A 115,343-nucleotide genomic window follows, 5' to 3' on the forward strand; every position below is an offset into this window, starting at 1 on the left:
GGATCTGCTTTAAGGTCTTCGACTTCTGCGATCAACAGAATATTTTCTAATAATTCATCGATATTTTGATTGAATTTCGCAGAAATGTTGACGAAAATCGTATCTCCGCCCCATTCTTCCGGAATCAAGCCATGTTCACTTAGTTCTTGTTTTACATGATCAGGATTAGCTCCTGGTTTATCTACCTTATTGACTGCTACGATGATCGGTACTTCTGCGGCTTTTGCATGGTTGATCGCTTCGATCGTTTGCGGCATCACACCGTCATCTGCTGCGACAACTAAAATCGTGATATCTGTGATACCAGCACCACGTGCACGCATGCTAGTGAAGGCCGCATGTCCTGGTGTATCCAAGAATGTGATCGGTTTACCGTCGATATCGATCTGGTACGCTCCGATATGCTGAGTGATCCCGCCTGCTTCCCCTGAAGTCACACGTGAGTTACGTAATGTATCAAGCAATGTTGTTTTCCCGTGGTCAACGTGTCCCATGATCGTCACAACTGGCGGACGAGTCACAAGATTTTCTTCCACTAAAGCTTCTGGTTCAAAGAATTTATCGATATCAGCCACATCAACTTGGACTTTTTCTTGCGGTTCCATTCCATAATCGACCGCTAAAAGTTCAATTGTTTCTTTATCCAATGATTGGTTTTGATTGACCATAACCCCCATCATAAAGAGCTTTTTGATGATTTCTGCTGGTTCGCGGTGAATTTTCTTCGCGATATCTGCTACGTTCATTCCTTCTGTGTATTCTAAAACATCAGGTAATTCACGGAATTTACGTGCTGGCACTGCAGGTTTTGTTGATTCTTGGTATTTCCCTTTTTTGCCTTTTTTGTTGAAACGATTGCGGTTTTGATTGTTGTAACCGCCGTTACGATTGCGGTTTTGGCCACCGCCGCCAAAGCTGTTGTTGCGGTTTTGATTATTGTTGCGATTTTGATTGCCTTGGTTGTTACTTTGTCCTTGGTTTGGACGATTTTGGTTTGTATTTTGTGTATTACGTTGTTGTGTATTGTTACGGTTTTGATTATTTTGTTGCCCAGACTGTGCAGGACGATTTTGATTATTGTTTTGTTGTCCTGATTGTGCAGGACGATTTTGGTTATTGTTTTGTTGCGGACGTTGTTGCTGTCCTTGGTTTGGACGATTTTGTGTCATATTTTGGCTGCTTCCTTGCGTATTTCGATTTTGGTTATTACGATTTTGTTGTTGCCCTTTATTGTGATTTTGTGTTGGTTTATTGCTATTTTGGTTAGCTGGTTTCGGATTTGCTGGTTTTGTTTGACCGCTTTGTGTTGGTTGCGGTTTTGCTGCTGGTTTTTGTTGTGGTTGTGCAGGTTTCTTTCCTCCAAAAGCTTGACGAAGTTTTGATTCATCATCTGAAGAAATTGCGCCCATGTGATTTTTCACATCCATACCTAATGCATGTGCTTTTTCCACGACATCTTTACTCGATTGATTGATTTCTTTCGCTAGTTCATAAATTCTCTTTTTCCCCATGCAATCACCTTCCTAACCTTTGATTAATTCCTTGAACTTTGTCGCAAAGCCCTGATCATTAATCCCAACGATCATGCGTGTTCTGCCAATTGCATGACTGATTTCTGATTGGGTAAACGACTCGTCTGTCGGAACCTTATAATAAGAACATTTGTCCTTGATTTTCTTTCTTGTATTTTCACTAGCATCTGCCGCGACAAAAACAAATTTCGCCTTATTGCTGCGAATATCTGCTAAAGTCAACTCTTCACCAGTCACTAGTTTTCCAGCTCTCATAGCCAAACCTAATAAATTTAAAATCTTTTCTTTATCCATTTCCGAACAACTCTTTACGGGCTTTTTGATGTTCCACATAATCTAACAATTCTTGATAGAATTCGTCAGTCAACGTTGTTTCCAGAACACGATCTAAAATGTGCTTATCCCATGCATCTTGAACTTCTTTTGGTTCAAGAGCGACGTACGCACCTCGGCCCGGCATTTTTCCAGAAGGATCGATCGATACGACACCTTCTTTAGAACGAGTGATTCGGACTAATTCTTTTTTGGGTTTCATCTCGCCTGAGACAACAGATTTACGCATCGGGACTTTTCTTTTTTTCATTTTGTTCCCTCCAAATCGTTAGACTTGTTCTTCGTCTTCTATTGTTTTTTCTTCAAACGCAATTTCTTCATACTCATCAGCTGTTAAATCAGACTCTACGATCACTTCATCAAAAACTTCTTCTGCGGCATCTTCTTGTGTTTCTTGTTGAGCGTAGAATTCTTCCATTTCTGATTCTGGTTTGATATCGATTTTGAAGCCTGTCAATTTAGCTGCTAAACGTGCATTTTGACCTCTTTTACCGATAGCAAGTGACAATTGATAATCTGGTACAACAACTGTACAAGCTTTGTTATTGGTAGGATCAAAAATAACATCGACAACTTGTGCTGGATTCAACGCATTGCTGATGAAGATCGCTGGATCTTCATTCCATTCTACGATATCCATATTTTCACCTTTTAATTCATTCACGATCGCTTGAACACGTTGGCCTTTAGGACCTACACACGTACCAACAGGATCGATATTTGGATCTGTTGAACGAACAGAGACTTTTGAGCGGTCTCCTGCTTCACGAGCAATGCTGACGATTTCTACAATTCCATCATACACTTCCGGAATTTCTTGTTCAAACAATCGCTTCAATAAATCTGGATGACTGCGGCTAACAAAAACCTGAGGCCCTTTAGATGTATTTTCAACACGTGATACATACACTTTGATTCGATCATGCGGTTGATAAAATTCATTTGGCATTTGGTCTTGTTTTGATAAGACAGCTTCGATTTTTCCTAAGTTCACATAGATATAACGACGGTCTTGTCTTTCAACGATTCCTTGCATGATATCATTTTCGTATGCACTGAATTCATTGTAAATAATGTTTCTTTCAGCTTCTCTCACACGTTGTAAAATAACTTGCTTCGCTGTTTGTGCCGCAATCCGGCCAAAGTCTTTTGGTGTCACTTCAAAACGAATTTTATCGCCCAGCTCATACGCCTTATTGACTTCCATCGCTTCTTTTAATGAGACTTCCAATTGGGAATCCATCACTTCTTCAGTGACTTCTTTTACTGCATATACATGGATATTGCCTTTTTTGCCATCGAATTCTACTTCAACGTTTTGGGCCTGTCCATAATGTCTTTTATATGCGGAAACTAATGCTGCTTCCAGCGCATCAATCACGATATCCTTAGAAATACCTTTTTCAGCTTCTAATGCATCCAATGCATTCAACATTTCTTTGCTCATTTTGTTGTCATTTCCTCCTACTTGTTTAAATGAAAGATAAACGGAATGGCTTTTCTTTCGGAAAACACCTTTCCGTAATAAGCAAAAACTAGATTGTTTTGCTCTACGAATGTCTGGGTTAAAACTGGATTGCTAAACGAGCTTTGGCAATGTTTTTCCGTTCAAATGTATACTCTTTGACTCTTGTTTTGATTTTGACCGTCAAGACCAATTGTTCTTTGTCTAAAGATTTTAACGTTCCTTCAAATTGCTTTTCTCCCTCAACTGCTTGATAAAGAGAGATATGGATATATTGGCCAACGGCTTGTTCATAATCGCTTTCTTTTTTCAACGGACGTTCAGCTCCCGGAGAAGAGACTTCCAAAAAGTACGCTTGTGGTATCGGGTCAGGATCCATAGCATCAAGTTTTTCGCTGAGTTGTTCACTGACAAAGGCACATTCCTCAATATCAATGCCGCCGGTTTTATCAATAAAGACACGGAGAAACCAGTTCTTTCCTTCCTTGACAAACTCTACTTCTACAAGTTCAAAATTTTGTTTTTCTAAGATTGGTGTGACTAACTCGGTAACAGTTTCCACAACACTACTCAAAATTTTCGCCTCCTTCAGGAATTATAGAATGAGGACTAGCGTAGAAGTAAAACAGCCGTACTTTTCCTGCCTTACTCCATTAAAAAGAGTGAGCAGAAATCCGCTCACTCCGACTAGTATCATTACTTGTAAAGTATTATATCATAGAGTTTCTGAAAACTCAAATGAAGGTGATTATGAAGCCGTTTCTCATCATCTATTTGCTTCATTTGAACAGGAAATACGCTTCACTTTTCCAGCTTTTTGTTTTACTATAGAAAAGAACTCGCGAAAGGAGCCGTCTAATGTCTCAAACTCAAGTTATCAAAGTATCCAAAGATACCATCAAAAAAATGAAGTCTTTTTATGAGCGCTCACTCTTAAATAAACAGGTTCCGTATACAGAATTCGTGGCAAAATCAGGGACGACAACGATCACTGCCTACACCTCAGGAAAAGTTGTTTTTCAAGGGCTAGAAGCGGAAAAGATCGCTGCAAAGTGGGGCGCACCTAGTTCGAACAAGACTGCTTCCACCTCTAAAGCTAAAACGACAACTTCTACAGCACTGCCAGATAATTTCAGTCAGCTTTCTGTTTTAGGCAGCGACGAAGTCGGTAACGGCAGTTACTTTGGTCCAGTAACAGTTTGTGCTGCTTATGTAGAAAAAACAATGGTGGCAAAATTAAAAGCACTCGGAGTCAGAGATTCCAAGGAGTTGACTGATCCGCAAATCAGGCAGCTTGCAGCAGTGATCAAAGAATTGATCCCATTCAGATTGCTGATCGTTGAACCGGAAAAATACAATCAGATCCAGCCAAAATATAACGCAGTCCATATGAAAGTTGCACTGCATAACCAAGCTATCCACTTATTATTGGGTGACATCGCACCTGTTAAACCAGAGGCCATTTTGATCGATCAGTTTACTCCTGAAAGTAATTATAAAAAATATGTACGCTCAGAAAAAAATCAGGTACGTGAAAAGCTTTATTTTATAACCAAAGGTGAGCAATATCATGTGGCAGTCGCTGCTGCTTCGATCATTAGCCGAGCAGCTTTTTTAGATGAGCTGGAGAAAGAATCACAAGAATTAGGCTTGAAGGTTCCATCCGGCGCAGGCAGCACTGCCGATCAGATTGCTGCAAAAGTCTTAAAAAAAGGCGGTATCGACTTACTGAGCAAATACGCAAAACTTCATTTTGCGAATACCGAAAAAGCGAAAAAAATCGCGGCAAAATAAACAAAAAGAGAGTCCTACGCAATGTGTAAATCATGTTTGCGTAAGACTCTTTTTTGATCAACATTATAGAACGAATCAATAAACTGATTTTCAGCCCTCAACTCTTGATACATCGCCTTAACTATTCATAAAGTTTTCTTCTCTCATCAACGATCGGTTCGTCGAAATCCATGCCAAACCCAAAATCGTACGTATGACCAAACTCATCTGAGTAACACTTCATATCAAGAGGGACATCTTCTTGTTGTTTTTCAACTGTTTCCATATCTGCCGGCATTTGGAACGGCAGCAACCCAGAAGGAGTGAAAGCGCCGCTTAGAACACTAAGTATCGCTTGTGTTTGTACACCAAAATCGACAATAATCGCATCGACATACGGCTCGAATTCTGCAACGATCGTTGGGTTTTTCAATGTCAAGCTCACAATGATCGGTACATTAGGATGTTGTTCCTTTAATCGTTGCAGTGTTTCGATATCCTGCCCATTACTTGCCGTATTTTTCTTTCCATGGTAAGAACGATCATCGCCAGCAAGACTTTTTTTTCGGGCAAAGTGTGCAGTGTATGGCTTGTATTGCAAACTGATCGGTAGATAGCCATTGCCACGATCTTCATTCGAATAGCCATATGTTTTAGGCGACTCTAAAAATAGCCAAATCACATCTGCTTGTTCAGGCGAATCCACAACTTGAAAATATTTCTCGACGAGGCTTCGATTGACAGGATCTTTTTCAAATGCAGGTTGCGGATGACCAAACCAATCCTTTGAAGCACCAATATGCTGCTTAGGAATATACAATTTAGCCGTCTTTTCTAAAGGCAATAGCCTATGCTTATTTTTTAGCAGTACTAAAGATTTTTGCTGTGCTTTAAATCCTGCTTCCATAAATTGTGGCTGCCCAACGATTTCTTCAGATTTTTCTGATATTAGATATGGATTTTCAAATAAACCTGTTTGAAACAGATTCTTCAACAATCTGCGAGCCGAAACTCGGAACCTTTCTTTCATTGCTTGTGTCCCATATTCTTTAGCGCCCAATTCAAAAGCAGCCAAAACGGGGGCAATTTCATTATTTCCTCCAAACTGATCAATGCCTGCCAAAAGTGCTTTGTAATGACGCTGCTCCACAGTCAGCTCCTCTACTCCCCAGCTTTTTCCGCCAAGAAATTGATCGATTTGTACTGGATCAGCTGTGATCGACCAGTCTGTACAGACAACGCCGTCATAATGATATTTCTTTCGTAATAGATCATTGAGGATAAATTGGCTAAAACCGTTTCCAACATTTTCTCCATATTTCTGATCTTGATCATAAGATATCGTATAGTACGGCATGACTGCTGCCGCTTTCTTTGTCCCCTCCTGTAAATCAAATGCTCCTTCTAGAAATGGTTTTAGATGCTCATTAAAATTATTTCCAGGATAAACTGCATATTTTCCATAACCATAGTGGCCATCTCGTCCAGCCTCACCACTGCCGCCCCCCGGCCAATGTTTGACCATCGCATTCACACTTTCCTTGCCCCAACCGTTTGCTTCTTTAGTTGTTTGAAAACCATCACAATAAGCTTGAGCTAAAGCTGTGACTAATTTTACCCCTTCACCAAAGGTACCAGAAAAACGCATCCAGCGCGGTTCAGTGGCCAAATCGATCTGCGGTGACAAAGCGGTCGTAATTCCTAATGCCCGATATTCTTGACTAGCGATTTCTCCAAATTGTTTCACCAGCTCAGGATCAAAAGCTGCTGCTAACCCTAACTGCTCCGGCCACATAGAAATCTCTCCGCCTGCCCCGGCATTGAATTCGGTGTCTGCACTTGTGCTGTGACGCGGATCTGAGCTGATATTTACTGGGATGCCCGAGTCCAAGCTTTCGGCCATCGCCTGAATTTTATTCGTCCATTGTGCGGCTGCTTTTGGTGATTCTACCCTCGTCAAAAGTACATGGCGGATGTGATCCTTCGTTAAAAATTCCTTTTGCTGATCTGTCAATTCAGAAATCGGTCCGTCATAGTCTGCTAGCGCCTTTCCCCCATATGTACCGGAAAACATCTGCACAAAATGATTGTCACTTCTTGATACTGTTTGATGGCGACTATACAACATCAATCCAGCCATTTCTTCCACACTTAATCGTGTAACTAAATCTTCGATTCTCTCTTCAATTGGCAAGCGCCAGTCTTCATATGGATCCAAGCAGCCATTTTTATTCAAATCTTTAAAAGCGAATCCATCCTGCTCAATCAATGTTACTCCCGAATCTGCTGCATAACCTAAGGCTGCTCCTTGATCATTTTCAACGAGTATCCAATTTTCTTGCTGTATTATTCTATAGCTCATTTACCTTCCCCCATTTCTAAAAAATGCAAGCGCATTCTTCTACAATTCTATCTTACTCTGTTTTCAAGTTGGATGCGACATAAAATTTAAAACTTCTCTTAAGCAAATGATTCTAGCTGTTATTTTTATTAAAAAAATCTAAAGAAAAGAGGTTCTTGATTTTCTATTAGTAAAGATACTTAAATCAATTTTTTCTTAGTTCTTTTATGGAATAGCTTGATCTAAATGTATTCTCGACCGATCTCGGAAACGATATTCTTTCAATCTTTCTTTTTACTTACGAAAAAATTAACTTTTGAACGATTGACTTCTGTTATTGAATTGATTATAGTTGTGGCGATCTAAATAACTTGTTAGGTGAGGCTCCTATGAAAACACAGGCTACTGCTCAAAAATGTCGAAAGACAGGCATGGGTAGGACAGGAATTGTCGAATTAAGGCTTTTCACAAAGTAGCTAAAAGCAATGCTTTTTACGTTTCATAGTGCTAAAACTCAACGATGAGAATGATGACCCTTTTTTATGCTGGAATCAATCCCCTTCGCTGAGTCTTTTTCAGCGAAGTTTTTTGTTTTGGATCAGCGAACTATTTGGAGGTGAAAAATCAGCTCGGTCTAAACAACCTAGTCAGCAAGAAAACGGTCATCCCGACGTATATGTCGATTCCTAGCGCCGCAATTTATTTGATGATCAATAAAATGATTAGCGAGGAATAACAATGAATCTAGTAAAAAAGAGTTTGATTTGTATTAGTCTTATCACTGTTTTGATTTTTACCGCTCTTGGCTGTTATGCAGTCATTGGCTTTCATCATGGTAAAAAAACAGCCCAAACACAGGTCACTAAACGAAAGAATTTGACTTTTTCTGCAGATGCACAAACAAATTTAAAAGAAATCACGATTCTATTGATCGGTGATGACGGACGCGAAGATGACGAAGACGGTGGACGGGCAGATACGTTGATGGTGGCGCATTATAATAGTGAAACCAAACAACCAAAGCTGTTGTCGATCATGCGGGATTCTTACGTTCAAATACCTGGACATGGAGCAGAAAAAATCAATGCTGCCTACGCTTACGGTGGAGCTGAGCTGACTAAACAAGTCTTGAATAGCTCCTTTGATCTGCCCATCAATTATTATATAGCCGTTGATTTTAACCATTTTATTCGTTTGATCGATGATCTTTACCCCAAAGGTGTCCAAATCGATGCAGAAAAAGAGTTGAACTTAGATAACGTCGATATAAAAAAAGGCAATCAAACAATGGATGGGAATACTTTATTGCAGTACGCCAGATTCCGCATGGATGGCGAAGGAGACTTCGGTCGTATCAGAAGACAGCAGCAAGTCATGGACGCTTTAGCAAAACAAGCTACAAACGCGGTCCCGCTTTTACAGCTGCCTCAAATTGCTGGAGAAGCCGTTGGTTATCTAGACACGAATATTCCAGCCGAACTTCTGATCGATTTAGCCAAGGACTTTTTAGGTGGGAAAGTAAAACCTCTTCAAACCTTATCTGTTCCAGTTGAAGGGAGCTGGGCATTTAACGATTATACGGAGGCAGGCAGTGTTTTAGAAATCGATGAGAAGCAAAATGCACAGGCAATAAATGACTTTTTAACTGACGGGGCAGATGAATGAAGACGCTGCGGAAGCCCTCCAAAATAGTTTATCTAGATTTTTACCTCCTTCTCCCTTATCTTATTTTGTGTGTGATCGGCATTTTAATGGTATATAGCGCTAGTTCTTATCAATTGCTTGATAGCCAATTAAGTCCGGCACATAAAGCATTCAAGCAGACCTCTTATTTTATTTTCAGTCTGGTTTGTTTAGCTATCGTCTATCGGATCAATTTAGCTGTTTTGAGAAAGCCTACGATTATTCAAATGTTGCTTGGCCTGACATTTCTTTCCTTAATTCTATTACCAGTCATCGGAACAAGCGTTGGCGGTGCCAAACGTTGGCTCAATTTAGGAATTCTTTTGTTTCAGCCTTCAGAGTTGGTCCCATTTATTTTAGTGCTTTATCTGGCTCTTGCATTATCAAAAACAGAAACCGTCACGCCTTTCTCTTTCAAACAGTACAGACAGCCGATAATCGTTTCGATCAGCTTGATGTTTTTCGTTGCTCTACAGCCAAACATCGCTGGTGCTTCCATGATTTTTATTCTAGTATTGATTTTATTTTTGACCAGCGGACTATCACCGTGGTTCATGTCATTTGCTTTGATCGGGTTCGTCATCGCAAAAAAATTGGGAACAATGCTCTTATTATCTTTGCCAACAGAATGGCTGCCGCAAAAATTCAGTTACTTAGTGACACGTTTTGAAGTCATGCAAAATCCTTTTATCGATCCTATGGGCAAAGGCTTTCAAACATCCAATGCCTATTATGCGATCCATAATGGCGGATTTTGGGGCTTAGGTTTAGGAAACAGTATTCAGAAAAAAGGCTTTTTACCTGAGCCTGATACAGATTTTATTTTTGCGATATGTATAGAGGAACTTGGCTTGATTTTTTCTTTGGGCATTCTATTTTTGGTCTTCTTTATGGTCGCTCGCTTGCTTTTATTAGGGATAAAAACGAATCGTCTTTATTATTCTTACCTGTACATTGGCTGCGGTGTCTTATTGCTCTTGCAGGTTTCTGTCAATGTCGGCAGTCTTTTGGGCTATATTCCGATGACTGGACTGACCTTTCCTTTTATCAGCTATGGCGGATCTAGTCTATTGATCTTGAGCCTTGTTCTCGGTGTTGCGTTGAATGTTCGCGCAAGCGAGCTGAGAGAAAAACAACGATCACGAGGTGAAAGCCAATGAAACGAATTCGGAACAGATCGAATGAGCTGATCAATTACGGTCTTTTACTCCCAGTTTTGCTACTGATCTTAGTTGGCTTTGTCGCACAATACGGTGCTTTCAAAGCTGATCCTACGATCACTGCTGTCACTCCATTGCTAATAAAACAGCTGTTGTGGACACTCTTAGGAATCATCACTATGTTTTTGACGATGCTGATTCCAATCAAAATTTTATGGAAAGCTGCTCCTTATCTTTATCTTTGTTCCCTGATTTTGATGGGCTTGTTAGTAAAATTCCATGATCCTGTGATGGCTGTTGCTACCGGAACCAAACGCTGGATTCGCCTTGGTCCGCTTGCTTTTCAGCCTTCTGAGTTTGCAAAATTGGGCTATATTCTGATGCTGGCTTATCTTGTGACAAAATATGGTAAGACCTTCTCTTCGCTAAAAGAGGAGCTGTCACTTTTAGGAAAACTATTATTTGTGAGCATCCCTATTTTTGGACTGATGTTTTATCAAAAAGATTTTGGGACTAGTTTAGTTTTTCTATCGATTTTATTTGGTATTCTACTTGTTTCAAGCTGCTCTTGGAAACTTTTGGTTCCTCTTTTTGGCGGTTTGAGTTTGATCGGCATCAGTGCGATCTTGTTGGTTTTAACGGAGCAAGGACAAAAAATACTTGCCTATTTACACTTTAAGCCTTATCAATTCGATCGTATTCACGCTTGGCTGGATCCATTTGCTTATGCGGATTCGATCGCTTTTCAGCAAGCTAGAGGGTTGAGCGCGATTGGGTCAGGAGAATTAGCGGGAAAAGGACTGACCAATTTACAAGTCTACGTCCCAGTTCGGGAATCCGATATGATCTTTACTGTTATCGCTGAAGCCTATGGATTTATCGGAAGTTGTTTCCTGCTTTTACTTTTCTTCTATCTCATATATCAAATGCTGATCTGTACTTTAGCAGCTAAACGAGAATTTTATGCTTATATCACGACTGGAATCATCATGTATTTTTTGTTTCATATCCTAGAAAATATCGGTTCAAATATTGGATTATTGCCTTTGACTGGTATTCCGTTGCCTTTTATCAGTCAGGGAGGAACTGCTTATCTAGCGAATTTTATTGCTATCGGATTGATACTTTCCATGTTCTATCAAAATGAAAAACAGGCTCTTTGATTCGCAAATGTTTATACGAATAAAGTGACTTATCAAATTTAGCCTAAACCCGCTAAATTGATAGGTCACTTTTTTATCGTATGGTATCGAGATTATTTTTAACATTTCTCAGTCTTATATTTATACCGACAGCAAATCTTTCTATTCTTTATCAAAATCAGAAAGCTGCTCATACTTTTCATCCAGCCGTTTGCTAAACCAGCGGCCATTCATTACGTTGCTCAACAACTCTTGCTTTTGTTTCTCTGACACTGTTGTATCCTGACCGATTGCTTCCAAAACTTTTTCATAATCGTAGGTTTTATGCCCCATTTTTGCTGATGCTTGTTTTTTGTCCGCATTTACAAATAAGAGATTGTCTTTCGATCCAGCTTGCCATTCTTCCCACTTCGGCAGATCCGAACCATTTGGATCACCGTTTTTAATAAACTCAAATAAATAATTTTGGAATACTTTGCTTAAATCCTTCGCTCCTTCACTATCATAACCTGCTCCAACTAAGCCTGCATAATTTTTACTTTCCGTATCAAGCAACGGGACAAAAACACCATGGAATGCACCAAGTTTAGCCATTTCTTCTCCTACTACAGCTTTATCTGCACCGAATTCGATTTCCATGCCATAGATAGCCGCTTGATAATGCTGATTCATTTTTTCTGCAGACTCTTGAACATTGAACAAGCTGTATAGTTGTCCGCCATAGTTATTAATAAACGCATATTGATTCGCAATTTCAGGATCAGTATCAATTTTCCCGCCTTCTAAATATTGAGAAAAATACGGATCAAAGCGTCCAAATAAGGAGAATTCCTGCTCTCCAGTCAGCATCATCAGAGGAACAGAATGATAGTTTTCTGTGTCAAATCCTTCTTTTGGAAGCACATATCCATCATTAAATAAATGTGGGAACACACTCATCCGAATCCCTGCATTGCTCATCAGTCCAACTAATCGATCTCCATCAAGTGCATACAGATAATCCTTTACCTCTTGATCTGTGCTCAATAGCCAGTCTTTTGCTTGAATTTCATTTTCTTTGAGACCATCTTCTACAACCAATGGAGCAATTGCCTGCGCATAGACTTCTTGACTTCTTTTTTCATCGGCAATAGTCATTCCTCCGCTAAATGAGATCGCTTTATCGAATTTCCCTTCAAATATTGGTGAAATCAGCATAGCCATCACATCACGCCCGCCAGCAGAAAAGCCACTGACTGTGATATTATTTTGATTTCCACCAAAATTTTCAATATTTTGCTTTACCCAATCTAAAGACTTACTTAAATCCAGCAATGTGTAATTTCCGGAATTCTCTTCTTTTGTTCCGTTTTTTAAAGCTGGCAGTGGATTGAATCCAAGTGGACCTAAACGATAATTGACGGAAACGACAATCGCATCATGCCCAGTCACAAAAGAAACGCCGGAGATTTCTTCCGCTGTCCCCGTTTGATTATTCCCGCCATGGATATAAACAAGAACCGGTAAGTCTTTCTTATCATTATTAGGACGGTAGATATCCAGATTTAAGCCATCTTCTGAACCTACGATACCATCTGCACTCGTTTGTAAAGCAACACTTCCGGCCTTTGTTGCATCACGTTCGCCTTCCCAAGGCTGTGGATCTGTTGGTGCTTTCCAGCGCGCTTCTTTTGCAGTCTCACCGCCGTATGGGACACCTAACCATACGAGCGCTTCTTTCTCTTCATACCCTTTCACCTTCCCAAAGGTTGTTTCCCGAACAACAGATGTCTCCTCATTTTTATCAGCATTTGTCTTTTCTGTTTTAGCTGACTGAGTACACCCTCCCAATGTGATTACTGCAAGCAACAAGCCAATCCAACTAATCGTTCTTCTAAATTTCTTCAAATCCCTTCCTCCTTCATGTTTTGTTCAACATTCTAGTAAATCGTAAAAACTCCTTTCTTGCTTTTTAAACAAAAAAACCTAAACTAGCCCATAGATATGAGTAGTTTAGGTTATGCCCAAAAGGTTACATTCCTGTTTTCATTTTAGCATAAAAAAGCAAACGTTTTCAACATATTGTTTTAAATTATCTTTTATTTATAACTATATTTATCTTCATTTTTTATAATAAGATAAAATTATAATGATCATAGTGGAGTTTTTATTTTATTCAGCTTTCATTCTCTTTTTCTTCCCAATAGTTTCGGATATTTCTCCATTCGCTGCGTTACCCATCCAGTCAAAATTTTGAACATGAGAATCGTAGTTAACTCCTGTTATACAAACGTTTGCAATATTCCCTGTTCCTTTTATCCAACTCTGGAGCAACTATACATTATTATAATTTAATCTTACTCACTAATTAATGTTTTATATTTTAAGTGCACTAGCCTGTATCCCAACACTTTGTTACTTACTATCGTTTCATGCTTCTGTTATCTAATCAATACATTATACGCTTCTTTGCGTTTCTGTTTATCATCCACACTAACACTTCTTAAAACTGCAATATAAAAAGCCACCGCAATGCGATGACTAGTCCATTTATTTCCATTCGATTGGAATTCTTGCATACCCATAAAACTCACAGTTCTCTTTTTCAATTTTCCAATTTAATTCGAGAGATTCCGTTCCAACTGGAATATTTTCCCATTTCAACAATCCATCTGCATTAGAAAAATTTTCGTCAGAAGAGGTATATTCAACCGTTGATCCTTCAAATTGATTCGACACTATAATAGGATCAAGAACTTCATATTTTTGATAATCATTTCTTAAGGTAATAGTCGGCATATCTCCATCTGTATGAATCCGAATAAATTTAAGATTTGATAGATGGTTTAAAGCCGATATATCAGTCAAAGCCATGCTTTTTGTACCAAAATCTTTTTTTATATTTAATCTGTTGTATAAAGATAGTCTCTCTAACTTTGCTAATTTTTTTAGTGATTCGATATTTTGTACATTTTCTGTATCTATTTCTAGAGTTTTTAACTTTGTTAGTTTTTCGAGTGGTCTAAGATCAGTAAATGCCCCTCCCTCATAACTTACATTAATAAGGTTAGTCAAGTTTTCTAACCCTTCCAAACTTCTCTCATCACTCTGCAATTCGGATTCAACAGTTGTTGCTAATGGCCCATATTGCTTTTCAATGATTGAGTAAGACTCAAATAAATTTCCGAACCTTTCTATCTCTTCCTCAACAACTCCATTTTCCTCTAATTCATTTATCACAGACCTGAAAATGCTATTACGAATTAATTTGGTAGGGGCTAGGATATACTGTTCATTTTCAACAGCTTCAGATTTAGTTGTTAAATTTAGTGTGAGATAGACTCCTACAATAACTATACCAGCCAAACTAACATTCAATAATTTTTTTAACTTCACTAAAAACACTCCCTTAATATTTTTTATAAAATAAATATACCATATAGGATGAAATTCCACTACACAACTTTATAGAATTCTAGCTAACCATTTCTTCTGCCACCAAATTGTAAACGATTACAAAAAAACTACTTACAGCATCTATCAAAGACGGCAGACGATCACACTTAATTGCAACATACCATTTCTGGGTGTTCATGTCACCAGACATACATGCTACTTTATCATTAGCGGCTGTGGTAAACATGAAAGAAGTACAAGACAGATTACGTCACACTTCAATGAAAATGACTATGAACACTTATAGCCACTTATCAAAAGAATCTAAAGAAAAGACCATTGAAAAACTAGTACAACACTTAAATTTTTAGTAGATGACATTCACATTGTCATTCATTGAAACAAAAAAAGCTAACCCCTTATACATCAATGGCTTAGCTCGTTTTCAAATTCTATTCTTCTTCTTCAGCCATGAATGACGATAGCATTTCATAAGATTGTATTTCTAGTCATTCGGTAAATTGTAAGAAGTATATAGTCATGATTACTCAATGAATATCATTAAACATTTTTCTAATGGCATTCATTTTGGCATTCAAAAAAACTCAATTACGTGGGGCGCTATACATCATTTGTGATTGTTGGTGGAAAAGTGGAAAGTATATCAATAAGATCATTTTCCGTAATAATTACATAATGGTCAACATCTTCACAAAAACCAGCACTTTCTTTTTTTATCCACTCAACATATTCTGATTGTTCTACTTTATATAAAGGATTACCAATGAAATTTTCCCTATATTTTTGAATGCTCTCAATTTCATTATATGTTCGTATCCTTCTTCCTTCATCAGTAATTCGTAAAGAATCGACAAAACCAAAAGTGATATTCATATTGTTTTTTTCTCCGATTAGCTTTATAACCGTTCCTTCAGAATTTTGTACTACTTCTGAAACTTCATAATTATCTATTGGTACATCACTTTGATTATATTCATGCCATTTTTCTAACATATTCATTTCCCCATCCTTATTTTCCATATCTGACTTTTATTAAAGGCTTTCCAGGAGCCTTAATTTCCAATGTAGAACCACCAGTCTCACTTCCCGGTCTAACTGAAATTCTAGTTCCATCCTCTAGCACTCCATAGAGACCATCACCATATTGGGTTTTTATTTCTTTTACATCTTTCGGGTTTAAAGAATTGAAATCATCAACAGCATCATCCATATTACCATCTTTTTCAAAATTTTTAGCCTTCCCAATAGGTCTAGTGGTATCTTTGGCACCTTCAAGGATATCATCAACAGTTTTTTCATTACCTTTCGAGTTACTAATTTGTGGCGCATTATTGACTAAACCTGAAATCGATTGACCAACCTTTAAAGCTTCCGTTCCTTTTCGAATCACATTGAAGACTCTACCCGCCTTACCTAAATTTCCTAACATTCCAACTCCAGGCACAAGCGGCATTTCATTTTTCATCACAATAACGTCTTCAATATTATACTGTCCAGGCTGCAAATAGTCCTTACATTTATCTAGTTTCTCGTATAATCGTGGATGGTCTTTTATTGGTAGCGGCTTTCCATTCTTCATCAAATACCATTTTTTACTAGTCCCTAAATCACTACAAATGATTGTATAACCATCTAAATTACCGATCGCTTGATTGACTTCTTTCATTTTTGCTTCTTGTTTCATTTTCTCTCGAGCTTGCCAACGAGCATTGATCGGTTTAGCCCAAGTCATGTTTAAACGACTAATATCAAAGGTACCCGTTGCTGGATTCCATGCCTTGCAGTCTTTCACTTGTGCTAGTCCATTATCAAATTCTTGCTGACATGCTTCGCACTCTAAAAAAATACTAGCAGAAAGAGCATTATACGCATGAAACTTTTCTAATTTCTCTCGCCGTTTTTCGATCACATCACACGCATTCATATAACGTCGTTCTAAATCTGGTCGAGGAGTTTTCGCTGTACTCATTTGTTGATCTAAGCTTTGTTTTAATCGTTCAAGTTGATTGATCTCTTCTAGTATCAGGTCTTCGTCCGTATCAATCCCACTGACTGATCCTTGATACTCACTAAGAAAACGTTTATGAGCAGCTTCCATTGCTTCTCCTGTCATTATAGCAGATTGACATAATGGCGTGTATACCGTCAGAAAATAGCTTTTGGCACTCTCATAGGCTTTACTAGATAACGGCGCAGATAAAAAAGAATGAATGCTTTGTTGTAAGGAAGCGATCGCTTGCCCTGCTTGACTATTTAGTTGAGAAGCTTGTGAAGAGCGTGCTTGTGCTTCATGTACATAAAATTTAAGTCCCATGTTCGTCCTCCTTACTTTCTTTTAAGAAGGACTGTTGCTCTTGTAGAATGGCTTCTTCTCGATCCAATAATAGGCGTTCTTCTTTCTTTAACTGAAGGAGCTCTTCGTCAAATTCTAGTTGCGCATTTTTGGCAAGCCTTAAGCTATCTTCTCCACGTTCTTCAATAAATGCTCGTTCCTCTGGTTCACAATTGGACAAAACAAAATGGTATACCGTTTGTTCTTGTTGCTGGAGCTCAAAAAAGGCTTCTTGCTGTTCCTCTACGCGCCGTTGCTCCTTTTTACTTGCGAGTTGATCGTCTTGTAACTGTTCTAGTCGCATTCGGAATTGACTATTCTTCTCTTCAAAGGTTGGCAATTTTTCTTGCTTCATTAAGAAAGCCCTCCCGGAAGATTGAATTTTGTTAGTTGAACAATGTGTTGGTCAATTCGATCAAACTCTTTTGCAACAGAATGAATACTATCTCCAGCAAATACAATACTTGAAGAAAGTTCTTTCAATCCTCGTTGAAACTCATTCAGTGTTTTCATCGCTAGTGTATTTCCTGAAACATTCGTACTTGAAGCGGAGACAGAAACACTAATACTATTTAAGATACTTGCAGATTGACTAAAAGATGCTGAAACACTCCCAGCTATGCTGGAATTACTGTTGATTGACATTGATTCCCTCCTATCGATAAATAATAGTTATATAAAACAGAATAATGATCCAATTCCAAATTCTCCTATTTTAATATATCATACTTATAGACAAAAAAATAAATTCACTACAAATTGACATTATAAATCAATTCATTTTTCATAACAGTCTTCAACTATCTTGTCATGCAAAAGTCTACATCAAAAAAATAGCTGAACCCTCTACATATGAGGATTCAGCTATTTCTTAAATTCTATTCTTCTTCTTCAGCCATGAATGTATTGAAGACCTCTTCGATCATATCCCACTCAGCATCTGTTTCGATTTGTTGTAATTCGCCTTCTGTTCCTTCGCTATTTTCGATGTAGGCATAAGCTTGTAATTCTACATCTTCCTCTTCAGGAACTCCTGCTGGATAAAGAAGTACGTAATTTTTACCGAATTCTTCTTGCCCATCAACTGTTAGCAAGATTTCATATAAGGTTTCATTCCCTTGTTCATCAACTAAAGTGATATGTTCATGTCCCTCGTGATCATGATCGTGATTATGGTTATGCTCTTCTGCCATTTGCTTTGCTCTCCTTTTTGCTTATATTCGTGAAACTATAAGCCATTTAAATTTTATTGCCAGCGCTGTCTAAATAATTTTGTAAAATCATGACTGCAGCTACTTTATCGATAACTTTCTTTCTCTTAGCTCTTGATGTATTCGCCTGTTCGATCAACATCCGTTCTGCCTGAACAGTAGTCAGGCGTTCATCCTGATAGCTAACTGGGAGTTCAAACAGCTCTTCGATTTTTTTGCCATAAGCCATTGATGCTTCTGCTCTTGGCCCAATCGAATTATTCATGTTTTTTGGCAGGCCAACGACAAAACGGGTCACTTCGTATTCCTTCACTAGCTCTGCTAATCGGTCAAAGCCGAATTCTCCCTGTTCTTCGTTGATTCGAATGATTTCTACACCTTGGGCTGTCCAGCCTAATAAATCACTGACAGCAACACCGACGGTTCTAGAACCGACATCCAGTCCCATTACTCTCATCGAAGTGTGATACCATGATTAGATAAGTAAAATTTAACCAGCTCTTCCATGATTTCATCCCGTTCGTGACGACGAATCAAATTTCGAGCGTCCTGATAACGAGGAATGTAGGCCGGGTCTCCTGAAAGCAAATAGCCCACAATCTGATTGATTGGATTATATCCTTTCTCTTCTAAAGCCTTGTACACAGTTGCCAGAGTCTCACTTACTTCTTTCTTGCGACTGTCATCAAAATCAAAACGTACAGTTTCATCTGTAAAACCCATTTATCTACACCTCACTTTTCTTCTATTCATACAGCTTCATTCTACTAAAAAGTAAGCAAAACTACAAACAAAACTTGATATTTTCACTGATAAATTAAAGATTTCCTTTAATTTGATGGAAAAACTCTGATGATTATCCAGTAAGCCAGTCAAAAAATGTCATTCATTTCGATCTGCTACCTTAGATTATCAATATTAGCAGTACCAAAAACCAACGAATCCTCCCTTTATTTTTGAAGAATCTCATAGATAAATTGATATGTACCAACAGAAAATCAACTACTTCGACAATTTTGCAAAAAAAAGAGTGCCATACAAAACTAAAAAACAGTTTTGCTTCACACTCTAAAACTTTATAAATGATGAAATCAGAAACAACTTTTGTCTGATCCTTATTTATTCCTTCATCACTTTCAACATCAATGCTTTTTGCGCATGTAGACGATTTTCAGCTTCCTGATAAATCGCAGAATGAGCTCCGTCTATAATATCAGTGGTCACTTCTTCTCCCCTATGTGCAGGTAGACAATGCAAGAAATTATAATCCTTTTTAGCCAAGACTGCTAGACGATTATTGATTTGGAATGATTTAAAAGCTTCTGCTCTTTCCGCTTGCTCCCCTTCATCACCCATGCTTGCCCATACATCCGTAATCAAAATATCAGCATCTTTCACTGCTGATGCAGGATCATTCGTGATATCGATTTTACTACCGCTTTCTTTTGCGTTTTCTAAAGCAATATCGATAAACTCTGATTTAGGTTCATAGCCTTTTGGTGCAGCTATAGAAACATCCATTCCGACAAGGCTTCCACCAATCAAAAATGAATGGGCCATATTGTTCCCGTCACCAACATAGGCTAATTTAATTCCTTCAAGTTTTCCTTTCAGCTCATAGATCGTCTGAAAGTCTGCTAAAATCTGACACGGATGATGGTTGTCCGTTAGACCATTGATAATAGGAATCGTTGCTTCTTCCGCTAACTCTGCGACCATTTGATCCGAATAAGTCCGAATCATGATCGCATCAACATAACCAGACATGACTTTTGCTGTGTCCTTGACTGGCTCTCCTCGTCCCATTTGAGTATTTTTTGAATCTAGAACGATTGCTTGTCCTCCTAGCTGGATGATTCCAGCCTCGAATGAGACTCTTGTCCGTGTACTGTTTTTCTCAAAGATCATCGCCAAAATTTTTCCTGATAACGCACCTTTGTAATCTTCTGGTTTCTTTTTAACGGCAATTGCTAGTTCAATGATCGATAAAAATTCTGATTTTGTCAGCTCGGTTAAATCTAAAATACTCTTTCCATATATTGAATTAATCATTTTTCTGCTCCTTACATAACACTTTTTCTAATAGTTCTACTCCTCTATTTAACTCTTCGTCAGAAATCGTTAGCGGGGGCAACAATCTAAGAACTGCTTGCCCTGCTTTTAAAGTGATCAAACCTTCTTCTTTTAACTGCTCCATTATACTGGCAAGTACATCTGCATCAGTTAGCTCTATCCCTGCCATCAGCCCTTTTCCGCGAACATCTTTGATCAGTGTTGTTTTAAGCGCCAGCTGATTCAACCCCTTTATCAAAAGATTCCCTTTTCTTTGAACCTCTAATAAAAAATCCGGCTGGTTGATTCGCTCAATCACTTCACTTGCGACACGCATGGCTAAATTATTGCCGCCAAACGTAGATCCATGACTTCCTGAACCAAAAGCTTGTGCTAATGATTTTTTCCCAAGCATTGCCCCTACAGGAATACCATTTCCTAATCCTTTTGCCAACGTGAAAATATCTGGTTCGATCTCATATTGCTCATAGGCATACAGACTTCCTGTTCGACCGATCCCCGTTTGGATCTCATCTATGATCAATAGAGTCCCAGTCGTTCGACAAAGCTGTTCTATCTGTTTGACCCACTCCTGTTTAGCTGGAATCACGCCGCCTTCTCCTTGGATCAACTCAAGAATGACCGCCGCCGTTTGTTTATCGATCTTTTGTTTTAAAGAATCCAAATCATTGAACGGCAAGTAATCGAAATCAGGTACTAAAGGCTGGAACCCCTGATGAATGCTTTCTTGTCCTGTTGCACTCATTGCGCCATAGGTTCTTCCATGAAATGAATTGACAAAGCTGATGATTTTACTGCGTCCCGTCGCTTTCCTTGCAAGTTTTATCGCCGCTTCATTCGCTTCAGCACCACTATTGCAAAAATAAGCGACATAGTCCCTTCCATTAGCAAGCTTTTCAGCTGTTTCTTCTTGGAATTTACTTTCGTACAAGTTAGGTGCGTGCCATAAATTTGCTGCCTGATCACTCAATACTTCATTTAAGCTCGAATCACCATATCCTAAATTCATTACACCGATTCCACTAGTAAAATCCAGATAACTTTTTCCATCTTGATCGATCAGGGTATTATTTATTCCTTTGACCCATTGAATCTTTTTTCTTTGATAGTTTGGAAATAAATAGCTCATGCATAGACCTCCGTCTCTTGAATCTTCGTACCTGAAACGTGCAGCTGATTCGTAATGTGAACTTCTTTTACGCCACCGCGGATCGCAGTTACTGCACTTTCGATCTTAGGTAACATACCACCTTTAATGACGTTTGTTTTCTTTAAATCATTGATTTCTTTGATAGTAAGTTCCTCTAGCCATTGATTTTCTTTTTTGACACCTGGAACATCCGTCAGTAAATAAAGTTTTTCAGCCTGTAGCTCTTCTGCAACCTTACAAGCTACTTGGTCCGCATTGATATTGAGCCAATCCCCTGTTTTAGTTAGTCCAAGTGGTGCAATGATCGGAATATGGTTTCGTTCAAGTAAATGCTCCAGCAACTCTGTATCGACCTGTTCAACCTCACCAACTGCTCCTAAAATCTTTTGATTCAAATAGCTCCCCGTAATAATTTGCCCGCAGGAAGCATTCAATCCTACGACAGAAAATCCTTCTTGTTGAAAATGCGTCGTGATCATTGGCTGAACTTGCCCGATCAAAACCATTTGAGTGATTTTTAGTGTTTCCTCTGTCGTGACCCTTAAGCCGTTTTGAATGTTGACTGGAACGCCTAACCGCTGCATCATCTCTGAAATATAATGGCCGCCGCCATGAACAATCACAATTTTATTCCCATCTTTTTGCCATTGTTCTACTTGACTAAAAAAAGATTTCGTCAAGTTGTCACTTGCTACTCCGCCCATCTTAATAACAATAACCTTCTTCATTGTGGTCGCTCCTTTTTTATGTACTTCGTATTTCTTTTATGGATAGATAGGTAAAAGATCCAAGCCGCATTGTTCATCGAACCCAGCGAAAATATTCAAATTTTGAACTGCCTGCCCAGCAGCTCCTTTACCCAGATTATCGATGACCGTAACGATCGTGATCATCTTCGTTTTAGGATTATAAGCCAAACCGATATCACAGTAATTAGATCCGATCACTTGCTTGAGCGCTGGATAGCTTCCAACCTCTTGAATTCGGATAAACGGTGCTTGTTTATACTCCTCTTGGTACAACTCAACTAGTTTCTCGTCAGAAATTGGTTGAACTACTTTAGCATATGCGGTCAAAAAGATACCTCTTGTAACTGGTATCAGTGAGGTCGAAAATTGAATTGCCTCTAATTCAGGTGACCACGCGTTTAATTGCTGCATAATTTCCGGAATATGCTGGTGACTGTTCATTTTGTACAATGACATATTATCGTGGCTTTCAGGAAAATGAGTCGCCTGAGACAAGCCTTTGCCTGCACCTGAAATGCCTGATTTTGCGTCAACTACAATTGAATCTAGCACGATCAAGTGATTCTTTAACAAGGGAGCAAGAGATAATTCAGCCGCGGTTGCATAACAACCTGGATTTGCGATCCATTTTGACTTAGGTTCCTGTCTATATTCAGCAAGTCCATAATCAAATTTGTGAATAACCTCTAACGGAGCTGCTTTTTTTCCATACCAAGTTTCATATGTGCCCTCTGTTTTTAATCGAAAATCACCGGACAAATCAATCACTGGAAAATCAGCTTCAATAAAAGGAAGAGCTAACTCCTTTGAAATACCTGAAGGAGTCGCTAATAAGACTAATTCACTTACAGCCATTATTTTGCTGGGATCAACTGCTTCTAAAGGTAGTGCTGTAAGTTGTTTTACATGCGGATAATGTTGTTCTAATGATTTTTTATTCATAGAATGACTATGAATAGAAACAACTTCCACAAAGGGATGGTGCTTCAGATAACGAAGGAGTTCCAACCCACTGTATCCAGTAACTCCTATAATAGAAACCTTCAAACTGATCACTTCTTTTCTTTTCATTTTTACTTCTTACATTTTCTTTTCATAAGTATACGTTCTATACTCACGCAAGTCAATGGTTTTTTATTAAATTAATTCATTAAAATAAATATTTATGCATAAAAAAAGACGGGATTATACAAAAAAAAGACTGAGACATCGCTATACTCGCACATCTCAATCCTTTTTAAATCAATGAAAAAGAAGAATCAAACAGAAAGATAAATCATTATTGTTCCATCTTTCTGGTAATGTTCAACATCTGTTTGATAGGTTCGTCTTTTTTCTAGTCCTTCATCTTGCCAAATCTGCTGCCAAGCCTGACCGACCGCTTCAGGTGACTGTCCGTTGACCTTAATTGCAACATACTCACCAGAATTGATCACGACCTTTTGACTACATTCTGCCTGCTCACTACCTACTAACAAATCATAATCTCCTTTAAAATTTGATTCATAATTTGTATAAACTGCATATAGTTCCCCAGATAAATTCATTGCAGGAACTATATTCCATAAGGCAATGATATCTTCTATCTGCTGATTGTTGGTTCGAATCATTTTTCCTGCGATCATTTTTTCATTCAAGTGAATGCTCATATTTGTCCACTCCTTCTTAGATATGAGTTGACTATAACATGTAAATGATGACATCATTTAGTCATCATTTACACCTTTTTTATCTTTACATAAAAAATTGAACTGTCACGATGCCGATCAAAATAATGATCCCAGGCAAATAATTCGATACTCTAATTTTTGTTAATCCCATAATATTCAAGCTGATCGCTAAAATCATCAATCCGCCAATCGCACTGATCTCATCCATCAATAAGTCAAGTAGTTCGCTAGGTATGTATCGCATCAATACGCTTGCTAGAAGTGCGATCGCTCCTTGATAAAGAAAGACAGGAACTGCTGAAAAGAGGACCCCGACACCAAATGTTGCGGTCAACATGATCGACATGAATCCATCCATGACAGCTTTTGTCAAAAGCGTTTGATGATTGTTTGCCACACCGCTTTCAATAGCTCCAATGATCCCCATCGAACCAATCAAAAAAATCAAAGTAGCTGTCACAAAGCCTTCTGAGAAATTGCTGCCAGGCTTTGCATACTTTCTTTCTAATTTCAAGCCAAAATCATTCATCTTGTCTTCTATCCCTGCTGCTTCTCCGATCATCGCTCCAAGACACAAACTAATCAAAATGACGATGAAAGAAGAGGTCTTAAATGCCATTTGAATTCCTAAGACTAAAACGCCCAGTCCGATCCCCTTCGTAACAGTATCTTTCATCTGTTCAGAAATATTACGTAAAATAGAGCCCATCAAACTGCCTGCAACAATCGCTATACCATTCACTAACGAACCAAATAATATCATACTTTCCACTCCAACCATTTCATTTTTTCTGTCTCAATGATAACTAAGCCACATTGTTGTTCTATTATACGACAAGAAGCTAAAAAACGATATTTATTATTAATGATCCTATTAAAAATAGGTCAAATTTCTCTCTAATAAACCTTGCTTCAGTTAATTATCGTCAACTTTTTAGTGTTCTGGCTATTTTTTCAGAGTGGAATCAACTATACTTAATCTAGAGAAATAGAAACGACTAAAAAGTGAGGTTTGCTAATGGCAACTGTTGATATAGAAAAAGTTTTAGAGACCTGTCTTTTAGCAGGAAAAATCATGTTGGAAAGTGATGCTGAAATGTATCGTGTGGAAGATACGATGAGTCGGATCGCTTTAGCATCAGGAGACTATCGCCTTGTTAGCTATGTAACACAAACCGGGCTGTTCGTAGGACTGGACGGGACTTCCACCATTCGGATGGTACAGATTTTAAATCGTTCAATAAACTTAGAAAAAGTCTCTAATATCAATCAATTATCTCGTGAATATGTGATGGGCGACTATACATTGGATGAACTTTTAACAAAATTAAAGGAATTGGAACAGGAACGGAAATTTTTTCCTTTATGGCTGCGCTTCATTAGTGCTGCGGTAGTCAGCGGAACAATTATGATTTTATTTGGCGGGGTTTGGTCGGACTTATTTCTGACTTGTCTTATAGGCGGTCTTGGGTATGTCCTTTATTACTCAAGCTTGAAGGTTTTGAGAATCAAATTTCTCTCTGAATTTCTTGCTGCCTTTTTCATTGGTTGTGCAGCTCTTTTGAGCAGCCAAATTGGTCTGGGAACGAATCAGGATATGATCATTATCGGCTGTGTTATGCCGCTTGTACCTGGCGTTCAAATGACCAATGCTTTACGGGATTTATTGGCTGGACACTATCTTTCCGGCGTTTCCAGAGGAACAGAAGCGATGATGACAGCTTCAATGATCGGATTTGCGATTGCTTTTGTTTTCCAATTATTTTATTGATGGTTCTACTATTTTTAATGAATCTATAAAAAGAAGCATGTCCTATTTCTTTCAACACTGAAAACAGTTGATTCATTCTTACTTTTAAGGAGTCTTTTTATGATTACTATACTTATTCAATTTTCTTTTAGTTTTTTAGCTTCTAGTGCTTATGCGATCATCACCAATGTTCCCAGACGTTCTTTGATCGCTTGCGGTCTATCAGGTGCAGCTGGTTGGATGGTGTACTGGGTAGCGATACAACTGGGTGCTAATGCCGCTTTGGGTTCTTTATTAGGCGCTTTAAGTGTGGCCGCTGTCAGCTTTATCTGTTCACGTACACTGAAATTGCCAGTAACGATCTTTAATATTCCAGGCATGGTGCCTCTAGTTCCCGGAGGTCTAGCCTACCAAGCTGTTCGTAACTTAGTGATCGGTAATTATCAAATAGCGATCGATGCTGCCGTACAAGCAATTATGATTGCTGGAGCGATTGCTTTAGGACTTGTCTTGTCGGAGGTCCTGAACCACAATATACGTAATTTTAGAGAAAAACGAGAAATACTAAGCTTGATTCGTAAAAAAGAGGAAAAATAATTAAATGATTTGAGAGGTGGATCGATGAGTGTTTAACTAATTCTTTCAGCTATTTATAATTAGAAAGGATAACAAAGAGATGATCAAAAAAGTTGAAAAGCTGACCTCAAAAGAACTAGAAGGAATCTTAGAAATTTGGTTAACTGTCAATATTGAGGCGCATTTTTTTATTCCGAAAAACTATTGGCTTGAGCATTTAGAATCTGTGAAAGAGCAATTACCTCTGGCCGATCTTTATCTTGCGATCGAAAATGATACGATCGTCGGATTCTTGGGATTGAGTAACACATATATTGCTGGTATTTTCGTTTTAAGTGCATACCAAAATCAAAAAATTGGAGAGTCTTTACTGAACGAAGTAAAATCAGTGAATAATCAGTTGAGCCTTTCAGTTTATCAAAAAAATCAAAAAGCATTGGCCTTTTATCTTAAGCATGATTTCCAAATTATCGATAAACAAATAGATGCAAATGATGAATTAGAGTATCAGCTTATTTGGAAAAAGTAATCAATAACTAAAAATGTCCGAAGCTAAACCGAAAAATGGTTTTGTTTCGGACATTTTTTTATAAACGATAAGCACTCATCAGATTTTTTAAAAGGACCGATAGACGTATTGATTTTTTGGTTCCTGAATTTCTTTTACTTTTCCTACTTCAACCACAGGAATTTCTCGTTTAAAAGGTGCATAGTATTCTGAATGAATGGTTCCAGTCAATTTTACCCACTCATTATTTTTAAAAGCTTGATCGCTCGGCATATGGGTCAATAAACCAAACACACCTGAATCTGCAACGCAGTGAATGATCCCAAATCGAAAAACAAAAATATCTCCCTGCTCTTTTTGTGCAGAATTGAATATAAAGCCTTCATAGGTGATCGTTTTTCCAACAAATTCGCTAGGGTAAGTATAGATCAGTTCCATTATTTCTAAATAATTTTCTTCTGAAACATTGACTTGATCATCTTTGATATACTTCGATAATGCTTGTTTCATTTGAGCTTCATAATCAGTTTTATCAAAATAGATGCTCGTATCAGGTTTTAAATACTGCGTTTCTACATCGGGATCTCCAACTGATTCCTTACTCAAAGGAAAATTGAAGCCCTTTGCCTCAACGATCGATGTATCTAAGCTAACGGTAGGAAACAAAAAACCAACAACTAAAGGTAAAACTAAAAGTACATAGGCTAGCGCACGTTGATAAGGTTTATCAAGTCCGTGATCATGCTCTTCGTGACTATGATCATGTTCATGATCAGCTTTTTGTCCATCTTCTTTATTCCATAAAATCAACTGAACAATTGCCAACACGAATGAAAGGACCATAGATAAAACAGCCAAATAACGATAATGAACATTTATATATTGATTTAATCTACCTGAAACTTGCAAATACATCATCAAGGTACTATAACCGACGAGTATTAAAAAACGAATCATGTATATTCCTCCTCGTATAATAAAGTTATCAGATTTATTCTGATATTTTGTTTTCATCCCCGTTGGGGTATGATTATTTCGTACAGATAGAGGGCATAGTTTTTCCTCCTTGAAGCTTTGTCTTCCTAATTAAGACTGATGCCTCTTCTCTACGGACTGTATATGAATGAGCTGGATAGAACCGTGTTTCTGAATCTCTCACGAGGCTATATCGTCCCTAGAGTTTGAGGAAAACCTTATCTGTAAACTCTTGTTGAAAGGTGTTGATTGTATGTTCTTTATCGGTATTGATATTGGAAAACGAAACCACGAAGCAGCTCTACTTGATGAACAAGGGAAACTACTTGGAAAAACACTTCGCTTTGCCAATTCTAAACGCGGGAGTGAACAGCTCCTACAATTTATTAATCAGTATGAACTATTGCCTGATACTACTATGATTGGAATGGAAGCAACTGGTCATTATTGGTTATCGATTTATTCATTTCTACATCGATTGGGATTTCATGTAACAGCTTTTAATCCGATTCAATCCGATTCTCTTCGAAATTTCTATATCCGTAAAACCAAAACGGATACCGTGGATTCAGTCTTAATTGCACAAGTAATGCGTATGGACTTACCTGACCCAACCCAACTGCCTAAAGAAGAAATTTTTCAATTAAAACAGTTGGAACGGTTTCGTTACAGCGTTGTTGATAATATGTCGGACTTGAAACGGAAAGTTATTGCTTGTTTGGATCAAGTGTTTCCAGAATATAATCAGCTTTTTTCCGATATGTTCGGAAAATCTTCTACACAGTTATTACTTCAATCTCCTTTGCCAGAGGATTTGGTAGAAATTGACTCCGATAAATTAATCCAACTGCTGAATCAAGCGAGTAATGGTCGCCTAGGGCGATCCAAAGCGGAACAAAAAGTGAATCAGCTAAAAGGTATCGCAGAGTCTTCTTTCGGTATTAGCATTGCGACAGATGTTTTCAAGCTTCAAATTCAATTACTTTTAGAACAGATTCAATTATTTGAAAAACAAATTCATCAGCTTGAAGATGAAATGGTTCGGATTGTTGAAAAACAAGAAAATTTCCTCACGACTATTACAGGAATTGGTCCAATAACTGCCGCAGTTATCATAGGGGAAGTGGGCGATATTCATCGATTTGAACGCCCAAATCAATTGCTTGCTTTCGCAGGACTAGATGCCTCTGTCCATCAGTCTGGTGATTTTACAGGTACCCAAAATCATCTGTCAAAACGAGGCTCCCCCTATTTACGCCGAGCTATTTGGCAAGCAGCTTTTATTGCTTCTCAAAAAGATCCTGCTTTATCCGCTTATTACCAAGGTCTTAGAACTCGGGGGAAATCCCACGGAACAGCTATTGGAGCCGTTTGTCGTAAGCTTGTGAACATTATTTTCGCTATTTGGACAACGGATAAACCTTATGAAGTTCGTTTAACTTCTGAAACTGAAGCCTAGAAAATTTTAAACTATATGCTAGGCTTATTTGTCGTGCACTACAGTTGCACAACAAATAACTAAAAAAAATACTCGTTTTTACTTGACCTTTTCATAGCTGGCTTAAAGTAAAAGCAGAGCAAACCGTTTAATCCTGTAGAAAATTAGGAAATTGACATTGTGACGCTCTTTGTCACATTGGCAGTTTATCTATTTTCCTAAGGATTGGTTTGTGAAGCTGGATAACAGTAAAAGCGGAATGAGCCCGCTTAGGCTCGACTAGAAAATAGGAAAACATGGCTGAGGCGCTTTTGGCCTCATTCAGGTTTTATCTTTTTCTCGAGAGACTGGCTCATGCAGCTGGATAAAGTAAAAGCAGAGCAAACCGCTTAATCCTGTAGAAAATCAGGAAATTGACATTGTGACGCTCTTTGTCACACTGGCAGTTTATCTATTTTCCTAAGGATTGGTTTGTATAGCTGGATAACATAAATGATCAACACTTTCTTACGAAAGTCTTGTACTGTTCAACATCAGTTCATTTCATTCACTGTGTTTCTCAGCAAAAGCAGAACAAATCCATTGAAACAGATTTTACTACCATGAATAAATCTCTTCTACGCTCAGTCAAAAACCGCCGCATTTACCCAGGAATTGCTAAAGCGTAAATAGTAACAACTACTGTCACAATGCCCACAAATTTCATCATAAACGATGTTTTGAAGTAGCGCTTCATCATTAATAAATTTTTGATATCGACCATTGGTCCAAAGACTAAGAAACCGACGATTGGTCCATTGCCGAATAAACTCAACAAAGATGAGCCAATAAAGGCATCTGCTTCAGAGCACAGAGAAAGTGTTGCAGCTAATACAAGCATGACTAAAATAGCTAAGATTTTTGTATGCCCTAATTGTAAAATAGCACCCGTTGGCAAATAGGTTTGCATCGCAGCAGCTAAAAGAGAACCAAAAATCAAATAGCGGCCTGTATCAAAAAATTCATCGATCCCATGCGTCAAGACTGACCAGCATTTATTCAAAAATTTTATATTCTCAGTCTCTTCCTCTTCACCGTGTTCACATGAAAAAGAACTAATTTCCTTTTTTAAAATAGATTCTTTATTCACATAAGCTAACCAAAACCCGATAGCTAAAGCAACCAGCATACTCCCTAAAACACGCCAAAGAACAAACTTCATCGAATTTCCAAAGGCAATATAGGTTGAAAACAATACGATCGGGTTGATGATCGGAGCTGTTATCATAAAGGCAAATGCGGTATATGTCGGTACTTCTTTTTTTACAAACTGATGGACGATCGGCACAATGCCGCATTCACATGAAGGAAAAAAGAACCCTAAAAAACTACCGACCAAAATCGATAATATTTTATTTTTCGGCAACAATTTTTTCACTCGCTCTGGTGTCAGAAACACATGCAATGCACCAGAGATCACACATCCTAACATAACAAACGGCAATGCTTCTATCACGATTGATAAAAAAATCGTCCCCATTTGTAAAACAGAATGCGGTAAAAATTCAAACATACAATTCCTCCTACTGCGACAAAAATAACCCGAACCAAAACATCTCATTTTTCATTCGTCCAAAATATAGTTAACTATACTGCACATTATCTAAAAAAACAAGTCAGAAAAAAATTTGATCCATCTCTAAAAACTAAATATAAAAAGAGACTGAGAAAAAACTAAAAATCAGTTTTTTCTCAGTCTCCTTCAATGTAAATCAAAGGGCAAATAACTCAGAAGCCGTTTCAGGATCTGTGTCATAGACATTAAAATCAAAATTAACGCCTAAGCCTTTTTCTGCTAAAATCGATTCCATCGCCATTCTAGCATGCTCTTTTGTATTATTTTCTTTGCTCAAATGCCCTAGATAGATACGTTTGGTCCGATCACCGATCACCTCAGCCATTGTCAAAGCGCCGTCATCATTAGATAAATGGCCTTTATCTCCTAAAATCCGTTGTTTTAGGCTCCAAGGATAAGGACCCATTCGTAAGATTTCCAGCTCATGATTGCTTTCGATCAAATAGGCGTCTGCATCTTTGATCGTCCCGCGAACATGATCGCTACAATAGCCCGTATCCGTCAGCATCACAAATGAACGATTATCTTTATAGAACCGATAAAACTGAGGCGCTGCTGCATCATGAGAAACACCAAAGCTTTCAATGTCCATATCGCCAAAGGTCAACACTTTTCCCATATCAAAGATATGTTTTTGCTCCGTTGCAACATTGCCGATCATAGGATCCATCGCCGCCCAGGTCTTCTCATTCGCGTAAACATCTAATTTATACTTTCTAGCAAGAACACCGACACCATGAATATGATCACGATGCTCATGTGTGACCAAAATTGCATCCAAATCTTCTGGTTTACGGTCAACTTCCGCTAATAATGATGTGATTTTCTTTCCGCTTAATCCAGCATCCACAAGTAGCTTTTTGTTTTCTGTTTCGATAAAAAGGGAATTACCTGTACTGCCGCTGGCAAGAATGCTGATGTTAAAAGCTGTTTCTTGACTCATCTTTTCTCTTCGCTTCCCTTCTTTAGTCTACAGCTACTTATTATACAACCATCACTACTGATTTTCCACCTTTGGAACCGTATTATTTGTAATGATCGTATTACTCATGGCATTGACTTGTTCAATTTGCAAGTTACTTCCCTTCGCTTTGATTCCAACGAACCAAACAGGCACATAAACGTTTTTTTCGCGAATTTTGTAAATTCTTGTGTATGCTAATTCCATGAACGTGATTTTTGAACTGCTCGGAATCTTATTATTGATATACAACGTTTCGATCGCATCCCGATCAGAAAATAGATCCATTTTATCCCGTAACTCTTCTATTCCTTGGATATGCGTCTGTGTATATTTATTGATTTTGTGAATGCCGTCAGACTCGCCTGTATTTTCTAATTTCAATGAAATTTGGGCGGTATCATCTTTAAAGGGAATATTTTTATAGACTTGAGACGCAACCAGCTCTGGAAAATCTCCTTCCAAATTGGAAAAATCAGGCATATAATGATACTCCGTACCAAATAAAACACTATCTTGATCTTTTAAAAACGTCTCTAAAGACTTCTCGATATTTTTCTCATCAATGAAATAACTGGTTTGCGTATAATTCATTTGAGGATATACAGTGATTGAATTATCGATCAACTCTACTCCGTTTTTAAAAAAATTTCGATCTCTCGTTTCCCGTTCATTTTGAATCGCATCATAAAAGTTGGTTTGTTCACCACTTAGATAATAACCTTCTTTTTTCTCACCTGTCAGTTTTTCTTTGTAGGTGATATCATCTTTAGCTAATCGTTTTTCGATACTATCCGTTTGATCAGAAAAGGATACATTGTTTTCTTCTTTTATTCCTTCTTGATAAATGCCAAAAAGAAACATATTCAATCCTAAAAAGGCTAGGAAAAAAATCCACTCGATTCGCTTAAAGTCCATTATTCCACCTCCGCATTCGCTAAGTGTTCCAATAGCTCAGGCACAGAGGACCACTGACCATCATAACGGATATACCATTCAGGAGTTAAGTCAACAACTTGAGTGACTTCTTCGATCTTATGCCAAGTATAACCGATCACCATCGAGTCGATTTTTTCTGGATCAGCGCCATTCAACGTTAGCTGCTCAAGCAAGCTTTCTGTACTTTGCAATTGAACTTCTTCTTCTGAAGGAATGGGAACTTGAATAGTATCAACACTTGTCTCGATCACTACACTACTTTTTTCAGCCTTATCGTTGCCAATAGTGATATGCACCTGTCCTTTATCATTTTCACTAAACACTGGGAAGCCTTCGACAAACGTTCGGTAATTGATTTCGGATTTTGTACGGTCAAAATAACGTAAATTCCCCATACTCGTTCCCAATTTTTTGATGTAGAAAAAACTGTCAGAAAATATGTTATCTTGAGCTGTTCTATTCTCGATATCTCCACTAAAATGAATCGTTCCAAGTTTTTCATCTGCAATCAAACGCTCATTACGGCTAGCATAGGATAAATCCTGACTGTCTTCGTTCGTTTGGATATCTTCCGTGTTTGTGAAAAAAGCATTTCTGAATTTAGTTACAGGCTGTGAAGCTAAAATATAACTATATTTTTTCATCTTCAAATCATCAGACAAATAATAATGCTTTTGTGAAAGAGACTGTTGTTCAGAGATCGGATTATATTGAACGCCAACCTTGTTCATCAAATTCAAGACTTTTTCATTATCCATAGAAATCGGTGTTTCATAAATATCATTTGAGCTAAAATTTAGAAAGCGCAGTTTATTTTGCTTTAAATTCACCTGTATACAAGTGAAATGAATATCATCACTATCTGTGATATCTTCTAAATCGATACTCAAATCATAGACAGACATATATTCACTTAGCAAAAACGGCCCTTCATACAAGAGTTCAAACCCTTGATCCATCGTCAGATAATTCTCAAACTGACTCGCATCATCTTTAACGACCTGAGTCAGCTTACCAAAGGTTGCTTGTCTGATTTCATTTTGAATATTGGTGATCAGGTTCTCACTATTATTCATTTCAGACACACCGTTTTGCATTCGGATCAGGCGCAATGGTAAAAAGACATCTGTATCAAGACGTTCATTGACTACTGCAGTTGCAAGTTGCTGATCATTTTTGATGGGCTGTTCTTTTTTTGCAGAGCTGAGCCAAATACTAAATGAAAAATATAGACTAAGCAGCACTAAAAAGATCAAGCCGATTCGAATGATTCTTTCTGTTGTTTTCATTCCCACCAATCCTCCTCATAAGGTTCATAAGGCAAGGATATATAAAAGGTTGAGCCTTGACCTTCCTGACTTTCTACCCAAATTGCACCATTATGGGCCTTGACCACTTCTCTCGAAATAGCCAAACCGAGCCCCGTTCCACCCTGGGCTCTAGCACGAGCTTTATCGACACGATAGAAACGATCAAAGACTTTATTGATATCCTTTTTAGGAATGCCCAAGCCCTGATCCGTTACACTAAATACAACATTGTTATGTGTTTCAAGCAAGCGACAGGTGATCGCTCCGCCATCTGGAGAGTATTTGATCGCGTTGTTTAGAATATTATCCAATACTTGGATGATTTTATCCGTGTCTAGCTCTACCCATAGATCACGCTTTGTAAATTCACGATGGATCGTATATTTTTTTTCATTGGACTCCACCATCATATCAAAACGATCTAAAACAAAATTGATCAACTCATTGAAATTGACGTATTCCAGCTGTAATTCATTATTGCCCGAGTCCATCCGTGAAAGATTCAAGAGGTCATTGATCATTCGAATCATTCGATCGGTTTCTTCCAAAGTCACATTTAAGAAGTTTGGTGCGATTTCCGGATTCTCCCAAGCACCTTCACTTAATGCTTCGATATAACTGCGCATACTTGTCAACGGCGTTCTAAGTTCATGAGAAACGTTGGATACAAATTCACGGCGCTCTCGCTCATTTTTCTCCTGCTCTGTCACGTCATGAAGCACACAAACCAAGCCCGTAATAAACCCTGATTCACGGCGGATCATCGCAAAATCGACACGAATGATCATTTGGTCTTCAGGTGAAGTCGAACGATCGATCAAAATTTCTTCTGGTTCTTCTAATAATTTACGTAACGTATAGTCCGTTTCAATATCTAATAATTCTAGCAATGATGAACCGATCACATCTTCATCTTTTACATTTAATAGAGACAGCGCCATTTCGTTGATCGTGATTACTTTTCCTCGTCGATCAGTCGCAATGACACCATCTGTCATATGAGCAAGCACGCTATCTAGACGATTTCGTTCTGCTTCCATCGTTTCTTGCGCTTCTTCGATTCTTTCAGATAATTGATTGAAGGTTTCCGCCAATTGTCCAAGCTCGTCTTTTCCATAGACTTGGACTTTCCCCGTATAGTCTCCTTTAGCGATCCGCAGAGCCTGTTCTCTCATTTCACCGATCGGCTGTGTAATCGAACGAGCGATCAATAGAGTGACGATGATCGAAATAGCACCCGCGATCAAAGAGGCTGTAAAGAAGATTCTTGCAGTATCCGTGATCTCCTGATATTTCCCTTCTATATTACTTTTAACATAAAGAACCCCGATGACTGTATCGCCAGTCGGGGATTGAATAGGCACAACGTTGATGTATACACGTTTATCCTGATCCATTGCTGAATATTTCTTTGCACTAAAATCATTCAAATCACGGTAATCATTCTTCTTGCCGACGATGCCTTGACGATTCAGGTCACTTGTCGCACGAACGATTCCTTTATCGTCAACAACTCGCGCTTCAATTGTTTCAGAACCAGCAAAATCATTGAGCGTTTTCTTCAAATTCGCATCGATTTCTGTTCGGTCTTGATTTTTTTCACCTAATTTGCTGCTGATCGTGCTAGCGAGCTGTGTTGTTTGGGAATCAACATTTTGTTTATAGTCATTGATTGTGGTCGACTCTAATTCTCGGATAAAATAGCCGCCAATGATTTGGATCGCAATCAATAACAAAAGGATAAACGATAAGGCGATCTTAAAGTTTACCGATTGAAAAAAGTGAACTTTTTTCCTCATAGATCACTACTCCTGTTCAGGGTTACGAAGGTAATAACCAACACCACGGCGTGTCACTAAATAGGTTGGATGACTTGGACTATCTTCGATTTTCTCTCTTAAACGACGAACGGTTACGTCAACTGTTCGAACATCACCAAAGTAATCATAGCCCCAAACGGTTTGCAGCAAATGCTCTCTAGTCATGACTTGGCCGATATGTTTGGCTAAATAATAAAGCAGTTCAAATTCACGGTGAGTCAGCTCGATCTTACCGCCTCTTTTTGACACCATATAGGCATCTGGATGAATCGTTAAATCACCGATCATCAATTCCGACTGCGTTGTCGTTTCAGCTTCTTTTGCGCTCGTTGCTCCTCGACGCAAGTTTGCTTTTACTCTCGCAACAAGTTCACGATTTGAGAATGGTTTTGTGACGTAATCATCAGCACCTAACTCAAGGCCTAAAACTTTATCGATCTCAGAGTCTTTTGCCGTCACCATAATAATTGGCATATCGTATGTTTTACGAACTTCTCTAGCAACTTCCAGCCCGTCCATTTTTGGCAGCATCAAATCAAGGATGATCAAGTCAGGCTCTACTTCTTTGACTTTCTCTACTGCTTCTTCTCCATCATATGCTGTAAAAACTTCATAGCCTTCTTTGGTAAGATTATACTTTACAATATCTGAAATTGGTTTTTCATCATCTACAACTAAGATTTTTTTCATCTAAGAGGCACCTCTTTTTCATTTGTCTTTTTATTAATCAAATACATTTTCTCTTATTATACCTTATTTTGTCCACTGTTTCATCTCTAGCTCATAAGGCGCTTTTTTTTAAGACTCAGATATTGCTAAAATAATGAAAGAATGACTATAATAAAGAATAAGTTTTTTTAAAGGAAGCGATCAAAATGAAACCACCTAGATTAAAAAAAGGGGATCAGATTCGTGTTGTTGCCCCCTCCAGCAGCTTTGCCCGTTTAAATGATTTCGGGATCAACCTAGCAGAAAAGAAATTGACCGAATTAGGCTTTATTGTCACATATGCTGAGCATACGAATGAAGAAGATGTCCTAGGCTCTTCCTCTATTTTGAGCCGTGTCAAAGATTTACATGAAGCCTTTTTAGATCCTGAGGTGAAAGGTATTTTAACGGCGATCGGCGGTTTTAACAGCAATGAGCTTTTACCTTATATCGACTTTGAATTGATTAAACGCCACCCCAAAGTGCTTTGCGGTTATAGTGACATTACTGCCTTATGTAATGCGATCACGACGAAGACTGGCCTTTTGACCTATGTTGGTCCTCATTTTTCTAGCTTCCAAATGGATGAGCTGCAAGACTATCAGACAGAAAATTTTGAATTAGCAACCATGAAAGAAGAAGCTTTTGATGTTCGTGCATCGAAATCTTGGAGTCAAGATGAATGGTATTTGCCTCAGCCTAAAAGAGAGCTGCATAGAAATCAATGGAAGGTTTATAGCCAATCGACACCTGTCACTGGCATCTGTTACGGCGGAAACTTAGGAACGTTTCAACTACTATTCGGTACACCGTTTCTTCCAGAGCTTGAACAATCGATTTTATTTGTAGAAAATGCAGAAGAGAATGATTACCATGACTTTGCGCGTGGTTTAGCCTCTTTACTTCAAGTAGTAAGACATCCAAAAGCATTATTGATTGGACGTTTCCCAAAAGAAACTGACATGACAGAAGAACGTCTTTTAGCTATCTTAGGTAAGTATCCTTTGTTAAAGGAAATACCAGTGATCTATGATATGAATTTCGGGCATACACAACCGATCTTTACTATCCCGATCGGTGATCGTGTGACCGTTGACACTACAACAAAACAATTGACCTTTTTTTAACAATAAAATCCACTGCCGATTTCTGTTACCGAATGAAATCGACGGTGGATTTTTATTGGTTGTACTTCTCTTCCAGCTCCTCATATAAAGAAATTTTATCGTCCAGTAAATGTAAATGATTTTGAACTTTTTCATATTCAGCTAGAATCTTTGAGCGATGCTTCAACAATAATTCTTTTCGGGCTGTGATCGTAGCATCACCTATTTTCCTTAGTTGTGTATATGTCTTGATTTCCTTCAAAGAAATTCCAGTGTTTTTTAACTTGATGATGAATGTAGCCCATTCAATATCTTCTTTACCATACAGTCGATAATTATGTTCATCTCTAAATGGTTCAATCAATCCTTCTTTTTCATAATAACGTAGTGTATGCTCACTAATACCGATTTTTTTAGCAAATTCACTGATCGTATAAATATCTAGCACCTCCTTTTAAATTGTTCTTGCATTAGAGTCGTCTCTAAACCCTATACTTTCATTGTACCACCAAAAAAATTTAGGAGGAAAAAAAGATGAACTATGTTGTAATTACAGGAGCAAGCTCTGGTATCGGCTTAGAAGCCGCCAAAGCATTTGCTTCTTTAGGAAAAAATCTAATCTTGGTTGCTCGAAGAGAAACACGTCTCGATCAATTGAAGGCTGACATTCTGGCTGAACATCCTGAGCTGGATATCGTCCTCAAAGTGGTTGACTTATCTCAGCGTAAAGCTGTTTTTAGTCTATACGATCAATTGAAAAAGTATGAGATCGACACATGGATCAATAATGCAGGCTTTGGCTATTATCACTCTGTTTCAAATCAGGATTTAGAAAAGGTCGATCAAATGCTGGCGGTCAATATTGAAGCTCTAACGATTCTTTCTACTCTTTTTGTAACTGATCATGAAAATAAAGAACACGCACAGCTGATCAATATCTCTTCTGCTGGAGGGTATAAAAATGTTCCTAATGCAGCTACTTACTGCGCATCAAAATTTTACGTAAGTGCCTTCACTGAGGGGATCGCTTTAGAATTAGAACGAAAAGGAGCCCCGCTTCGAGCCAAAGTCCTCGCTCCTGCTGCGACAGAAACTGAATTTGCTCAAATCGCCAATGACTCGAAAAACTATGACTACTCAAAGGCTTTTTCTATGTATCATACATCCAAAGAAATGGCACAATTTTTATTGACTCTTTATCATAGTCAGAAAGTTGTCGGTGCAGTTGATCGCGATACGTTTCAGTTTCAATTATCAGGTCCATTGTTTGCACATTATCAATCAGGCATGAAAAATATGTAAATAAAAAACAGTCTAGCGATGTTCGATCGCTAGACTGTTTTTCATTTATGCTTCTGTATCAAGCAAGTACTTAGCAACTAATGCTGCAAGCGCGCCACCAATCAGAGGAGCTACGATAAATACCCAAAGTTGAGATAAAGCATCTCCACCAACAAAGATCGCTGGTCCTAAACTTCTTGCTGGATTCACAGATGTTCCTGTTAATGGAATACCCACTAAATGAATCATTGTTAAAGTCAAACCAATAACGACTCCTGCAAGTTTAGCATTGCCTTTTTTAGCACTTGTAACGGTCATGATCACTAAAACAAAAATAAATGTTAAAATAATTTCTACTAGTAATGCACCGACAGCACTTAAATCACCAAAACCATTTTGACCAAGGCTTGTTGTTTCATATCCTGCTGCATTTAAGATAGACAATAATGTAAATGAAGCAAGGATCGCTCCCACAACTTGCCCTACGATGTAGTAAATGAACTCCATTGAAGAAATTCGTTTATTGACCCACATACCTAATGAAACAGCTGGATTTAAATGTGCACCAGAAACAGTCCCAATACTGTATGCCGCTGCAATGATCGTTAACCCAAATGCCAAAGCGATTCCAGTTGTACCGATTCCTTCCATACCATTTCCTAAAACGGCAGTTGCGGTACCAAAGAAAACTAAAATGAATGTTCCAAGACATTCTGCAATTGCTTTTTTCATAACTTTTCCTCCCTTAATTATGTTCATTATTACATTATCACAAAAAATGAAACATTTCATGATAGTTTCAATTAGATTTCAAAAAAAGAGTCATGAGTAAAAAGAAATATAATTGATAAACATAATCATAAAAGGAATATAAAAAAAATACCAACATTAGGCACTGCAATACGTGCATAAATGTTGGTATTTATTAATCAATCTAACAATTGAATACCGATCCCTAAAAGTCCTGGTCCAGTATGAACAACTAAAGCTGGACTGATCGTCCCAAAATAGATTTTTTCAGCTTGTGGAAAATGCGCTTGCAGCTTTTCATAAAACTGTTCTGCCTCTTCCACTGCTTGCCCTTGAGCTACTGCCAGCACAAATTTTTTATGATCTCCAATAAATGATTTGACCAGCTCGAATGTTTTATCCAAGCTTTTCTTTCTACCGCGCGCTTTCGCAACTGTATGGTAGATTCCTTCTTCATTACAGGAAATAATTGGATTCAGCTTTAAAGCATTTCCAAGAATAGAAGCCACTAAACCGATTCTTCCACCTTTTTGTAAATACTCCAATGTTGCTACGTTGAAGAAAACTTTCGCTTTTTGAACATTTTTTGAGATCGCATCTATAAGTTCTTCCCATGTTGCTCCAGCATCAATCAATTTTGCGGCTTCGATCGCTTGTAGGCCGCTGCCAATTCCAATATTTTTTGTATCTAAAACGAATGTCTCCAAATCTTCTATATCTTCACCGATCAGCCTAACAACATTAAATGTTCCACTTAACCCACTCGAAATAGTGACTGCTAAAACTTTTTCATAGCCATCCGCTTTGATTTGCTCAAAAATTTTTGTAATCGTTTCTCCATCAGGTAATGATGTGCTTGGAATTTCTATTGGCAAACGTTCATAGACTTCTTCCGGTGTGATATCCACTTTGTCCGTATAAATTCGATCTTTATAGATGATTTGTAACGGAATCATATACATGCCGTATTGTTCGATCAGCTCCTGCGGTACATCTGTCCCTGAATCAACTAATAAAGCGATTTTCTCTTTATTCATAGGTTTGTTCTCCAATTTCTTCTAAATATTTTTGTTCTAGTTCAATGACTTTTTCAGTAAATAGTTTCGTTGCAAAGGACAATGTTGCCCCTTTTACAGCTAAATAGTCCACTGTGATCGGCTGATCAAAAGCTGCGATCGGCTGCTTCCCTATCGCTTGGGAAATGACCACGGCCAGTGCCGCTTCTTGCTCATCACAAAAAAGATCATAAGCTTCTCTAATCCCAACTGCGGAACCCTGATAGAGAATTCCTTGTTTGATTTCCGGAATGGTCAAGACCTGTTTTAATAAAGTGATAGCAATCAGAAAAGCTAAATGCTTTTGATTGTAACGTTTTTTCTGGGGCGCTGGAATCAGTCCTAGTTTGACATAATTATTGACCATCGATGAGGTCAGCAATGTGTGTTTTTCTTTCAAAATAATGGGCGATAAATAGCGTTCTACCAATGTGATCACCTGATCCATATACAGGTCTATCTCTGGTAATTCATGCCACCTTGGCAAATGAACATCCACTAATTCTTCTCCCCATGTTTGTAAAGAAGATTTTATGTTATTCACATTATTCCTCCTTCTCATTACAAAAACAGTTTAACATTATTTTAAAAAACATTCAATCTAGTTGTCATAACTAGATTGAAAATAATAAAAAAAAGTGACTGAGACAAAACTCTACGAGTCAAATCCCGGTCACCTGTAATCCAGATAAACGGTGAGAGCAGAAGCAATCCCACTACGTTGCACTCCGATCTCATCAAATGCTAAGGGCTAAAGCCCTAAGCTTTGAAGGTCGGAAATAAGCTAGAATTCACAAAAATTTGCAAAACAATTTTCGTGAATTCTTTCTTATTTCTCGGGATTAAACACGTCTGTCTCAACCTCTTCTAATCCTACTAAATAGCGGTCAAAAAATCAGGCTCTTCAGCAATCTCACTATAACCTAAACGCCTTTCATTTCATCCTTCTTCCTGTCTTTTGCTAATTATTAAAAATCGTTAAAGCCGTCGTCTTCTCCATCACGTGTAAAAGGATTGAAACTGAATTTATCTCTTTTTGGAAAGCCGTTTGGATTAAAGTCACTATGAGGATCAAACCGTTCTGCATTTGTTGGATCGACTTTTCCAAAGCCGCCAAGTCCCCGACCAGGACCACGATGCATATGGGGACCGCCAAATCCTCTTTCCTCTTCTGGAATTTCTGCCTCTAAAGCTCCTAGAAGTTTATCCATAATAATTTTGAAAGATGCTTGTTCTTCCTCTGACAAAACATCAAAAATCGTTTCTTCCTCGCTTCGGCTATTATCTGCAGCAGTCATCCCTGCTTCTGTAAGACGAATAACCATGACACGTCGGTCACTTTCAAGCGGTTCACGATCGATATAGCCTTTTTTCTCTAATTTTCCTAGCAGCTCACCTAACGATTGGGGACGCATATCTAATAAATAAGACAATTCTTTTTGAGTTGTTTCTGGTTTCAATTTTAACAAATTCAACACACGCCCCTGACCTCTATGAGGGTTACCAAATGGTCCGTGATCTCTCCGACGTTTCATAAAATACCGCTGCATCATTGCTTGTAATCTTAGAAACTCTTCCATCAATGTTTGTTCTTCCATAATTGATTCCTCCATAAAAATAGTTATATATCAGGCACCTGAATTATATTATAAAGGTACCTGATATAAATGTCAAGAGTTTAAATGAATCTATTGTAAATCGACATCGACAGCTACCTGTATAAAAAAATATCGGAGATTACTTTCGCAGCAATCTCCGATGATCATAACGATCATATTTTTTTAAGTTCACGTTTACCAATGATTATCCCGATCAAGAAAAATACTTCCAGCAAGATAAAAAATAGAATAAAGCTATGCATGAAAAATTCTTCTGGTAAGACATTTATGATCGGATCTGTTGCTGGATCAAACAACCAATCATCATTGTTAAAAAAGACACCATGAAAAGCCACAAAAAACTGATCAAAGCCAATCGCCATCAATAGGCCAAAAAATACTGGAATGATCATCCCCCATTGAAAAGGTCGAATCAAACGCCATAATCTTTTTACTTTGAACAAACGATAAATAAACAAGCTGCTTGGAATGATCGTCACAAGCAAGACTCCATAACATAAGAGAAAAAGCCGCTTGACTTCATAAAAATGAAAAGCTCCGCTTGCAGAAACTGGAAAGTCAGAGAGCTGTAATGTTTGGTTCCAAGGATTGTTCAAATAAGACATCAACTGACCAAAATTCTTTAAAAGTTCCGATTGACTGATCGTTACTTGATCAAGTATATTCAACGCTTTGATGTCCCAAACATAAAGGGGTCTAAAATTGATCGTCAATGTGATACTCAAGGAAAGGATCGTTAAAATCACACATAGAATCCCCAAGCGTTCCAGCCAAATCCAGCTGGTTTCCTTTCTCCTCATATCAAAACGTCCATTCATCTAACGAATTTAAAATATACGTTGGTTTTGCTGGTAGATCAGGAACAGCTTCTTTTGGAGTAAAACCTGATAACACAAGTAAGCTATCGATGCCATTTTGAAGACCTGACTGAATATCTGTTTCATAGTTGTCACCAACCATGATCACTTCTTCTTTCTCAAGCCCCAATACTTTCAGTGACTCATTCATAATGATCTTATTTGGTTTCCCGATCATGACCGGTGTCGTTTGGGTAGCTGTAGCAACCAATGAAATAAATGAGCCTGCTCCAGGTAATAAACCACGTTCTGTCGGGATACTTTTATCCGGATTTGTTCCTATAAAGACGGCGCCATTTCGAATAGCAAGTGCAGCGATAGCAAATTTTTCATAGGTAATTTCAGTATCCAACCCAACAATTACATAATCTGGTGTTTTTTCATCCCAGATAAATCCAGCTGCTAAAATCAAATCAACTAAGCCTGATTCTCCGATGACGTAGACTCGCTGACCTTTTTTCTGCTCCTTCATATAATCGATCGTCGCAAGACTAGCCGTATAGACTGTTTCGATCGGCACATGAATATCGAATTCCTGTGCTAATCGGTCCACGACCGCTTGTGGTGCTTTTGTTGTATTGTTTGTGACGAAAAGAAATGGTAAGTTTAGCTCTTGTAATCGTTCTACAAAACGTTTACCGGCTGGGATCACTTCTTTTCCAAGATAAATCGTACCATCTAAATCAATTAAATAGCCTTTGTAATGTTTTTCCACAAATGATTACTCCTCACGTTGACGAATCGTAAATGAACGGCCTTGACTGCCAGTACTTTCTTGTTTACCGACCGTTGTTTTTTTCTGTTCATTTTCTTTACGGTTTTTGATCACTGGTTTGGTTTTATTTGGCACTGGTGTGCGTTTTTCTTCTGTATGTGCCTGATTTTTATTTGCAGGTTTTTTATTGTTCTTTTTACGACGTGTTTGTTGTTTTTCTCTTTTTCCGCCGATGCGTTCGATCACAAAATAAGCGCAGCCGAAATTGCAATACTCATAAAGATAATCCTCTAAGGTATCGATGCGCTGCTCTGGTGCAGCTTTACGATTTGAATCACTAAAGAACCCTTTTAATCGTAGCTGATCATAGCCCCAATCGCCAACGATATAGTCATATTTTGACAAAACATCACTGAATCGTTCACCTAAACGCTCACTGTCGAACGCTTCACGATGGTTCTTGACCAGTTGATATTGACGATCTCCGATCGTTAAATGATCATCGTCGATAAGCGTTACGATCTCGCCTTTTTTCTTTTCTTTAACTGGTTCTTCTTTTATCTCTTCGAGAACTGCTGTAAGTTCATCGGTTAAGGTTGCTTCTTCTTTATGCTTTACCGGCTTTGCCGACTTGTATGGTTTCTTTGTTTTTTCTGTCATATTTACACCACCTGATTTTTATTATACCTTGTTTTTACTGGATTGGATAGTGGGCAGCTAAGTAGTCTCCCAAAACCGTTCGCAAAAATTCTGGGAAGATAAATTCAATTTCTCCAGCTATTTCGATGGTTGGGAAAAATGGGATAAACATAAAATGATCGACTGTCGTAAACGTATAATTTTTTTGTGGATCAATTGGTCGATTTTGCCAAAAGCCTTGTCGCGTTTGTTTATCATAAGAAAAACCATCATAATATAATTCCCCGAAAACCTTTCCGCGAAAACCCATTCCAGAAATAGGAAATTTACGTAAATAATGTCGGTTTTTCTCCATTTCTTGAAGCATCCGAACAAAATCAGCACCTGAAAGAGTCACTCGAATCAAATGCATAGGATGCGGTAAGCTTTCATGCAACTGATCTTTGTCAACGATTCCTTTTGGTATATCTGTCAAAAATAGACCATTATTCAATACAGCAGCCTCTGTTCCGCCTTTTTCTTTTAATGCGTTTAAAGCTGTCGTCATCAATGAATGTTCTGTATTTAGGTCGATAGAGAGTGAGTATGGAATCTCGGCGAGCTGCTCTGCCTGTAATAGCTGGTGTCCTAATGTCAAGTAATCCTGAATTTCTTTTTGATCCTCTACTTCTTCCGGTAGATCCGCTGTCGGTAAGGCTTTTGCTGTACTATGAACGATCTTGTTTTGTTCCACTGTTACATGGACCTCTCCAATATAATGCCCGAATTTCCCTGCTGCGGATAATTGTGTCTGATTGATTTTTTCTCCATGCCTAAATAAATGATGTGTATGTGAGCCTAATAAAATATCGATTTCTGGAAATTCATTGGCCAGCCTGATATCTTCATCAATCCCTAGATGGCTCATCAAGATCAAAATATCACACGAGGGACGGACCTTTGTAAGTAACGATGGCAAAACTGATTTAGCAGTATGGATCGTCCAGCCATTCGGTTCATAAGTCAAAGGAAAAGGAGCCGTTAAAGCAATAAGTCCAATTTTAATATTACCTGCTGTTTCTATGAGTTTGAATGGCTCAGACCACTCCGGAGTTTCCCCGGTTTCTTTATCTTGTAAATTTGCCAGCAGCACATCGAAATTTCGATGATCATACAAATGATTCAGCTGTTCTTTAGAATTCCCTACGCCTTCATTATTCCCGATCGTTGCTGCATCATAGCCGATCGTATTCATCAGCTCAATGTTTGCCTGCCCATCAGTCGCCTCAGTCAGTGGGTGCCAACGATCGACAAAATCCCCAAGATCAACTGTTAGAACTGTTTTTCCTGTACGGAGATACTTCTCTTTTTGACTCGTCAGATAACGTCTGATCTTTGGCCAGTTTTCTAGGTGGGAATGTAGATCATTTGTGTGAAAGATGACGATTTCTTCCATCATAGCACCTCCAAAATTCAGTATATAAAAGTATAGTACCATATTTAGACTTGAAGTATATTGCAACTTCCTCTAATTCTCTTTTGTTCATCTAATTGATACTGTACCGCAGTTTTCGGATATTTTCACTATTTATAGTTTTCTTTTGATATGGTATTCAAAGGGGATTCAAAAAATGAATTTAAATCACCGAATAACTTTTTTTACTTATTCCAATTATTTAACAATAATTGAGTGATTTTTGCAACCAAACAAAAAAGGACTTCAATGTTTGAGGTCCTTTTTAAATCATTCATATTAAAAATTATAGATAGTTCTGTACCAAGTGTACCCTCCACCTGGAACAGGAATTGTCATTGGAAGAGTATTACCTTGAACTGTCATCGGATAATTCCACCAAGGATTCCAGATATAATAAACTCTATAGGGTTTTCCGCCGTTTGGATTCTCACTATCAACCCACCCATATAAAGCAAATGCGTGTCTGGATTTATTGGAATCCCCATAACCAATTCCACCAATGTATAAAGCATTACCTTTACGTAAATTACTCTCTACTACGCTATGCGATACTGTGTTTTCTACCCATTTCGGATATGTTTTTCTATAATTTGCATAAGCTAGTACATTTTCTGGACTAATACCTTGGTTTTCACGTTGTTTAGCCGTTAATTTAGGAAATGAATAGTTTGCTATATCAACAGCCCGTGTAGGTCTAGCATCAACTTTATTACTCAAAATAGCCGCTGTAACATAACCCGCACACCAAGGAAGATCACTTTGTGTTTCATTGATTTTCCAATTTATCATTGCGTAATTTTTTGCTGTACTCACACTTGAACGTGTTAGTTTGGATCCCTTTGATATATTAGCTTGTTCCACAAAATCTGTTTGCTCAGATACATTCTTTTCCTCAATATTATTCTCTGTTGATTGTAATACCTCATTGGCATCTTCTATTGTAAGTTCGGTAGTGTCACTTTTTTTGCTTGAAAATTCATCTCTAGGAGCTTCAAAAATCTTTTCAATTGTATCATTAACTCTGTAAAAAATATCATCTTCTTTTACAAAAAAAGAAATAGGTTCACCGTTAGCAGAATCAATTGCAATATTCATCTCATTTACTAAAAAACGAGTAACCGACGAAACGTATTCTCCAAGTTCGTTTTTACGTACTGAATAAAGAAATTCTAGCTTTTCATCTAGATACACCGGGTAATAAACAGTACCTTTTTCTGTTTTTTCTCCGTCAAACATTGAAAAAGCTGATCCCAATGAATAATCAGATGCATTTGTATTATTGCTTTCTAAAAACAATATTGATGTTAGCGCGAGCCCAAAATCGTTTTTCGCAAATTGATCTACTTCTCCTGATACGGATTCAGTTTGAACAATGACATCTGCACCTTCGGTAGCGTTTGCAGTTACATTTTGAAATGAAACTGCTCCAAATAAAAGCAACATTGACAAAATTATTTTCTTCATATAAAAATCCTCACTAATAGTATTTAAATTATTTCTAATATTAAATTAATAATATCTAAAAGTAATTTATTTGTAAAATTGAATTGGTTTGCTAGTCCCCTCAATACCTTCAGTTCCATCAATGCTTTTTGTATATATCATTTCATTATCTGATAGCTTGAATGTTAAAACTATTTTTTCATATTTGAGAATTAAGGTATCTTTAGTAACTGTATCTATAACGCAAATGTACTTATACTTCTGCACATTATTTTCCAACAATTCTGCGATGATATGTCTATTTTCCGATTTGGCAAGACTCAATTCATATCTCGAGTCTTCTCCTTTGCCTTCCCAAGTCTTTAAAAACAAGTCTGTAGCCTCCTCTTTTTTTTCTGTTTTACAACTACTCAGACTAATTAAACATATTATAACTACTAATATTACAGACAATTTCTTCACTAATTCTCCTCACTTTCTGAAACAACATGATGTACAATACATTTTAACACATAATGTAAGATATAAAAATAGAGATCGAACAAAAAAGCTCCCATCTCATAAGAGATAGGTTGATTGGTATTCAAATATTTATCAATGAAGTATAATAAAGTAACAATGAAAATACAGGAGGCTCGAAATGAAAGTACAAGCACCTTTTGGTTTCATTTGGCTCGATGCGAATGATCAAGGCCTGACAAATATTTCTTTTACTGAACTGACAGATCACCATGACAATCGATATACACGACAAGCGGCAGATGAATTGGCTGACTATTTTTCAGGAAAGCGAACATCCTTTGACGTTCCTTTATCGATTCAAACTGGCACAGTCTTTCAACAAAAGGTTTGGCAAGCTCTCACTAGGATTCCATATGGTGAAACGCGCAGTTATTTAGATATCGCTATTGCAGTAGATTCTCCAAAAGCCGTTCGTGCAATAGGACAAGCGAATAGTAAAAACCCACTTCCAATCATTATTCCCTGTCATCGTGTAATCGGAAAGAACGGCAAACTGACAGGCTACTTAGGTAGCGCACAACAAGATGGATTAAGCATCAAACAAGATCTTTTAGCGATCGAGCACATTATTTTTTAACAAAAAAACGTGTGGAACCTGAATTTTCTAGGTTCCACACGTTTTGTCACATCATTAGCTTAATTTAGTTTGCAGCTTTTGCAGCATCAGTAGCATCTTTTCCTCGATACTTTTCCAAGTATTGTTCTTTGGTCATGACATCACCGACATTCATATTGAATTCCACAAGATCCAATCCAGTCATATAATGGATAGCTTCTTTGATCTTCTCAACCGTTTTGTCGAATAACATAGAAATATCAACATCATACTGACAAATAACAGAAACATCAACGGCTACTTGTTTTGTTCCAATCTCGACATCAATACCTTTTGTTAAGTCTTCATTATCTCTAAAACGTTCCGCAAAGTCCGTGAACAAGTTCCCACTCAAGCCTAATATACCGTCGATATCTGAAATAACAACACCTACGATTTTTTTGATCACTACGTCATCAAAAGTCAGCTTAGATTTTAATCCACCTACAGTTTCTTTCATTTCTTCTGTCATTTTTATTTTCTCCTCTCAAAATTTTTTTGTTTAAATTCCTATCATTCCGCGTACTGCATCGATCAAGGAATAGATATCTAAGTCTTCATCCCGCATTTTACCGATAAGATAACCTACTGTACCAAAAATCAACAAAACCAAGGTTTTCCCAAAGCCGATCCAAAGAAAAAGTATTGCCAATAGGAAAAACAAGGTTGTCCAAATAATTCTAAAGCGGTACGGTTTAAGTTGTTTGAACCACTCTTCTTTTTGTTTTTGATCCATCATTTTTCCCTCCTAAACGACTCGTGAATGTTTTTTTCCAAAAGAAGCAGAATCTGTAGGAGCCTTTTCTTTTACAGTAACGATCACTCTACTTTCGATCGATTCTAAAGCTTTAGACAACGCTTCTTCTACTTGCCATTTGATTTTATCTGCCATTGGTGCAAAGTCTTCCTTACTGCGAACATCGATCTTCAGTTTAACAAGTACCTTTTCTTTTCCTTTGATCTTGACAGTCACTTTTGTTTTATCTGGATGGATCATTGAATCATAGGCATTTTGCACAATTTGGACAAGCGTACTTCTAAGAATTTCCGTACGATTCGATCCATCTTTTACGACTAACCGCTTGCGGCGTGCAGAAACGGATAAAACAAGCAATAAAATAAGAGTCAATAGACCGCCTAAAATCAACAAAATCCATTCAAAGAATGAGAATAGCCATAAATGACCAACGATAAAACGCCCAACTGTTGAAGATAACCAAGGAATTTGAACCACTTGACTAAGCAGGCCCAGTGTTCCAATGAAAAGTACTAATGCGATCAATCCAAATAAGGTTTTTACTAATCGCCTCATAATCATCTCTCCTCGTAAATCCACATTTTTTTACCTTAGTTAAATTGTACCGCCTAAAAATTTGTATTACAAAAGATACGAACTCTATTTGAACAATTAAAAAGAAAAAGTGAACAAGTCTCTTCTTTTCATACGTTTGACTAATCCACTTTTTCTGTTTATTCATCTAGATATTCTTCTTTAGAAAACTCTGTATCCTCATATTCTCCACTATCTCCATAATACTGATTATAGCGCTGTTTAAATTTACGAAATAGGTACGTCACAAGTACTTTAGCAATCGCATAAATCGGAATTCCAAAAATCAGACCAAACATGCCGAGTAGATCGCCCATCACTAATAAAACGATCACAATGGTCAGTGGATGCACAACAAGACGTTTTCCCATCACTTGCGGCGCAATTAAATGACCATTCAGCATTTGGACGATCATCCAAACAATACTCATTTTGATAAACATTCCGAATGAAACCATCAAAGCAACGATCGCAGCTGGAATAAATGCAATCACTGGACCAATATAAGGAATCACAGCTGTCACACCAACAATGATCGATAAGGTTCCAGAATAAGGAACTTTGATCAACCAAAAACCAATAAAAGTCAAAATACCGATTGCGATCGATACAAGGATCTGACCTTTTAAATAGGCACCTACTTGACTGCTCATCGTCGCACCGATCTCTTTCGCATCTTTTCTAAAGCGTGGTGGAATAATACTTAATACGAATGAAAAGAATTTTTGATCATCCTTCAGTAAAAAGAAGGTGATGATCGGTGCCGTGACCATGACAAGTGCAAATCCAGTCAATGTTGAAAACACAGTCGAAGCTCCTTCAACTGCTTTAGAAAAATAACTGCCGATTTTATCCGACACATTGTCGAACCAATTTTGTACACTCGCTAATGCATTCGCCAAAGGTTTTTCAAAAGCGGAATTATGGAAAAAGTCTGCAACCATTTTGTTGAGATCATCCATATATTGAGGAAAACTTTTAACTAGCCCATCCACCTGCTTTTGAATGATTGGTACGACTAAAATAATCCCAATAACGAACAATGTGATCAGGACAATAAATATAGCAGATACACCATATACTCGTTTTACCTTATGCTTTTCCAGCCAGTTTACCACAGGGTTAAATAAATAATATAAAATCAATGCTAAAATTGTTGGCCCTATAGTTGTCTTAAAGACGACCCCGATCGGACCGAAGATAAAACCAACTTGATGGAAAATGAAAATCACTGCCCCTACTAGAAGCAGGGCTACAAGCGTAAATAGTAAATTTTTCCCTCCAAGAAATTTGATCCAGCGTGTTTCTTGTTTCTTTTCCAAATCTATCCCTCCCGTCATCCCTTTAATTGTATCTAAAAAAAGTCTATCTGTAAAAAATTCGGTCATGATAAAGAAAAGAGTGCCTGACAAAACTAAAAATCAGTTTTGTTTTGCACTCTAGAACGTAATAAGTAGCGGTCAAAAGTCAAGTTCTTCGGCAATTTTTGAAAAATTGCTCGAACCTAGGCGACTTTTGCCTCAACCTCTGTTAGATGTTAATTTGACGCTTTGCGTCCTTTTCTTTGTGTAGCTTCCATAATAACTGGTAAAATCACCGGACGGCGTTTCGTTTGTTCAAACAAGTAACGGCTTAATTGCTCCCGGATATCTTGTTTTAATTTACTCCACTCAAAATCGCTGCTTTCGAGATGTTTTTCAACGATCTCCGTCACGATATTGCTGCTTTCTTTCATCAAATCTTTGCTTGTTTTTACATAAACAAAGCCTCTTGAGGTAATTTTAGCAGGAGAAACGATTCGTTTTTCACGTCGATTGATCGTCACAACAGCAACGAAAATGCCATCTTCAGATAAAATCCGGCGATCACGTAATACGATATTGCCGATATCACCGACACCGATCCCATCGATCATAATATTTTCAGCAGTTGTACTGCCAGCTACAGTCATTTTCTTTTTCGTGTATTCCAGAATATCTCCACGCCCTGTGATAAAAATATTCTTATATGGAATACCTAATTCATGAGCTAAATCAGCATGTGCTGCTAATTGTCGATATTCTCCTTGTACAGGAATAAAATATTTTGGTTTGATCAAGTTTAACATCAACTGCAAATCTGTCGGACTGGCATGACCAGACACACGCATATTATCTGAGATTTGTTTGACAACGCCGCCAGCTCGGTAAACGATATCTTCTGTTTTAGCTACAGCTGTTTCCATTGCTGTTGTTGGCGTAGTCGTGATATAAACTAAATCACCTTCCTGGATTTTAATGGTACGGTGAGTTTTATTCGCCATTTTTTGCAGCGATTTGATTGGTTCACCCATCGTTCCTGTTTCCAGAATGATCAGTTGTTCCGCTTGATATTTCTTCATTTCTTTTACACCGATAATCAAATCTTCACTTGGTAATTTTAACTTGTCCAACTTGATCGCTGTGTTGATGATTCGTTGAAAATCTTGTCCTGTCAAGACGATCTTGCGATCAGAACGATGGGCAGCATCTAAAATTTGCTGTACACGCTGTAAATTACTTGCCACACAAGCTACGATGATGCGGCCTTCCCAATAGCGGATCGTATCGAATACTTCATCTGCAATTTGAAGTTCAGAAACAACTTGTGAAGGATTTTCGGCATTTGACGAATCACTCAATAAGGCAAGAACACCCTCGTTTCCGATTTCTGCTAAACGCCCAAAATCAGTTTGATACATCGGTATGGCACTTTGATCAAATTTGAAATCACCCGTATAAACAATATTACCTTCTTTGGTTTTTAAGTTGATCCCAATCGACTCTGGTATCGTATGAGTGGTTCTAAAAAAGCTGATTGTCGCATGCGCAAAATCGATTTCCGTATGTGCATCAACTACGTGAAAATCATCAAAGTTCTTTGACTCTGCATGATCCCCCACGTTTAATTTAGCTAACTCGATCGTTAACTCTGTACCAAACACTGGTACATGGACTTTGGCTAACAGATATGGTAATGCTCCAATCGCATCTGCATGTCCGTGTGTTAAGAAAACCCCGGCAACGCGATCGATGTTTTCTTCCAAATACGTAAAATCAGGAATGACTACATCAATCCCCAGCAGTTCATTTTCTGGATATTTTAATCCGCAATCCAGCACAAAAATTTCATCTTCCACTTCTGCGATGTACATATTTTTACCATTTTCACGAACGCCGCCTAAGGGAACGATTTTTATTGTACTCACTAGTTTCACCTCTCTATATTCTCATACTGGATCATAGATCCAATATGCTTAAAATTTTCGCCTTTTCTTCAGAAGTACAAGATACAAGAGGTAAACGCAAATCACCGACAGCAATGCCTAAATGATTTAACACAGCTTTAACTGGCGCAGGAGATGGTACTGAAAACAGTGCATTCATCTTGGGCAGTAATTGCCGTTGAATCGCTGCTGCTTTTTTCAACTCCCCTTGATCCAGCGCTTGATACATGTTATACATTTCCGTACCAAAAACATGACTGGCTACCGAAATGACCCCTTGTCCACCTATCGCTTTATTTGAAAAAGCTAAGGAATCTTCTCCAGTATACACTAAAAAGTCTTTTGGCGCTTTCTCGACCAACTCAGTTAAGGCATCTAAACCAAAACATTCTTTGATAGCAACGATATTTTCTAATTCTGCTAAACGCAAACTTGTCGCTACATCAAGGCTTGCTACTGTTCTTCCCGGCACATTATACAAAATGATCGGCAAATCACTCGCTTCAGCAATGGCTTTAAAATGTTGGTATAGTCCTTCTTGATTTGGTTTGTTGTAGTAAGGAACAACGGCTAAACCAGCATCGATACCGCGAATAGCAGAAATTTCCTTCACAAATTCAACCGAATCCCGTGTATCATTGGTTCCCACACCACAAATGATCGGTACACGTCCATCGACTAAACGAATCACTTCATTGAACAATTCAATTTCTTCATCATGGGTCAACGTAGGTGACTCTCCTGTTGTACCTGCTAAAATTATTCCTTCTGTATGATTATCAAGCAGATGATTCACCAATTGAGGCAATCTAGAAAAATCGATTGCACCATTTTCGTCAAAAGGTGTGACCATAGCTGTGATGATCGTTGCATTTTCTAAATTCATACTTACTTCCTCCTAATTTAAAAGCGGAACAAATCGTTTAATCCTGTAGAAAATTAGGAAATTGACTTTGAGACGCTTCTTGTCTCACTGGCAATTTGTCTATTTTCCTAAGGATTGATTTGTGCAGCTAGATAACATTTAAAAGCGGAACAGGCTTGTCAAGCTCTGACAGAAAAATAGCAAAAATCGATTGAGACGCTTTCTGTCTCACTCTATTTTTGTCTTTTTTCCGAAGAGCTAGCCTGTGCAGCTAGATAACATAAATGATCAACACTTTCTTCGAAAGTCTTGTACTGTTCAACATCAGTTCATTTCATTCACTGTGTTTCTCAGCAAAAGCGGAATGAGCCTGTTTAGTCTCGACAAGAAAATAGGAAAACATGACTGAGGCGCTTTTGGCCTCATTCAGGTTTTATCTTTTTCTCGAGAGACTGGCTCATGCAGCTAGATAACAATAGATGCGGAACAGGCTCGTCAAGCTCTGACAGAAAAATAGGAAAAATCGATTGAGACGCTTTTTGTCTCATCTATTTTTATCTTTTTTCCGAAGAGCTAGCCTGTGCAGCTAGATAATAACAAGTTCTCATTTCCCAAAGATCCAATTTTTGGAGCGATCTATTCAACACCAACCAAATTCATTGCATGCAATGTTTCAGCAATTTGAACGGAATTCCACGCTGCACCTTTTAACAAGTTATCAGAGACGACCCACATATGGTAGCCTTTATCGATATCGATATCTTTGCGGATCCGTCCAACAAAAGTTTCCTTACGATCGATACTTGTCAAAGCCTGCGGATAAATTTGCTGACTTGGATCATCTTGTAATACAGCACCAGGCGCTTCTGCTATCAATTGCTTGATTTTAGCAACATCTGCACCATCTTCTTTGACTTCGATATACACAGATTCTGAATGTCCAGACAACACTGGAATCCGTACACATGTCGCAACAACTTTGATGCTGTCATCTTCCATGATCTTCTTCGTTTCATTGATCATTTTCCATTCTTCATATGTGTAATCCTCATCTGAAAAAACATCGATCTGCGGTAACGCATTAAACGCGATCGGATAATGTTTTTTATCTCCACCACTCGGTAAAATCGTTGCTTTGAGCTGATCGGCAGGTGTTCCATTGATATAATCTACTGCTTGTGATTTTAGCTCTTCCATTGCGTGGATACCAGCTCCGCTAACTGCCTGATAGGTCGATACGATCAACCGGTCTAAGCCATATGCTTTACGGATCGGCTCAAGTGCCACCATCAATTGGATGGTTGAGCAGTTTGGATTAGCAATGATTCCTTTGTGACGTTTCAATGCGTGGGGATTGACCTCTGGAACTACTAGAGGAACTTCTGGATCCATTCTAAAATGACTCGTATTATCAATAACCACTGCTCCGCGTTTTACCGCTTCAGGAGCAAATTGTTTAGAGATACTTCCGCCTGCACTGAACAAAGCGATGTCAACATTTTCAAATGACTCAGGAACTAATTCTTCGATTACTAATGTCTGCCCTTTAAACATTAGTTCTTTACCAGCTGAACGTTTCGATGCCAAAAGTTTGACATGGTTCAACGGCAATGTTGAATCAGCCAACATCTCGATCATCTTTGTCCCAACAGCCCCAGTTGCTCCTACTATGGCAACATTATACTTTTCTTTCATACTTATTTATCTCCTCTCGTCTTCCTGAAGAAAGTTGCTTTTTTCATTTTACCATAGTATCGACTATTACTACATAGGAAGTAAAGTGATTTTTCTCCATTTTATTGAAATAATTCATTCTACTCATCGTCAAAGAAGTCCCTACGTCAATCTATTGACATTTGAAACGTATTTGTTATAGTTAAAAGCGACATTTACTTAATTTGAAGGAGTGAATACCATGGCACGTGTTGAAAGTTTTGAATTAGACCACAATACAGTAAAAGCCCCTTATGTGCGCTTAGCTGGTACAGAAAAAAATGGGGAAGCGCTGATCGAAAAGTACGACCTACGTTTCTTACAGCCAAATGAAGATGAATTGCCGACAGCAGCGGTTCATACACTGGAGCACTTATTAGCAGTGAACTTACGTGATTATCTAGAAGGAATCATCGACATCTCTCCAATGGGCTGCCGCACTGGTTTTTATATGATCATGTGGAATGAACATTCACCAAAAGAAATTCGCGATGCATTAGTAAACGTGCTTAATTTTATTGTTGAAACAGATTTCGTTCCTGCTGTTTCTGCAAAAGAATGCGGAAATTATAAAGACCATTCTTTATTTTCTGCACAAGAATATGCAAAAATCGTTTTAGAAAAAGGAATCAGCTTAGATCCTTTTGAGCGTGTGCTTTAAAATGACTAAAAAACAAGTGCTTGGATACTCATCCTAAGCACTTGTTTTTTTGATGCCGTCCATTACCCCAACGCCACATCTAAAATCATCATGATGATGAAACCAAGCATTACACCAAAGACAGCAAAGTGTCTTCTGCTGGTTACTGTTTGCTGCGCTTCCGGAATCAGTTCTTCGACTACCACATAAATCATTGCTCCTGCTGCAAAAGCTAGTGCATAAGGCAATAGCATGGTGACCTTCGTTACCAAGATAGCTCCGATGATCCCTGCGATCGGTTCTACAATTCCTGAAGCTTGACCATACAGAAAGGCTTTTTTGCGACTTAGATTTTCTTGACGCAAAGGAATCGACACTGCTGCACCTTCCGGAAAATTTTGAATCCCGATTCCTAGAGCAACAGAAACTGCCGCCAAAACAGCTTTTGTTGGATCATCCGCTGAGTTGGCTGCGCCAAAGGCTACTCCGACTGCTAATCCTTCTGGAATATTATGTAATGTAATAGAGAAAACGAGTAAAATCGTACGTTTTAGATGACTCGGTAACCCTTCTTTTTCATGATTAGGGCCAAAATGCATATGTGGCAACGTCTTATCAGCAATATATAAAAACAGTCCGCCTAAACCAAACCCGAAACTTACGACCAGCCAAGCAATACTGCCGTTCTCTTCAGCTTGTTTGATTGCCGGGTCAAGTAAAGACCAGAAACTCGCAGCGATCATCACACCTGAGGCAAATCCCAGCATCAAATTCAAAATATCTTTTTTTATTTCCTTAAAGAAAAAAACCAATGCTGCCCCCAAAGCAGTCATGAAATAGGTAAATCCTGTCCCAACCAACGCTTGCTGCCAAGCATCCATCGACAATAACCAATCAGTAAACACTCATATCCCTTCCTTCCACACTCTACTCCCTTAACTTTATCATATCAATGATTTTATGACTACGCTTTACAACAAAAATAAGGGCAAAACAAAACGAATCGTACGCTTTTGCCTCACCCTTATTCAATATTATTTGGTTATACAAGTAAACTTTGTCAGTTAAAAACTGCTTCTTAGTTTTTCAAATTACTACTTATCATCATGTTTGTGGAATTTTTCTTTGATATCTTCAAAGCCTTCTTTGATCTTATCGCCTAACTTTTCAGCACCGTCTTTGATATCATCACCGGCATCACGAGCTTTATCTTTTGCATCTGCAAAAGTTGATTGCGCTTTGCCTTCAAGTTCTTTCCCTTTATCATCGGTTACTTTCCCTTGAACTTCTTTAGCGGTACCTTCAACTTTATCCTTTGCATCATCTAAACGTCCATTTAAATCTGCCATGTCAAAATCCCTCCTAATATTTTTTAGTACACTATTACAATAGCACCATTTTAGGGTTGCCACAAATATTTAGCTTTTTTGGGAGACATGATCTTTATATAGGATAAAACATTTATTCCTCATACCTTTTGATTATCTTATTTTCTCTTTGGCCAAAGCTAAACACCCTATCGTACCCGGATCATCCACTAAGGCTGGCGTAACGATATACTCTTCTAAAGGCGGAGTTTTCACATACCCATTCACTAGTTTTTTAAACTCTTTACGAACCTTTTCCAGCATATGTTCCTGCTTCATTACGCCACCACCAAAAATAATAACTTCAGGTGAAAACATCAGCGTTGTGTTATAGGCTACCTGAGCGATATAATACGCTTCGATCGACCAAAATGGATGGGATTCTTCTAATTCTTGTCCTTTGCTTCCTGTTCTTTTTTCAATTGCAGGACCGGCAACCATTCCTTCCAAACAGTCTCCATGAAAAGGGCAACTTCCTTCAAATAAATCGTCTGAATGTCTTCTAAGTGTTGTATGCCCCATCTCAGGATGACTGAATCCTTCAATGAAATGGCCATTTTGAATAGCACCAGCCCCTACACCTGTCCCGATCGTATAATAGACACAGCTAGATGATCCTATCCCGTGCCCTTTCACGTATTCTCCATAAGCTGCAGCATTAACATCTGTCGTCCAAGCAATAGGAAGATCGAAATGCTGCTTCATCTTTCCGACGAAATCAAATCCTTGCCAAGCCAACTTAGGAGTAGAAGTGATGTGGCCATATGTTGGCGAATCCTCATGAATATCGATTGGTCCAAACGAACCAATACCGATCGCCTGAAGGTCATATTGCTTGAAAAAACCGATGACCAAAGCCATTGTTTCTTCTGGAGTCGTCGTTGGAAAACTCACTCTTTCTAAAATTTCTAGGTCATCTGTTCCAACGGCACATACAAATTTTGTCCCGCCAGCTTCAATACTACCTAATAACTTTTTCATTCTTTTTCACTCCTTATAATGATCTTTTGATTTTGTAGACAGTTCGGCCATGAAATGGACGATCTGGATATAATGAAATATCACCAAAACCCTCAAAAACACCAGCACCAGGGCTCACTTGGGTTTCTAACGCGATTCCGCCATGGCTGACCATCTTAGTCCCTCTCATTTCTGGACTATTTTCACCAAATTGAGCTGTAAAAACAACAACAGCTGGACGATCTGTATACATTTCAATCGATACATCTGATTTAGGCGAAGTGACGATCGCCTGCGGCTTTTCAAAACCTGTTTGATTTAATAGGAATGGGTGATCTAACCCATCAACCATCATATTTTGTTTATAATTCGTCTCAAAAACTTGTTTTATTGCAGTATTGTTTCTAAAATCAAAAGGTGTATCCGTGACATTCCGCAGTTCTCCTGTGACAGAAGTCGCTTCATCTACCACTGCAAAACGATCTGCATCAATAAATAGAGAATGCTCACCAACCGTTTTTGTCACATCGCCTGTCAAATTGAAATACACATGGTTCGTCGGATTATAAATTGTCAGCTGATCTGTTATTGCCTGATAATCAATGATCCACTCATCTTCATTCGTCAAAGAATATATTACCTCTGCTTTTAAATCCCCTGGAAAACCATGCTCTTGATCAGGACTTTCATACGTAAAAATCACTGAAATTCTTTCTTCCGTTTCTTCTGTTCGAGACTCCCAAAGTCGTGATTCAAAGCTTTTGGCTCCTCCGTGAAGGGTATTTCCACTAAGAGGATCGACTGGTAATTGGTATTTCTTATCATTGATTGTAAATTGTCCTTTTTCAATTCTGCCAGCTACTCGTCCAACCGTCGCACCGATGTATAGATCTTTTTCAATATATTCTTTTGCGGAGTCAAACCCCAATACGATATTGCGCTTTTCACCAGACACAGGCACGATCAAATCAACGATTCGTGCACCTAAATTAGATACGCATAACGTAACCCCGTTATTATTAGTAAGCGAATACAAAATTGTTGATTCGCCAAAATCTTTCTGTGTGATGTTCACTACTTCCATTCCTTTCTTTGTTGCGTTATTTTCTTCTTTTATTATAGCCGAAATTCAGTATTTTTGTTATTTTTATTGTATTTTATATTATGTTCCATCATAATTGTCCCTAGTTTTATTCTTCCGAACAATAAAAATAAGCTGAAACAAATCTTCAGCTTATTTTCAACCTCTATTTACTTTTCTTCAATATCCTGAAAAGTTAGAATCTTTTATTAAGAATTTATTTGGAAATTGCCTAATAACAGTATTTACAAATCCTTCTTTCTCATCTGTCTGATTGTCATAATTAGTACTAAAATCGATAACACTATTATTAACACTAGTTGATAAATCATGACAAGGCTTGAATAATCACTGTCGTCTACAAGAGTATAATAGCCTGGTAACCATTTATTGATTGAATCAACATTTGCAATGAACTTTAATCCAACGAAAAGTAACAAAGAAAATATAACTGCCCTAAAAGTGCCAAAGCTTATTGAAAAAAACATTCCTACAGTAATGAACAGGAGTAAAAAAATGCCTCCTGCTGTACTTTGAAGCACCAAATGTAAATGATATCCTTTAAAATCAATAAGTAGTCCTTGCCCATGTTCAGAATTAGCTACAAATATAGTATAAAACAACGTTGATAATACAATATTTAACATGTAGCAAATAATCAGCACTAATGATACAGCAAAAAATTTCCCTATTACTAATTTTTCACGAGATTTCGTTCGAATAATTTCCAGGAGAATTTGTCCTTCATTGATTTCTCCACCTAAAATTGACGCTCCTAAAAAAGAAAATAGCACTAAAGGTATTCCTAACATCATTAATAACGCCCACATACTGGTTGCAAAAGAAATGACATCTAACCTTCCATTGATTAGTATAAATTGCCACTTAAAGTAAATTCCTAATGCATAAATTAAAGAAAAGCTACTTAAAAGAATGATTCCAATAAAAATCCTTCTTTTAAACATTTTAAACATTTCGACTTTAATAATACTATTCATCCTCTATCCCCCTTAAACAAACTGTTTAAGTCTTCACTTTCAATAGATATATTTTCGATTGCTCCACCATTCAAGTAAATTATTTTTAATATTTTATTCAACAAATCAATATCGTCGTTCAAGATCAATACATCTCCATTTAGTGAGGTTTGTTGCTCTAATTCTTGAACCAATTTGCTAGCTGGCGTTTTCAAATGAATTTTTATCTGCTTATTTTCTATCTTAGATACCTTTTGAATCTTCTTATCCTCTATATAAAGATAGCGATCACACATTTGTTCTATTTCTGACAATTGATGTGAAGAAATCAAAATAGTTATGCCATATTTTTCCCGCATCTCAAAAATAGTTTTTTGCAAGTCTTCAACCCCCAAAGGATCTAATCCTACAAATGGTTCGTCCAAAATTAGGAATTTCGGATCTTCCAGCAATGAAAGGGCTAGTCCCAGCCTCTGTTTCATCCCAAAGGAAAAGCCTTTGACCACTTTTTTGTTATTGGGTAAATCCGCAAATGCTAACAACTCGATTATTTTGTCATGTAATTCTTTTTTACTTTTATTAGATTTTTTATACTTGTCGATCACGTACAAGTTGTCATAGGCACTCAAATATTCAAAAAGTTTGCAATCTAGCAAATAGCCAAATTCATCCATCAAATTTGATTTCTTTAAGTAGTCCGAATCTCCTTTAAATGTAATCCGTCCTGCATCAAATGAAGTCAAACCTAAAATCACCTTCATGAGTGTTGTCTTTCCTGAACCATTTCTTCCCAGTAATCCAATAATTTCACCTTGATTGATTTCAAAAGAAACATTATCTAAAATCACTGCTTTACCATATCTTTTATGTAGATGGTCAACCTTTAAAATTGTGCTCATAGTTTTTCTCCTTATGCTAGATAGAATGGCTTAATTCATAAAAGAAGCCTTGCTTGTTGTATAAATCAATATATGTTCCACTTTCGATCACTCTTCCATCTTTTACGCATATAATTTGATCCATTGAACGTAAAAACGATTTTCTAAGATCATGGGTGACAAATATCAAGGTCTTCTCATGATCGAGCAAAAACTTCTCAGTGATTTCTTTTCCAGTTTTGTAATCCAACGCAGAAGTAACTTCATCCATCAAAACAATCGGAGCATTTCTTACGACCGATCTAGCGATTGCTATTCTTTGTTTTTCACCACCAGAAAGTTCTACACCTGTTTCTTTGATAATCGTATTCCCTAATTTTTTACTTTTTTCTTCTAACTCTGAAAAAGAAATCGCATATTCAATGGTCGCGTCTGAATAATTTTGTAATAGTGTAATATTTTTTTCTAATGTTTCACTGAATATAAATGTATCTTGATGAACGAATGCAACATCATATTTAATATGATGTTCACTCTTTACGTCTTTTCCGTTATATAAAATACTTCCTGAATAGTCATCCAGTAGTTGTCCTATAATATTTAGCAGTGTCGTTTTTCCACTGCCACTGTGCCCAACGATGGCGTATTTTTTCCCCTTTTCAAACAGTAAATCTATCGTTTGTAGAATATAATGTGTTTCGTTTACAGAATAGCTAACATCTTTTAGCTCTAAGGAGCAAAAATCATTCGTTGTAATGTCATCACTCTTTACATCATTAGGGTGCTTTTGGACATATCTTTCTAAATTTTCTCTGACTGTCTTACTGCCTGCAATCTCCACAATAGCTCCACCTAATAATTGCAAGGGCTGTATAACCATATTTGTTATCTGTGTTATCGCGACCATTTGACCTAAAGACAATCTCCCCTGAATGACTAAATAACCGCTTACGCAAAAACAAATAATCAGAATTAGATATTGAGTTGATCCTATGATCAAATTGAATCGAGTATTTTGGATCTTCAACATTTGACTATTTGTTTCTAAATCAGTTAACGCAGTCAAATGCTTAGCATTAAAATTTTTTTCTACTCTAAATGATTTGATTACCTCATAACCACCAAAAATCTCTTTCAATTCATTTAAGTAGGTGCTTTTCAGCTTAGAATTGTTCTCAGTTAAGGAATCTATTTTGCGACCAGCTAAGGAAGGTATGATGAATGATAAGACTGCACACAGCAAAATAACGCCTGTAACCAACACACTTACGGACAGTAAATAAGCAAATGCTATTACAATAACAAAGATGTTTTGAACAACTAAAAATAGATTTTCCAAATAATAGTGTTCATAAACTTCCAAATCATATTCAAAAATATTTATCTTCTCTCCCATTGTACTCTTTCCAAATTCAGAAGGTTTTAGCCCAAGTAAATTTTCCATCACTTGATTTTTTGATGTAAGATGGACTTTTTTTAATATTGTTGCCTCTAAAATCGAAGCCATATAATGAAAGAAAAAATTAAACACAATAAAAAGAAAAAAAAGCCAGATAGATAGAGTAAATACACCAAAATCCTTGTTAGTTATTGCATCGATAAAACTCTGAATAATTGGTGCAAATGAAATTTCAATAGTACTTGCAATAAACGAAAGCACTAAAAAGACAATAACAAGTTTTTTCTCTTTTCTTACGATTCTGTTCATTACATACTCCTTAATGACGAAAATATTCCTACATTATCCTATTTTTTAACGAAATGTTTTAGTGGTCTCCTCATAATAGTTATAAAAAAGATTACAATACGGATCTTTTGCTAATATATCTTCATGCTTTAAGTAGGCTCTAGCTCGACATCCTCCACCACATAAGTATTTAAATTGGCATTCTTTACATCCGCCATTCAATTTATCTACCTGTAAGGAAGAAAAAAGTTGTGCCTTTTCAGAAAGTTTACGCATATTCGTAACAGTATCACTTTTTATATTTCCTATACAGAACTCATCGTACATTAGCATATGGCAAGGATAAACATTACCGTCAGTTCCTATAGAAATCATCGTTTTTCCTGCACCACAATAATTCTCTGCTTGAAGCTGTTCTCCACCAATCGATGTATCTTCAATAGCTAAATCTGTATCCAGCATAAAATCACTGATTTTTTGAATATCTTCTGCCTGTGGTAAATAGCTCTTCATTTCTCCTTCGAAACAAGCTGTAAGGATACTAAAACTCATCGTGACACCCAATTTATCTGCAAGCGAAACATATTCACTTAACTTATGCGCATTCAAATGATGAACCGTTGGCAAAATATTTACATTACTTCCAGTTTCTTTTAAATAGTTGATTGTTCGAATAATTTTTTTAAAGATGCCTTCATCTCGTATAAACGAAGGGCAGTCTTCAGCGTATGAATCTACTGAAACCGAAACTGTATCCACGTATCTTGATAGACCAGCAAGTTTTTCCTTATTGTAAATCGTTCCATTCGTAATCAAAACAATATTGGGAAGACCACAGTTGATTTTCGCATATCGAACAATATCCAATAAATCATTTCGTAATAACGGTTCCCCACCAGAAAATACAAGATTCTGGATTCCTGCACTCGCTAATTGTTTTATAGAATGACAAATTTCTTCATAATTCATGTCATCTGCGCTATTTCTTTTATCATCAAATGAATAGCAACCAACACAGTGCAAATTACATTGATTAGTTAAATGAAGATAAGCTGTCATTACTTGTTCTTTCTTCTTTAAGGGTGCATACGAAATGAACTCATTGTCCAAAAGAAAGTCTAAAAAAACTTTCTCTTCCTCCGTCAATAGATCCCTTTCAACAGCTTTTCCTTTTTTTATTTCATTAAAAAATGTAGCTCCTCTCGCGTCAATTCCTGCTACAACCCCATTATCAAAATTGAAAATCATGTTGATTCCTTTGATTTTTGAACTACTTGTATGTGTATTTATGTACATATTATTTCACCAACTTTCTTCTAAATATAAATTGAGCGATTTTTGTAAAAACCAAAACCATCAAAAATACCATGAATACAGAGGATAAATTATTATTGAAACTTACATTGCTAATACTCAAATTTTCTGCATCTCCAACAATATTTTTGGTGTTATTAATAATTTCAGAGACAACCGTTTCACTAATCAGTGTGTTCACGAGCAGATAGAACGCAACTGAATATAAAACAGAAGCAACAAAAATAATATAATTTTCTATTTTTTTTCTTATATTTAATTTATTAACTATAAGTGCAACCGAAATTGAAAAAAGCAATACTGGAACAATAACGATAAAAGCAAATGCAGATAAGAAATTAAAAGAACTAACTGCCATAACAACATAAATCCACAAACCTAAGAAAATGACAGGAGCAATATAAATATTCTTTTCTCTAAGTATGCTCAACACGATCCACTCCTTTTCTTTCTAAAATAATCAGCCTGCAATCAGCAACAAATTATAAAAAGCATGTATAACAGACGTATATAATACAGAGTTTGTTTTTAATCTTACGATTGAAAAAACTACTCCTAGCGGGAAACGATACACTAAATTATCTAATGGATTCTCTCCTACATGTCCAATCACTGCAAAAATAAGTGCACATAATAAGACACTGTAAAAGGTATTCCACGACTCCAATAATTCGTTTAAGATAATGTTTCGGTATAAAAATTCTTCTGAAAATGCTGCAAGAAAATAATGAGCAAGTAGAAAAAGTATTGTAAATTTACCAAATAAATTTGCATTAAGGTTATAGTAAATGATAGAGAAAGCAACGATTAAAATCGATGATATCCATAATTCTTTTTTACTCCATTTAAAAAACACTTTCTCTGTCTTGTTCAAAAACTTTGCCAAAGCAATAGGAATTATTACAAGAGAAATAACTGTAGGTAACGTCATCCTTAATAAGATTCCAGACTTTGTAGGCAAAATATTCATTATTAAGACCAAAGTCAACAATGCCACACCTGACACAACAGATATCCCTACACTAATGAATAGTGTCTGCAGCTTCTTTTCAGTTAGTTTCAACTCTATATTCTTAATTCTGATCACTCCTTTTCAAAAACAACGGTAAAAAAGTTTTTCTCCCTTTTTTACCGTTATCTTTAAGCATCATTTTCTTGTTAAACATCGCTCTTAATTTCTTTAATATAATGACCTACAGATGCACAAAAAATAGCTCCTACTGACACACAGCCAGCTTTTTTCCCTTTTTTAGAAGCAAATAGTAACATAGCTTTCCACCTCCTTTTAAGAACATATTTACCAATGACAAACTTTCTTATCATTTACAATGTAATTGGTATGTCTAGTATATGTGCTATTTAGTCACTTCATACTATTTATGTAGTAATTTGTATGCTTTTATGTATCAAATTGTTGATGAGATAATGAAGTACAAAAAAAAGAGCTTTTGACTATTGATCCTCAATATGTCAAAAACTCTCTTATCCAATTGGCAAAACGATAATCACTTTAAATTCATTTGCTTTCCAAGAAAAATCTGAATATCCTTTTAACCTTTTTACTCGCTCTCTGATACTATTGATTCCTAAACCGTATCTTCCTCTTTTTTTAGAGGATTTTATTAGTTTATTTGAAATATTTAAATCTTTGATATTTGTAGGATTCGTTACTTTGAAGATCAATTTTTTTTCATGATAATAAATACAAATATTTATTTGTAGCTCACTTTCGATTCGGACACATTCTTCAATAGCATTATCCAAAATATTTCCTAAAATCGCACAAATATCTACTACTTTGTCATCAATCGTTAAATCTACTGGAACTTTCAATTCTAATGCAAACTGAACGTTTTGCTTCTTCATCTGACTAATTTTGCTACTTAATATTGTATCTATTGGCCAGCACTCAGTATAAGATACATATGTATCTATTGAACCTGCAGTGATTTCTTTCAACAATAACTTAGCTTCCTCGAGGTTTTCATTATATACATGATAGTTCAGTCCAAGCAATAGATTCTTTAAATCATGTTTAAGTGTACGTAATTCTTGCTGTTTTTTTAAAACATCTTCATAATGCTGATTCTGTGCACCAACTAAAATTTGTTGTTGTAATAGATATGTTTTTTCAGTTAAATAATTATACAAAAAAATGTTCATCATATTGATACCCATCATCGCCAGACTAAAAAAAATCTCTTCCCAGACACTAAAATCAAATGGATACATAAATAGTAAAATAGATAGGAATGGAGCAACTGATAACATTAAATATTCTCTATTTTCCAGCCCTATTTCATTAGAATTTTTAAAATAGTACAAAAATCCAACAATTAATATCGCCAAAATTGTGATCGAACTATATGAAAATATAAATTGAATTAAAACCTCATCTGGATCAGATTTTCCCTGAGATAACACTAATAGCTTATTCTGAAATAAAAATAAGAACACGATATAAAAGTAATGAAACATCTTTTGGACAATTGATCCAAAAAAACAAAAAACGACTAGACATGCAATGATCAAAAAAATCATATATCTAAATTCGATCATTTCGGTTCCATTATTAACCGTAATCTTAGTACTTAACACTGCCAAGATACATAAAAGAAAAAATCGTTTCCTACTAAATTTCAATTCTAAAAAACTAGTTAAATAAACAGCTATATACCACCCTTGAAGACCAACTAAAAAGATTGCTAATAAAAGAAATAGAAAATCACTCATATGCCAATTGACCTTTCAATAAAATGATTATACGCTTCTGAGAATTGTTTTCTCTTTCCTCTGCTGATCGATACACTTTTCCCGTTAATTAGATGGATCAACTGATCCTCAACACTCTTTATACAATTCATGTTGATGATTGTTCCATGGTTGACTTTAACAAAAATCAAAAGATTAAGCGTCTGTTCTAATTCCTTAATTTTTCCATAAAACACAATATCTTGCTCTTCACTAGTCAGTTCAATCCGAATCTGTCTCCCTTTTTCAGAAGAGATCATTATAATTTGGTCATGGCACAGTTGATAATGTCTCCTATTTGATTTAAAAAATAGATAATGATTACCCAAATTGATTTTTTCAATTGCAGAATCCAATAAGAAGTTTATTTTTTGTTTTTCAATTGGTTTTAATAAGTACCTGAACGGAGATACTTCAAAACTGGCCAAACTATATTTATCGTAACTTGTAATATAGTTCAAAAGAACATGTTCATCATGCTCTCTTATTTTTTTCGCTGTTTCTATCCCATTTATTCCTGACATTTCTATATCAAGAAAAATAATTTGATAAACGGTGGTTTGTTGCTTAATGGCTCTCAACAACGATTCTCCTTGTTCATAAATATCAATTTCAAATTCAATATTTTGTTCAGATAAATGAACTTCAATCATTTTCTCTAGCTTTGTACTTTGGAACGCTTCATCATCACATAAAGCAATTTTATACATCTCGTCCCCTCCAATTCAGTACTTTATTCTCGCATATTCATTATAGATAAATGTTAAGTTAACTTTATAAAATGACTTACTTACGTACATTTTAACTGCTTTAGAAATACAAATCAACTTTTGCTGCAACCGAATGATCCACTTAAAACAAAAAAAGCAGATCACATGATAGATGTGATCTGCCAAACATTTTATAATCAATGTTTTTATTACTCTGCAGCGTTTTCGTCTTTGAGACCGTATTTCTTGTTGAAACGGTCCACACGTCCGTCTGCTTGTGTGAATTTTTGACGTCCAGTGTAAAATGGATGAGAGTCAGATGTTACTTCGACACGGATTACTGGGTAAGTATTTCCGTCTTCCCATTCAACTGTTTCTTCAGAGTGCTTAGTAGAACCTGATAAGAATTTAAAACCAGTTGTTGAGTCCATAAATACGACTGGGTGATATTCTGGATGGATATCTTGTTTCATAGTCTTTTCGCTCCTTTGCCCTGATCCATTTGCTGCATCAGAGTTATTTTGTCGGTATACAACAGTACTATAATAGCATGATTCATTCATCGATGCAATTATCTTTTTACATTTCTTTTGCTTTGTTTTCCGAAGGATACATCATGGAAATCTTCAAAGAATTTTTCATTGCTTTTTGTTTTACGTAAAAATTTAACAAATTGCTCTGTATATTCCAGAGAATCGCCTGTCATATGATTACGCAGCTTCCATGTTTCTTCTAGTTGCTCAGAAGACATCAACAGATCTTCTTTACGTGTTCCTGATTTTTTGATATCGATGGCTGGGAAGATACGGCGATCTGCTAAATCACGTGATAGATGCAGTTCCATATTCCCTGTCCCTTTGAACTCTTCATAGATCACATCGTCCATTCGACTTCCGGTATCCACTAAAGCAGTTGCTAAAATCGTTAGACTGCCTCCTTCTTCAATGTTTCTAGCTGCACCAAAAAAACGTTTTGGTCTATAAAAAGAAGAAGGATCGATACCGCCGCTCAATGTTCGTCCACTTGGCGGTACGACTAAATTATAAGCACGAGCCAAACGTGTGATACTGTCCATCAGAATCACAACATCTCGCTTATCTTCAACTAAACGCATCGCACGTTCCAAGACTAGTTCAGAAACCCGCGTATGATTCTGCGGCTGTTGGTCAAATGTTGATGATACGACATCACCTTTGACGCTGCGTTCTAAATCAGTCACTTCTTCCGGACGCTCATCGATCAATAATAAAATTAATTCTACATCAGGGTAATTTTCAGTAATGCCGTTGGCAATTTCTTTTAAAACACTAGTCTTCCCAGCTTTAGGTGGCGCAACGATCAAACCGCGCTGTCCAAAACCTACAGGAGAGAAAATATCGATCATACGAGTTGATAATCTGCCGGGTGTCGTTTCCAATTTGATTTGTCTTTCTGGGTAGAGAGGTGTTAACGCTGGAAAGTGAGGACGCTCTTTAGCTTCTTCCGGATCTTTGCCATTCACACTTTCAACATGCATCAAGCCATAATAACGTTCCGATTCTTTTGGGGGGCGTGCCTTTCCAGCAACCTTATCCCCATTACGTAACCCGAATCGACGGATTTGAGAAGAGGAGATGTAAATATCTTCAGCACTTGGTCCATAATTGATTGGACGTAAGAAACCATACCCATCTTGAGAAACGATATCCAAAATTCCTTCCATAAAGAAGAACCCTTGCTTCTCGGCCTGAGCTCTAATTACTGCTAAAGACAATTCTTTTTTGTTCATTTGGCTGTAATAAGGGATCTTAAATTCCTTCGCATAGGCATAAATGTCCTTTAGTGTGCTATTTTCAAGTTCCGCCATCGTTAAATAGTCACTCATTTAGTCACCTCGATTTCTTCTTCTGTTTCGATCATTTGGATATCAGCACCTAAGGCTGTTAATTTTTCAATGATATGATCATAGCCTCGTAAAATGTATTCAACATTGTAAATCGTGGTCGTACCTTCTGCCATCAGTCCAGCAGTCACTAAACAAGCACCTGCACGTAAATCAGAAGCGACTACTTCAGCACCATGCAATTTAGCAGGGCCATTGATGACGATCATATTGCCTTCGATCGATGCATCCGCACCCATTCGTACTAATTCAGGAATATGTTTTGTCCGTTGCGTATAAATACTGTCGATCACTTCGCCTGTTCCTTTAGCTTTTAACATCAACGGCGTGATCGGCTGTTGAAGATCTGTCGCAAATCCAGGATATGGATACGTTTTGATCGTTGTCATTTTTAAATCGTGGGAAGGATGAACGATGATCTTGTCCTCTTCGATCGTCATTTTCACACCCATTTCTTGTAATTTTGCAATAAAGCTTTCTAGGTGTTCATAAATGACATTACGAACCGTTACACCTTCACCCATTGCAGCAGCTAAAGCCAAATAGGTCCCTGCTTCGATACGATCCGGAATAATCGAATGGCGGCAGCCGTGCAGCTGTTCCACACCTTCGATACGGATAATATCTGTGCCTGCTCCACGGATATTGGCTCCCATATTGTTCAACAAGGTAGCGACATCGATGATCTCAGGTTCACGAGCAGCATTTTCGATGATCGTTTTCCCTTTTGCCTTGACAGCGGCCAGCATAACATTGATCGTTGCGCCGATCGACACCATATCCATGAAGATCCTCGTTCCATGAAGACCATCCTCTGTTCTTAGATACATCGCTCCGTGTTCATTTGTCACAGTTGCTCCTAGAGATTCAAATCCTTTGATGTGAAGGTCGATTGGACGGGGACCTAAATAACAGCCTCCTGGTAAACCAACTACTCCTTCACCAAATTTTCCCAGCAATGACCCCATAAAGTAATAAGATGCACGAAGACTATTGATTTTTCCTTTCGGCATCGGTACTGAGACGATCTCCGTTGGATCGATCACTAATGTATTATTTTCAAATGTTGTTTTAGCACCCATAATTTCTAAAATTTCAATTAATGAATGGACATCCTGAATATCTGGTACCCCATCCAATGTGACTGGTGAATCCGCTAAAATAGCTGCTGGAATCAACGCCACTGCACTGTTTTTTGCCCCACTGATACAAACTTCTCCCGTTAACGGGCGGTTCCCATTGATTACAATTTTTTTCATTTATCTTCTCACCTATCTATGTAAAACAAATAGTTTTATTTTTTGTGATATACCCAAACTATTCTAACACATCAGAAGATAATAAAAAAGCCAACACGTATTCTCTTTCTTATTTTTCTCATGTTTTAGGCGTTTTCGCTCAAAAAAAGAAACGTATTATAAACTTTTAGAAAAAAATAAAAAAAGCCGAACTGCTTTTCAGCAGTCCAGCTCAGGGTTTAAAGAATTAGATTATGCTTTGTTAGCAGAACCGAACCAGTCGATGTGCTCTTCTGCATCTTTCACGATTGCAGCAACACCTGGTGCTAACAATTTACGTGGGTCAAAGCCTTTTCCTTCTTTGTCTTTGCCAGCTTCGATATATTCACGAGTTGCTTTAGCAAAAGATAATTGGAATTCAGTATTTACGTTGACTTTAGATACACCCATTGAGATAGCTTTTTGGATTTGTTCTTGAGGAATACCTGAACCACCGTGTAATACTAAAGGAACATCAGAACCTACAGCATCAGCGATTGCTTGTAAGTGATCAAAAGCAAGGCCTTTCCAGTTTTCAGGATATTGACCATGAATGTTACCAATACCACAAGCTAAATAGTCAATACCTGTAGCAACCATTTGTTTACATTCTTCGATGTCAGCTAATTCACCAGCACCGATGATCCCGTCTTCTTCTCCACCGATCGAACCAACTTCACACTCAACAGAGATTCCTTTAGCGTGTGCTTTTTCAACGACATCTTTAGCTAATTTCAAGTTTTCTTCAAATGGAAGATGAGAACCATCAAACATGATTGAAGTATAGCCAACTTCGATACATTCTAAAGCTGCTTCATAGTCACCATGGTCTAAGTGGATCGCAACTGGTACAGTGATACCCATTGAATCAACTAAATCAGTGATGATATCTTTAGCCACTTTATATCCGCCCATGTATTTTGCTGCGCCCATTGATGTTTGGATAAGAACTGGTGCTTTTTTAGCTTCGGCAGCTTTTAGAATTGCTTGAGTCCATTCTAAATTGTTTGTGTTGAATCCACCAACTGCATATCCGCCTTTACGTGCAGCTTTTAAGAATTCTGCTCCTGATACTACTGGCATAATAAAATTCCTCCTAAGTTTTAAAAAACTTTATTTGTTAAGGGCGTCCCTTAACTAACAGTTACATTTTAGCAGACTTTTTAGTACTTTTCTACTAAAATTACCTTTTTCAGAAAATTTTTGTCCATTCTTTCACAAAAGAGTAGACACTCAGGTTTATTTGTCGAAAAAAAAGAGGGGTATCAACATTTATTCCTTCAGAAATAAATGTTGATATCCCTCTTTTCGGATCTTATGATCAAGCAAAGATTTATTTTATTAGAGTTTCATTTTATGTTTTTTTAACTCTGGAAAAGATCCTGTACTTTTAAAAATCCGCTGTTCATCTTCATTGGCAAATCGCCCTAAGACCGATTGTGTAGGCAAAATATTCATAAATGCATTCTCATCGACTGAATAAACGATTTGTTCTAGGTCATAGAGTTCATATCGTGTGATCACCATCATGATCATTCGACCTTCTACACCCGAATATCCGCCGATAGACGGCAATAATGTCATCCCACGAACCATTTCTTTGGAAATCGCCTGAGCAACCGTTTCAGGATTCACTGTTATGATCATCGCTGTGATTTTTTGATGACTGGTATGGATCGTATCCACGACCTGTGTTAAACAATAGATCGAAATAATCGTATATAACGCACTCTCCCAATCAAACACAACGCCTGCAACAGCAACAATGATGCCATTCAACATAAACATATAATTTCCAACCGTTTTCCCAGTCGTCTTTGATAAGACTAGTGAAATAACGTCCATTCCACCTGTCGTAAACCCCATCTTCAAAGATAACCCTGCGCCGATCCCGATCAACACACCACCAACGATCGCATTCATCAATGGATTTTCCGTAATCACGACGATAGGTAGAAACATGGTCACAACTGAAATCCAAGCAACATTCAGAAAACTGAAAATAGTCGATTCTTTCCCTAGTTTAATAAAGCCTAATACAAAAATCGGTATATTCAATAGTAAAATAAATAAACCTGTATCGATCGTGATTGAAAAATGTGTATACAGCAGCGTTGCAATGATTTGCGCTACCCCGTTCATTCCAGCAGAGAAGACTCTTGCGGGAATTAGAAAAAAATTCAATCCAACTGCCGCCAAAATTCCCGTGATAAAAATAACAGCAAATTTTTTCAGTAATTCATTTTGTTTATATGAAGCAGCTCGCTTGCCCACCATAATTCCTCCCATTACCAAACATACTGAATAGTCATTCTATGTCCTGTTTGTCCAAGTCAAATCCCACGAATTAGAATAACAGGTTGCCTGAAAAAAGAAAAGAAAAAAAGCCAAAAATGAGGATTCTTTTATTCTGAACGACTGTTGATCAAAAAATGGTTAGGACTTGTTTCTTAGCTATTTAATGGTACTATAAAAGGAAGAAATGAATGAAAGGCGGTTAACTAATGGCAGCAAAAGAAGCAAGTTTCGACGTCACCTCTGAGATGAATATGGAAGAAGTCAAAAATTCGATCCAAATCGCATTGAAAGAAATCAAAAATCGTTTTGACTTCAAAGGTTCAATTGCAGACATAAAACTAGAAAATGGAAAATTAGTTCTAGTTGCAGAAGACGATTATAAAGTTGAGCAAGTCAAAGATGTTTTATTCAGCAAATTAGTAAAACGGGCAGTTCCAATTAAAAATATCCATTTTTCCGATAGCGAAAAGGCTCTTGGAGGAAACGTCCGTCAATACGGTGATCTGATCAGCGGCATCGATCGAGACAATGCAAAAAAAATCAATGTAGCAATCAAAAATTCAGGAATCAAAGTAAAATCACAAATCCAAGAAGACAAAATTCGTGTGACTGGAAAAAGCCGTGATGATCTACAAAAGGTGATTACATTACTTAGAACACTTGATCTACCTGTTGAACTTCAGTTTACTAATTATCGTTGATTCAGCTACTATCTTCTTTTATTTATCTAAATGAAAAAAAGCCTGATTCTTAGCGATGATCAAAAAATCCAAGCTTAAATGGACTAGTTGATCGCTCACAAAAAATCAGGCTCTTTTTATTATCTATTCACTTAAAAATTCTACTAACTCCTGCATATTTTTTCCACTATTCAACCCAACGATCAAGCGAATACGGGCCTTAGGACCATTCAATCCTCTTGAAAAAATCAAGCCCATTTTTTTAAGATTCACGCCGCCGCCTTCATAATCATAGATGTCCTCAGCGATTCCATTCGAACAACGTGAAACAAGAACGATCGGAATTTTTCTTTGCAAGAGTCGTTTTAGCGCAGGTAAGGTCTGTGGTGGAAGATTTCCCGCACCAAGAGCCTCGATGACCAAACCATCCGTCTGGTCATTGTCTACTAAATCAAACAGCTGCTGATCCATCCCAGCATATGCTTTAATGACATATACATTTCCTTCAACTTCTTGAATATCACATATTTCTTGCGGCCGCACTTCACTTGCAAAAAAAGTTCTTTCCTTGGCGATCATACCGATCGGTCCAAAAGTCGGCGTCCGGAATGTTGCTACATTTGTAGTGTGCGTCTTCGTTACATAACGAGCCGTATGGATCTCATCGTTCATCACCACTAAAACACCTTTTCCCTGAGATTCCTCCGAACAAGCAGTCCATACAGCACTGATGAAATTATACAAGCCGTCTGTCCCGATTTCATTGCTTGACCGCATCGCACCAGTCAGAACGACGGGAATTTTATTTTCCAGCGTGATATCCAAAAAATAAGCTGTTTCTTCCAACGTATCGGTCCCATGAGTAATGACGACGCCATCGATTTTTTCAGCGTGTGCCTGCTGAATTCGCTCTTTTAGCTCAAGCATACGTGTTAATGTCATATGAGGAGAAGGAATATTAAAAATCGATTCAACGATCAAGTTGACCTTACCATCCGGCAAAGCTTCTTGTTCGAGTAAGGGATTCATTGTATTGAGTGCTACATTACCATCTGCCTCTTTAGACATTGAAATTGTCCCGCCTGTATGCAAAACAAGAATAGTTTTCATTACTTAGCCTCTTTTCACCTATGATTCTTATTCTTCTTTTCTCTAAAAAAGAGCCGACAAATCGTCCGCCTGCTTTTTTATTTTTATAAGAAGATTCGCTTTTTTAGTATAACAGTAAACGTAATTTTTTTCTATGCTCATTCATTTGTTGAAAGCCAAAATCGTTGCTGTAATTCTTTTGAACGTTCGGCAGAATAAGCCGTTTGACTTTGATCCCAATGCGGCGGAAAAAATTGTCGCACAGCTGCAGAGGAAAAACGCTGATCCAACAATAATACAACTCCTCGATCTTCGCTATCCCTGATGACACGCCCTGCTGCCTGCAGCACTTTGTTCATTCCGGGGATTTGATAAGCAAATTGAAACCCTTGATTTTTTTCTAAGTCGTAATAACGTTTGATCAATTCTTGTTCGTGAGTGATCTGCGGTAAACCCACCCCAACAATCGCTGTGCCAATCAATCGCGTTCCTTTTAAATCGATTCCCTCTGAAAAAATCCCGCCTAACACACAAAAGCCCAACAACGTTTCTTCTGGATCAGAAACAAAGTCAGCTAAAAAAGCTTCCCGCTCAGCTTCATTCATAGAAGAAGCCTGCAGCTTGGTTTTGATTCCTGGATTTTTTTCTCTGAATAGATCATACACGACATCCATATAAGAATAAGATGAAAAAAAGACAAAGTAATTTCCAGTTCGCTGTTGGATCATATTTGTTAGACTTTCCACGATCTTTAGATAATTCCGTTCCCGTTCCTTGTAGGTCGTTTGAATATGATTTTCAATGACTAACAGCTGATTATCTTTAGTAAAAGGATTCGGAATACGGTATCTCAAACTTTCTTCTCCTCCACCCAAAACCTCTTGATAATAATCTAATGGAGTCAAACTAGCTGAAAATAAGATACTCGCTTTGCCCTTGTCTAATTTTTGCTCTAATAAATAGGAAGGATCGATGCAAAATTGCTTTACAGTCACGTCGTAGCTCTGACACTCAACGTAAGTACAATAATGATCATCATAATATTCACTGATTTTAGTATAATTCAGTACATCAAAATAAACGGATAACACTTGGTTCAGTTCTTCGTATGTTTGATTCTCCGGCAGCCATTCACCAATTTTATCAGATAGTGTGTAAGCCGCTTTTACAAGCGAATCAATGGGTGCACTTTGATGCAGAAAGTCTTTTTCTTCTTCTTTGCAGATTTGTTCGATCTTCTCAAATTCCTTTTCGACTTTCCGGATAGCTCGTGTCAGTTTTTGCTGCTCTTTCCCAAGCGTTTTTCTTAATGAGCTAAATGTATTTTTAGCTAAAGAAGCTGAATACATTTCTCTAGAACGGTTCACTAGATTGTGAACTTCATCGACTAGAAAAATATTTTCTTTTTCTTCTTGCTGCTCCTCGAAGAACCTTCTTAAATATACGGTGGGATCAAATAAGTAATTATAATCGCAAATCACAAGATCACACCATAAACTTACATCTAACGACAACTCAAACGGGCAAAGACTATGTTTTTTCGCATAGCGTTCAATAACTTCTCTTGTAAATTGATTTTCATTGTTTAACAGATCCCATAACCCTTCATTCAGACGATCATAGTACCCATTCGCAAAAGGGCACGCTTCCGGTGTGCAATTTCGTTCAGTCAAAAAACAAATTTTATCTTTTGCTGTTAAGGTCACACTTTTTAATTCCAGATTCTTTTGTTTCATCGCTTCTACTGCATCTTCTGCTACCTGACGTGTGATCGTTTTCGCAGTTAAGTAAAATGCACGTTCTGCTTGTTCTTCACCGATTGCTTTTAGTGTTGGAAATAATGTAGAGATCGTTTTACCAGTTCCTGTCGGTGCTTCTACAAACAACTTTTGATCACTTAAAATCGTTTTATAGACAGCAACGGCTAATTCTCTTTGCCCTTTGCGATAATCACCATACGGAAACGGAAGTTCTTTCAAAGAGTCATTTCTGATCTTTCGCCAATTCATTTTAAAAATCAGCCATTGCTCGTACTTGCTGGTCAAATCATCAAAAAATTCACACAGCTCCTGTTTTGTAAATATCCTTTCTGTTCGCGTGATTTCTTCCGTTGTCGTTTGAAAATACGTTAGTTGTAATGTGATCGTTTCTAGCTCTTCTTGTTGACAATAGATGTGCCCGTAACACATGACTTGGTACCAGTACATATCGATCTGTTCTTCCCGCAGCTCAGAGAAATCAGGTTCTGAACTTTTTATCTCATCAATGACGGTCCCCTTGTCCTCATCTGTAAAAATGCCATCGGCACGTCCTTCAATGAAGTATGTTTGACCATTCATTTCTACATCGATCGAAAGCTTAACTTCCTTCTTATATCCAGCTGGAGCCGCTTTTTGCAATTTACGATGGATTTTCGCTCCTTCAGCCGCCGTATGTTCACTTGTATGTCTTGCATCGATACTACCTCTACGCAAAATAAATTCTACTAAACTGCGGACTGCGATCCGTTGTCTATCTTTCATTTTTTTCCCACCTGTCATTTCTCCATTATAGAACATACATTCGTAAATGAAAAGAGAAGCCCAAAACAAAACTAAAAACCAGTTTTGTTTTGGACTCTAATTTTGAATAAGTGGTGAGAAAAAAGCGGCTACTACGTTACGCTTCGACCACATCAGTTAACACATTGTTTAAAGAACAAAGTGAAGCTAGCAACATTCTAAGTGCTAAAGTACTAAGAGTTGAAGGCTTCTGAAATGAGCTGAACACTTTTGTCCTATGCTCCTTAGTTTATGAAATCAAGTAGAATAATCGCTGTTTATTTTGACATACTCATAGCTCAAATCACAGCCGATCACTTGGAAATCGTGAGTTCCTTGGTGTAGATCGACCGTTAAATAGATATCCTCATTTTCTTGGATATACGATGCGATTTGTTCGATATTTTGCAGCTCTTCATGGTTTTCAGAGAAAATCGGATATTCGCCATAAGAAATCTCAACCCTATTAGGGTCAAAAATAAGTCCATCTGTTTTCCCAAGCGCCATTGCAATTCGGCCCCAATTTGGATCGTGACCAAACAAAGCGGTCTTCACTAATGGCGAATTGATTATTGATTTTCCAGCATTCTTTGCCTGTTCTTGGCTCATAGCATTTTTGACCGTCACAAACATCGTTTTTGTCGCTCCTTCAGCATCTTTCACAACATCTAATGCCAATGCATGACAAACTTGGTTTAAGGCTATTTGCAGCTCTTCCATCGAAGCTGTCTTATGACCGCTTGCTAATAAGGCAACTGTGTCACTCGTACTTGTATCTGAATCGATGCTGATTGTATTAAACGATTGGTCAACCGCGATTTTTAACATTGGATAGATATCTTCTTTGCTGATTTTTATATCTGTTAAAATATAAGCCAGCATGGTCGCCATATTCGGCTCGATCATCCCCGATCCTTTGACGATACCTAAAATTTTTCCCTCACCGACCTCAAGACTTTGCACTTTGATCCGTTGATCTGTTGTTAAAATAGCTTCGGCAAAGTCTTCATAGTTTTCTGTAAGCTCCAGCGAATGCGTCTCCAAAAATGTATTGATTTTTTCAATAGGTAATTGTGGTCCGATCACACCTGTCGATGATGGTAAAATATTTTCTTGAGCAATCGCCAGTTTAGACGAAATTTTATCTAAAATCTGAAACTCATTCTCTCGTCCTTCTTTGCCAGTCGCCACATTTGCAACCCCACTAGTTACTACGACTGCCTGTAATTCTCCATTTTTGACATGTTCTTTACCGATCGGTATACATTCACCGCAAAACGTATTTTTAGTAAAAACAGCCGCCGCATGACACACGTGATCTGCTACGATCAAACCAAAGTCTTTTCTTTTTTTCTTGATGCCGGCATGCGTGCCATAAAATTTAAATCCTTCTGGTATTTTTTCATCCATCCCTATCACTTACACCCTTCCCAAAGAGACAACCTCTAATAAACATTCCACAACAAACGTCTCATTTTTCTGATTTTCTAAAAGTATAAATCAATGTCTCATGATAGTCAATGATTTTTATGCAAAATAAAACAAATAAAAGAATTTTTATGCATAAAAACACGATAAATACGTATATTCAAAACAAAAAAAGGCACTCAGAAGAATCCTGAGTGTCTTTTTCTAAGTTCTTTTATTAGTTGTTTTTACCAAAGATACGTAAGAATGCTAAGAATAAATTGATAAAATCAAGATATAATTGTAATGCCATGAAAACCGCGATCCCTGTACCTGGCTGTCCGCCTGTTTGTGTATACAATGTACGGATTTTTTGATTGTCATACGCAGTGATACCTGCAAAAATAACGACCATCAAAATTGAAATAAAGTATTCAACAGGACCACTCTTTAAAATAAATGCATTCAGGAAAATCGCAATGATCAGACCGATCAACGCACTATATGCTGCATGTCCCATAGCAGAAAGATCACGTTTTGTAAAAATCCCAACTAATGACATTCCTCCAAACGTAGCTGCTGCACTAACAAAAGCCGCTACAACGGTTCCTTCTGTATACATCGCTAATGTTACAGCCAATGTAATGCCATTCAGTATAGAATATACAACAAATCCGCTGATTGCTAGTGTCGGATTTTTAGCTGCTTTAAAACCTAAGAAAACAACTAACGCTAATTCTGCAATCCAAAATCCATAAAAAGCCATTGGATATTTGTATAAAAACATCACTACTTCAAAGAAATATACATTCAATATTAGATATGATACTAACGCACTAATACCGATTCCCATCGCTAAAAACGCGTAAATTTTTGAATAAAACTTATTCAAACCAACATTTGCTACTGCTCCGTTATTCATTCATTTCTCCTTCTTTCTCTTCCAGTTCGTCTATTGTCACTTGAGGCGGCTGAACCATGACAACTGCATCAAGCACACGGTCTCCTTCTTCATTGACAGCTTCGATCGAAATCGTCACAACATCTTTCATTTTATCCACCTTGATCACTTCAAATTGAAATGTCAGTGTTTCGTAATGAAAGACTGGTCCTACAAAGTTCACCGAAAAATTGACCACATGAGAGCCTGGTCCTGGTAAATGCTTTGAAATCGCACTGGTAATGATCCCCATCAGCATGATCGATGGAACGATCGGCTTACCGTATTCTGTTTTTTGGGCATAATCATGTTGGATATACAAAGGATTGGCATCATTCGTTAAGCCCAAATAAAGAAGTAAATCTTTATCTTCGATCGACTCAGTTAAAGACAGCGAATCGCCTTCCTCAATATCTTCGATGGTTTTGCCTAATTTTCTCGGTTTTCCGATATTCAAATTAGTACACCTCCACTAATGATAAGATTATTGTACCAAAATGACGACAAAAGGCAAGTTAAAAAGAAGCTTCGGCAAATCGCCAAAGCTTCATATTATCGTCTTGAACAATAAATTATAGAACGTTTCTTGTTGTATTACTCAATAATGTTTCATAGGCTTGCTCAAATTTTTGAACATCTCCGGCACCCATAAAAATAATCACAGCATTTTCATGGTCTAATAGCGGTGAAACATTATCCTCTTTGATTACTTGACCGCCTTTTTCGATCTTATTACCCAAATCTTCGATTTTTACATCACCTTTTTGTTCTCTTGCCGATCCAAAAATATCACACAAGTAAACATGATCTGCTAAATCTAATGCATCCGCGAATTCATCCATCAATGCAATCGTGCGTGTAAAGGTATGAGGTTGGAACACAGCGATAATTTCTTTATCAGGATATTTTTGACGTGCGCCATCGATCGTCGCCATGATTTCAGTCGGATGATGTGCGTAATCATCAACAATGATCATATCTGAGACTTTTTTCTCAGTAAAACGGCGTTTAACACCTGCAAAAGTCAGCATTTCTGCTGCTACTTTAGACATGTCTAGTTTTTCAAAGTAGGCAACTGCGATCACACCAAGTGCGTTCATGATATTGTGTTGACCAAAAGCCGGTAAAACAAAGTGCCCTACAAATTCATCTTTATGGTAAACATCAAAAGAAGAACCTTGTGTTGTTCGTTGAATATTTTTAGCCTGAATATCATCATCATCATTCAACCCATAATAATAAATCGGCACATCTGCTGATAATTGGCGCAAATATTTGTCATCTCCATAAGCAAAAATACCTTTTTTCACTTGTGCTGCCATTGTTTGGAATGCTGAATAAACATCTTCGATACTCTTATAATAATCAGGATGATCGAAATCGATGTTCGTCATGATTGCATAATCGGGTGAATAAGCAAGAAAATGACGGCGATATTCACAAGCTTCAAAAGCGAAGAACTGCGCTTTAGGATCCCCATGTCCTGTCCCGTCACCAATCAAATAGCTTGTTGGGGCGATTCCTGTCAATACATGAGAAAGTAAACCTGTCGTACTTGTTTTCCCATGAGAACCAGTCACTGCAACGCTTGTATAAGGCTGAATAAAACGTCCGATAAAATCATGGTAACGAATGATTTCAGCACCTAACTCTTTTGCACGAACCAATTCTTCATGTGTATCTGGAAACGCATTTCCAGCGATAACAACCATATCTTTCGTGATATTGTCTGCGTTGAATGGTAGGATCTTCACTCCAGCCTTTTCTAGATCACGCTGTGTAAAGAAATATTCTTCTACATCAGACCCTTGCACACGATACCCTTTCTCAAATAAAACAAGAGCCAATGAACTCATTCCAGAACCTTTTATGCCAACAAAATGATGTAATTTTTCTTGATTGCTCATTATAATCCTCTTTTCCTGAAATCTCTATGTAAATTCTGTTTTCTTATAATAGTCAGCAAATGCATGCTACCCATTATCGTACAAAATCACAAAATAATCAACCCAAAAATAGTTGTGCTGCTTTGCTATTTTAAAAGACACAAAAAGTTGAGACAAAACCAGTGACTGTTTTGTCTCAGAATACTACTAATTAAAATACTTGCTATTTTCTAATTCCATACTTGAATCTTCAATGATACCACTTAATGGTTTATCTAAAATACCGCGTTTTTTTTCGCTTTCGGCCTCTGCTACTTTTTGACCATAAGCTGTTTGGCTCTTTGCATTTGCTTTGGCTGTTTTTAACTCTTTTCTAGAACGCGGCAGTGTTTGGCTGATATCTTCTTTACCAAAACGTTCCATATCTGGTTTGATTTGTTGGTACTGACGTCTTGTCACAGGAATCTCAGGTGTTTCTTTCGGAATGTTGAATTTTTTTACCGTCGGATCTTCATTTCCTTTGACTTGAAACGCTGCTGGCTCATCATCAAATAACAGATACGAATTTTTATCTTTTTTCATCGCCGTAGCCAGCTCTTGTTCTGTTAGCGCTGGCGTTTTTTTTTCCGGGATCACAGACGCCGGGATATACTTTGGTACGAAGTAAGAACGAGCTTCATACGTATAATCTCTTGATGTTGCCTTTTTGTCTCGGTTCGTAGATGAGCTGCCAAATCCATAGCTATTTCTTTTCGGCATATTACCAAATAGATTTGTTTTTTGCTTTGTTGTTGTTTTATTGTGACTCATCATATAGTTTGGCAGATTCGACTTGTGTTGGGCAAGTTCGGCCATCTGCTCTGGGCTATGAGAGACATTGTTATTATTCGCTTGAGTCGGTTGCTTTGTCATTGTCGGCTGAGCTGTGATTGGATCGATCACTGGCGCCTGAGGTTGTACGGATGTCGTATTTGTCAACATTGGTTCATCTTGAAACAATGTTCGTTTATTTTCTGAAGTTAGTTTTACACCTAAATCATCGTCATAAGCTGGAAAACGAAAATGTTTTCTTTTGATTTGTGCTGGGTTTTCCATTTGGATTCAGTCCTTTTATTGTACTTTCTGTCAATTCTACCATAAGTTACTGGATTTCTAAACAATTTGCCTTAACTTTTCTCTTTTCTTCTTGATCTTTTACGTCAGTTCATTTTTTCATTGCGCAAAGTAAGAGCTGTTTTTCGCACAAAAAAAGCCATCGAAGCAAAGTAGCTACTTTGTTTCGACAGCTTTTCATAAGATTTTTTTATGGATAAATACGATTCAATAAGCGTGGGAATGGACTTGCTTCACGAACATGTTCGATCCCAGCGAGCCAAGTCACTGTACGTTCTAAACCTAAACCAAATCCTGAGTGCGGTACTGATCCGTAACGACGTAAGTCTAAATACCAAGCGTATTCTGCTTCATCTAGATTATGGTTACGAATTTGCTCTAATAGATAATCATGATCGACAGCACGTTCTGAACCGCCAATGATTTCGCCATACCCTTCTGGTGCGATCATATCCGCACAAATCACAACATCATCACGTGTAGGATGTGGTTTCATATAAAAGGCTTTGATCGCTTTTGGATAGTTCAAAATAAATACAGGACGATCAAAAGAATTTGCGATAAAGGTTTCATGCGGTGAACCAAAATCATCTCCCCATTCAATATCATCAAATCCATTTTCTTTCAGTAATTCAACCGCTTCGTCATAAGAAATACGCGGGAATGGTAATTGTGTATATTTTTTCAAGACTTCTCTATCACGTCCTAAAACATCAAGAGCGTAATCACAATTATCCAATACACTTTGAACCAAGAAAGCTACATACTGCTCTTGGACTTCCAAACTTTCTTCTTGATGCATAAAGGCCATTTCAGGCTCGATCATCCAAAATTCGATCAAGTGACGGCGTGTTTTAGATTTTTCTGCTCTAAAGGTCGGTCCGAATGAGAATACTTTTCCAAAAGCTAAAGCTGCTGCTTCCATATACAATTGACCACTTTGAGATAGGTACGCTTTTTGATCGAAATAATTCGTTTCAAATAAATCTGTCGTGCCTTCTGCTGTGCTTGCTGTTAAAATCGGCGGATCGATTTTTACGAAGTTGTTTTTATTGAAAAATTCATATGTCGCACGAATGATTTCGTTACGGATCTGCATAATTGCATGCTGACGGGATGAACGCAGCCATAAATGACGGTGATCCATCAAGAAGTCTGTTCCATGCTCTTTAGGTGTAATTGGATATTCATGACTTTCACCGATCACTTCGATGCCAGTCACACCGATCTCATAACCAAATTTTGAGCGGCTATCTTCTCTGATTTCACCAGTGATCCAAACAGAGGTTTCTTGCGTTAAGCTTTTCGCTAATTGAAAGACCTCTTCAGGAACTTCACTTTTGACAACGATCCCTTGAAAATAAGCTGTCCCATCACGTAATTGTAAAAAAGCGATCTTCCCGCTTGAACGTTTATTGGCGATCCAAGCGCCGATTTTTACGGTTTCCCCCACATGATGTTTTGAATCAATAATTTGAATTTGTTCCACAATCGTCTCTCCATTCATTTCTTTTTTGCCATCCCGAATTGAGTATTTATTTTGCTGATTTTACTTCAATAAATGCAGTGATCCGCTTTGCCGCTTCTTCTAAGGTTTGCAGATCTGTTGCATAACTGATCCGAACATTTTCCGGCGCACCAAATCCTGCTCCAGTGACTAATGCGACATGTGCTTCTGCCAATAAGTCATCCACCCATTTTGTCACATCAGTATAGCCGCAAAGATCCATCGTTTCTTTGATATTTGGAAATAGATAAAAGGCACCTTGCGGCTTTTCCATTCTGAAGCCTGGAATTGCTGCAAAAAGTGGGTATATTTTGTTTAAACGCTCTTCAAAAGCCTGTCTCATTGTTTCTACAGTATCCTGTTCACCACTCAAAGCCTCAATTGCGGCATATTGACTGACTGCTGTCGGATTGCTCGTTGATTGTGAAGCTATGTCATTCATTGCACTAATGATTGCTTGATCTCCTACTGCATAGCCAATTCGCCAGCCGGTCATCGCATAGCTTTTAGAAACACCATTGATAATGATGGTTTGCTTTTGGATTTCTTCTGATAAGGTTGCTATGGGCGTAAAAACAGCGCCATTATAAACCAATTTACCATAAATATCGTCTGAGACAATCAAAACATCATGGGAGACAGCCCAGTCACCGATTTTTCTTAATTCTTCTTCTGTGTAAATCATCCCTGTAGGATTGGAAGGTGAGTTTAGGATCAAAATTTTTGTTTTGTCTGTTCGTGCTTTTTCTAGCTGTTCCACAGTGACCTTAAATTTTTCTTCCTGTGCACATGTAATGAATACTGGTACTCCCTCAGCTAATTTCACCTGTTCACCGTAACTCACCCAATAAGGAACCGGAATGATCACTTCATCAAAAGGGTTTAAGACTGCTTGAAAAAGTAAGTATAAAGCAAATTTAGCACCATCAGTGATAATAACATTTTCCATCTGATATTTTAATTGATAATTGCTTTGAATATATTCTGTGACTGCTTGCCTTAATTCTTTAATACCGGCAGATGGTGTATAGTAGCTGGCTTGACCACTCTCGATCGCCCGAATCGCTGCCTGCTGGATATTTTTAGGTGTCATAAAATCTGGTTCACCAACTGTTAAACTCAACACATCCTGGCCTTGAGCTTTTAGGGCATTTGCTTTGGCTGAAGCCGCCAAGGTTACTGAAGGTTCTAATTTTTGTGCACGCGTTGATATCTCCATACGGTTTACTCCATTCATTTTTTATTCTTCATTTTTCATGTGTTGCGTTACCTGTTTTTTTACTTCTTACAATAGCATAAAACGTCTCGTCAGACATTTTTTATGATCATGATTTCTTCTGCTTTTTCAAATGACAATAAGTAGTAGGATAAGGAACCGTCATCGCTTTTAGTAATAACTTCCCATGTAGGCTTATCCTCGTATAGACCTAAGCTGATTTTTTGTATGTCTTTTTCTTTGTAATCCGTGCTCATGATCTGGCGAATGTGTCCTTCTTCTACCCCGTCTTTTTGATTTAGTACAGTAATGTTCTTCCCTGATTTCGGAATGATGACGACTAATTCTTCTCCTTTAGCATCTTTTCCCGTCACTGCAAAGGAGGTTTCTTTCCTAGTAAACCAGTAAAAGTTATCGACTGATTCAAGTTGAGCATACTCTTTTGCGATTGCTGTAGCTTCTTTTTCAGCTTGTTTCCACGGATGAGTCGCCCGTACATAGAAAATGACAACCAGAACGATCATCACTAATAAGGCTGTAATGATTCCTAAAAGAATCTTTCTTTTTTTCACTTCATTTTGTTCTTTTTTTTCCTGCAATCGCCTCGCCCTTTCCTCACTTACTGGCTATCATTATAGCAGAAAACTATTTTTAATTTAATAGTTAGCAAGTAAATTTCTTTTTGTCAGCTATTTAAAAAATCAGCTAATTCTGTCGTTATTTCAGTTAATGGTGCTTCTTTCACAGGTAAATTCTTTGGCAGAGCCTTGATCATTTGTTTTCCATATTTTGCCGTGATCAAACGACGATCTAAAACGATCATCGCACCTTGATCTTCATTTGAACGAATCAAGCGACCTAATGCTTGCCGTAAACGCAAAGTTGCTTTCGGCAATGCTTCATGGGCAAACGCCTGGATGCCTTTTTCCTCTAAGTACTCATAACGTGCTTTTACAAACGGCCGCTGAGGATTTTCAAAAGGCAAACGAGTAACGATCAGAAGGGATAAGGTATCACCTGGCAAATCTACCCCTTCCCAAAAGCTATCTGCTCCTAACAAAATACTATTTTTAGAATGAATGAATCGTTTTAAGATTTTTTCTCGACTTCCGCTGATTCCTTGGGCCAAAAGTTCCCGCCCATCATTAAGAAAAGGCTGATGCAGGCGATGATAGACGCTTGAAAGAATCTCATGAGAGGTAAAGAGCACTAAAATAGAACGATCCTGCTTTGAAATTTCCTGAATAACCGTTGCAATGTAGGCTGAAAATTCAGCATTATTCACTTGATTGACGGCAATACCATCCGTTGGAATATACAAACGCGCATGCTGTTCATAGTCATAAGGATCAGGAAGTATCTTGAATAAGGCATCGGGCACACCTAATTTATTTGGCAAATATTTTTTATCTCTACCAAACTTTAATGTCCCACCAGTATATAGAATATGCTGATACCGCTCATACCAAGTTGTTGCAGGTAAAATACTCGCTTCCAGATCATTGATAGCTAAAGCACCATACCCTTGCGAAGTACAGCTGTACTCCTTGATCCAGCGCGGCTGCCATTCATTTACATAAATATCAAAACACTCGTGTAAACGGTCGATTTGTTCAAAAAACTGCAGCAACCGTACAAAAACGATTCGATCAGAGGAGGTATATTTTTCTAAATGTTCTTCAATTGATTGCTGAATTCTTTTTTGGATCTCTCTCATTTCAGATAATAAGATCTCGATTTTTTGAATTGAAGATTCTCCTTCTAAAGACAGCTGATCGAACAATGATTTGACTAACAGTTCTGTCTCCATCGATTGCCGCTTTTGCTTTGGAAATAAAGTATTGATTTCATAAAAAAGATCACTGAATTCCTCAACTAAGTCAGTAGCTGCTTTACAATAGATTCGCAACAAGCGCCGTTCTTCCTTAGCCTCATCGAAGATATGCGTCACTTGATCAAACAACTGTTCTTCTTCTAAATAGAGTGCTAATTGCTTTTTAAATGATGCATAATTAAATTGACGGTGAGAAATCTTGCCTGCTATGTCTGGTAAATGATGAGCCTCATCAATAATCAAATAAGGGCTTTTGGGCAAAAGTGCTGTTTCTCTAAGCGATTCTTGTGCCAAAAATGCATGATTGACAATCAAAACATTGCTTTGTTTGACTCTCTTATAAAGAAAGCGGACAAAATCTTCCTGATACAGCGCATCTTTACTGGATAGAAAATCAATTCCTCGATGAGCAACATCACGCCAAAAAATATGATTAAAATTGATCAGCTGCAATTCGTCTAAATCACCAGTCAGCGTTTCTAGGAGCCAGACCAAAACCCCCATTTGATAAAGAGCATATTGCTTTTGCGGCAAAGGATCATTCAATGTCGCTTTAAAGCGCTGTAAATCAATATAGTGGCGATGACTTTTGATGATCGTCGCCTGAAGTGGTCTGGGACAAATTCGATTAGCCAATTGGATATCCTTCTCCAGCAATTGATTTTGTAAAACAATCGAAACCGTGCTAATGATCAATGGCTTTTCCGGCGTTGCTAGATAGCTCAAAGGAAATAAATAACCTAAGCTTTTCCCAGTACCTGTTGCAGCTTCGATAAACAAGTCTTTGCTTTCATCCTGAGTAAAATGCTCATAAACCAAATTCATCATACGACTTTGTTCCGAACGATAACTTATCGTTTGACCAAAAATCTTTTCTTTGGTCTTTTTCTTTTTTGGAAATGCCGTTTGACCATACAATTTTTCTTCAAAAAGCGGGACTTCTTTTTTTCTTAATGCGATTCCTGAAACGACTCGATACTCTTTAGATAATGGTAAAATCTCCTGTTTCATCTCTTCGTAAATATAATGGATATAACGACTAGTATCCATGCCGGTTTGCTGACTCAACTTATCGATAGCTTCCATTGTGATCAGCGGTAATCGGCGCATCTTCGCTTCGATCAATAATAGCAATTCCGCAGTGACCTGTGCATCACTATCTGCTTGATGCGGATTATCGTGAACTAATCCTAAGCTTTCAGACAAATCACCCAAACGAAAACTTTTTTCCGTTGGTAAAAAAATTTGTGACAGCTCAACTGTATCGATTCCAGGAATCTCTAGTTTTGGTGCACCACAGCGAACTAACTCCTGTGCTAAAAATGAATAGTCAAAATAAATATTATGAGCGACAAACACAGTATCTGCTAAAAGATTGTAGATCGTCAGTGCAACATCTTCGAAATAAGGAGCTTTTTGGACTCTACTATTACTGATACCTGTAAGTTTTTGAATTTGTGGAGAAATAGCTTGATTGGGGTTGATATCTGTTGCAAATCGGGAAATGATTTTTCCGTCTTGGATCAGCACGCAGCCGAATTGGATGATTCGGTCAATTGTCGAATCTGTACCTGTTGTTTCAATATCGACCACTGCATATATTTGACTTTTCTTCATTGCTTCCCCGCCTTTCTCTACCCTTGACGATTATACTACAAAACGACATTTTTTTTTAGTCTTAGTTGATAGCATTTAATAAATTAAAAAGACTTGAGAGACAACGTATTGCGTTATCTCTCAAGCCTTTTAACCGCCACTTATCATTTTTAGGCTGAATACGATCAAAAATTTATTTTTCGACAGGCATCAAGCTTAGATTTTGCATATATTGATCCATTAAAATATACCCTTCCAAACGGCGTAATAAATCAACAGAACAACGAACTTTCTTCCCAAATAAAGAACGACTGTATGCAAGTTCACGCATTTCTTGTAAAAATTCATCTAAAGAAGAAACCAAACTAGCGCAGCTAAGGCGCCCGCAAATCAATACATCTTCTTTACGTAAACGAACGACCTGTCCCCAAGAATAATTTAAATATTCCGCCTGATTGATTTGTGCTAATAATTCAGAACGCAAGATGCTTTTCTTTTGAACATGATTTTTCTTAGCACCTAAGCGCATCCGTTTATTCATAAAACGTAAATAGATTTCATCTTCTAAATTCTCCATTTCTGTTTTAGAGAAATTAGGAATTTTCGCAGGCGCATCTACTGTTTTACTACTCTTAAGCAGTTTTGAAAAACGCGGCCAGTTACTTGGTGTGGCCTTTTTTGTATTCTTTTTCTTGAAAACTAACGAAGACAGATCAACAGGTGTAAAGGCTGGGCTTTTCACCTCATTTTCATCCACTACAGGTTTTGGCTCTAGCGCTGATTTATTGCGTTTGAGCTTTATTGTATTTCGTTCTTTTTTTGAAACTGAAGGTTCTACTTCCTCTGTCTTATCTTCTACTTCTTGATTTGGATAAACTGTAGGTTCTTCTGCTGGGGAATCTTCTTGAACTGGTTTTTCCGCCAATTCGTTCGCCAACTTTTTTTCAGGTTCTCTTGCTGCCTCATCTTCTGTTTTTGTTTGGACTTCTTCTAACGTCTCTGGTGTTTCAGTCTCATCGATAAATTCAGCTTCTACGGCAACCTCTGAAGGTTCCGCTGGTGTTTCTGTATCCTTTTTTTCTTCCTCGATCACTAGAGGCTGTGCTCTTTTTAGGTGAATGGTTTGGATATTTCTTGATATGACTGGATGACTCTGTTTATTTTGCAGCTGCATTTGACTTGAATTAATTGTTTCAGTCAGCTCATTGATCATTTTGCGCAAACGAAAAATCTCATTTGATGTTTCGATCATTTGTTTCATCATTCCCTGAATCTCACCTGTGTTCAACTCAGACTGGCTTTTAGAAACTAGAGAACGTTCAGTTGGCTCCAGCGTGATTTCTTCAAACCATTTTTTCAGATTCATTCGTAATTCTCTTCTTGTCGGTTCGAAACTACCCATCAACAGAGTATAATACATCACTTCTGTTTCGACATACATATAGATTTTTTTTACTACTAGTTCTTCAAAATCTTCTGTTTCATCCCAGCTATCACAAATCGCATCAAAAAAAGCTTCTCCTTCAGCTAAATTTTGATAATCTTTTGCTAGGTTCAGCTTTCGAACCAGATAAAAAGCGTATGGAGTTTCTACATCATCGGCATACACTTCACGGCCTAAATAATCCGGATCAACCTCTTTACAGAGAACTGTTGACCGTTCTTCTTTTTCTGATTGACGTTGTCGTTTACTAATCGTTCTCACTTCCTCAATTTTTTTCCTTTATAAATCGTATCATTTTTTTAGAAAAAAGAACACAGTTTCCATTCTATTATACCGATAAATTCGTAAAATTGTTCTCATTTTTTTACAAATATCTTCAATTAAACGAAAAACACAGATAATACATACATTTAAACAACATTTATTTATTTTTTTATTCGCCAATTGAGGAATTCCTGCATCAGAAATGTTTAGTTATCATAAAAGTATCAAGCATCACGTTTCTATTTTTCACTTTGGTTCCTTTATTTAGCTGATATTAAAAAAAAAGAGAGAAAATGCTCTACTTTAGCATTTTCTCTCTTTTATTCCGGTTATGCGTTTTCTTTCTTTTTATCCCGACGTGCAAGTGCAGGTAAAATCATCCCTAATAAAATCAGCACAACAGGCGTAATGACATTTGAAGCTAATTGGAAAAACCAAGCTTTAGGATTTGCCGCAAAATCTACTTTTGGCACCATCCCCAAAATACAAGCGAAAGCAGTAAACAAGAAACACCACAATCCAAAACCAAAGGCGATTTTCGGATTCTTGATGAATTTATATTCTGAACTGTAATTTTTATACGCTTTATTCAACATCATATAGGCAAAGAATACCCATAGATAACGCATCGGCATTACAACAGAGTTTAAGTTAGTCAACCATTTTACAAGCTCTTGAATATTTTCAATACCAAACATCGGTAATACGATGATGATACTTACTAGAATACCCGTTAATAAGTAGCCGTTGACCAATGTTCCTTTTTTACTTCTTTTACGCAAGGCTTCCGGTACAAATTCAGGATCAGCATCTGCTAAAAGAATTTGCAGTGGAGCATCGATCGAAAAGGCTAAGGCTGAAATTTGTCCAATACCATTTGTGATAGCATAAATGATCATTAGTAAATTTCCAACACCATAATACTCTCCTAAAAGTTGGAAAGCAGTATAGGCACCATTGGCCATTAAATCTTCCGGAATGTTATTACTTGCAAATAGCATCCCCATCGCAAATGAACCTAAAACAGCAGAAACACCAACCATTGCTGCTAAAAAGATCATTCCTTTTGGAAATTCTTTTGATGGATTTTTCATTGAGTTTACATAAGGAGAAATCTTTTCCGCTCCTCCGACTGCAAAGACTAGCATGGAGACAGTCGTAAAATAGCTAAAATCAAATTTAGGAATATACGTACTGACTTTATCCATATGAGGTGTTGCAAATTCAACAGTCGAGTTCATCATAGGTGCACCGATCGCTAATAATATAAACAGCATAGACATTACGAAAATAGCTGTCCCGGCCATTCCACCAATGACTTTTAGGGTCATCAAACCTTTTGTTGATAGTAGTAAAAAGATCAAAAAGATCGCTAAAGAAATCAATGTGATCCCTACAACAGAAAAATTACTTACAATATTGCCATTTCCTTGAATCGCCCAACCAAAGGCGATCAAAACTAATTGCGGCTTCTGTGCTAGATATGGGATGTGTACGACCCAATACGTCCAGGCAGCATAATATGCTAACCGTTTAGTACTAGTGTTTTGCACCCAAGAGCTGACCCCCCCGCTGCTGTCTTTAAACGTTGAACCTAATTGACCGACGATCAACGCATAAGGAATAAAATATAAGACCAAAATCAAAAACCATGATGTTACAACAGAGATTCCCTGTTGTGCATAGTTATTCACAACATTTCCTAATCCCCAAACCATGTTAAAAGCAATTAAACCTACAGTAAACCAACGTAATTGCTTTTGTTCCATCGAATCACTCCTATTCATTCTATGATGTATAAAATATCTTTTTAATCATAATCATTTTCGCATTTTTAAACAAGCACTTCTCTGGGGAAATGTTGATTTTATCAGCAATTTATTAGATTAATAATAATACATTCGTTTTTTCTAATTTACAAAAATCATTTTTGATGACCAGTGTCTTATATAATCAGAAAAAGGTGCTGTAAACAAAAGAGATCATAAAAAGACAACCGCCTCTTACCCTCTCATCAAATCATCATCTTTCTAATCCTTCAGAAAATAGCTAGCTAACCTTTACATTATAAAAAGACGAACTGGACTACTTTTCTACTTTACGCAGTAAGCTATTATACTAGCTAAATTTTTTTCTTTTCATTATTTGTGTTTTTACTTACTGTCAAGAAATAACAGTTTTTAAAACACTAAGATTCCTAAACAACTGCTTCTAAAAATGTCCTTTAACTTAATCATGTAACCAATTTTCAACTATAAGCTTCTTACTTTATCGATCAGAATAAATAATAAGTAAAAATACATTCTCATTATTTTGATTAATTGACAAATAAACTGATAATTTATCCTATTTTTATGTGATATCATACATATAGTCGACTTAACAACACATATTTTCCATTGATAAAGTACTACAAACAGTGAAGGAGGCGCATTTTGCCTATTATTTATACTATTTCTTTAATTTTGATCAGTATCTACTATATTTATATTACGATCATTAAACATGCGGATGAACTATATATCGAAAATGCCGGGCTGATGAGTCCGACTTTACAATATGTAGTCGTGATTCCTTGTTTCAATGAAGATAAGGTCATTCGGGCTACGCTCTCTTCCTTATTGGATTTTTCGTTACCTAATTTGGCCATCTACGTTATTGATGACGATTCATCTGATGATACGATAAAAATAGTAAATGATTTCAATGATCCAAGAATCAACCTGATTGAAAAGCACAAACCGAATGCTCAAAAAGGAAAAGGCCACTCCTTGAATACTGCTTACCAAAGGATTCTTAAAGATTATTCTCACGCTGATCCAGAAAACGTTATCATTACCATTTTAGATGCCGATGGTTTTTTGTGCCCCAATGCATTTGAAATAGCTGATCGAATTTTTAGTCATCCGACGATCCATGGTATTCAAGCACGAGTACGAATCATCAACAACTATAAACAGGGAAATATCCTTTCATTATTACAGGATATCGAATTTTATGAGGTTATTGGCGCTATGCAAAAATTTAGAATGAAAACAAAAACGGTGGGCTTAGGGGGGAATGGTCAATTCACTCGTTTATCTTCACTAAAGAAATTATCTGAAACACCATGGACAGATTGTTTACTCGAAGATTATGATCTAACCATTCGCTTGCTATTAAATAAAGATCGACTAGTTTATTCGGATCAACTGGTTATTTATCAGCAAGGATTGACAAGCTATAGACGCTATTTGAAGCAAAGAAGCCGCTGGATCCAAGGTAGTCTACAATGTCATTCCTATATTAGAAAAGTGATCACCTCGACCTCACTGACAGGTTCTGGAAAACTAGAGATGCTCTTCTTTCTGATACAACCTTATCTTAATCTACTGAATAGTATCATCGTGATCATTTCTATTGAACTTCTTTGTCGGGCTTTATTAGATGGTGCTACCTTGCGTTCATTTTTTACTATCACCATCATGTTTCTTATAACTATTTATCCTGGACTTTCATTTACCAAACGCTATATTAATGCAACAACTAAAATTGATATGATCGATAATTCGCCAAAAATCAGAAGCTATATAGGAGGAATGCTTATGTATATTTATATCTTTTTGACGATCCCCAGTATTGTTCTAGCATTCACTCGTCAACTATTGGGGAAAACATCCTGGTTCAAAACGACAAGGGAAGAAAATGTTTCTATTAAATAAAATGAATCACCTCTTTGACGAAAGATTATTTTCAATTTTTCCACTTATTATTATTTTATTTAGTATCATCTTAGGAAAGCTCATGGGGATATTTTTTTTCAAGCCTGAAGAGAAAATGCAATTGAACGAACATCCATCTACATGTTCAACTGAAAATTTATCCACATCTTTTTTAGATGCTGACAAGAAAAAGCTGCTTTTATCTAATTTGAAAATGAGTTTGAGCGGTCTCGTGCTGTCTCAATCAAAAATCAGTCAAATTCAGTTGATTGCTGTTCAGGATATTCAAGCAACAACTTTTGTTCATTTTTATCACGAAGAAAAAGAAGCGTTCATCTGTACTGGAATCATCAGTAACAGTAATACGATTACCTTTTCCCATAAAATCGATGAACAATTCCTTACCCAGCTACAAGACAACTTACATTTAAATTACGAAGAATCCATAACATCAGAGCTTGGAGCTGTTTTTTCTATACTGTATCATCACACACAATTGACTAATGAAAATGAACGCACGCTATGTGAAAAAGCAAAGATTTTTTTCTATCAAACAAGTAAAGAATCATCTGCTCAAATTTTAGGTTCCTCTTTGGCTTCTGCTAAAGACCATTCGTTCGATCAGTATGACTAATAAAGACTTGTTTTACTAATAATTTATTGGAGGTTAACTAATGCACGCTAAAAAATTGGTTTTACCACTTATTTCATGCTTGATTTTTAGTATCTTCTTTACTAAAACTGCTTATGCAAATGTGGATTTTGACAACTTGTATGTTTCAAATCCAACGATCATAGTTGGCAACAAGATCGTTGATGAACAGACTGAGATCAGCTATCATCAAAATGTTTCGCTCACTTTCCCTTATGCAGTTCCTAATGAAGTTACGATCACTTCGGGCGATACGATGCGTTTAGACGTACCCGCAAATTGTCTGATCGCTTCTAGTTTTTCTTATGATATTACAGCTGCTGACGGAACCGTGATCCTGACGATCACGGGAGATGATCTTACCAATACAGTCACAGCGACTTTTGGTCCATATTATGAATCTCACACAGCAAACCGTCAGGGTGAAATCATTTTTTATGCGCGTGGATCAAGTACTGTGGAAAATTCAGATTGGGTAATGAATATGGTCGGCTGGAATAACTATGACAATACAGCTGCTGTTTGGAATATTATTATCAATCCAGATTCAAAATATATTACAAACACTGTACTCACTGATATACTTGGTCCCGATCAGCAGTTTGACGAAGGATTTTTCGTTCAGGCGGCTCTTGGAACCTATGATAAGACAACACAAATCTTTCAAGAACAAGAAGCAATCGATCCTGCCAAAATCAGTACAGCAGCAGACAGTTTCATCATCGATCTAGGCACATTGAATCAAGCTGTTTCATTAACTTTTCTTTCAAATAAATTAGCTGATCCTAATTTACCTTATCGAAATAAAGCGATTCTTGAGGCTGATGGTGAAGGAGAGCCTGTAATAATCGAAGCAGAAACACCAGCTATAGGAGGTGGAGGCAGTGGTACGGGAGAACCTGGTGAATCTTCTCAAACAAGCGATACCTCGACAGAGGAAACATCAGAAACAACCACTGAAGAAACAACGACAGACCTAACTTCTGAAAGTACCAGTAGCGAAGTAGAGTCTTCCATATCCAGCAACGTAGAATCAACGACAAATGAAACGATCGAGACAAGTCAAACATCAAACAGTAGTAAAAATCAGCCAGAAACAACGAGTACTACTTATAACGTAAGTAAAAAGCCTGATAGCTTACCAAAAACAGGAGAACAGAGAACTTTGTTTTTCTTAATCAGCGGTAGCTTTTTATTAGCTGGATCAACCATTTTTTTCGTAAGTAGAAATAAAAAAGCAAAACATAACGGATAGTAAAAGAGCCCCTGGCGACACATGAATTTAGTATTCATGTATCGCCAGGGGCTTTGTGACATTTGTATTCAAACTTGATTAGATCTTGAAGCATCTCTAAAATATCCGAACTCGATCAGATAATAATATCGATCGTTAAAATTTCGATGATTCTTTTTGCTAGAAATTGCTGTATATTTTCTGGACTGACACTGTTTATTATTAGTCATCTTCCAATGTTTCTCTTTTTTCTTTTCTTACTGCATGCAGCTCTGACTGGATCTCTCTTCTTTTCTCGATCACAACAAAAATAAACCCGATCAAAAATGGCAAGACAAAACTGCCAAAACGATACAGTAACAATGATGACACTGCATCCACTGTGCCTACTAATGGTTTGAATAACAGTAAATAAACGAATTCAAAAGGTCCGATCCCAGCTGGTGTTGGAAATACACCTGACAAAATAACGGCAAAACTAGTAAACGAAAAGACTAATAGAAAATCGACAGTTGGATGATTTTCTACTAAAACAATATACGGAATCACGTACCAAAAAAGCAGCTTGACAACATTCCAGCCAAAAATCAGAAGCATCGCTGAGCGGTCTTTGATGATCGTTTGTACGGTTTCTCTCAATGAATAAATTTGTAAATTACATTTATCCACCCAATCACGTAAGGCTTTGCGCTTAAAGAACTTATTCGCCCAAATAATCAAAATAATTTGAAGATTGATACTACTTGAAAGTACCAATAATGAAAGGATGATCATTCCAGTCAAAATCACACCGATCAAAATAAATGGAATCATTTTAGGAGAGCGCTCATAGAACAACGAAAATTGAAAAATCAGTCCTAGAATTGCCCAAAAAATCACAGCAAGCTTATACATGATCATGTGTAAAGCTGTTACCCCGATCCCTTGAGACACAGCCAGCCCTTTTTTCTTATAAAAGTAAATTTCCGAAAGAAGGGTCCCAGTCCCAAATGAGATCACTCGATAAAAAGCCACATAACAAGAAGTAAAAAAACCATCCTTACTGCTGAAATCCTTTTGAAAATGTCCCGCGATCTCTTTGATCGAACGACCTTCAACAAGTTGATAAACAACGCCGAATATAATCACTAATAATAAAACGAGCCAGCTCGTTTCCATCAATTGAGCAAAAATATCACTCAACGAATTGTCCATTACGTAAATGATAACTCCAATAAAAATAGCTAGTAAACCGATGTTAAAGAAAATTTTTGTTTTAGAATTGCTTTTCATAGTTTCTCCCAACTAACAATTGTTTTCACTACTATCCTTGATAACTAAAACAGATAATTGCAATAGCTACAAGTGTACCAAAGATAAAGAAAAAATAAAAGCGTAATTTCCGAGTTTTATGATGAAACAGCTGCTGCGCCAGCAATCCGCCAATTCCTCCACCAATGATTCCAATAAACAAAAGATCGAATTCAGGGACCCGCCAGCGTTTTTTCTCCGCTCGTTTTTTATCTAAATACATTGCAAAAAATTCAAATACATTGACAATCACTAAATAAACCCATGGCAAATGCCTCAACAAACCCATCATACCTTCTCCTCCACAACCAATCTGCTACTAGCATACCTCGAAAGAGCACAAATTGTAAAGGTAATTAAACAATTTTATAGCTTAGCCTTCTTGACTTTCGGGGACTAATACCGTCATCCCATGTTTGACAACTTTCATTTTAACTGGCAAATCCTCGCTAGGATCTCCATCGACTCGCGTACCGACCGTCTTATCCGAATAACTAGAAATCTCTATTTGTGAAGCGCTCAGATAATAGATACCTGGGACTTCATAAACTTTTCCTAAAATAATTTTAGGCAGATAGAATGCTAATTTAAAAAAATTCAATTTAGGCAAGATCGTCATATGGAACAACCCATCATCTGGCGATGCTGAATCATCGAAATTCGTAAAACCACCAACTGAATTTGTCATTGTGACTGTGACAAGCTGTGTTTTCCCACGCCAATTTTCTTTTTCTGTCTTGATCGACAGACGATATCTTTTTTTCTTTGCTAACAGCTTGAAAAAATTTCTAATGAAAATCAACTTTCCATATTTTTGCTTCTCCTTTTGACTGATCCTAGCCGCTGTATCTGCTAAGATCCCGATCGTCATCGTACTCACGATCACTTTATCATTGATCATACCATAGTCGATCTTTCGGGTATTCCCATTTAAAATCACTTCTGCAGCCGCTTCAAAGTCTAAAGGGATATTTAAAACCCTCGCCATATTATTGACTGTCCCTCCTGGAAGCAAACCAACATTCAAATCAGGCAACTGCTCCTTGAAGTCTGCTACATTATGATTGATCGTACCGTCACCGCCAATAAAAATCAATGTATCGATCTTTTCATTTTTGGCTTTTTCCACTGTTTTATCACTGTCACAATCTGGTCCTACTTGCTCTAAGAAAAAATGTGCGTTCGTTTGCCCATGATTTTTAGCATAGTCGACAAATTTTTCTGCCAACTCTTTTCCTTCGTCTTTTCCTGAGGTTTCATTAAAAAGAATCATTACACGTTCCATTGTGTTCCTCTCCTTCCGTATTTTCTCCCATCAAAATAGGAAGTACGTCACGTTTATGTAACTGTACTCCCTAATTCGATTTTTTGCTATTATTAGCTATTATTTGGCGTTATTCTCGGCAATTTTCACAATCACATTCGTTGCTTTTTCCATCGCCTGTAGAGAAACGAATTCAAAACGACCATGCATATTTTCGCCGCCAGCAAATATATTTGGTGTAGGTATTCCCAAATAAGATATTTTAGATCCGTCCGTTCCACCACGAACAGGTTCGATCACAGGATCGATTTCTAACTCGATCATCGCATTTTTAGCTAATTCAATAATGCTCATATCTTTTTCGATGATCTCTCCCATGTTGTAGTATTGATCATATAAGTTGATTTGGACACGTTCTTGGTCAAAAGGCTGATTGATGATCTCCTGAACCTTTGTGATCAAGGCTTTGCGCGCTTCAAATTTTTCGCGGTCATGGTCACGGATGATATACGTCATTTTAGCTTCTTCAGGCGTTCCGCTCAAATCTGCTAAGTGGAAAAAACCTTCATAGCCATCTGTTTTTTCTGGTACTTCATTTTTAGGCAGCTGATTATGAAAATCGATCGCTAACTGCAGCGCATTGATCATTGTATTTTTAGCCGTACCCGGATGGACATTTTTTCCTTGGATCGTGATATCTGCTTGTGCGGCATTGAAGGTTTCATATTGTAATTCACCCACTGGACCGCCATCCATCGTGTAGGCAAAATCAACATTGAACTGCTCAACATCAAATTTATCTGCGCCAACACCGATTTCTTCATCTGGACCAAAAGCAACACGAATCGTTCCATGCTTGATCGATGGATTCTTGATCAAGATTTCCATAGCCGTCATAATTTCTGCAATACCTGATTTATCATCAGCACCAAGTAATGTCGTACCATCTGTGGTGATCAACGTTTGACCTGCATAATTTTTTAAATTAGGAAAGTCTGTTGTGTTCAGTGTAAACTTCCCTTCTGAATCTAATTTTATCGTTGATTCTCCGTCGTAGTTTTCAAGAATTTGCGGATTCACATCAACTGCGTTGAAATCTGCCGTATCCATGTGCGCAATAAAGCCGATCGAACGAACTTCTTTTTCGATATTGCTTGGTAAAGTGGCACTCACAAAACCGTTTGTTTCGTTGTATGTGACATCACTCATGCCAAGCTCTTCTAATTCTTTTTTCAGTGTTTGAGCAAATGCAACTTGAGTCTGTGTAGACGGAGTTGTTTCGCTCTTAGGATTTGAGCGTGTTTCTGTTTTTACATAGCGCAAAAAGCGCGGTAATAGATTTTCATACATCGGTTCAGTTCCTTCTTTCCTTTTTATCTAAATTGAAATGGGTTGGTATCCACCTGTGATTCAATAAAGGTCACATCCCAATTATATGCTTTTTTCCATTGATTGAATAGCTCGACCAATTTTGGTTTGCATAATTGTTCGATATAGTGCCCCGGATCGATGACAGCCAACTCTTCTGTCAGCATATCATGACCCGTGTGGTAGTAAACATCACCCGTAATATAGACATCTGCCTGTTTTTTGATCGCATCACGGAAAAATTTTTCACCGCTGCCGCCGCAGATTGCAACACGCTGAATCATTTGTTCCTCATCTGCACAAACAATCCTCAAGCCCTCTAAGTCAAAAACATGCTTTATCTTCTCAACAAATTCACTAAAAATCATTGCTTTTGGCAGCTCACCGACACGTCCAAGACCAAACTCCTTCGTCATATTTTCGATCGTATATACGTCATAAGCAGGTTCTTCATACGGGTGCGCTTTAAGCATTGCTTCAATGACATCCGCTTGGATCGTTTCCGGAAAAATCACTTCGATTTTTGCCTCTTGAACCGCTTCTTCCTGACCGATACGTCCGATTGTTGGATCTGCTCCTTCAAGCGGTGTAAATCTTCCCGTTCCAATCAATGAATAGCTAGTATTCTGATAATCACCTTGTGAGCCAGCGCCGGCTTGACCTAACGCCTGACGCATTTGCGGTGCAGACTCGACCGGTACAAAGACTGCTAATTTTTTATAGGCTACCGTATGAGTTTTTGTCAAATAGGTTGTATTCTCGATTTCCAGCAATTCACAAAACCAGTCATTCAACCCGTTGTCGATAATATCCATATTCGTGTGTGCCGCAAATACGGCAATGTCATGCTTAAGCAGATCAGCATACATTTTTGTCTGCGGATCATCGGTATCAAGACGCTTGACCGCTCTAAAAATCGGCGGATGTTTAGCAATGATCAGATCTACTTGCTTTTCGACCGCTTCTGCTACAACTTCCGGACGCACATCCAACGTTACCATGATTCGGTTGACTTCTTTATTCAATGTACCGATATGCAAGCCAACTGGATCTCCCGGTTCCGCCAGCCATTGAGGACAATAGGCTTCAAAATGCTCAATAAATTCTTTTCCATTAAGACTCATTCGACAATACCTCCTGAATTTCAAGGATTTCCTTTTGAAGTTGTACGATTTTTTCTTGCGGGTCTCCAGTAGCTTTTTCCAGCTGCGCCAAAATAGTTTCTCTTTGTTTCAGCTCACGCTGCCATTTTTTTTGAAACACTTCTGAACGCTTGTTTAGTAAAATCGGACCAAACCGTCGTTCTTTTTCAGAATAAGCAATTCTAGTCGTCTCTCTTTTCGCCACAATGATTTCATAGATTTTTTTATTTTCTTCTATGATATCTTCTTCAAGTATAGTATAGCCATGTACTGTCAACCAATCACGAAGCGTTTTTTCTCCAATATTAGGTTGTAGGATCAGACGCTCATTTCCGGCTAGACGCTGGTTCTTCCAACCAGCGTCTAAAATATCGCGGATCAAAGCGCCGCCCATTCCGCAAATCGTCACAGCTGAAATTTGGTCAGCCGTTTCTACAGCAGCTAATCCATCCGCCAAACGAACAGTGATTTGCTCTTCTAAGCCATTCTTTCGTACTTGTTTCTTGGCTGCTTGATACGGTCCTTCTACTACTTCACCGGCAACTGCAAATGTAATTTTTTTTTGTAATACTAACGCGACAGGTAAATACGCATGATCTGAACCGATATCTGCCAAGCGGCTATGTTCAGGTACTAATTCACCTACACGCTCCAAACGTTTTGATAATTGATTTTCATTCATTCGTCTTAATCCTCCATGGGTATTATACCATTGAAAAAACAGGAAGAAAACGTAGAAGCTATTTATTTTGCGCCTTTATTTTTTCATTTAGCGCTTTTCCTCTGCTGCTCTTTTGGCTTGTCTTTGCTGCATTTCTTTCCTTAGCTGCTTGTGCGCTTTTTTCGAGCCTCGTTCTAAGTCTTTGCGTTTTTTCCGTTCTTGGAAGTTTTCAAATAGAGAATCCAGATCATAATTTGGCGGATACAATTCTTTCGCGCTTCTATCTAACTTCAACTGTCGTTTGTGCACAGTGATCTTTTGTTGATCTACATAAATAACTGCTTCATCAGACATTTCAGGTATTTCATAAATCAACCCAATTTTCTTTTGCTCTGTCCAAAATACTCGATCCCCTTTTTCATAGGTAGGAAAATGAGTTTCGATTTGTTTTTTCTCTTTACTGGCAAACAAGGTTTTCTCAGTTCGATAATTGCGGTCATGTAAATATTTTTGCGCTTGCTTCACAACGTTAGCATCCAGCTTCATTTTGTTCGCGATCCAAAAAGCATTGCTCTCTCCAGTTTCGCCGAGGATCAGTTGATATTTTGGTGTTAAGCGCTCTGAATCGAAAGCCATTGCTGCTGTCAAAAAATCTTCGTGCAGTTCAGAGAAACGTTTGATTTCACCATAATGGGTCGTTGTGATCAGCAGACTGCCTTTTCGATAAAAAGCTTCCATAATGGCGATCGCTAAAGCCGCTCCTTCATTAGGTTCTGTCCCACTGCCGATTTCATCCAATAGAATCAAACTATTTTTCTTGGTTCTCGCAAGAATCTCAGAGATGTTATGCATGTGACCTGAGAAGGTACTCAAAGCATTTTCGATACTTTGCTGATCACCGATGTCTACAAAAATTTGATCGAACAACGCAATCTTCGTCCCTTCATCCGCAATGATTTGCAGACCGATCATCGTTTGTAAGCTGGTCAATCCAACAGTTTTTAAAACCACTGTTTTTCCTCCAGCATTTGGTCCGGTGATCGTTAGTCCGCGATACTCTTTGCCTAGTGACAGGTTCAAAGGAACCGCTGTCTCTCCCAATAAAGTGTGTTTTACATTGACAAATTCAATGATTCCATCTCTATTGATTTTAGGTTCGATACCATTGATTTCCCGACTAAATTTAGCTTTAGCAAAAATCATGTCATATTGTGCGACTATCTCAATGTTTGATTGTATGCTCTCCATTTGTTCAGCAATCATCCCAGTCAACGTTGAAAGGATCTGATAGACTTCTGTCGCTTCTTCCATTTTCAGCTGGTACAATTTATCATTCAGCTTGGCTACAGCCACGGGTTCGATAAAAACAGTCGTGCCTTTGGACGATGCTTCAACAATAGTACCAGCAATTTGATTTTTATAGCTGGCTTTGATCGGAACAGTGAAACGATCATTTTTTTTCACGATGATCGCTTCTTGAAGTTTTGGTTTATTTTGTGTATTTCGCATAAAACTATTCAGCTTTGACTCAATTTCCTTTTCACATTCCTGCAGGCTCTTACGGATTTTACATAGCTCACGACTAGCATCTGTTTCGACTTGGTTATTACGGATCACTTGGTAGATTTCATCTTCGATCATCGGAAAAACATGCAGCGCTTCACTATATTTCGCAAGTAATGGTGCAATAAATTGATTTTTTTGCATAAAGGATTGGATCAATCGACTGCTGCGAATAAAGTCCGCGTAGTTCACCAATTCTTTAGGCTCTAAAACAAAACCTTTTTCTACTTGTTTCGTTAGATGTTCAATGTTGTTCAGTCCCATAAATGGAACATGCAGATTCGCCATCAGCAAAGCTTTCGCTTCCGCTGTTTCTTGAAGACGTTTTTCAACGACCTCAATACGACTGCTCGGCTTCAATTGCTCGATTCGTTCTTTGCCATAAGAACTGATCGCATAAGTCATCAATTTTTCTTTGATTGTCGTAAATTGTGTTTTAATATATGTTTCTTTATTCATTGGTCTCTCCTTCTTTTTAGAGACACCCATCTTTAAATGAATAGATCAAAAAATTTAGCCTTTTAAATGATTTCAGTATTTATTCATGAAAAAAAGGGATGAAGATTCCCTTCATCCCAAAACATCAATAAATATAGACCATAAATCATCTAGTAGATCGGCCATTGATAAGAGGTAAGATAGGTATCAAACATAAGTATGCTAAAGAAGCCATCTAAAAATGGTCATTTATTCTCCAGCTATTCATTTCCTTAAGTTAGATACTTACACTCACAAAAACACCTCTATGGCTTTCTTTGACTATTCATTTCTCGCTAAGAGTATACCTTGTTTTTTTTGTCTCGTCAATAAAAATCAATAGTCTCTAGCAATAAATCAGTAGTGATGACTCATTTCTTTCTTAGCATAGCTGATCGTTTACTACTCTTCTTTTTTATCCCAGAGTTGCTTGTACAGCTCTAAATAGTTCTGTCCTGATTTTTTCCAGCTAAAATCTTTTGCCATTCCCTGCTTCATCATCTTTGTCCAGACTTCTTGATCATTTTGATAGAGGTTCAACGCTGTCACTGTAGTAGATAACAAAGAATCAGCATCAAACGTTGAAAAGCTAAAACCTGTCCCGGAATTCGTAACTGGATCAAACGAAACGACTGTATCTTTCAATCCACCAACCTCATGAACAATCGGCAATGTCCCATAGCGCATCGCGATCATTTGAGATAAGCCGCAGGGCTCCGCAGCTGATGGCATCATGAATAAATCGGCGCCTGCATAGATCAGCTGAGCCAAAGATACATCAAACGATATATTTGCACTCAGCTTATGCGGGTATTGCGTAGCAAAAGAGCGGAAAGACTTTTCGATGTCAGGATCTCCTGTTCCCAGTAAAACAATTTGAACCTCTTTTTCTAATAAACGAGCTAGCTCCTCTAAAAGTAAGTGAAATCCTTTTGTATGAGTTAATCGACTCACGATCCCGATCAGTGGAACATCTGGGTGAAGCGGCAAATTCATTTTCTGTTGAAGCATTTGTTTATTTTGTTTCTTGCCTACTAAATCAGAAACCGAAAAATGATAGGTGAGTTGCTCGTCTGTTTTTGGGTCATATACTTGCGTATCGATCCCATTTAAAACCCCACTCAATTTATTTTTTTCCAATCGCAAAATACCATCAAGCCCAAAGCCAAACGCCTTGGTTTGGATTTCTTTCGCATAGCTTGGACTGACTGTGGTCACAAGATCAGCGTAAATGATTCCAGCTTTCAAATAATTGATGCCATCATTTAAACGAATAGAACCATTATAAAAATGCTCTAGCTCTAGATTAAATAGGTCTAGCAATAACTCCTTGCTGTACGCACCTTGAAATTCAATATTATGAATCGTCAACATTGTTTTCACAGAATGGTAAAAGTCTATCTCTTGATATTTCTCTTTTAGTAAAAATGGCACCATCGCATTGTGAAAGTCATTGACATGGATCACATCTGGTCTAAACTCTAGTTTAGGCAGCATTTCAATGATCGCTAATGAATAAAAAGCAAAACGTTCTGCATCATCCTGATAGCCATAAAGATGATCACGATCAAAGTAATAGCGATTATCGATAAAATAATACGTAATTTCTTCCAATACTAGACGTTTGATCCCACAATATTGATGTCTCCAGCCTACTTCTATATAAAAATCGCAAACCTCCTCACATTGATTTTTATATATTTCGGACATCTTTGTAAAAAAAGGCAGTACAACTGAAATCTCCACTCCTTTTTGTACCAGTTCTTTAGGTAATGCTCCCGCGACGTCACCCAATCCGCCAGTTTTAAAGAATGGGGCACATTCTGCAGAGGCAAACAAAACCTTCATGCCATTTCACCTCCAATAATATCAGCAGTCACAACTTGATTTTTTTGAATGATCACTGGCTGATCTTTTGTTCCTATAATTTTTATGCCCGCTTCGATCGTGATATTTTTATCTAAAATAGCATATTCGATCTGAACGTTTTCCTTGATTTTCGCATTGGCCATGATGATCGAATGCTTGATAACTGTTCCTTTTCTGATCACAGCACGTCTTGAAACTAAGCAATTCTCTATTTCTCCTTCAATGATACAGCCAGTGGCACATTGACTATTTTTTACTTTAGAATCCTGTGAATAAAAGGTTGGCACTTCATTTTTGAGTTTTGTGTAAATTTTTTGTCCTGAATATAGTAAGTCCTTGAAATTTTTTGGATCCAGCATATCCATATTCGCTTGATAATAGGATTTCACGTTATAAATGTCACTTAAATAGCCAGTATATTCGTAAGCAGTCGTCGTTTCTTCTTTGATTTTTTGCTGCAAAAAAGTATAGATGCTTGGAGAATCTTCCTTTTTTTGCCCTGCTTCTAATTGCTTGATCAGCCAATCGGTTTGAACGATATACATATCCATACAAAGGTTTACGAACTCTGTTTCATGGACTTGCTCATCTAATCGGTCTACGCTCAATGCTTCCGCCGAATCATTCAATTTGATAATAGAGGCATCTAAAGAAACTTTTCCTTTAGGCATTTTTTTATAGACTACCGTCATCTTATTATTTTGCTTTAGATGCTGCTTTAATACTTTTTTGAGATCGATATTGCATAAATGATTACTGCCTAGAAAAACTGTATACTCAGATTCAGCCTTCTGAAGATACTCGATCATTGAAGCAAAAAATGGCAGACCTTGTGCTTTTTGTTTTAAAAAGTCTTGGTAAAAATACACGAAATAGCTATTTTGAACCGAATCTAAGTTCCATTCTTTCCCCCCGCCGATATGGTCGAATACCGATCTAGTCTCCCCTTCATTGAACACCATTAAAATCGAATGAATGTTGGCATTGGCTATACTTGAAAGAGGAAAATCAAGCAAACGATATTTACAATCAAAGGGTAATGTATCCAACGGTCGATTTTCAGTCAAGGGCCAAAGCCCTTCAAACCTTGAAATATTTCCTAAAACAGCGCACATGCTATTGGTTTTCATCTTGTTTTCCCCCTATTACTTCGGAATAGCCAACCACTTTGATTTCATTTTCTTTATAGATTACTGCACCGTCTCCGATAATCGCATTTTCCCCAATGATCGCATTTTCGATCCAGACATTTCTGCCAATTTTAGCCCCAGGCATGATCACACTATTTTTTACTGTGGAACCGCTTTTTACTTCCACATTCGTCGACAGAATACTATTCTCAATATTGCCTGCAACATAACATCCATCCACGATCAAAGAATGAGCGACAGATGCTGTTTCTGTTAGAAAATGTGGCGGAGAAATCATATTTTTGGAGAACATCCGCCAGCTTTTATCTCGCATGTTCAATTCATTATCTAACTGAATAAATTCCATACTTGCTTCCCATAAGGAATCGATCGTTCCAACATCTTTCCAGTAACCATTGAAACGATAAGCATAAACTTTTTCTCCCGCTTCTAAATAAGAAGGAATCACATGTTTACCAAAATCCAGTAAATGATCCTCATCAGAAGAACTATCCATTAAAACACTTCTCAAGCGATCCCAATTGAAAATATAGATACCCATTGAGGCCAGATTACTTTTAGGTTCTTCAGGTTTTTCATCAAATTCAATGATTTGGTCATGTTCATCTGTATTCATAATCCCAAAGCGAGAAGCTTCTTTTAACGGTACTTCAATTACACCTACAGTCAACGAAGCACCATTTGCGATATGTTCCTCTAACATGGCTTCATAATTCATTTTATAAATATGATCCCCTGATAAAATCAACACATACTGCGGGTCCATCTGATCGATATAGGAAATATTTTGATAAATGGCATGGGCAGTTCCTTCAAACCATTTTTCGCCATCCGTACTAGAATAAGGATGTAAAATAGTTACACCAGCATCGATCCCATCCAAGCCCCAGCTAGCGCCATTTCCAATGTGATTGTTCAATGCAAGCGGCTGATATTGTGTGACCACACCTACATGTTTGATGCCGGAATTTACACAGTTACTTAAAGTAAAATCAATAATTCGATATCTTCCGCCAAAAGGTACTGCTGGTTTGGCAATCTCTTTTGTCAGTTTTCCTAAACGGGTCCCTTGTCCCCCTGCTAAAATCATTGCAAGCATTTCTGTACTCATTTGTCTACGGGCAAAAATCACCCTTCTCCCCTTTCAAGGTCTGATTATTTTACAAGTAAATCCTTGATGACTTATTCTAAAAGACTCATGATTTGATTCGAGTATTGATTTCTTTTGGTTTTAGGATGATTCCTCCCAAAGCAGGAACGATCGTTTGTATTTGATACTCAAAGCTTTTAAAGCTTTTTTTCTGCGTTTGGCAATCTTGATTTTTTCTTGTCCATGTCCCTCCAAAATCGGTCATTTCTGTATTGAGCACTTCTTGATATGTTCCCGGAAATGGGACACCTAGAATAAACTCCTTATGCTCGACTGGAGAAAAATTTAAAGCAATGATCAGAAAATCGTTTTTCCGTTTTCCTTTTCGGATAAAGCTCAAAACCGTTGCTTCTGCATTGTCTGCATCGATTATTTCGATCGTCTTTTCGGACTGCTCCAGCTCCCACAACGCTTTTTCTTCTGTATACAATCGATTGAGCACTTCTGTAAAATACTGCATACGCTGATTCAACGCATCATTCAAATCGATCCATTCCAACGCTTCATCATGTTTCCATTCTAAAAATTGTCCCCATTCACTTCCCATAAATAAAAGTTTTTTCCCCGGAAAAGTCATTTGATACATATATAAATTCCTAAGCTGGGCAAACTGTTTATAACGATCGCCCCACATTTTATGCATCAGGCTCCGTTTTCCATGAACGACTTCATCATGGGAAAGTGGAAGAATGTACTTTTCCTGGAACATATACATCAGTGAGAAAGTCAATCGCTGGAAATTATACTTCCGAAAAGCTGCATCCATTTGATAAAAACGAAGCGTGTCGTTCATCCAGCCCAAATTCCACTTATAATCAAAGCCCAACGCATCATCTGAGATATTTCCAGTAATTTTTATCTCGGAGGAACTTTCTTCTGCAATCATGATGATCTCAGGATGCTTCTGTTTTATCACCGCATTCAACTTCTGCAAAAAATAAAAACCTGCCCAATTGCGATGATCACCCGAGCCGATGGCAGCCTCAGTTGGCTCATCATAATCTAGATAAAGCATGTTCGAAACAGCATCTACCCGAATACCATCGATATGAAAAGTGTCGATCCAATAAAGCGCGCTGGAAATCAAGAAGCTTTGTATCTCTGGCTTAGCTAAATCAAAATTCAACGCCCCCCAGCGGATGTTTTTAGCTTGCAACTCGTTGGCATATTCAAATTGGGCGCTTCCATCAAAATAAGCCAGACCATCATCATTGATGCAAAAATGTCCCGGCACCCAATCAATAATGACGCCAAGATCGTTTAAGTGGCAAGCTTCCACAAACTCTTGGAATTCCTCCCTTGTTCCATAATTGGAACAGAGAGCAAAATAGCCGGTTAGCTGATACCCCCAAGACGCGCCAAGCGGATGCTCCATCAATGGCATGAATTCTATATGAGAGTACCCTAGCTTTTTCACATATGGAATCAATGTCTCCTTAAACTCTTTAAACGTCAATGGAGTACCATCTTCTTTCGCCTGCCAAGAACCAGCATGTACTTCATAGATATTCAATGGTCGTTCAGACGAATTTAGGTTTTTCTGCCTTTTCCGCCAAGTATGATCGGTCCATTTCCTTTCATCTACAGCTTGAACGATCGCTGCAGTATTCGGTCTTTTTTCAAAAGCGATAGCAAATGGATCTATTTTATAAATTTCCCGACCATTATTCTGTTTAACTAAATATTTATAAAGGTCCCCAATTTGCGGCCGTTCACTAAATCCTTCCCAAATCGCCGGCTGTTCCGTTTTTACCAATGGTATCGTACGGTCCCACTCATTAAAATCACCTACTAGCCAAATTTGCTGCGCATTCGGTGCCCAAACTCTAAAGACGAAGCCTTGTTTGCCATCTACCGTTTTTGGATGACAACCAAAATAAGTATGGCTGGCGAAATTTTCGCCTGTTTCAAAAGATCGTGCCGGATGTTTTTCAGAACTCATTTCGCTCAACCTCACTCTCTTAAAAAATGTTGTTTAGTTTGATCAATGGATACCTATTTTTCTATTTTCAAAAAAATTTTCAAAAAACGCTTTCGTTGAAAATAGAGCCGTGAATCTACTTTCTAAGTACCTCTCTATTACATATAAATGAGACTTATTAAAATAAATCTAACAACAAAATGAAAAAAAAGAAAGAAATAGACCTCTGAATCATAAAAAACAACGAAACAAAACATACTAAGATTAGAGGGTAAAGTCACCGACGGATGACTTTACCCTCTATTTCCTTTTTTAGGTCTATAGTAAAGAGTGAAAGGAAGATCGACCATGCTCTCTTGGACTTCGAGTCCCTACAAAAAAACGGTCTCCTTCACTGTCATTTTAAAATCTGTTTTAAGTATGTTGGGGCTTCGAGCTCGTGTTAAGGAAATTAGACATGAAATGAAACAGTGAAGTACCTTTCAAAAAAAAAGAAAGAAGATGAACGTATGACATATGTACTTGCATTAGATGTTTCGATGGGGAAAAGTTATCACGTGCTTTACGAAGATGAGCGTTGTCTCTCCGAGGGAGAGATTACTCATACCAAATTTGGCTTTGATTATTTGCTTCAAGAAATTCAACAGTTACCCGAACTGCCTAGTATCGTATTTGAATCGACCGGTATTTACTCAAGAGTGATTGAAACCTTTTGTCAAAATAATCACTTACTTTATTGTCTATTGAATCCTTTGGAAGCAAAAAAACAGCTGGATAGCGGTCTTCGTGTGCTTAAAACGGATAAACAAGACGCACATCGACTAGCACAAACTCACTGCCAGTATGAGCGGAAAATTAAGAAACTCCAACCTGATATTTATGAAGAATCCCATGATTTAGCTCGCTTTTATCAAGAGATAGAAGCAGAAATCAAGCGACTAAGAATGTACTTACACACGGCTCTTCAACTTAGTTTTCCGGAATTGGAACGCCTTTTTTCGAATCGATTGTCAAAATTATCATTGAATCTTATCGAGCTGTTCCCTCATCCAGAATGCTTAGCGGGATTTAGTCAAACTCAAATAAAAAATATTTTGAAAAAGAGCACAGACAAACGTCTTTCGGATAAAAAAGCCTTAGAAAAAGCGCAACAGCTCCTTTCATTGGCTTCTACTTCCTATCCAGCGACGACGAAAACGAGCATTCAAGTACAGAAAGTTCGTTATTACGCCCGCCAATTAAAAGAACTTCTTCACTCAAAAGAAACGGTGTCTAAGCAACTGATCGAACAAACAAGACCCTTACCAGAATTTGATCTTTACCGAAGTGTTCCGGGGATTGGTGAAGTATCTGCCGCATTAATTATTGGTGAAATTGGCGATATTCGCCGATTTGAAAATCATAAGAAAGTGAATGCGTTTGTTGGGATAGATACCCGTAGGTATCAATCTGGTAAATACCTAGCCCAAGACCATATCAATAAACGTGGCAACCCCAAGGCTCGAAAGCTCCTTTATTTCACCGTGAAAAATATGATTCGCCAACAAGCTGCCGCACCTAATCATATCGTGGATTACTATTACAAATTAAAAACGCAACCTCTACCCAAGAAGGATAAGGTTGCGACCGTAGCCTGTATGAACAAACTACTAAAATGTCTCTACTCCATGATTAAGAATGAGACAAAGTACGACTATGCGTACACGGTCTCTATGGACCAATAAGACCAAGTCTTATAACTTGATTATAGCACCCTGCTGGAAAAAAACATACTCATCAGGGTTATTTATCGTGAACTTTTTTCTAAAATATTCCCTTCGTCTACAAACGATTAAAATATCTTTGATTATTTCTTTATTTTTCTCTTGACTAATCGTAGGAAAGAGAGCGGGACAAAACTAAAAATCAGTTTTGTTTCGCTCTCTAAATCTTAATAAACGGTGGAAACAGAAGCAACTCCTTCGGAAATAAGCTGAAATTCACAAAATTTGAAGAGCAATTTTCGTGAATTCCCTCTTATTTCTCGGAGTTTGACACTTCTGTCCCATCCTCTTCAGAATAAAAATTAATAGACGTTATTTTGTCAGCCAATTAGTGACTTCATTCAACGCATCCGCAATCCCCGCTGGATTTTTACCGCCAGCTTGTGCCATATCCGGACGGCCGCCTCCGCCTCCGCCAACTTTCGGCGCGATCGCTTTGATCAAATCTCCAGCTTTCAAGCCTTTATCATTTGCTGATTTGGTCATTGCAGCAAGCAAGCTAACTTTTTCATCCTGTGCTGTTGCTAAAACCAATACATCTGACAATTCCTTTTGTTTCCATTGATCGGCTAGTTGTCGTAATTGATTCATATCTTTCACGTTGACTTGCGCCGCAATGTACGTCGTACCTGCAACTTCTTTGATATCCTTGAAAATATCTCCCGCTTGTTGATTCGCTAATTTTCCTGCAAGCTGTTCATTTTCTTTTTGCAGCTCACGTAATTGTTGTTGTAATTGCTCTGTTTTTGACACAACTTCTTTTAGTTGAGGTGACTTAACGATTCCAGCAATAGTTTTCAATTGTTGTTCTTCTTCATTCATCAGTTCATAAGCTTCTTTACTCGTTACAGCTTCGATTCGACGCACACCAGCACCGATCCCTGATTCAGAAACAATTTTGAAAATACCAATATCTTCTGTATTTTTCACGTGTGTTCCACCACATAATTCAATTGAATACCCGTCAATATTCACGACACGGACTTCCTTGCCGTATTTTTCACCAAAGAGCGCCATTGCTCCCATGTTTTTCGCTGTATCGATATCCGTTTCGATCGTTTCAACTGGAAGAGCTGCCCAAATTTTTTCATTGACGATTGCTTCCATCTGCACTAATTCTTCAGGTGTCACCTGTCCAAAGTGAGTGAAGTCAAAACGTAAATGTCCAGGTGCGACTAATGATCCTGCCTGATTTGCATGATCGCCTAAAATATCTTTTAACGCACGATGCAATAAATGAGTTGCCGTATGATTTTTCAAAATACGATTGCGCATTTTTTCATCTACATGAAGTTCATAGGTTGCTCCTTCAGTTACTGTTCCTGTTACTTGAACTGTATGCAGGAATTGGCCGTTTGGTGCTTTTAGGACATTTTCCACATGAGCCACGATCGTTCCGTTTTGATCTTTGATCGTTCCTTTATCCGCAACTTGTCCACCCATTTCAGCATAGAAAGGTGTTTCTGCAAAAATCAATTGAGCAGTACCGTCCGAAAGTTCATTCACGATTTCTTCGTCTTTCAAAATGATCAATAATTGACTTGATGCCTGTAATTCTGTATAACCGACGAATTTGCTTTCTACTTTGATATCCGTTAAAACAGCAGACTGCACACCCATCGATGTTTCTTTGCTGCGGGCAGAACGAGCACGTTCACGTTGGGCTTCCATTTCTTTTTCAAAACCAGCATGATCGACTTTCAACCCTTCATCCTCAGCGACTTCTTCTGTTAGTTCTACTGGGAAACCATACGTATCGTAAAGTTTGAAAATATCTTTTCCGTTCAAAGTATCTTCATCAGCTGCTTTAACTTTAGCTAGAAGTTCATTTAAAATATCTAATCCTTCATTGATTGTTTCATGGAAACGTTCTTCTTCTGTACGCACAACTTTTTCAATGAATTCTTTTTGTTGTAATACTTCCGGATAATAACTTACCATCACTTCGCCAACAACTGGAACCAATTTATATAAGAAAGCTTCATTGATGCCAAGCTTTTTCCCGTGCATGACTGCACGACGTAATAGACGACGTAACACGTAGCCGCGGCCTTCATTTGAAGGAAGCGCACCGTCACCGATCGCAAACGATAATGCACGAATATGGTCAGCAATGACTTTAAATGAGATATCTGTTTGCGGTGATTGACCATAAGTGACTTGTCCACTTAATTTTTCTACTGCTTTGATGATCGGCATAAACAAATCTGTTTCAAAGTTGGTCGGCGCATTTTGAACGATCGATACCATACGTTCCAGCCCCATGCCCGTATCAATATTTTTATGTGGTAATGGCTCGTAGGAATCATCCGCTTGATGGTTGAACTCAGAAAATACAAGGTTCCAAATTTCTAAATAACGTTCATTTTCACCGCCAGGATAATTTTCTGGATCATCTTCTGCTACATCATTGAAGCTTTCTCCCCGATCATAAAAAATCTCAGAATCGGGACCACAAGGACCTGCACCAATATCCCAGAAATTATCTTCGATATCGATAATATGATCCATCGATAAGCCCACTTCTTCATGCCAAATACGTTTTGCTTCAGTATCTTTCGGATAAACTGTTACATATAATTTTTCCGGATCAAACGCCATCCACTCTGGTGCTGTTAAAAATTCCCAAGCCCAGTGGATCGCTTCTTTTTTAAAGTAATCACCGATCGAAAAGTTCCCCAGCATTTCAAACATCGTATGATGACGAGCAGTTTTGCCGACATTTTCGATGTCATTTGTCCGAATTGATTTTTGCGCATTCGTGATTCTTGGATTTTCCGGAACTACTGAACCATCAAAATATTTTTTTAATGTGGCAACACCTGAGTTGATCCATAATAAAGTGGGATCATTGACAGGCACTAATGATGCACTCGGTTCGATCGAATGCCCTTTTGATTTGAAAAAGTCTAAATACATTTGACGCACTTGACTACTTGATAATTCCTTCATTCTCTGATGACCTCTTTCTTGGTTTGCTTAGTTTTGTCGGTTGACGC

107 protein-coding genes and 1 riboswitch (1 of these 108 cut by a window edge) are annotated in these 115,343 nt (G+C 37.6%); of the genes, 17 read left to right on the forward strand and 90 right to left on the reverse strand.

Going from position 1 to position 115,343, the window contains the following annotated elements:
- From infB to rimP, 5 genes are all read right to left on the reverse strand, one after another.
- On the reverse strand, positions 1–1,511 hold the 5' portion of the coding sequence (infB, locus tag IGI58_RS01125; RefSeq protein WP_429954960.1) for a translation initiation factor IF-2. Its footprint begins 982 nt before the window's first position; the window shows 1,511 of its 2,493 coding nt (coding positions 1–1,511); it begins with the start codon at positions 1,509–1,511; its stop codon lies off the left edge, out of view.
- 12 nt (positions 1,512–1,523) lie between these two features.
- Positions 1,524–1,826 carry a YlxQ-related RNA-binding protein gene (locus tag IGI58_RS01130; RefSeq protein ID WP_429954958.1) on the reverse strand — a complete coding sequence of 101 codons (303 nt, stop codon included), beginning with the start codon at positions 1,824–1,826 and terminating at the stop codon, positions 1,524–1,526.
- Complete coding sequence (gene rnpM, locus IGI58_RS01135; RefSeq protein WP_087641450.1) at positions 1,819–2,115, reverse strand: RNase P modulator RnpM; 297 nt, start codon at positions 2,113–2,115, stop codon at positions 1,819–1,821. Before rnpM ends, IGI58_RS01130 begins: the two co-directional genes overlap by 8 nt.
- 18 nt (positions 2,116–2,133) lie before the next feature.
- Complete coding sequence (gene nusA, locus IGI58_RS01140; protein WP_429954955.1) at positions 2,134–3,312, reverse strand: transcription termination factor NusA; 1,179 nt, start codon at positions 3,310–3,312, stop codon at positions 2,134–2,136.
- Positions 3,313–3,430: 118 nt separating this feature from the next.
- A complete protein-coding gene (gene rimP / locus IGI58_RS01145; RefSeq protein ID WP_087641448.1) occupies positions 3,431–3,904 on the reverse strand; it encodes a ribosome maturation factor RimP in 474 nt (157 codons plus the stop codon).
- Between the two features lie 284 nt (positions 3,905–4,188).
- Between rimP and rnhC the strand changes: the two genes are divergently transcribed.
- Entirely contained in the window at positions 4,189–5,124 is a 936-nt protein-coding gene (gene rnhC, locus IGI58_RS01150) for a ribonuclease HIII (RefSeq protein ID WP_429954953.1), read from the forward strand.
- A gap of 121 nt (positions 5,125–5,245) precedes the next feature.
- Here the strand turns inward: rnhC and IGI58_RS01155 are convergent, their stop codons facing one another.
- Positions 5,246–7,465, reverse strand: a complete 2,220-nt coding sequence (locus IGI58_RS01155) for a glycoside hydrolase family 3 N-terminal domain-containing protein (protein WP_429954951.1) — start codon at positions 7,463–7,465, stop codon at positions 5,246–5,248.
- Positions 7,466–7,807: 342 nt separating this feature from the next.
- Positions 7,808–7,977: riboswitch (M-box (ykoK) riboswitch) on the forward strand.
- A gap of 205 nt (positions 7,978–8,182) precedes the next feature.
- Between IGI58_RS01155 and IGI58_RS01160 the strand changes: the two genes are divergently transcribed.
- The 3 genes from IGI58_RS01160 to IGI58_RS01170 are packed head-to-tail and all read left to right on the forward strand — an operon-like array spanning position 8,183 to position 11,450.
- Positions 8,183–9,109 carry an LCP family protein gene (locus tag IGI58_RS01160; RefSeq protein ID WP_429954949.1) on the forward strand — a complete coding sequence of 309 codons (927 nt, stop codon included), beginning with the start codon at positions 8,183–8,185 and terminating at the stop codon, positions 9,107–9,109.
- On the forward strand, positions 9,106–10,287 hold the full coding sequence (locus tag IGI58_RS01165) for an FtsW/RodA/SpoVE family cell cycle protein (RefSeq protein ID WP_429954947.1): 1,182 nt from the start codon (positions 9,106–9,108) through the stop codon (positions 10,285–10,287). The genes IGI58_RS01160 and IGI58_RS01165 overlap by 4 nt, the downstream gene beginning before the upstream one ends.
- Positions 10,284–11,450, forward strand: a complete 1,167-nt coding sequence (locus tag IGI58_RS01170) for an FtsW/RodA/SpoVE family cell cycle protein (RefSeq protein ID WP_429954945.1) — start codon at positions 10,284–10,286, stop codon at positions 11,448–11,450. Before IGI58_RS01165 ends, IGI58_RS01170 begins: the two co-directional genes overlap by 4 nt.
- A 141-nt stretch (positions 11,451–11,591) precedes the next feature.
- On the opposite strand, the gene IGI58_RS01175 is transcribed toward IGI58_RS01170, so the two are convergent.
- The 17 genes from IGI58_RS01175 to IGI58_RS01255 all read right to left on the reverse strand — a co-directional run bounded on the left by IGI58_RS01175 (position 11,592) and on the right by IGI58_RS01255 (position 24,773).
- Complete coding sequence (locus IGI58_RS01175; RefSeq protein ID WP_429954943.1) at positions 11,592–13,316, reverse strand: carboxylesterase family protein; 1,725 nt, start codon at positions 13,314–13,316, stop codon at positions 11,592–11,594.
- A gap of 264 nt (positions 13,317–13,580) precedes the next feature.
- On the reverse strand, positions 13,581–13,742 hold the full coding sequence (locus tag IGI58_RS01180) for a hypothetical protein (protein WP_429954941.1): 162 nt from the start codon (positions 13,740–13,742) through the stop codon (positions 13,581–13,583).
- Between the two features lie 107 nt (positions 13,743–13,849).
- The gene (locus IGI58_RS01185) at positions 13,850–13,993 is read right to left on the reverse strand and encodes a hypothetical protein (RefSeq protein ID WP_429956307.1); all 144 of its coding nucleotides are present in this window, start codon (positions 13,991–13,993) and stop codon (positions 13,850–13,852) included.
- A complete protein-coding gene (locus tag IGI58_RS01190) occupies positions 13,959–14,804 on the reverse strand; it encodes a hypothetical protein (protein WP_429954939.1) in 846 nt (281 codons plus the stop codon). Before IGI58_RS01190 ends, IGI58_RS01185 begins: the two co-directional genes overlap by 35 nt.
- A 621-nt stretch (positions 14,805–15,425) precedes the next feature.
- Positions 15,426–15,824 (reverse strand): hypothetical protein, encoded by a 399-nt coding sequence (locus IGI58_RS01195; protein WP_429956308.1) that lies wholly within the window; start codon positions 15,822–15,824, stop codon positions 15,426–15,428.
- 10 nt (positions 15,825–15,834) lie between these two features.
- Complete coding sequence (locus IGI58_RS01200) at positions 15,835–17,139, reverse strand: hypothetical protein (RefSeq protein WP_429954935.1); 1,305 nt, start codon at positions 17,137–17,139, stop codon at positions 15,835–15,837.
- The gene (locus tag IGI58_RS01205; protein ID WP_429954933.1) at positions 17,129–17,512 is read right to left on the reverse strand and encodes a hypothetical protein; all 384 of its coding nucleotides are present in this window, start codon (positions 17,510–17,512) and stop codon (positions 17,129–17,131) included. The genes IGI58_RS01200 and IGI58_RS01205 overlap by 11 nt, the downstream gene beginning before the upstream one ends.
- The gene (locus IGI58_RS01210; protein ID WP_429954931.1) at positions 17,512–17,802 is read right to left on the reverse strand and encodes a TIGR04197 family type VII secretion effector; all 291 of its coding nucleotides are present in this window, start codon (positions 17,800–17,802) and stop codon (positions 17,512–17,514) included. Before IGI58_RS01210 ends, IGI58_RS01205 begins: the two co-directional genes overlap by 1 nt.
- 233 nt (positions 17,803–18,035) lie before the next feature.
- Positions 18,036–18,350: a DUF1292 domain-containing protein gene (locus IGI58_RS01215; RefSeq protein ID WP_087641442.1), complete on the reverse strand. Its 315-nt coding sequence runs from the start codon at positions 18,348–18,350 to the stop codon at positions 18,036–18,038.
- Positions 18,351–18,396: 46 nt separating this feature from the next.
- Positions 18,397–18,825 (reverse strand): Holliday junction resolvase RuvX, encoded by a 429-nt coding sequence (gene ruvX / locus IGI58_RS01220; RefSeq protein WP_087641441.1) that lies wholly within the window; start codon positions 18,823–18,825, stop codon positions 18,397–18,399.
- A complete protein-coding gene (locus IGI58_RS01225) occupies positions 18,822–19,091 on the reverse strand; it encodes an IreB family regulatory phosphoprotein (RefSeq protein WP_069662009.1) in 270 nt (89 codons plus the stop codon). Before IGI58_RS01225 ends, ruvX begins: the two co-directional genes overlap by 4 nt.
- A gap of 396 nt (positions 19,092–19,487) precedes the next feature.
- Positions 19,488–20,420 carry an ornithine carbamoyltransferase gene (gene argF / locus IGI58_RS01230; protein WP_225534439.1) on the reverse strand — a complete coding sequence of 311 codons (933 nt, stop codon included), beginning with the start codon at positions 20,418–20,420 and terminating at the stop codon, positions 19,488–19,490.
- A complete protein-coding gene (locus tag IGI58_RS01235) occupies positions 20,413–21,570 on the reverse strand; it encodes an acetylornithine transaminase (protein WP_429954928.1) in 1,158 nt (385 codons plus the stop codon). The genes argF and IGI58_RS01235 overlap by 8 nt, the downstream gene beginning before the upstream one ends.
- Positions 21,567–22,319 carry an acetylglutamate kinase gene (argB, locus tag IGI58_RS01240; RefSeq protein WP_429954926.1) on the reverse strand — a complete coding sequence of 251 codons (753 nt, stop codon included), beginning with the start codon at positions 22,317–22,319 and terminating at the stop codon, positions 21,567–21,569. Before argB ends, IGI58_RS01235 begins: the two co-directional genes overlap by 4 nt.
- A 36-nt stretch (positions 22,320–22,355) precedes the next feature.
- The gene (gene argC, locus IGI58_RS01245; RefSeq protein ID WP_429955399.1) at positions 22,356–23,387 is read right to left on the reverse strand and encodes an N-acetyl-gamma-glutamyl-phosphate reductase; all 1,032 of its coding nucleotides are present in this window, start codon (positions 23,385–23,387) and stop codon (positions 22,356–22,358) included.
- 212 nt (positions 23,388–23,599) lie between these two features.
- Positions 23,600–23,989 carry a GyrI-like domain-containing protein gene (locus tag IGI58_RS01250; RefSeq protein ID WP_225534436.1) on the reverse strand — a complete coding sequence of 130 codons (390 nt, stop codon included), beginning with the start codon at positions 23,987–23,989 and terminating at the stop codon, positions 23,600–23,602.
- A gap of 85 nt (positions 23,990–24,074) precedes the next feature.
- The gene (locus IGI58_RS01255) at positions 24,075–24,773 is read right to left on the reverse strand and encodes a DUF554 domain-containing protein (protein ID WP_429954923.1); all 699 of its coding nucleotides are present in this window, start codon (positions 24,771–24,773) and stop codon (positions 24,075–24,077) included.
- A gap of 255 nt (positions 24,774–25,028) precedes the next feature.
- On the opposite strand from IGI58_RS01255, the gene IGI58_RS01260 reads away from it, so the two are divergent.
- From IGI58_RS01260 to IGI58_RS01270, 3 genes are all read left to right on the forward strand, one after another.
- On the forward strand, positions 25,029–25,781 hold the full coding sequence (locus tag IGI58_RS01260) for a threonine/serine exporter family protein (RefSeq protein WP_087641435.1): 753 nt from the start codon (positions 25,029–25,031) through the stop codon (positions 25,779–25,781).
- A 99-nt stretch (positions 25,782–25,880) separates the two neighbouring features.
- On the forward strand, positions 25,881–26,357 hold the full coding sequence (locus tag IGI58_RS01265; RefSeq protein WP_087641434.1) for a threonine/serine exporter family protein: 477 nt from the start codon (positions 25,881–25,883) through the stop codon (positions 26,355–26,357).
- A 79-nt stretch (positions 26,358–26,436) separates the two neighbouring features.
- Entirely contained in the window at positions 26,437–26,865 is a 429-nt protein-coding gene (locus tag IGI58_RS01270; protein ID WP_429954921.1) for a GNAT family N-acetyltransferase, read from the forward strand.
- 87 nt (positions 26,866–26,952) lie between these two features.
- Here IGI58_RS01270 and IGI58_RS01275 read toward each other — a convergent pair whose 3' ends face one another.
- Positions 26,953–27,801 carry a TIGR03943 family putative permease subunit gene (locus IGI58_RS01275; protein WP_429954919.1) on the reverse strand — a complete coding sequence of 283 codons (849 nt, stop codon included), beginning with the start codon at positions 27,799–27,801 and terminating at the stop codon, positions 26,953–26,955.
- 271 nt (positions 27,802–28,072) lie between these two features.
- On the opposite strand from IGI58_RS01275, the gene IGI58_RS01280 reads away from it, so the two are divergent.
- Complete coding sequence (locus tag IGI58_RS01280; protein ID WP_429952432.1) at positions 28,073–29,278, forward strand: IS110 family transposase; 1,206 nt, start codon at positions 28,073–28,075, stop codon at positions 29,276–29,278.
- 622 nt (positions 29,279–29,900) lie between these two features.
- Here IGI58_RS01280 and IGI58_RS01285 read toward each other — a convergent pair.
- The 6 genes from IGI58_RS01285 to yycF form a co-directional block, all read right to left on the reverse strand.
- A complete protein-coding gene (locus tag IGI58_RS01285; RefSeq protein ID WP_429954917.1) occupies positions 29,901–30,809 on the reverse strand; it encodes a permease in 909 nt (302 codons plus the stop codon).
- A gap of 199 nt (positions 30,810–31,008) precedes the next feature.
- Entirely contained in the window at positions 31,009–31,815 is an 807-nt protein-coding gene (locus IGI58_RS01290; RefSeq protein ID WP_429954915.1) for an MBL fold metallo-hydrolase, read from the reverse strand.
- A 54-nt stretch (positions 31,816–31,869) separates the two neighbouring features.
- Complete coding sequence (locus IGI58_RS01295) at positions 31,870–32,751, reverse strand: two-component system regulatory protein YycI (RefSeq protein WP_087641429.1); 882 nt, start codon at positions 32,749–32,751, stop codon at positions 31,870–31,872.
- On the reverse strand, positions 32,751–34,061 hold the full coding sequence (locus IGI58_RS01300; protein WP_429954913.1) for a YycH family regulatory protein: 1,311 nt from the start codon (positions 34,059–34,061) through the stop codon (positions 32,751–32,753). Before IGI58_RS01300 ends, IGI58_RS01295 begins: the two co-directional genes overlap by 1 nt.
- A complete protein-coding gene (walK, locus tag IGI58_RS01305; RefSeq protein ID WP_087641427.1) occupies positions 34,058–35,881 on the reverse strand; it encodes a cell wall metabolism sensor histidine kinase WalK in 1,824 nt (607 codons plus the stop codon). Before walK ends, IGI58_RS01300 begins: the two co-directional genes overlap by 4 nt.
- A 6-nt stretch (positions 35,882–35,887) precedes the next feature.
- Positions 35,888–36,592: a response regulator YycF gene (yycF, locus tag IGI58_RS01310; protein WP_087641426.1), complete on the reverse strand. Its 705-nt coding sequence runs from the start codon at positions 36,590–36,592 to the stop codon at positions 35,888–35,890.
- A gap of 185 nt (positions 36,593–36,777) precedes the next feature.
- On the opposite strand from yycF, the gene IGI58_RS01315 reads away from it, so the two are divergent.
- A complete protein-coding gene (locus tag IGI58_RS01315; protein WP_429954910.1) occupies positions 36,778–37,737 on the forward strand; it encodes a S66 family peptidase in 960 nt (319 codons plus the stop codon).
- Positions 37,738–37,789: 52 nt separating this feature from the next.
- On the opposite strand, the gene IGI58_RS01320 is transcribed toward IGI58_RS01315, so the two are convergent.
- Positions 37,790–38,164, reverse strand: coding sequence for a MerR family transcriptional regulator (locus IGI58_RS01320; RefSeq protein WP_225534428.1), 375 nt, complete (start codon positions 38,162–38,164; stop codon positions 37,790–37,792).
- 86 nt (positions 38,165–38,250) lie between these two features.
- Between IGI58_RS01320 and IGI58_RS01325 the strand changes: the two genes are divergently transcribed.
- Positions 38,251–39,018, forward strand: a complete 768-nt coding sequence (locus tag IGI58_RS01325) for an SDR family NAD(P)-dependent oxidoreductase (RefSeq protein ID WP_429954907.1) — start codon at positions 38,251–38,253, stop codon at positions 39,016–39,018.
- A 45-nt stretch (positions 39,019–39,063) separates the two neighbouring features.
- On the opposite strand, the gene IGI58_RS01330 is transcribed toward IGI58_RS01325, so the two are convergent.
- The 10 genes from IGI58_RS01330 to IGI58_RS01375 form a co-directional block, all read right to left on the reverse strand.
- Complete coding sequence (locus tag IGI58_RS01330; protein ID WP_225534426.1) at positions 39,064–39,729, reverse strand: MIP family channel protein; 666 nt, start codon at positions 39,727–39,729, stop codon at positions 39,064–39,066.
- 197 nt (positions 39,730–39,926) lie between these two features.
- Positions 39,927–40,784, reverse strand: coding sequence for a DegV family protein (locus IGI58_RS01335; protein ID WP_429954905.1), 858 nt, complete (start codon positions 40,782–40,784; stop codon positions 39,927–39,929).
- A complete protein-coding gene (locus IGI58_RS01340) occupies positions 40,777–41,346 on the reverse strand; it encodes a DUF1836 domain-containing protein (RefSeq protein WP_429954903.1) in 570 nt (189 codons plus the stop codon). The genes IGI58_RS01335 and IGI58_RS01340 overlap by 8 nt, the downstream gene beginning before the upstream one ends.
- Before the next feature lie 424 nt (positions 41,347–41,770).
- Positions 41,771–42,400, reverse strand: coding sequence for a MarR family winged helix-turn-helix transcriptional regulator (locus tag IGI58_RS01345; RefSeq protein ID WP_429954901.1), 630 nt, complete (start codon positions 42,398–42,400; stop codon positions 41,771–41,773).
- Between the two features lie 173 nt (positions 42,401–42,573).
- Positions 42,574–43,221: a TIGR01906 family membrane protein gene (locus IGI58_RS01350; RefSeq protein WP_303393936.1), complete on the reverse strand. Its 648-nt coding sequence runs from the start codon at positions 43,219–43,221 to the stop codon at positions 42,574–42,576.
- A gap of 1 nt (position 43,222) precedes the next feature.
- Positions 43,223–43,993 carry a TIGR01457 family HAD-type hydrolase gene (locus tag IGI58_RS01355; RefSeq protein ID WP_429954899.1) on the reverse strand — a complete coding sequence of 257 codons (771 nt, stop codon included), beginning with the start codon at positions 43,991–43,993 and terminating at the stop codon, positions 43,223–43,225.
- A gap of 6 nt (positions 43,994–43,999) precedes the next feature.
- Positions 44,000–44,653: a YutD family protein gene (locus tag IGI58_RS01360; RefSeq protein ID WP_087641416.1), complete on the reverse strand. Its 654-nt coding sequence runs from the start codon at positions 44,651–44,653 to the stop codon at positions 44,000–44,002.
- A gap of 34 nt (positions 44,654–44,687) precedes the next feature.
- Positions 44,688–46,067, reverse strand: coding sequence for a bifunctional metallophosphatase/5'-nucleotidase (locus IGI58_RS01365; RefSeq protein WP_429954897.1), 1,380 nt, complete (start codon positions 46,065–46,067; stop codon positions 44,688–44,690).
- A gap of 297 nt (positions 46,068–46,364) precedes the next feature.
- Positions 46,365–47,552, reverse strand: coding sequence for a C47 family peptidase (locus IGI58_RS01370; protein ID WP_429954895.1), 1,188 nt, complete (start codon positions 47,550–47,552; stop codon positions 46,365–46,367).
- Between the two features lie 66 nt (positions 47,553–47,618).
- Positions 47,619–47,993 carry a hypothetical protein gene (locus IGI58_RS01375; RefSeq protein WP_429954893.1) on the reverse strand — a complete coding sequence of 125 codons (375 nt, stop codon included), beginning with the start codon at positions 47,991–47,993 and terminating at the stop codon, positions 47,619–47,621.
- 178 nt (positions 47,994–48,171) lie between these two features.
- Here IGI58_RS01375 and IGI58_RS01380 point away from each other — a divergent pair, with 178 nt between their 5' ends.
- Positions 48,172–48,630: a methylated-DNA--[protein]-cysteine S-methyltransferase gene (locus tag IGI58_RS01380; protein ID WP_429954891.1), complete on the forward strand. Its 459-nt coding sequence runs from the start codon at positions 48,172–48,174 to the stop codon at positions 48,628–48,630.
- A 64-nt stretch (positions 48,631–48,694) separates the two neighbouring features.
- Here IGI58_RS01380 and IGI58_RS01385 read toward each other — a convergent pair whose 3' ends face one another.
- The 7 genes from IGI58_RS01385 to IGI58_RS01415 all read right to left on the reverse strand — a co-directional run bounded on the left by IGI58_RS01385 (position 48,695) and on the right by IGI58_RS01415 (position 55,782).
- Positions 48,695–49,120, reverse strand: a complete 426-nt coding sequence (locus tag IGI58_RS01385) for an Asp23/Gls24 family envelope stress response protein (protein ID WP_429954889.1) — start codon at positions 49,118–49,120, stop codon at positions 48,695–48,697.
- Between the two features lie 30 nt (positions 49,121–49,150).
- Entirely contained in the window at positions 49,151–49,384 is a 234-nt protein-coding gene (locus IGI58_RS01390) for a DUF2273 domain-containing protein (protein ID WP_225534418.1), read from the reverse strand.
- Between the two features lie 12 nt (positions 49,385–49,396).
- Positions 49,397–49,960 carry an alkaline shock response membrane anchor protein AmaP gene (gene amaP / locus IGI58_RS01395; protein ID WP_429954885.1) on the reverse strand — a complete coding sequence of 188 codons (564 nt, stop codon included), beginning with the start codon at positions 49,958–49,960 and terminating at the stop codon, positions 49,397–49,399.
- Positions 49,961–50,118: 158 nt separating this feature from the next.
- Positions 50,119–51,300 (reverse strand): AI-2E family transporter, encoded by a 1,182-nt coding sequence (locus IGI58_RS01400; protein ID WP_429954883.1) that lies wholly within the window; start codon positions 51,298–51,300, stop codon positions 50,119–50,121.
- Positions 51,301–51,515: 215 nt separating this feature from the next.
- Positions 51,516–53,204, reverse strand: coding sequence for a ribonuclease J (locus IGI58_RS01405; protein ID WP_225534415.1), 1,689 nt, complete (start codon positions 53,202–53,204; stop codon positions 51,516–51,518).
- 31 nt (positions 53,205–53,235) lie between these two features.
- Positions 53,236–54,108 (reverse strand): 4-hydroxy-tetrahydrodipicolinate synthase, encoded by an 873-nt coding sequence (gene dapA / locus IGI58_RS01410; protein WP_225534414.1) that lies wholly within the window; start codon positions 54,106–54,108, stop codon positions 53,236–53,238.
- Positions 54,109–54,723: 615 nt separating this feature from the next.
- Positions 54,724–55,782, reverse strand: coding sequence for an aspartate-semialdehyde dehydrogenase (locus tag IGI58_RS01415; RefSeq protein ID WP_429954881.1), 1,059 nt, complete (start codon positions 55,780–55,782; stop codon positions 54,724–54,726).
- A gap of 220 nt (positions 55,783–56,002) precedes the next feature.
- Between IGI58_RS01415 and IGI58_RS01420 the strand changes: the two genes are divergently transcribed.
- A complete protein-coding gene (locus IGI58_RS01420) occupies positions 56,003–56,461 on the forward strand; it encodes an S-ribosylhomocysteine lyase (RefSeq protein ID WP_429954879.1) in 459 nt (152 codons plus the stop codon).
- 62 nt (positions 56,462–56,523) lie between these two features.
- On the opposite strand, the gene IGI58_RS01425 is transcribed toward IGI58_RS01420, so the two are convergent.
- The 17 genes from IGI58_RS01425 to IGI58_RS01505 form a co-directional block, all read right to left on the reverse strand.
- Positions 56,524–57,321 carry a ZIP family metal transporter gene (locus IGI58_RS01425; protein WP_225534510.1) on the reverse strand — a complete coding sequence of 266 codons (798 nt, stop codon included), beginning with the start codon at positions 57,319–57,321 and terminating at the stop codon, positions 56,524–56,526.
- 213 nt (positions 57,322–57,534) lie between these two features.
- Positions 57,535–57,789, reverse strand: a complete 255-nt coding sequence (locus IGI58_RS01430; protein ID WP_087641404.1) for a YtxH domain-containing protein — start codon at positions 57,787–57,789, stop codon at positions 57,535–57,537.
- Positions 57,790–57,921: 132 nt separating this feature from the next.
- Positions 57,922–58,788, reverse strand: coding sequence for a fructokinase ScrK (gene scrK, locus IGI58_RS01435; protein ID WP_429954877.1), 867 nt, complete (start codon positions 58,786–58,788; stop codon positions 57,922–57,924).
- Between the two features lie 13 nt (positions 58,789–58,801).
- Entirely contained in the window at positions 58,802–59,851 is a 1,050-nt protein-coding gene (locus IGI58_RS01440; protein ID WP_429954875.1) for an aldose epimerase family protein, read from the reverse strand.
- Positions 59,852–60,093: 242 nt separating this feature from the next.
- Positions 60,094–60,846 (reverse strand): ABC transporter permease, encoded by a 753-nt coding sequence (locus IGI58_RS01445; RefSeq protein WP_429954873.1) that lies wholly within the window; start codon positions 60,844–60,846, stop codon positions 60,094–60,096.
- Positions 60,843–61,724: an ABC transporter ATP-binding protein gene (locus tag IGI58_RS01450; RefSeq protein ID WP_429954871.1), complete on the reverse strand. Its 882-nt coding sequence runs from the start codon at positions 61,722–61,724 to the stop codon at positions 60,843–60,845. Before IGI58_RS01450 ends, IGI58_RS01445 begins: the two co-directional genes overlap by 4 nt.
- Before the next feature lie 16 nt (positions 61,725–61,740).
- A complete protein-coding gene (locus IGI58_RS01455; protein ID WP_429954869.1) occupies positions 61,741–63,411 on the reverse strand; it encodes an ABC transporter ATP-binding protein in 1,671 nt (556 codons plus the stop codon).
- 45 nt (positions 63,412–63,456) lie between these two features.
- Complete coding sequence (locus tag IGI58_RS01460; RefSeq protein WP_429954867.1) at positions 63,457–64,686, reverse strand: radical SAM protein; 1,230 nt, start codon at positions 64,684–64,686, stop codon at positions 63,457–63,459.
- Position 64,687: 1 nt separating this feature from the next.
- Complete coding sequence (locus tag IGI58_RS01465) at positions 64,688–65,134, reverse strand: hypothetical protein (protein ID WP_429954865.1); 447 nt, start codon at positions 65,132–65,134, stop codon at positions 64,688–64,690.
- 30 nt (positions 65,135–65,164) lie between these two features.
- Positions 65,165–65,710 (reverse strand): CPBP family intramembrane glutamic endopeptidase, encoded by a 546-nt coding sequence (locus tag IGI58_RS01470; protein ID WP_429954863.1) that lies wholly within the window; start codon positions 65,708–65,710, stop codon positions 65,165–65,167.
- 476 nt (positions 65,711–66,186) lie between these two features.
- On the reverse strand, positions 66,187–67,437 hold the full coding sequence (locus tag IGI58_RS01475) for a sensor histidine kinase (protein WP_429954861.1): 1,251 nt from the start codon (positions 67,435–67,437) through the stop codon (positions 66,187–66,189).
- Positions 67,434–68,165, reverse strand: a complete 732-nt coding sequence (locus IGI58_RS01480) for a LytR/AlgR family response regulator transcription factor (RefSeq protein ID WP_429954859.1) — start codon at positions 68,163–68,165, stop codon at positions 67,434–67,436. The genes IGI58_RS01475 and IGI58_RS01480 overlap by 4 nt, the downstream gene beginning before the upstream one ends.
- A 209-nt stretch (positions 68,166–68,374) precedes the next feature.
- Entirely contained in the window at positions 68,375–68,638 is a 264-nt protein-coding gene (locus IGI58_RS01485) for a type B 50S ribosomal protein L31 (protein WP_087641402.1), read from the reverse strand.
- A gap of 98 nt (positions 68,639–68,736) precedes the next feature.
- Entirely contained in the window at positions 68,737–70,029 is a 1,293-nt protein-coding gene (rho, locus tag IGI58_RS01490; protein ID WP_087641401.1) for a transcription termination factor Rho, read from the reverse strand.
- Entirely contained in the window at positions 70,026–71,306 is a 1,281-nt protein-coding gene (locus tag IGI58_RS01495; protein WP_429954856.1) for a UDP-N-acetylglucosamine 1-carboxyvinyltransferase, read from the reverse strand. The genes rho and IGI58_RS01495 overlap by 4 nt, the downstream gene beginning before the upstream one ends.
- Before the next feature lie 231 nt (positions 71,307–71,537).
- Entirely contained in the window at positions 71,538–72,407 is an 870-nt protein-coding gene (locus IGI58_RS01500; protein ID WP_087641399.1) for a class II fructose-bisphosphate aldolase, read from the reverse strand.
- 258 nt (positions 72,408–72,665) lie between these two features.
- Positions 72,666–73,601, reverse strand: coding sequence for a YitT family protein (locus tag IGI58_RS01505; protein ID WP_429954854.1), 936 nt, complete (start codon positions 73,599–73,601; stop codon positions 72,666–72,668).
- 227 nt (positions 73,602–73,828) lie between these two features.
- On the opposite strand from IGI58_RS01505, the gene IGI58_RS01510 reads away from it, so the two are divergent.
- Positions 73,829–74,323 (forward strand): YajQ family cyclic di-GMP-binding protein, encoded by a 495-nt coding sequence (locus IGI58_RS01510; protein WP_087641397.1) that lies wholly within the window; start codon positions 73,829–73,831, stop codon positions 74,321–74,323.
- Between the two features lie 123 nt (positions 74,324–74,446).
- Here the strand turns inward: IGI58_RS01510 and IGI58_RS01515 are convergent, their stop codons facing one another.
- The 13 genes from IGI58_RS01515 to IGI58_RS01575 form a co-directional block, all read right to left on the reverse strand.
- On the reverse strand, positions 74,447–75,412 hold the full coding sequence (locus IGI58_RS01515) for an asparaginase (RefSeq protein WP_429954852.1): 966 nt from the start codon (positions 75,410–75,412) through the stop codon (positions 74,447–74,449).
- A 137-nt stretch (positions 75,413–75,549) separates the two neighbouring features.
- A complete protein-coding gene (locus IGI58_RS01520) occupies positions 75,550–77,949 on the reverse strand; it encodes an ATP-dependent DNA helicase (protein ID WP_429954850.1) in 2,400 nt (799 codons plus the stop codon).
- A gap of 240 nt (positions 77,950–78,189) precedes the next feature.
- A complete protein-coding gene (gene argJ, locus IGI58_RS01525) occupies positions 78,190–79,341 on the reverse strand; it encodes a bifunctional glutamate N-acetyltransferase/amino-acid acetyltransferase ArgJ (RefSeq protein ID WP_429955396.1) in 1,152 nt (383 codons plus the stop codon).
- Positions 79,342–79,576: 235 nt separating this feature from the next.
- Positions 79,577–80,260: a Bax inhibitor-1/YccA family protein gene (locus IGI58_RS01530; RefSeq protein ID WP_429954848.1), complete on the reverse strand. Its 684-nt coding sequence runs from the start codon at positions 80,258–80,260 to the stop codon at positions 79,577–79,579.
- Positions 80,253–80,735, reverse strand: a complete 483-nt coding sequence (locus tag IGI58_RS01535) for a MaoC family dehydratase (RefSeq protein ID WP_087641393.1) — start codon at positions 80,733–80,735, stop codon at positions 80,253–80,255. Before IGI58_RS01535 ends, IGI58_RS01530 begins: the two co-directional genes overlap by 8 nt.
- Positions 80,736–80,850: 115 nt before the next feature.
- Positions 80,851–82,185, reverse strand: a complete 1,335-nt coding sequence (murC, locus tag IGI58_RS01540) for a UDP-N-acetylmuramate--L-alanine ligase (RefSeq protein WP_087641392.1) — start codon at positions 82,183–82,185, stop codon at positions 80,851–80,853.
- Positions 82,186–82,371: 186 nt separating this feature from the next.
- On the reverse strand, positions 82,372–83,259 hold the full coding sequence (locus tag IGI58_RS01545) for a hypothetical protein (protein ID WP_429954845.1): 888 nt from the start codon (positions 83,257–83,259) through the stop codon (positions 82,372–82,374).
- 208 nt (positions 83,260–83,467) lie between these two features.
- Entirely contained in the window at positions 83,468–84,766 is a 1,299-nt protein-coding gene (gene asnS, locus IGI58_RS01550) for an asparagine--tRNA ligase (RefSeq protein ID WP_087641562.1), read from the reverse strand.
- Between the two features lie 46 nt (positions 84,767–84,812).
- Positions 84,813–86,003 carry a pyridoxal phosphate-dependent aminotransferase gene (locus IGI58_RS01555; RefSeq protein ID WP_429954843.1) on the reverse strand — a complete coding sequence of 397 codons (1,191 nt, stop codon included), beginning with the start codon at positions 86,001–86,003 and terminating at the stop codon, positions 84,813–84,815.
- Positions 86,004–86,092: 89 nt separating this feature from the next.
- Entirely contained in the window at positions 86,093–86,599 is a 507-nt protein-coding gene (locus IGI58_RS01560) for a DUF5590 domain-containing protein (protein ID WP_429954841.1), read from the reverse strand.
- 86 nt (positions 86,600–86,685) lie between these two features.
- Positions 86,686–89,451, reverse strand: coding sequence for a helicase C-terminal domain-containing protein (locus IGI58_RS01565; protein WP_429954839.1), 2,766 nt, complete (start codon positions 89,449–89,451; stop codon positions 86,686–86,688).
- 172 nt (positions 89,452–89,623) lie between these two features.
- Complete coding sequence (locus tag IGI58_RS01570; protein WP_429954837.1) at positions 89,624–91,135, reverse strand: hypothetical protein; 1,512 nt, start codon at positions 91,133–91,135, stop codon at positions 89,624–89,626.
- A 332-nt stretch (positions 91,136–91,467) separates the two neighbouring features.
- On the reverse strand, positions 91,468–92,907 hold the full coding sequence (locus IGI58_RS01575; protein WP_429954835.1) for an amino acid permease: 1,440 nt from the start codon (positions 92,905–92,907) through the stop codon (positions 91,468–91,470).
- 666 nt (positions 92,908–93,573) lie between these two features.
- Here IGI58_RS01575 and IGI58_RS01580 point away from each other — a divergent pair.
- From IGI58_RS01580 to IGI58_RS01590, 3 genes are all read left to right on the forward strand, one after another.
- A complete protein-coding gene (locus IGI58_RS01580; protein ID WP_429954833.1) occupies positions 93,574–94,839 on the forward strand; it encodes a glycosyltransferase in 1,266 nt (421 codons plus the stop codon).
- A gap of 82 nt (positions 94,840–94,921) precedes the next feature.
- A complete protein-coding gene (locus tag IGI58_RS01585; RefSeq protein WP_429954831.1) occupies positions 94,922–95,473 on the forward strand; it encodes a hypothetical protein in 552 nt (183 codons plus the stop codon).
- Between the two features lie 40 nt (positions 95,474–95,513).
- On the forward strand, positions 95,514–96,746 hold the full coding sequence (locus IGI58_RS01590; RefSeq protein ID WP_429954829.1) for an Ig-like domain-containing protein: 1,233 nt from the start codon (positions 95,514–95,516) through the stop codon (positions 96,744–96,746).
- Positions 96,747–96,947: 201 nt separating this feature from the next.
- Here IGI58_RS01590 and IGI58_RS01595 read toward each other — a convergent pair whose 3' ends face one another.
- The 11 genes from IGI58_RS01595 to glgB form a co-directional block, all read right to left on the reverse strand.
- Positions 96,948–97,997, reverse strand: a complete 1,050-nt coding sequence (locus tag IGI58_RS01595) for a lysylphosphatidylglycerol synthase transmembrane domain-containing protein (protein ID WP_087641382.1) — start codon at positions 97,995–97,997, stop codon at positions 96,948–96,950.
- A gap of 31 nt (positions 97,998–98,028) precedes the next feature.
- On the reverse strand, positions 98,029–98,307 hold the full coding sequence (locus IGI58_RS01600; RefSeq protein WP_225534394.1) for a DUF1294 domain-containing protein: 279 nt from the start codon (positions 98,305–98,307) through the stop codon (positions 98,029–98,031).
- A gap of 81 nt (positions 98,308–98,388) precedes the next feature.
- On the reverse strand, positions 98,389–99,300 hold the full coding sequence (locus IGI58_RS01605; RefSeq protein ID WP_225534393.1) for a diacylglycerol/lipid kinase family protein: 912 nt from the start codon (positions 99,298–99,300) through the stop codon (positions 98,389–98,391).
- 99 nt (positions 99,301–99,399) lie between these two features.
- Positions 99,400–100,629, reverse strand: coding sequence for a peptidase T (gene pepT, locus IGI58_RS01610; RefSeq protein ID WP_429954826.1), 1,230 nt, complete (start codon positions 100,627–100,629; stop codon positions 99,400–99,402).
- A 23-nt stretch (positions 100,630–100,652) separates the two neighbouring features.
- Positions 100,653–101,771, reverse strand: a complete 1,119-nt coding sequence (locus tag IGI58_RS01615; protein ID WP_429954824.1) for a Nif3-like dinuclear metal center hexameric protein — start codon at positions 101,769–101,771, stop codon at positions 100,653–100,655.
- On the reverse strand, positions 101,761–102,471 hold the full coding sequence (locus tag IGI58_RS01620) for a tRNA (adenine(22)-N(1))-methyltransferase (protein WP_429954822.1): 711 nt from the start codon (positions 102,469–102,471) through the stop codon (positions 101,761–101,763). The genes IGI58_RS01615 and IGI58_RS01620 overlap by 11 nt, the downstream gene beginning before the upstream one ends.
- An 87-nt stretch (positions 102,472–102,558) precedes the next feature.
- On the reverse strand, positions 102,559–104,472 hold the full coding sequence (locus IGI58_RS01625) for an endonuclease MutS2 (RefSeq protein WP_429954820.1): 1,914 nt from the start codon (positions 104,470–104,472) through the stop codon (positions 102,559–102,561).
- Positions 104,473–104,892: 420 nt separating this feature from the next.
- Complete coding sequence (gene glgA, locus IGI58_RS01630; protein WP_429954818.1) at positions 104,893–106,338, reverse strand: glycogen synthase GlgA; 1,446 nt, start codon at positions 106,336–106,338, stop codon at positions 104,893–104,895.
- Entirely contained in the window at positions 106,335–107,489 is a 1,155-nt protein-coding gene (gene glgD / locus IGI58_RS01635; RefSeq protein ID WP_429954816.1) for a glucose-1-phosphate adenylyltransferase subunit GlgD, read from the reverse strand. The genes glgA and glgD overlap by 4 nt, the downstream gene beginning before the upstream one ends.
- Positions 107,476–108,621, reverse strand: coding sequence for a glucose-1-phosphate adenylyltransferase (locus IGI58_RS01640; protein WP_429955394.1), 1,146 nt, complete (start codon positions 108,619–108,621; stop codon positions 107,476–107,478). The genes glgD and IGI58_RS01640 overlap by 14 nt, the downstream gene beginning before the upstream one ends.
- 85 nt (positions 108,622–108,706) lie before the next feature.
- A complete protein-coding gene (glgB, locus tag IGI58_RS01645) occupies positions 108,707–110,602 on the reverse strand; it encodes a 1,4-alpha-glucan branching protein GlgB (protein ID WP_429954814.1) in 1,896 nt (631 codons plus the stop codon).
- 488 nt (positions 110,603–111,090) lie between these two features.
- On the opposite strand from glgB, the gene IGI58_RS01650 reads away from it, so the two are divergent.
- Complete coding sequence (locus IGI58_RS01650) at positions 111,091–112,305, forward strand: IS110 family transposase (protein ID WP_429954812.1); 1,215 nt, start codon at positions 111,091–111,093, stop codon at positions 112,303–112,305.
- Between the two features lie 351 nt (positions 112,306–112,656).
- Here the strand turns inward: IGI58_RS01650 and alaS are convergent, their stop codons facing one another.
- Positions 112,657–115,296, reverse strand: a complete 2,640-nt coding sequence (alaS, locus tag IGI58_RS01655; RefSeq protein ID WP_225534385.1) for an alanine--tRNA ligase — start codon at positions 115,294–115,296, stop codon at positions 112,657–112,659.
- Positions 115,297–115,343 lie beyond the last annotated feature (47 nt).

It is taken from the genome of Enterococcus sp. AZ020, from assembly GCF_050499205.1.
Lineage (GTDB): Bacteria > Bacillota > Bacilli > Lactobacillales > Enterococcaceae > Enterococcus_L > Enterococcus_L dunnyi.

Excerpts from the sequence above, each read along its gene's own strand:
- argB (WP_429954926.1), bottom strand. The coding sequence starts at position 22,319 with ATGAAGAAGGTTATTGTTATTAAGATGGGCGGAGTAGCAAGTGACAAC.
- IGI58_RS01420 (WP_429954879.1), top strand. The coding sequence starts at position 56,003 with ATGGCACGTGTTGAAAGTTTTGAATTAGACCACAATACAGTAAAAGCC.
- IGI58_RS01270 (WP_429954921.1), top strand. The coding sequence starts at position 26,437 with ATGATCAAAAAAGTTGAAAAGCTGACCTCAAAAGAACTAGAAGGAATC.
- IGI58_RS01445 (WP_429954873.1), bottom strand. The coding sequence starts at position 60,846 with ATGAATAGTATTATTAAAGTCGAAATGTTTAAAATGTTTAAAAGAAGG.
- rnpM (WP_087641450.1), bottom strand. The coding sequence starts at position 2,115 with ATGAAAAAAAGAAAAGTCCCGATGCGTAAATCTGTTGTCTCAGGCGAG.
- IGI58_RS01210 (WP_429954931.1), bottom strand. The coding sequence starts at position 17,802 with ATGTCAATCAACAGTAATTCCAGCATAGCTGGGAGTGTTTCAGCATCT.
- IGI58_RS01380 (WP_429954891.1), top strand. The coding sequence starts at position 48,172 with ATGAAAGTACAAGCACCTTTTGGTTTCATTTGGCTCGATGCGAATGAT.
- IGI58_RS01430 (WP_087641404.1), bottom strand. The coding sequence starts at position 57,789 with ATGGCAGATTTAAATGGACGTTTAGATGATGCAAAGGATAAAGTTGAA.
- IGI58_RS01480 (WP_429954859.1), bottom strand. The coding sequence starts at position 68,165 with ATGTATAAAATTGCTTTATGTGATGATGAAGCGTTCCAAAGTACAAAG.
- IGI58_RS01510 (WP_087641397.1), top strand. The coding sequence starts at position 73,829 with ATGGCAGCAAAAGAAGCAAGTTTCGACGTCACCTCTGAGATGAATATG.
- IGI58_RS01285 (WP_429954917.1), bottom strand. The coding sequence starts at position 30,809 with ATGTTTGAATTTTTACCGCATTCTGTTTTACAAATGGGGACGATTTTT.
- rho (WP_087641401.1), bottom strand. The coding sequence starts at position 70,029 with ATGAGTGACTATTTAACGATGGCGGAACTTGAAAATAGCACACTAAAG.
- alaS (WP_225534385.1), bottom strand. The coding sequence starts at position 115,296 with ATGAAGGAATTATCAAGTAGTCAAGTGCGTCAAATGTATTTAGACTTT.
- IGI58_RS01585 (WP_429954831.1), top strand. The coding sequence starts at position 94,922 with ATGGGGATATTTTTTTTCAAGCCTGAAGAGAAAATGCAATTGAACGAA.
- IGI58_RS01575 (WP_429954835.1), bottom strand. The coding sequence starts at position 92,907 with ATGGAACAAAAGCAATTACGTTGGTTTACTGTAGGTTTAATTGCTTTT.
- pepT (WP_429954826.1), bottom strand. The coding sequence starts at position 100,629 with ATGTATGAAAATCTATTACCGCGCTTTTTGCGCTATGTAAAAACAGAA.
- IGI58_RS01605 (WP_225534393.1), bottom strand. The coding sequence starts at position 99,300 with ATGGAACGTGTAATGATTCTTTTTAATGAAACCTCAGGAAAAGACGAA.
- IGI58_RS01315 (WP_429954910.1), top strand. The coding sequence starts at position 36,778 with ATGAAACCACCTAGATTAAAAAAAGGGGATCAGATTCGTGTTGTTGCC.
- glgA (WP_429954818.1), bottom strand. The coding sequence starts at position 106,338 with ATGAAGGTTTTGTTTGCCTCTGCAGAATGTGCCCCATTCTTTAAAACT.
- ruvX (WP_087641441.1), bottom strand. The coding sequence starts at position 18,825 with ATGAGAGTAATGGGACTGGATGTCGGTTCTAGAACCGTCGGTGTTGCT.
- IGI58_RS01215 (WP_087641442.1), bottom strand. The coding sequence starts at position 18,350 with ATGGCAGAAGAGCATAACCATAATCACGATCATGATCACGAGGGACAT.
- IGI58_RS01290 (WP_429954915.1), bottom strand. The coding sequence starts at position 31,815 with ATGAGTCAAGAAACAGCTTTTAACATCAGCATTCTTGCCAGCGGCAGT.
- IGI58_RS01195 (WP_429956308.1), bottom strand. The coding sequence starts at position 15,824 with ATGAATATGTTAGAAAAATGGCATGAATATAATCAAAGTGATGTACCA.
- IGI58_RS01300 (WP_429954913.1), bottom strand. The coding sequence starts at position 34,061 with ATGAAAACAACAGAAAGAATCATTCGAATCGGCTTGATCTTTTTAGTG.
- IGI58_RS01390 (WP_225534418.1), bottom strand. The coding sequence starts at position 49,384 with ATGGATCAAAAACAAAAAGAAGAGTGGTTCAAACAACTTAAACCGTAC.
- IGI58_RS01425 (WP_225534510.1), bottom strand. The coding sequence starts at position 57,321 with ATGGATGCTTGGCAGCAAGCGTTGGTTGGGACAGGATTTACCTATTTC.
- yycF (WP_087641426.1), bottom strand. The coding sequence starts at position 36,592 with ATGAAAAAAATCTTAGTTGTAGATGATGAAAAACCAATTTCAGATATT.
- IGI58_RS01620 (WP_429954822.1), bottom strand. The coding sequence starts at position 102,471 with ATGAATGAAAATCAATTATCAAAACGTTTGGAGCGTGTAGGTGAATTA.
- IGI58_RS01650 (WP_429954812.1), top strand. The coding sequence starts at position 111,091 with ATGACATATGTACTTGCATTAGATGTTTCGATGGGGAAAAGTTATCAC.
- IGI58_RS01370 (WP_429954895.1), bottom strand. The coding sequence starts at position 47,552 with ATGAAGAAAATAATTTTGTCAATGTTGCTTTTATTTGGAGCAGTTTCA.
- IGI58_RS01185 (WP_429956307.1), bottom strand. The coding sequence starts at position 13,993 with ATGGGTATGCAAGAATTCCAATCGAATGGAAATAAATGGACTAGTCAT.
- IGI58_RS01365 (WP_429954897.1), bottom strand. The coding sequence starts at position 46,067 with ATGGAAGAAATCGTCATCTTTCACACAAATGATCTACATTCCCACCTA.
- IGI58_RS01275 (WP_429954919.1), bottom strand. The coding sequence starts at position 27,801 with ATGATTCGTTTTTTAATACTCGTCGGTTATAGTACCTTGATGATGTAT.
- argJ (WP_429955396.1), bottom strand. The coding sequence starts at position 79,341 with ATGGATGAAAAAATACCAGAAGGATTTAAATTTTATGGCACGCATGCC.
- IGI58_RS01280 (WP_429952432.1), top strand. The coding sequence starts at position 28,073 with ATGTTCTTTATCGGTATTGATATTGGAAAACGAAACCACGAAGCAGCT.
- IGI58_RS01225 (WP_069662009.1), bottom strand. The coding sequence starts at position 19,091 with ATGGGTTTTACAGATGAAACTGTACGTTTTGATTTTGATGACAGTCGC.
- IGI58_RS01555 (WP_429954843.1), bottom strand. The coding sequence starts at position 86,003 with ATGGAGATATCAACGCGTGCACAAAAATTAGAACCTTCAGTAACCTTG.
- IGI58_RS01625 (WP_429954820.1), bottom strand. The coding sequence starts at position 104,472 with ATGAATAAAGAAACATATATTAAAACACAATTTACGACAATCAAAGAA.
- IGI58_RS01345 (WP_429954901.1), bottom strand. The coding sequence starts at position 42,400 with ATGGAAGAACAAACATTGATGGAAGAGTTTCTAAGATTACAAGCAATG.
- dapA (WP_225534414.1), bottom strand. The coding sequence starts at position 54,108 with ATGAATTTAGAAAATGCAACGATCATCACAGCTATGGTCACACCTTTT.
- IGI58_RS01200 (WP_429954935.1), bottom strand. The coding sequence starts at position 17,139 with ATGGGACTTAAATTTTATGTACATGAAGCACAAGCACGCTCTTCACAA.
- IGI58_RS01165 (WP_429954947.1), top strand. The coding sequence starts at position 9,106 with ATGAAGACGCTGCGGAAGCCCTCCAAAATAGTTTATCTAGATTTTTAC.
- walK (WP_087641427.1), bottom strand. The coding sequence starts at position 35,881 with ATGAGGAAAAAAGTTCACTTTTTTCAATCGGTAAACTTTAAGATCGCC.
- glgD (WP_429954816.1), bottom strand. The coding sequence starts at position 107,489 with ATGAAAACCAATAGCATGTGCGCTGTTTTAGGAAATATTTCAAGGTTT.
- IGI58_RS01160 (WP_429954949.1), top strand. The coding sequence starts at position 8,183 with ATGAATCTAGTAAAAAAGAGTTTGATTTGTATTAGTCTTATCACTGTT.
- IGI58_RS01360 (WP_087641416.1), bottom strand. The coding sequence starts at position 44,653 with ATGACAGAAAAAACAAAGAAACCATACAAGTCGGCAAAGCCGGTAAAG.
- amaP (WP_429954885.1), bottom strand. The coding sequence starts at position 49,960 with ATGAGGCGATTAGTAAAAACCTTATTTGGATTGATCGCATTAGTACTT.
- IGI58_RS01640 (WP_429955394.1), bottom strand. The coding sequence starts at position 108,621 with ATGAGTACAGAAATGCTTGCAATGATTTTAGCAGGGGGACAAGGGACC.
- IGI58_RS01475 (WP_429954861.1), bottom strand. The coding sequence starts at position 67,437 with ATGAGTGATTTTCTATTTCTTTTATTAGCAATCTTTTTAGTTGGTCTT.
- scrK (WP_429954877.1), bottom strand. The coding sequence starts at position 58,788 with ATGAAAAAGTTATTAGGTAGTATTGAAGCTGGCGGGACAAAATTTGTA.
- IGI58_RS01235 (WP_429954928.1), bottom strand. The coding sequence starts at position 21,570 with ATGAGCTATTTATTTCCAAACTATCAAAGAAAAAAGATTCAATGGGTC.
- IGI58_RS01170 (WP_429954945.1), top strand. The coding sequence starts at position 10,284 with ATGAAACGAATTCGGAACAGATCGAATGAGCTGATCAATTACGGTCTT.
- glgB (WP_429954814.1), bottom strand. The coding sequence starts at position 110,602 with ATGAGTTCTGAAAAACATCCGGCACGATCTTTTGAAACAGGCGAAAAT.
- IGI58_RS01155 (WP_429954951.1), bottom strand. The coding sequence starts at position 7,465 with ATGAGCTATAGAATAATACAGCAAGAAAATTGGATACTCGTTGAAAAT.
- IGI58_RS01505 (WP_429954854.1), bottom strand. The coding sequence starts at position 73,601 with ATGGTGGGCAAGCGAGCTGCTTCATATAAACAAAATGAATTACTGAAA.
- IGI58_RS01260 (WP_087641435.1), top strand. The coding sequence starts at position 25,029 with ATGGCAACTGTTGATATAGAAAAAGTTTTAGAGACCTGTCTTTTAGCA.
- IGI58_RS01130 (WP_429954958.1), bottom strand. The coding sequence starts at position 1,826 with ATGGATAAAGAAAAGATTTTAAATTTATTAGGTTTGGCTATGAGAGCT.
- IGI58_RS01545 (WP_429954845.1), bottom strand. The coding sequence starts at position 83,259 with ATGGAAAACCCAGCACAAATCAAAAGAAAACATTTTCGTTTTCCAGCT.
- IGI58_RS01295 (WP_087641429.1), bottom strand. The coding sequence starts at position 32,751 with ATGGACTTTAAGCGAATCGAGTGGATTTTTTTCCTAGCCTTTTTAGGA.
- IGI58_RS01330 (WP_225534426.1), bottom strand. The coding sequence starts at position 39,729 with ATGAAAAAAGCAATTGCAGAATGTCTTGGAACATTCATTTTAGTTTTC.
- IGI58_RS01530 (WP_429954848.1), bottom strand. The coding sequence starts at position 80,260 with ATGAATAACGGAGCAGTAGCAAATGTTGGTTTGAATAAGTTTTATTCA.
- nusA (WP_429954955.1), bottom strand. The coding sequence starts at position 3,312 with ATGAGCAAAGAAATGTTGAATGCATTGGATGCATTAGAAGCTGAAAAA.
- IGI58_RS01335 (WP_429954905.1), bottom strand. The coding sequence starts at position 40,784 with ATGAATAAAGAGAAAATCGCTTTATTAGTTGATTCAGGGACAGATGTA.
- IGI58_RS01440 (WP_429954875.1), bottom strand. The coding sequence starts at position 59,851 with ATGGAAGTAGTGAACATCACACAGAAAGATTTTGGCGAATCAACAATT.
- IGI58_RS01500 (WP_087641399.1), bottom strand. The coding sequence starts at position 72,407 with ATGCCAGTAGTATCAGGAGCAGAATTCTTAAAAGCTGCACGTAAAGGC.
- IGI58_RS01495 (WP_429954856.1), bottom strand. The coding sequence starts at position 71,306 with ATGAAAAAAATTGTAATCAATGGGAACCGCCCGTTAACGGGAGAAGTT.
- IGI58_RS01255 (WP_429954923.1), bottom strand. The coding sequence starts at position 24,773 with ATGATATTATTTGGTTCGTTAGTGAATGGTATAGCGATTGTTGCAGGC.
- IGI58_RS01415 (WP_429954881.1), bottom strand. The coding sequence starts at position 55,782 with ATGAAAGAAAAGTATAATGTTGCCATAGTAGGAGCAACTGGGGCTGTT.
- IGI58_RS01590 (WP_429954829.1), top strand. The coding sequence starts at position 95,514 with ATGCACGCTAAAAAATTGGTTTTACCACTTATTTCATGCTTGATTTTT.
- IGI58_RS01520 (WP_429954850.1), bottom strand. The coding sequence starts at position 77,949 with ATGTTCTATAATGGAGAAATGACAGGTGGGAAAAAAATGAAAGATAGA.
- IGI58_RS01205 (WP_429954933.1), bottom strand. The coding sequence starts at position 17,512 with ATGAAGCAAGAAAAATTGCCAACCTTTGAAGAGAAGAATAGTCAATTC.
- IGI58_RS01485 (WP_087641402.1), bottom strand. The coding sequence starts at position 68,638 with ATGAAACAAGATATCCATCCAGAATATCACCCAGTCGTATTTATGGAC.
- IGI58_RS01450 (WP_429954871.1), bottom strand. The coding sequence starts at position 61,724 with ATGAGCACAATTTTAAAGGTTGACCATCTACATAAAAGATATGGTAAA.
- IGI58_RS01615 (WP_429954824.1), bottom strand. The coding sequence starts at position 101,771 with ATGAGTCTTAATGGAAAAGAATTTATTGAGCATTTTGAAGCCTATTGT.
- IGI58_RS01325 (WP_429954907.1), top strand. The coding sequence starts at position 38,251 with ATGAACTATGTTGTAATTACAGGAGCAAGCTCTGGTATCGGCTTAGAA.
- IGI58_RS01595 (WP_087641382.1), bottom strand. The coding sequence starts at position 97,997 with ATGAAAAGCAATTCTAAAACAAAAATTTTCTTTAACATCGGTTTACTA.
- IGI58_RS01265 (WP_087641434.1), top strand. The coding sequence starts at position 25,881 with ATGATTACTATACTTATTCAATTTTCTTTTAGTTTTTTAGCTTCTAGT.
- argF (WP_225534439.1), bottom strand. The coding sequence starts at position 20,420 with ATGATTAATTCAATATATGGAAAGAGTATTTTAGATTTAACCGAGCTG.
- IGI58_RS01385 (WP_429954889.1), bottom strand. The coding sequence starts at position 49,120 with ATGACAGAAGAAATGAAAGAAACTGTAGGTGGATTAAAATCTAAGCTG.
- IGI58_RS01250 (WP_225534436.1), bottom strand. The coding sequence starts at position 23,989 with ATGAGCATTCACTTGAATGAAAAAATGATCGCAGGAAAAATGATTCGA.
- IGI58_RS01460 (WP_429954867.1), bottom strand. The coding sequence starts at position 64,686 with ATGTACATAAATACACATACAAGTAGTTCAAAAATCAAAGGAATCAAC.
- murC (WP_087641392.1), bottom strand. The coding sequence starts at position 82,185 with ATGAGCAATCAAGAAAAATTACATCATTTTGTTGGCATAAAAGGTTCT.
- IGI58_RS01515 (WP_429954852.1), bottom strand. The coding sequence starts at position 75,412 with ATGAAAACTATTCTTGTTTTGCATACAGGCGGGACAATTTCAATGTCT.
- IGI58_RS01455 (WP_429954869.1), bottom strand. The coding sequence starts at position 63,411 with ATGAACAGAATCGTAAGAAAAGAGAAAAAACTTGTTATTGTCTTTTTA.
- IGI58_RS01565 (WP_429954839.1), bottom strand. The coding sequence starts at position 89,451 with ATGAAGAAAAGTCAAATATATGCAGTGGTCGATATTGAAACAACAGGT.
- IGI58_RS01350 (WP_303393936.1), bottom strand. The coding sequence starts at position 43,221 with ATGAGGAGAAAGGAAACCAGCTGGATTTGGCTGGAACGCTTGGGGATT.
- IGI58_RS01600 (WP_225534394.1), bottom strand. The coding sequence starts at position 98,307 with ATGATGGGTTTGTTGAGGCATTTGCCATGGGTTTATTTAGTGATTGTC.
- rnhC (WP_429954953.1), top strand. The coding sequence starts at position 4,189 with ATGTCTCAAACTCAAGTTATCAAAGTATCCAAAGATACCATCAAAAAA.